Annotated in this window: 95 protein-coding genes and 1 pseudogene (1 of these 96 only partly in view); 62 read left to right on the top strand and 34 right to left on the bottom strand. The window is 64.5% G+C overall.

Translation table 11 applies throughout. The annotated features are described in order from the left end of the window. On the top strand, positions 1 to 112 hold a 112-nt coding region (locus tag IVA75_RS40245; RefSeq protein WP_247358623.1), incomplete at its 5' end, for a hypothetical protein. 74 nt (positions 113 to 186) lie between these two features. After that, positions 187 to 1077 carry an aldose 1-epimerase family protein gene (locus tag IVA75_RS40000; RefSeq protein ID WP_247291420.1) on the top strand — a complete coding sequence of 297 codons (891 nt, stop codon included), beginning with the start codon at positions 187 to 189 and terminating at the stop codon, positions 1075 to 1077. A 30-nt stretch (positions 1078 to 1107) separates the two neighbouring features. Here IVA75_RS40000 and IVA75_RS39995 read toward each other — a convergent pair whose 3' ends face one another. Further along, positions 1108 to 1956 (bottom strand): MBL fold metallo-hydrolase, encoded by an 849-nt coding sequence (locus IVA75_RS39995; RefSeq protein ID WP_247291418.1) that lies wholly within the window; start codon positions 1954 to 1956, stop codon positions 1108 to 1110. 247 nt (positions 1957 to 2203) lie between these two features. On the opposite strand from IVA75_RS39995, the gene IVA75_RS39990 reads away from it, so the two are divergent. Next, positions 2204 to 3016: a response regulator transcription factor gene (locus IVA75_RS39990; protein ID WP_247291416.1), complete on the top strand. Its 813-nt coding sequence runs from the start codon at positions 2204 to 2206 to the stop codon at positions 3014 to 3016. A gap of 231 nt (positions 3017 to 3247) precedes the next feature. Here the strand turns inward: IVA75_RS39990 and IVA75_RS39985 are convergent, their stop codons facing one another. After that, on the bottom strand, positions 3248 to 4066 hold the full coding sequence (locus tag IVA75_RS39985; RefSeq protein WP_247291413.1) for a transglycosylase SLT domain-containing protein: 819 nt from the start codon (positions 4064 to 4066) through the stop codon (positions 3248 to 3250). Positions 4067 to 4165: 99 nt separating this feature from the next. Continuing rightward, a complete protein-coding gene (locus tag IVA75_RS39980; RefSeq protein ID WP_247291410.1) occupies positions 4166 to 5308 on the bottom strand; it encodes an alpha/beta hydrolase in 1143 nt (380 codons plus the stop codon). A gap of 141 nt (positions 5309 to 5449) precedes the next feature. On the opposite strand from IVA75_RS39980, the gene pgm reads away from it, so the two are divergent. The 5 genes from pgm (at position 5450) to IVA75_RS39955 (ending at position 10669) form a co-directional block, all read left to right on the top strand. Further along, on the top strand, positions 5450 to 7096 hold the full coding sequence (gene pgm / locus IVA75_RS39975) for a phosphoglucomutase (alpha-D-glucose-1,6-bisphosphate-dependent) (RefSeq protein ID WP_247291408.1): 1647 nt from the start codon (positions 5450 to 5452) through the stop codon (positions 7094 to 7096). A 292-nt stretch (positions 7097 to 7388) separates the two neighbouring features. After that, complete coding sequence (locus IVA75_RS39970; protein ID WP_247291406.1) at positions 7389 to 8438, top strand: aromatic ring-hydroxylating dioxygenase subunit alpha; 1050 nt, start codon at positions 7389 to 7391, stop codon at positions 8436 to 8438. Between the two features lie 6 nt (positions 8439 to 8444). Continuing rightward, entirely contained in the window at positions 8445 to 9197 is a 753-nt protein-coding gene (locus tag IVA75_RS39965; RefSeq protein WP_027568497.1) for a GntR family transcriptional regulator, read from the top strand. Positions 9198 to 9209: 12 nt separating this feature from the next. Further along, positions 9210 to 10190, top strand: coding sequence for a PDR/VanB family oxidoreductase (locus IVA75_RS39960; protein ID WP_247291404.1), 981 nt, complete (start codon positions 9210 to 9212; stop codon positions 10188 to 10190). 86 nt (positions 10191 to 10276) lie between these two features. Next, on the top strand, positions 10277 to 10669 hold the full coding sequence (locus IVA75_RS39955) for a response regulator (protein ID WP_247291402.1): 393 nt from the start codon (positions 10277 to 10279) through the stop codon (positions 10667 to 10669). A 17-nt stretch (positions 10670 to 10686) separates the two neighbouring features. Here IVA75_RS39955 and IVA75_RS39950 read toward each other — a convergent pair whose 3' ends face one another. The 4 genes and pseudogenes from IVA75_RS39950 to IVA75_RS39935 form a co-directional block, all read right to left on the bottom strand. Continuing rightward, positions 10687 to 11112, bottom strand: a complete 426-nt coding sequence (locus IVA75_RS39950) for a response regulator (protein WP_247291400.1) — start codon at positions 11110 to 11112, stop codon at positions 10687 to 10689. Further along, complete coding sequence (locus IVA75_RS39945) at positions 11063 to 11512, bottom strand: response regulator (protein ID WP_247291397.1); 450 nt, start codon at positions 11510 to 11512, stop codon at positions 11063 to 11065. Before IVA75_RS39945 ends, IVA75_RS39950 begins: the two co-directional genes overlap by 50 nt. A gap of 231 nt (positions 11513 to 11743) precedes the next feature. Further along, positions 11744 to 13706, bottom strand: a pseudogene (locus IVA75_RS39940) (EAL domain-containing protein). Positions 13707 to 14053: 347 nt separating this feature from the next. Beyond that, complete coding sequence (locus IVA75_RS39935; RefSeq protein ID WP_247291395.1) at positions 14054 to 14419, bottom strand: nuclear transport factor 2 family protein; 366 nt, start codon at positions 14417 to 14419, stop codon at positions 14054 to 14056. 100 nt (positions 14420 to 14519) lie between these two features. On the opposite strand from IVA75_RS39935, the gene IVA75_RS39930 reads away from it, so the two are divergent. From IVA75_RS39930 to hemC, 3 genes are read left to right on the top strand one after another with little or no spacing between them, the layout of a single operon-like run. Further along, positions 14520 to 15110, top strand: a complete 591-nt coding sequence (locus IVA75_RS39930) for a TetR/AcrR family transcriptional regulator (RefSeq protein WP_247291392.1) — start codon at positions 14520 to 14522, stop codon at positions 15108 to 15110. Between the two features lie 53 nt (positions 15111 to 15163). Continuing rightward, complete coding sequence (locus tag IVA75_RS39925) at positions 15164 to 16789, top strand: choline dehydrogenase (RefSeq protein ID WP_027568502.1); 1626 nt, start codon at positions 15164 to 15166, stop codon at positions 16787 to 16789. Positions 16790 to 16814: 25 nt separating this feature from the next. After that, positions 16815 to 17795, top strand: coding sequence for a hydroxymethylbilane synthase (gene hemC / locus IVA75_RS39920; protein WP_247291390.1), 981 nt, complete (start codon positions 16815 to 16817; stop codon positions 17793 to 17795). A gap of 219 nt (positions 17796 to 18014) precedes the next feature. Here hemC and hemE read toward each other — a convergent pair whose 3' ends face one another. After that, complete coding sequence (hemE, locus tag IVA75_RS39915) at positions 18015 to 19049, bottom strand: uroporphyrinogen decarboxylase (protein ID WP_247291388.1); 1035 nt, start codon at positions 19047 to 19049, stop codon at positions 18015 to 18017. Between the two features lie 110 nt (positions 19050 to 19159). On the opposite strand from hemE, the gene IVA75_RS39910 reads away from it, so the two are divergent. Both IVA75_RS39910 and IVA75_RS39905 read left to right on the top strand, forming a co-directional pair. Then, entirely contained in the window at positions 19160 to 19375 is a 216-nt protein-coding gene (locus IVA75_RS39910; RefSeq protein WP_007595236.1) for a hypothetical protein, read from the top strand. Between the two features lie 171 nt (positions 19376 to 19546). After that, positions 19547 to 21451 carry a diguanylate cyclase gene (locus IVA75_RS39905; RefSeq protein ID WP_247291385.1) on the top strand — a complete coding sequence of 635 codons (1905 nt, stop codon included), beginning with the start codon at positions 19547 to 19549 and terminating at the stop codon, positions 21449 to 21451. A 6-nt stretch (positions 21452 to 21457) separates the two neighbouring features. Here the strand turns inward: IVA75_RS39905 and IVA75_RS39900 are convergent, their stop codons facing one another. Next, on the bottom strand, positions 21458 to 21676 hold the full coding sequence (locus IVA75_RS39900) for a SlyX family protein (RefSeq protein ID WP_007606917.1): 219 nt from the start codon (positions 21674 to 21676) through the stop codon (positions 21458 to 21460). Then, on the bottom strand, positions 21666 to 22478 hold the full coding sequence (locus IVA75_RS39895) for a rhodanese-related sulfurtransferase (RefSeq protein WP_247291383.1): 813 nt from the start codon (positions 22476 to 22478) through the stop codon (positions 21666 to 21668). The genes IVA75_RS39900 and IVA75_RS39895 overlap by 11 nt, the downstream gene beginning before the upstream one ends. A 185-nt stretch (positions 22479 to 22663) precedes the next feature. On the opposite strand from IVA75_RS39895, the gene ggt reads away from it, so the two are divergent. The 5 genes from ggt to IVA75_RS39870 all read left to right on the top strand — a co-directional run bounded on the left by ggt (position 22664) and on the right by IVA75_RS39870 (position 28877). Further along, entirely contained in the window at positions 22664 to 24250 is a 1587-nt protein-coding gene (gene ggt / locus IVA75_RS39890; protein ID WP_247291381.1) for a gamma-glutamyltransferase, read from the top strand. Between the two features lie 223 nt (positions 24251 to 24473). Further along, positions 24474 to 25037 (top strand): (2Fe-2S)-binding protein, encoded by a 564-nt coding sequence (locus IVA75_RS39885; protein ID WP_247291379.1) that lies wholly within the window; start codon positions 24474 to 24476, stop codon positions 25035 to 25037. 4 nt (positions 25038 to 25041) lie between these two features. Beyond that, complete coding sequence (locus IVA75_RS39880) at positions 25042 to 26058, top strand: xanthine dehydrogenase family protein subunit M (protein ID WP_247291377.1); 1017 nt, start codon at positions 25042 to 25044, stop codon at positions 26056 to 26058. A 2-nt stretch (positions 26059 to 26060) separates the two neighbouring features. Further along, entirely contained in the window at positions 26061 to 28352 is a 2292-nt protein-coding gene (locus tag IVA75_RS39875) for a xanthine dehydrogenase family protein molybdopterin-binding subunit (RefSeq protein ID WP_247291375.1), read from the top strand. A gap of 60 nt (positions 28353 to 28412) precedes the next feature. Continuing rightward, positions 28413 to 28877: an FKBP-type peptidyl-prolyl cis-trans isomerase gene (locus IVA75_RS39870; protein ID WP_007606926.1), complete on the top strand. Its 465-nt coding sequence runs from the start codon at positions 28413 to 28415 to the stop codon at positions 28875 to 28877. A gap of 68 nt (positions 28878 to 28945) precedes the next feature. Here IVA75_RS39870 and IVA75_RS39865 read toward each other — a convergent pair whose 3' ends face one another. Continuing rightward, positions 28946 to 29164 carry a CsbD family protein gene (locus IVA75_RS39865; RefSeq protein ID WP_007606928.1) on the bottom strand — a complete coding sequence of 73 codons (219 nt, stop codon included), beginning with the start codon at positions 29162 to 29164 and terminating at the stop codon, positions 28946 to 28948. 128 nt (positions 29165 to 29292) lie between these two features. Between IVA75_RS39865 and IVA75_RS39860 the strand changes: the two genes are divergently transcribed. From IVA75_RS39860 to IVA75_RS39850, 3 genes are all read left to right on the top strand, one after another. Continuing rightward, entirely contained in the window at positions 29293 to 29805 is a 513-nt protein-coding gene (locus tag IVA75_RS39860) for a cupin domain-containing protein (RefSeq protein WP_027568511.1), read from the top strand. Between the two features lie 132 nt (positions 29806 to 29937). Continuing rightward, positions 29938 to 30366: a VOC family protein gene (locus tag IVA75_RS39855; protein ID WP_027568512.1), complete on the top strand. Its 429-nt coding sequence runs from the start codon at positions 29938 to 29940 to the stop codon at positions 30364 to 30366. Between the two features lie 42 nt (positions 30367 to 30408). Continuing rightward, positions 30409 to 30897 (top strand): VOC family protein, encoded by a 489-nt coding sequence (locus IVA75_RS39850; RefSeq protein ID WP_027568513.1) that lies wholly within the window; start codon positions 30409 to 30411, stop codon positions 30895 to 30897. Between the two features lie 156 nt (positions 30898 to 31053). On the opposite strand, the gene IVA75_RS39845 is transcribed toward IVA75_RS39850, so the two are convergent. Further along, positions 31054 to 32217: a hypothetical protein gene (locus tag IVA75_RS39845; protein WP_247291373.1), complete on the bottom strand. Its 1164-nt coding sequence runs from the start codon at positions 32215 to 32217 to the stop codon at positions 31054 to 31056. A gap of 2 nt (positions 32218 to 32219) precedes the next feature. Beyond that, complete coding sequence (locus IVA75_RS39840; RefSeq protein WP_027568515.1) at positions 32220 to 32921, bottom strand: FecR family protein; 702 nt, start codon at positions 32919 to 32921, stop codon at positions 32220 to 32222. 51 nt (positions 32922 to 32972) lie between these two features. On the opposite strand from IVA75_RS39840, the gene IVA75_RS39835 reads away from it, so the two are divergent. Then, complete coding sequence (locus IVA75_RS39835; protein ID WP_247291371.1) at positions 32973 to 34403, top strand: phospholipid carrier-dependent glycosyltransferase; 1431 nt, start codon at positions 32973 to 32975, stop codon at positions 34401 to 34403. A 57-nt stretch (positions 34404 to 34460) separates the two neighbouring features. On the opposite strand, the gene IVA75_RS39830 is transcribed toward IVA75_RS39835, so the two are convergent. Further along, the gene (locus IVA75_RS39830; RefSeq protein WP_247291360.1) at positions 34461 to 35102 is read right to left on the bottom strand and encodes an OmpA family protein; all 642 of its coding nucleotides are present in this window, start codon (positions 35100 to 35102) and stop codon (positions 34461 to 34463) included. 508 nt (positions 35103 to 35610) lie between these two features. Between IVA75_RS39830 and IVA75_RS39825 the strand changes: the two genes are divergently transcribed. The 3 genes from IVA75_RS39825 to IVA75_RS39815 all read left to right on the top strand — a co-directional run bounded on the left by IVA75_RS39825 (position 35611) and on the right by IVA75_RS39815 (position 37509). After that, positions 35611 to 35856: a hypothetical protein gene (locus tag IVA75_RS39825; protein WP_247291437.1), complete on the top strand. Its 246-nt coding sequence runs from the start codon at positions 35611 to 35613 to the stop codon at positions 35854 to 35856. A gap of 119 nt (positions 35857 to 35975) precedes the next feature. After that, positions 35976 to 36230, top strand: coding sequence for a hypothetical protein (locus IVA75_RS39820; RefSeq protein ID WP_027568519.1), 255 nt, complete (start codon positions 35976 to 35978; stop codon positions 36228 to 36230). 115 nt (positions 36231 to 36345) lie between these two features. After that, positions 36346 to 37509, top strand: a complete 1164-nt coding sequence (locus IVA75_RS39815; RefSeq protein WP_247291358.1) for a crosslink repair DNA glycosylase YcaQ family protein — start codon at positions 36346 to 36348, stop codon at positions 37507 to 37509. Positions 37510 to 37531: 22 nt separating this feature from the next. Here the strand turns inward: IVA75_RS39815 and IVA75_RS39810 are convergent, their stop codons facing one another. After that, positions 37532 to 37960 (bottom strand): DUF2809 domain-containing protein, encoded by a 429-nt coding sequence (locus tag IVA75_RS39810; protein ID WP_247291435.1) that lies wholly within the window; start codon positions 37958 to 37960, stop codon positions 37532 to 37534. 79 nt (positions 37961 to 38039) lie between these two features. On the opposite strand from IVA75_RS39810, the gene IVA75_RS39805 reads away from it, so the two are divergent. From IVA75_RS39805 to IVA75_RS39760, 10 genes are all read left to right on the top strand, one after another. Continuing rightward, positions 38040 to 39371: an MFS transporter gene (locus tag IVA75_RS39805; protein ID WP_247291356.1), complete on the top strand. Its 1332-nt coding sequence runs from the start codon at positions 38040 to 38042 to the stop codon at positions 39369 to 39371. Between the two features lie 221 nt (positions 39372 to 39592). Beyond that, the gene (locus tag IVA75_RS39800) at positions 39593 to 40699 is read left to right on the top strand and encodes an efflux RND transporter periplasmic adaptor subunit (RefSeq protein ID WP_247291354.1); all 1107 of its coding nucleotides are present in this window, start codon (positions 39593 to 39595) and stop codon (positions 40697 to 40699) included. A 180-nt stretch (positions 40700 to 40879) separates the two neighbouring features. Next, positions 40880 to 44017: an efflux RND transporter permease subunit gene (locus IVA75_RS39795; protein WP_247291344.1), complete on the top strand. Its 3138-nt coding sequence runs from the start codon at positions 40880 to 40882 to the stop codon at positions 44015 to 44017. Positions 44018 to 44052: 35 nt separating this feature from the next. Next, positions 44053 to 44652 (top strand): TetR family transcriptional regulator, encoded by a 600-nt coding sequence (locus IVA75_RS39790; protein WP_247291342.1) that lies wholly within the window; start codon positions 44053 to 44055, stop codon positions 44650 to 44652. Between the two features lie 201 nt (positions 44653 to 44853). Further along, positions 44854 to 45477, top strand: coding sequence for a flavin reductase family protein (locus IVA75_RS39785; RefSeq protein WP_247291340.1), 624 nt, complete (start codon positions 44854 to 44856; stop codon positions 45475 to 45477). Between the two features lie 217 nt (positions 45478 to 45694). Then, positions 45695 to 47962: an acyl-CoA dehydrogenase gene (locus IVA75_RS39780; protein ID WP_247291338.1), complete on the top strand. Its 2268-nt coding sequence runs from the start codon at positions 45695 to 45697 to the stop codon at positions 47960 to 47962. Then, positions 47962 to 49245 carry an acetyl-CoA C-acetyltransferase gene (locus IVA75_RS39775; RefSeq protein WP_247291336.1) on the top strand — a complete coding sequence of 428 codons (1284 nt, stop codon included), beginning with the start codon at positions 47962 to 47964 and terminating at the stop codon, positions 49243 to 49245. Before IVA75_RS39780 ends, IVA75_RS39775 begins: the two co-directional genes overlap by 1 nt. 1 nt (position 49246) lies before the next feature. Next, a complete protein-coding gene (locus tag IVA75_RS39770; RefSeq protein ID WP_247291334.1) occupies positions 49247 to 51343 on the top strand; it encodes a 3-hydroxyacyl-CoA dehydrogenase NAD-binding domain-containing protein in 2097 nt (698 codons plus the stop codon). 51 nt (positions 51344 to 51394) lie between these two features. After that, positions 51395 to 51805, top strand: coding sequence for an acyl-CoA thioesterase (locus IVA75_RS39765; protein ID WP_027568529.1), 411 nt, complete (start codon positions 51395 to 51397; stop codon positions 51803 to 51805). A gap of 214 nt (positions 51806 to 52019) precedes the next feature. Beyond that, positions 52020 to 52211: a hypothetical protein gene (locus IVA75_RS39760; protein ID WP_007595173.1), complete on the top strand. Its 192-nt coding sequence runs from the start codon at positions 52020 to 52022 to the stop codon at positions 52209 to 52211. A 225-nt stretch (positions 52212 to 52436) separates the two neighbouring features. On the opposite strand, the gene IVA75_RS39755 is transcribed toward IVA75_RS39760, so the two are convergent. Both IVA75_RS39755 and IVA75_RS39750 read right to left on the bottom strand, forming a co-directional pair. Beyond that, positions 52437 to 52832, bottom strand: a complete 396-nt coding sequence (locus IVA75_RS39755) for a nuclear transport factor 2 family protein (RefSeq protein WP_027568530.1) — start codon at positions 52830 to 52832, stop codon at positions 52437 to 52439. Between the two features lie 363 nt (positions 52833 to 53195). Beyond that, positions 53196 to 53672, bottom strand: a complete 477-nt coding sequence (locus tag IVA75_RS39750) for a nuclear transport factor 2 family protein (RefSeq protein WP_027568531.1) — start codon at positions 53670 to 53672, stop codon at positions 53196 to 53198. Positions 53673 to 53826: 154 nt separating this feature from the next. On the opposite strand from IVA75_RS39750, the gene IVA75_RS39745 reads away from it, so the two are divergent. Both IVA75_RS39745 and IVA75_RS39740 read left to right on the top strand, forming a co-directional pair. After that, entirely contained in the window at positions 53827 to 54501 is a 675-nt protein-coding gene (locus tag IVA75_RS39745) for an HAD-IA family hydrolase (RefSeq protein ID WP_027568532.1), read from the top strand. Between the two features lie 90 nt (positions 54502 to 54591). After that, positions 54592 to 55434 carry a DeoR/GlpR family DNA-binding transcription regulator gene (locus IVA75_RS39740; protein ID WP_247291332.1) on the top strand — a complete coding sequence of 281 codons (843 nt, stop codon included), beginning with the start codon at positions 54592 to 54594 and terminating at the stop codon, positions 55432 to 55434. 2 nt (positions 55435 to 55436) lie between these two features. Here IVA75_RS39740 and IVA75_RS39735 read toward each other — a convergent pair whose 3' ends face one another. Both IVA75_RS39735 and IVA75_RS39730 read right to left on the bottom strand, forming a co-directional pair. Next, a complete protein-coding gene (locus IVA75_RS39735) occupies positions 55437 to 55862 on the bottom strand; it encodes a type II toxin-antitoxin system VapC family toxin (RefSeq protein ID WP_247291331.1) in 426 nt (141 codons plus the stop codon). Further along, positions 55859 to 56140 carry a type II toxin-antitoxin system Phd/YefM family antitoxin gene (locus IVA75_RS39730; RefSeq protein WP_247291433.1) on the bottom strand — a complete coding sequence of 94 codons (282 nt, stop codon included), beginning with the start codon at positions 56138 to 56140 and terminating at the stop codon, positions 55859 to 55861. The genes IVA75_RS39735 and IVA75_RS39730 overlap by 4 nt, the downstream gene beginning before the upstream one ends. A gap of 231 nt (positions 56141 to 56371) precedes the next feature. On the opposite strand from IVA75_RS39730, the gene glpD reads away from it, so the two are divergent. From glpD to IVA75_RS39695, 7 genes are all read left to right on the top strand, one after another. After that, on the top strand, positions 56372 to 57922 hold the full coding sequence (glpD, locus tag IVA75_RS39725; RefSeq protein ID WP_247291329.1) for a glycerol-3-phosphate dehydrogenase: 1551 nt from the start codon (positions 56372 to 56374) through the stop codon (positions 57920 to 57922). Further along, on the top strand, positions 57919 to 59058 hold the full coding sequence (locus tag IVA75_RS39720; protein WP_247291327.1) for an ABC transporter ATP-binding protein: 1140 nt from the start codon (positions 57919 to 57921) through the stop codon (positions 59056 to 59058). The genes glpD and IVA75_RS39720 overlap by 4 nt, the downstream gene beginning before the upstream one ends. Positions 59059 to 59070: 12 nt before the next feature. After that, a complete protein-coding gene (locus IVA75_RS39715; protein WP_027568538.1) occupies positions 59071 to 60156 on the top strand; it encodes an ABC transporter ATP-binding protein in 1086 nt (361 codons plus the stop codon). After that, positions 60156 to 61058, top strand: coding sequence for a sugar ABC transporter permease (locus tag IVA75_RS39710; protein WP_007595151.1), 903 nt, complete (start codon positions 60156 to 60158; stop codon positions 61056 to 61058). The genes IVA75_RS39715 and IVA75_RS39710 overlap by 1 nt, the downstream gene beginning before the upstream one ends. Further along, the gene (locus IVA75_RS39705; RefSeq protein WP_018454979.1) at positions 61058 to 61864 is read left to right on the top strand and encodes a carbohydrate ABC transporter permease; all 807 of its coding nucleotides are present in this window, start codon (positions 61058 to 61060) and stop codon (positions 61862 to 61864) included. Before IVA75_RS39710 ends, IVA75_RS39705 begins: the two co-directional genes overlap by 1 nt. A 67-nt stretch (positions 61865 to 61931) precedes the next feature. Then, a complete protein-coding gene (locus IVA75_RS39700; protein ID WP_027568539.1) occupies positions 61932 to 62261 on the top strand; it encodes a DUF2160 domain-containing protein in 330 nt (109 codons plus the stop codon). 127 nt (positions 62262 to 62388) lie between these two features. Then, entirely contained in the window at positions 62389 to 64131 is a 1743-nt protein-coding gene (locus IVA75_RS39695) for an ABC transporter substrate-binding protein (RefSeq protein WP_035962951.1), read from the top strand. Positions 64132 to 64317: 186 nt separating this feature from the next. Here the strand turns inward: IVA75_RS39695 and IVA75_RS39690 are convergent, their stop codons facing one another. The 3 genes from IVA75_RS39690 to IVA75_RS39680 all read right to left on the bottom strand — a co-directional run bounded on the left by IVA75_RS39690 (position 64318) and on the right by IVA75_RS39680 (position 67672). Next, complete coding sequence (locus IVA75_RS39690) at positions 64318 to 65418, bottom strand: alkene reductase (RefSeq protein ID WP_247291325.1); 1101 nt, start codon at positions 65416 to 65418, stop codon at positions 64318 to 64320. 183 nt (positions 65419 to 65601) lie between these two features. Beyond that, positions 65602 to 66105, bottom strand: coding sequence for a DUF1993 domain-containing protein (locus IVA75_RS39685; RefSeq protein ID WP_247291322.1), 504 nt, complete (start codon positions 66103 to 66105; stop codon positions 65602 to 65604). Between the two features lie 265 nt (positions 66106 to 66370). Further along, a complete protein-coding gene (locus IVA75_RS39680) occupies positions 66371 to 67672 on the bottom strand; it encodes a lytic murein transglycosylase (protein ID WP_247291320.1) in 1302 nt (433 codons plus the stop codon). 186 nt (positions 67673 to 67858) lie between these two features. Between IVA75_RS39680 and htpX the strand changes: the two genes are divergently transcribed. Then, on the top strand, positions 67859 to 68791 hold the full coding sequence (htpX, locus tag IVA75_RS39675; protein WP_247291319.1) for a zinc metalloprotease HtpX: 933 nt from the start codon (positions 67859 to 67861) through the stop codon (positions 68789 to 68791). 134 nt (positions 68792 to 68925) lie between these two features. Next, positions 68926 to 69567: a tetratricopeptide repeat protein gene (locus tag IVA75_RS39670; protein ID WP_026232851.1), complete on the top strand. Its 642-nt coding sequence runs from the start codon at positions 68926 to 68928 to the stop codon at positions 69565 to 69567. Positions 69568 to 69761: 194 nt separating this feature from the next. On the opposite strand, the gene IVA75_RS39665 is transcribed toward IVA75_RS39670, so the two are convergent. Beyond that, positions 69762 to 70103: a hypothetical protein gene (locus IVA75_RS39665; RefSeq protein WP_247291317.1), complete on the bottom strand. Its 342-nt coding sequence runs from the start codon at positions 70101 to 70103 to the stop codon at positions 69762 to 69764. 163 nt (positions 70104 to 70266) lie between these two features. Further along, positions 70267 to 71073 (bottom strand): hypothetical protein, encoded by an 807-nt coding sequence (locus IVA75_RS39660; RefSeq protein WP_247291315.1) that lies wholly within the window; start codon positions 71071 to 71073, stop codon positions 70267 to 70269. A gap of 229 nt (positions 71074 to 71302) precedes the next feature. Here IVA75_RS39660 and IVA75_RS39655 point away from each other — a divergent pair, with 229 nt between their 5' ends. Further along, positions 71303 to 71596: an antibiotic biosynthesis monooxygenase gene (locus IVA75_RS39655; RefSeq protein ID WP_007607017.1), complete on the top strand. Its 294-nt coding sequence runs from the start codon at positions 71303 to 71305 to the stop codon at positions 71594 to 71596. 139 nt (positions 71597 to 71735) lie between these two features. Here the strand turns inward: IVA75_RS39655 and IVA75_RS39650 are convergent, their stop codons facing one another. Then, entirely contained in the window at positions 71736 to 73181 is a 1446-nt protein-coding gene (locus IVA75_RS39650) for a short-chain fatty acyl-CoA regulator family protein (protein WP_027568549.1), read from the bottom strand. Positions 73182 to 73410: 229 nt separating this feature from the next. Here IVA75_RS39650 and IVA75_RS39645 point away from each other — a divergent pair, with 229 nt between their 5' ends. From IVA75_RS39645 to IVA75_RS39635, 3 genes are all read left to right on the top strand, one after another. Further along, complete coding sequence (locus IVA75_RS39645) at positions 73411 to 75042, top strand: isocitrate lyase (RefSeq protein ID WP_247291313.1); 1632 nt, start codon at positions 73411 to 73413, stop codon at positions 75040 to 75042. A gap of 30 nt (positions 75043 to 75072) precedes the next feature. Then, a complete protein-coding gene (locus IVA75_RS39640) occupies positions 75073 to 75279 on the top strand; it encodes a hypothetical protein (RefSeq protein WP_007595122.1) in 207 nt (68 codons plus the stop codon). Between the two features lie 199 nt (positions 75280 to 75478). Beyond that, entirely contained in the window at positions 75479 to 76033 is a 555-nt protein-coding gene (locus tag IVA75_RS39635; protein WP_247291311.1) for a hypothetical protein, read from the top strand. 128 nt (positions 76034 to 76161) lie between these two features. On the opposite strand, the gene IVA75_RS39630 is transcribed toward IVA75_RS39635, so the two are convergent. Next, positions 76162 to 77043: a metallophosphoesterase gene (locus tag IVA75_RS39630; RefSeq protein WP_247291309.1), complete on the bottom strand. Its 882-nt coding sequence runs from the start codon at positions 77041 to 77043 to the stop codon at positions 76162 to 76164. A gap of 80 nt (positions 77044 to 77123) precedes the next feature. Between IVA75_RS39630 and IVA75_RS39625 the strand changes: the two genes are divergently transcribed. The 5 genes from IVA75_RS39625 to IVA75_RS39605 all read left to right on the top strand — a co-directional run bounded on the left by IVA75_RS39625 (position 77124) and on the right by IVA75_RS39605 (position 81123). Continuing rightward, positions 77124 to 77615 carry an NUDIX domain-containing protein gene (locus IVA75_RS39625; protein ID WP_247291307.1) on the top strand — a complete coding sequence of 164 codons (492 nt, stop codon included), beginning with the start codon at positions 77124 to 77126 and terminating at the stop codon, positions 77613 to 77615. 62 nt (positions 77616 to 77677) lie between these two features. After that, the gene (locus IVA75_RS39620) at positions 77678 to 78625 is read left to right on the top strand and encodes a glycosyltransferase family 2 protein (RefSeq protein WP_247291305.1); all 948 of its coding nucleotides are present in this window, start codon (positions 77678 to 77680) and stop codon (positions 78623 to 78625) included. Between the two features lie 67 nt (positions 78626 to 78692). Then, positions 78693 to 79208, top strand: coding sequence for an N-acetyltransferase (locus IVA75_RS39615; RefSeq protein ID WP_247291302.1), 516 nt, complete (start codon positions 78693 to 78695; stop codon positions 79206 to 79208). A gap of 37 nt (positions 79209 to 79245) precedes the next feature. Then, positions 79246 to 79932: a methyltransferase domain-containing protein gene (locus tag IVA75_RS39610; RefSeq protein WP_247291300.1), complete on the top strand. Its 687-nt coding sequence runs from the start codon at positions 79246 to 79248 to the stop codon at positions 79930 to 79932. 33 nt (positions 79933 to 79965) lie between these two features. Next, positions 79966 to 81123 carry a hypothetical protein gene (locus tag IVA75_RS39605; protein WP_247291298.1) on the top strand — a complete coding sequence of 386 codons (1158 nt, stop codon included), beginning with the start codon at positions 79966 to 79968 and terminating at the stop codon, positions 81121 to 81123. Positions 81124 to 81293: 170 nt separating this feature from the next. Here the strand turns inward: IVA75_RS39605 and IVA75_RS39600 are convergent, their stop codons facing one another. The 7 genes from IVA75_RS39600 to IVA75_RS39570 form a co-directional block, all read right to left on the bottom strand. Continuing rightward, complete coding sequence (locus IVA75_RS39600; RefSeq protein ID WP_247291296.1) at positions 81294 to 83654, bottom strand: TonB-dependent receptor; 2361 nt, start codon at positions 83652 to 83654, stop codon at positions 81294 to 81296. Between the two features lie 149 nt (positions 83655 to 83803). Beyond that, a complete protein-coding gene (locus tag IVA75_RS39595) occupies positions 83804 to 84208 on the bottom strand; it encodes a DUF2946 domain-containing protein (protein ID WP_247291284.1) in 405 nt (134 codons plus the stop codon). A gap of 227 nt (positions 84209 to 84435) precedes the next feature. Continuing rightward, the gene (locus tag IVA75_RS39590; protein ID WP_247291282.1) at positions 84436 to 85449 is read right to left on the bottom strand and encodes an alpha/beta hydrolase; all 1014 of its coding nucleotides are present in this window, start codon (positions 85447 to 85449) and stop codon (positions 84436 to 84438) included. Positions 85450 to 85726: 277 nt separating this feature from the next. Beyond that, complete coding sequence (locus IVA75_RS39585) at positions 85727 to 87790, bottom strand: hypothetical protein (protein ID WP_247291280.1); 2064 nt, start codon at positions 87788 to 87790, stop codon at positions 85727 to 85729. Between the two features lie 7 nt (positions 87791 to 87797). Beyond that, on the bottom strand, positions 87798 to 90611 hold the full coding sequence (locus tag IVA75_RS39580; RefSeq protein WP_247291278.1) for a DUF4159 domain-containing protein: 2814 nt from the start codon (positions 90609 to 90611) through the stop codon (positions 87798 to 87800). Further along, positions 90608 to 91552 (bottom strand): DUF58 domain-containing protein, encoded by a 945-nt coding sequence (locus IVA75_RS39575; RefSeq protein ID WP_247291276.1) that lies wholly within the window; start codon positions 91550 to 91552, stop codon positions 90608 to 90610. Before IVA75_RS39575 ends, IVA75_RS39580 begins: the two co-directional genes overlap by 4 nt. After that, positions 91552 to 92550 (bottom strand): MoxR family ATPase, encoded by a 999-nt coding sequence (locus IVA75_RS39570; RefSeq protein ID WP_027516392.1) that lies wholly within the window; start codon positions 92548 to 92550, stop codon positions 91552 to 91554. Before IVA75_RS39570 ends, IVA75_RS39575 begins: the two co-directional genes overlap by 1 nt. Positions 92551 to 92830: 280 nt before the next feature. Between IVA75_RS39570 and IVA75_RS39565 the strand changes: the two genes are divergently transcribed. The 5 genes from IVA75_RS39565 to IVA75_RS39545 are packed head-to-tail and all read left to right on the top strand — an operon-like array spanning position 92831 to position 96400. Continuing rightward, complete coding sequence (locus tag IVA75_RS39565) at positions 92831 to 93442, top strand: DUF1285 domain-containing protein (RefSeq protein WP_063993497.1); 612 nt, start codon at positions 92831 to 92833, stop codon at positions 93440 to 93442. After that, positions 93439 to 94110, top strand: coding sequence for a CoA pyrophosphatase (locus IVA75_RS39560; RefSeq protein ID WP_247291274.1), 672 nt, complete (start codon positions 93439 to 93441; stop codon positions 94108 to 94110). Before IVA75_RS39565 ends, IVA75_RS39560 begins: the two co-directional genes overlap by 4 nt. Continuing rightward, the gene (locus IVA75_RS39555; protein ID WP_018454951.1) at positions 94107 to 94370 is read left to right on the top strand and encodes a DUF6111 family protein; all 264 of its coding nucleotides are present in this window, start codon (positions 94107 to 94109) and stop codon (positions 94368 to 94370) included. Before IVA75_RS39560 ends, IVA75_RS39555 begins: the two co-directional genes overlap by 4 nt. A 9-nt stretch (positions 94371 to 94379) precedes the next feature. Next, complete coding sequence (locus IVA75_RS39550; protein ID WP_247291271.1) at positions 94380 to 95636, top strand: CCA tRNA nucleotidyltransferase; 1257 nt, start codon at positions 94380 to 94382, stop codon at positions 95634 to 95636. Next, positions 95633 to 96400 carry a sulfite exporter TauE/SafE family protein gene (locus IVA75_RS39545; protein WP_027568567.1) on the top strand — a complete coding sequence of 256 codons (768 nt, stop codon included), beginning with the start codon at positions 95633 to 95635 and terminating at the stop codon, positions 96398 to 96400. The genes IVA75_RS39550 and IVA75_RS39545 overlap by 4 nt, the downstream gene beginning before the upstream one ends. A gap of 44 nt (positions 96401 to 96444) precedes the next feature. On the opposite strand, the gene IVA75_RS39540 is transcribed toward IVA75_RS39545, so the two are convergent. Beyond that, complete coding sequence (locus tag IVA75_RS39540) at positions 96445 to 96774, bottom strand: nuclear transport factor 2 family protein (protein WP_247291269.1); 330 nt, start codon at positions 96772 to 96774, stop codon at positions 96445 to 96447. Positions 96775 to 96903: 129 nt separating this feature from the next. On the opposite strand from IVA75_RS39540, the gene IVA75_RS39535 reads away from it, so the two are divergent. After that, positions 96904 to 100746, top strand: a complete 3843-nt coding sequence (locus tag IVA75_RS39535; RefSeq protein WP_247291267.1) for a LuxR C-terminal-related transcriptional regulator — start codon at positions 96904 to 96906, stop codon at positions 100744 to 100746. Positions 100747 to 100918: 172 nt separating this feature from the next. Next, a protein-coding gene (locus IVA75_RS39530; RefSeq protein WP_247357033.1) for a hypothetical protein crosses the window boundary here: on the top strand, positions 100919 to 101004 show its beginning. It continues 217 nt past the right edge of the window; the window shows 86 of its 303 coding nt (coding positions 1–86); it begins with the start codon at positions 100919 to 100921; its stop codon lies beyond the right edge, outside the window.

Raw genomic sequence — 101004 nt, 5'->3', positions numbered from 1 at the left:
CCGGATGGAGAACCCCGGTAAAATCATGCTGGAGCTGATCGAGGTCCAGACTGGAAGCTATCTCGGGGAAGACGACATCATCCGGATTGAAGACGACTACCAGCGGTCTTGAGCAGAGTGTCGCTCCAACATGCCGCGAACGTTTAGAAGTTGTCCTGCGAACTGCGACGATCGGAACAGGCTGTTATGACCGACGCCACGCACACGATCCGCAGCGGCGGACTCACCGCGACCATCAAGGCGCAAGGCGCGGAGATGTGTTCGCTGGCGACCGATGCCGGCATCGAGTTCGTCTGGCAGGCGGAGCCGGCCTGGCCGCGACATGCGCCGCTGCTGTTTCCGATCGTCGGGCGCCTCGCCAATGACGAATTGCGGCACCGGGGCAGGACCTACCGGATGACCCAGCACGGCTTCGCGCGTGACAGCCGCTTTGCGTGGGTGGAACGAGGCGAAAGTCGCTGTGTCCTGGTGCTCGAAGACAGCGAGGCGACGCGCGCGCTCTACCCCTTCGCGTTCCGCCTGACGGCAACCTATGCGCTCGACGAATCCGGTCTCGATCTTTCACTCGTGATCGCGAACACCGGCAAGGAGATATTGCCGGCCTCGCTCGGCGGCCATCCCGCTTTCAACTGGCCGCTCCAACCGGGGCTGGCGAAGGAGAGCTACGCGCTGAGCTTCGCGAACGCAGAGCCATCTCCGGTCCGCCGTCTCGATGGCGGCTTGCTGCGCCCGGCAACGGAGCCGAGCCCGGTCAAAGGCTCCGTGTTGCCTCTGTCCGAATCCTTATTCGTCGACGACGCAATCATCTTCGATCGGATCGCGAGCAATTCGGTCCGCTATGCCGTGGAGCAGGGCGCCTCCACCGGGCCGTGGTTGAAAATGTCATGGCGCGGCTTTCGCGAGCTTGGCGTCTGGTCGAAACCATCGGGCGCGCCGTTCCTCTGCATCGAGCCCTGGCGCGGCTATGCCAGCCCCGCCGGCTTCGACGGCGAATTCAGCGACAAGCCGGGCCTGATGCACATCGCGCCCGGGACGGAAGAGCAATTGTCATTTCGGGTTGAGGTTGGATCGTCCTGAGGTGGGGCGGTCTGCGCGCATCTGAAGTTCTCAGACCTCGATCCGCGTGAGGTCCTCGCCGAGCACGACAGGACCCGAATAGTCCCGCCTGACATCCGCAAGCAGCGCATTGAGCATGGAATCGTCGGTGCGAGGCCGGTGATGGGTCAGCGCGAGCTTCTTGACGCCGGCGTTGGCCGCGACCTTGCCGACTGTATCGCCGCAGGCGATCGTGAATTTCGCAAGCCGGCGCAGGTGCTCGTTGTCGATCTCCGGAGTGGCGAGGAAGCAGCACTGGACCAGCAGGTCGGCCCCCTCAGCCAGTCGCTCGAGACCGGGGCAGGGTACCGTGTCGCCGGAGATTGCGATGACCTTGCCCTCGGCCTCGAAGCGGTAGCCGAGACACATCCAGCGTGCGAGGAAGGCCGGCGACATGTCGAGGCCGTCGCCATGCGAGACGAGTTCGGCGCTGATCTTCCAGCGCCCGGTGTCGAGAACGGGGCCGGGTATAATGTCGGTCGCGACGACTGGTTTCCAGCCGCCGAAGCTCGGCTCGCCCTGATCGCGCCAGGCGATGTCCTTGTCGTAGACCTGCGTGACCAGCGTATTGACGAGCCGTTCGGTATCCGGCGGTCCATAGATGCGCAGATCGTCCTTGCGCCCGTGCAACCATGAATTGAGCATCACGTCGTAGAGGTCGCCGATGTGGTCGAAATGGTGATGGGTGAGAAAGACCGTGTTGATGGAGCCGAGCGGCACGCCAGCCTTGCTGAGCTGCACCATGACGCCGCGGCCTGCGTCGATCAGGATGTTTTCCTCGCCGAGCCTGATCAGCGTGGTCGTTGCCATGCGGCGCGGGTCCGGTCGCGGGCCGCCGGTGCCGAGCAGGATGACTTCCATGGCGCCACCTCCTGGGGCAGACTTTTCGGGGCGCACAGTAGATTTGAAGCTCCTGGCGTGGCAAGCGGCCGCGGGATGGGCTTCAGCCCGCACAACAGCCGCTCGTACAGGCCTCCCGAACATGCTGCGCGAGATGAGAAGTGTGGGCCAATTCATACTTAATCCAGCTCGATCGTGACCAATGTTGTTTGGGCGCGCTAACGCGCCTAGTATTGCAGCAGGCAATTCGAGGGGGCTCGAACAAGTCGTGAATGTACGTTCACAGGGCGGCGCGCTCGGCGACCTGAGCTTCCAGGTCGGCCCACAAGCACACAGGACATCCAACATCGTGGCTGATTCCTCAGGTCAGGAATTGCGTGTCGCTGGCCGGGAGCGACTGATCGTCGTCGAGGACGATCCGGTGACGCGGACGATGCTGGTCGGTTATTTCAGCGAGAACAATTTCGACGTGGTCGGTGCCGGCTCCTGCGCCGAATGCCGCCAGGCGCTGCGGACGCGGACCGATCTCGTTTTCCTCGACCTGCAGCTGCCCGACGGCGATGGCTTCGATCTCGCCAAGGAGATCCAGGCGACCAGCAATGCGGGTATCATCTTCGTGACCCGCCGCGACACCGACGTCGATCGCATCCTCGGCCTCGAGATCGCGGGCGACCACTACGTCACCAAGCCGATCAATTTGCGCGATCTGCTCGCGCGCGCGCGAAGCGTGCTGCGGCGGCGCTCGATCGACCGCAAGGCGGCGCGTACCCACAATTCGATCGCTTTTGGCGACTGGATCATCGACCTGACGCGGCGCGAGCTGCTCGGCAGCGACGGCAAGCCGGTGGCGCTGACGCGCGCCGAATTCGACCTGCTTGCGGCGCTCGTCGGAGCTGACGGCAGGCCGCTCAGCCGCGACTATCTGATCGAGGTCGTCAGCAACCGCCAGGCCGAGGTCGATATCCGCACTGTCGATGCCCTGGTGGCGAGGCTGCGGCGCAAGCTGGTCGGCAGCGGTACGCCCGTCATCACCACCGTCACCGGCGTCGGCTACAAGCTCGCGTTGAGCGAGCGGCTCTAGACCCGGGCGCAGCACGACATGGTGCCGGCGGCGCCATCGGGTTCAGCCACTGAAACCGACGAGGAACCGAATCGCGAGAAAGGCCGACAAGGCCACGGCGCCGGTCGCGACGATTGCAAACAAAACTCTCAAACTATTGTGCATGATCTCTATTCAGGTTCGGTTTCAAAGTTCGGTTTCAAAAATGTCGTTCGTCCAACCGCTGCTCGTCTCAAGGCAGCAACTCTAATTCTATTGGCGTGATGCCACCCGTTTCCACTTGGCTTCGACGCGAGCCTTGATGAGGCGGACCCGGGCTTCCTGTGCTGCCCAATATGCCCTGCTCGCGACCGCCGTGCCTTGACGGTAACGCGCGTAAACGTCCTTCGGCTGTGCCGGTGTCTTTTGACTGTGTGCCGATTTCTGATTGTGCGCTGACTTCGAGACGGTGGGTGCCGGAGTTGGCGCCGGTGCTACATCTGGGACGGCCGCGGCTTGGCTTCCCACATTCGTCGAGTTCATGGAGACAAGACGATTGCGGGCGCGATGACAATAGACCTGGGAGCGCGGAGTCATGGACTCCTCGTCATGACCTGCTCGATATTTCATCAGGGCGCGGCAAAGGTCCCCGCCTGCCAGGCGCCATGCGCGACTGAGGTAGAGAACGCCGTAGTGGATGTTGATATCAGGCTCTGCGAGCTCTGCGTTATTTCCCCGAAATCCGAGCATCGCTGCCGTTTCGGGCCGAACCTGCATGAGGCCGATCTCGCCGACGGTGCCAATGGTGCCCGGATTGTAACCGCTTTCAACGAAGACGACGGCCTCCGCAATGTCCGCGGGCAGATTGGTCTTGGCCGTTTCTCTTTCGATAATTTTTCGAATCGCTGCCCGCGATGCCGGCGTCTCTCCGGCGCCGAGATCTGCATTGTGACCGCCGGCCGCCAACGCCGGTCCCACGTCGTTTAGAGCGCCGTCCTGAGCGCGCACGGAGGTGGATGCCAACCAAAGCACGGCTATCGCAACGTGTGTCCACGTCGCGCGGGCATTGATGTGTGTTCGATCCCGCAGCATCGACCACGTATTATATCTTTCGAGTTAACAACCGATTTTCTGGCGGCCCCGGGGCGCTGTCCGGCTCGGACGGCGCGAGCGGCCAGCGGCGCATCGAGGCTATCGCGACCGCGAGCTCTGGTCCGTTGATGCGCTTGGCGCAGCCCCGGCCAATTTGTCGTCGACCGCATAGAGCGTGCAGGTGGGTGACCATTTTGTGCAGGCGCCAAGTGAATCGCGCTGGGCGTCGTCGGCGGTCGCGCGCCCCGAACGCCAGCCGTAACCGCCGTTCGGCGACACCGCAAAAGCCTTGTGCGGCATCGTGCTGGCGAGATAGCGCGCGAACTCGGCCTGCGCGGCCTCGCTGAGCTGGCCCGGTGGCGGGAGCGGATCGGGCAGACTCAGGACGTCGTGGCCGAGACCTCGCTCGCGCAGGAAGGCGTCGAGATATGGCGTCCATTGCGGACGGCTCACCACCGAATAGAGATAGTGGCCATCGTCGCCGTAAGGCGGCGCTGCGACGAATTTCGCGTTGCCGCCGCTGGCGCGAAATCCGTCGTGGAGGCGGCGCGCGAGCTCGGGACCGAAGTAGGAATCGTTGCTGGCATAGACCCACAGCATCGGCGCGCGCGAGGTTTTGCCGAACGTCGCGAAGGCCTGCACCAGCCCGTTGGGATTGCAGACGTCGTCATCGTCGCGCGAGCCGCGCCCACCGGCAAAGCTGATCGCGGCGACGAGACCCGCTGGCGCCTGCGCGGTCAACGCGACAGTGGCGAACCCGCCGGCGGAATGGCCGGCCGCGATCATGCCCGAGGTGGTGACGTCGGCCCTGCGCACCATCGCCTCGATCGCCGCGCGCAAATCCGCCACCGCGACCGCCGCGGCCGGCAGATAAGCGGCAGTCGCGCAGCCGCCGACGCTGTCGACGCGCCCGCCGGGGGAGGTGCCGTAGCCGCGCCGCATTACGATCAGCGCGGCGAAGCCGCGCCGGGCATATTCGAGAGCGATGCCGTAATATTTGTGCGCGGACATCGTCGCGCGATCGTCGAAACTGCGCGGTGAGCCGTGGCTGAGCAGCGCCAGCGGATAGCGCCTGGTCCCGGCCGGCCGGACCAGGAACGCCTCCAGCCCCTGCGGTCCGGCCTCGGCCATCGGGATACGCAAATCCTCGGTGTAGAACTCCGCGGCCGTCGCATCGGGCACGATGCCGGCCATCGCAAGCCAGGCCATCAGAACAACCAGAAGCCTCTGAAACAGCGTCATGCCCCGACTCGAAAAGCCCCGATCGAAAGACCATAGCATGATCTCAGGAACGGCCGCCCCATTGCGGGTGTTGTGCTCTTGGCGGGGGCTTGGCCGATGCTATGGTATCGCGCAATTCTACGACAGGACGAGGTATATTCAGTGGCTGATGTTCATCCCGCGGCGGGCAAGCAGGCCTCGCCGGACGCGCTCACCAACGTTCCGCGGCTGGTGACGGCCTATTTCGCCGGCAAGCCCGATGTCGCCGATCCCGCGCAGCGGGTGGCGTTCGGCACCTCCGGCCATCGCGGCACCTCGTTCAAGACCAGCTTCAACGAGGGCCACATCCTCGCGACGACGCAGGCAATCTGTGATTACCGACGTGAAAAGGGGCTGACCGGTCCGCTCTTTATCGGCATCGACACCCATGCGCTGGCCGAGCCCGCGCTGGTCAGCGCCGTCGAGGTGTTCGCGGCCAACGGCGTCGACATCATGATCGACAAGGACGGCGGCTACACGCCGACGCCGGTGATCTCGCACGCGATCCTGACCTACAACAAGGGCCGCACCTCGGGCCTTGCCGACGGCGTCGTCGTCACGCCCTCGCACAATCCGCCCGAGGACGGCGGCTACAAATACAATCCGCCGCATGGCGGACCGGCCGACACTGATGCGACCTCCGTGATCGAGAGGCGCGCCAACGCCTATCTCGCCGACGGCCTCAAGGGCGTGAAGCGCATCGACTACGCCAGGGCACGCAAAGCCGCGAACGTCCACGCCTATGACTACGTCACACCCTATGTCGCCGATCTCGGCAACGTGGTCGATCTCGACCTGGTCAAATCCGTCGGCGTCAATATCGGCATCGATCCGCTCGGCGGCGCCGCCGTGCATTACTGGCATCCGATCATCGAGCGCTACGGCCTGAAGGCCACGGTCGTGAACGAGGCGATCGACCCGACGTTCCGCTTCATGACGGTGGACTGGGACGGCAAGATCCGCATGGACTGTTCCTCGCCTTATGCGATGGCGAGCCTGATCGCGATGCGCGACCGCTTCGACGTCGCTTTTGCCAACGACACCGACGCGGACCGCCACGGCATCGTGACGCGCACCGGCGGCCTCATGAATCCGAACCATTATCTCGCGACCGCGATCTTCTATCTGTTCGCGCACCGCCCGAACTGGGGCAAGGACGCCGCGATCGGCAAGACCGTGGTGTCGAGCTCGATCATCGACCGCGTCGCGAAAAAACTCGGCCGCAAGCTGGTCGAGACCCCGGTCGGCTTCAAATGGTTTGTCGACGGTCTCCTCACGGGCGGCTTCGGCTTCGGCGGCGAGGAGAGTGCAGGCGCCTCGTTCCTGCGCCGCGACGGCACGGTGTGGACGACCGACAAGGACGGCATCATCCTCGGCCTGCTCGCGGCCGAGATCATGGCGAAGACCGGCCGCGATCCGAGCCAGCTCTTCAACGACCTCACTGCCGAGTTCGGCGTGCCCCATTACGCGCGCATCGACGTCGCCGCCACCACGCCGCAGAAGAACATCCTGAAGTCCGTCACGCCGGAGCAGCTCGGCCTGAAGGATCTCGCCGGCGATCCCGTCCGCGCCACGCTGAGCAAGGCGCCCGGCAACGGCCAGCCGTTCGGCGGCATCAAGGTCGAAACCGATTTCGGCTGGTTCGCCGCCAGGCCGTCGGGCACCGAGGACGTCTACAAGATCTATGCGGAAAGCTTCCGCAGCCCCGAGCACCTGAAGGCGATTCAGCAGGAGGCTCAGGCAGGGTTGGCGAAGGTGTTCGGGGCGTAGTCGTCGAGCCAAAGCGCCGCTGCCACTGCTCCTCCAGGGGGAGACTCGCCGCATCAACAGGTGTCATTACCCGCGAAAGCGGGTGATCCCGTACGCCGTGGCGCCGGTTGAGTGAACCAACGACTGCCGCGGAGTACTGGATTCCCCACTTTTCGCGGGGAATGACAGCGGGACGGGTTTGTATACAAGATTCAAGATAAAGGTATTATAATACGCCAAATCTGTCCTTGAACGATTCTGCCTCTCCGCTATTGTATACATAACGTATCCACAAGCCTTGGGAGTGAGACCGGTGACAAAACCCTTCCCGATGAACGCCTGGTATGCCGCCGCCTGGGACGCCGATGTGAAGCCGGCACTGCTGCCGCGGACGATCTGCGGCAAGCACGTGGTGATGTACCGCAAGGCCGATGGCTCGGTGGCCGCGCTCGAGGATGCCTGCTGGCACCGCCTGGTGCCGCTGTCCAAGGGCCGGCTCGAGGGCGACACCGTCGTCTGCGGCTATCACGGCTTGAAATACAACGCGCAGGGGCGCTGCACCTTCATGCCGTCGCAGGAGACCATCAACCCGTCGGCCTGCGTGCGCGCCTATCCCGTGGTCGAGCGTCACCGCTACATCTGGCTCTGGATGGGCGATCCCGCGCTGGCCGATCCCGCGCTGGTGCCCGACCTGCACTGGAATCACGACCCGGCCTGGGCCGGCGACGGCAAGACCATCCACGTCAATTGCGACTATCGCCTCGTGCTCGACAATCTCATGGACCTCACACACGAGACGTTCGTGCACGGCTCGTCCATCGGCAACGAGGCGGTCGCAGAGGCGCCGTTCGACGTCACCCATGGCGAGAAGACTGTCACGGTGACGCGCTGGATGCGCGGCATCGAGGCGCCGCCGTTCTGGGCCAAGCAGCTCGGCAAATCCGGCCTCATCGACCGCTGGCAGATCATCCGTTTCGAAGCGCCGTGCACCATTGCCATCGACGTCGGCGTGGCGCCGACCGGCACCGGCGCGCCCGAAGGCGACCGCTCGCAAGGCGTCAACGGCTTCGTGCTCAACACCATCACGCCGGAGACCGAGAAGACCTGCCACTATTTCTGGGCCTTCGTGCGCAATTATCAGCTCGGCGAGCAGCGCATCACCTCCGAGATCCGCGAGGGCGTCTCCGGCATCTTCCACGAGGACGAGCTGATCCTTGAGGCGCAGCAGCGCGCGATGGACGAGAACCCCGATCGCATCTTCTACAATCTCAACATCGACGCCGGCGCGATGTGGACGCGCAAGCTGATCGACAAGATGATGGCGAAGGAAAACCCGCCGCAGCATCTTCAGGCCGCGGAGTAAGCCGACATGGCCGAGCGTGAGGTCGACCGCTCCGTCTCGCAGACCGTGAAGGCGCAGCTCGCGCTACGCGACCAGCTCCTCTCGGGCTCGTTGCGCCCCGGCGAGCGCATCTCCGAGCTCCAGGCGGTCGAGACCACCGGCGCCTCGCGCACCCCGGTGCGCATGGCGCTGGTGCGGCTGGAGGAGGAGGGCCTCTTGGAGGCCATCCCGTCCGGCGGCTTCATGGTGAAGGCGTTCTCCGAGCGCGACATCTCCGATTCCATCGAGCTGCGCGGCACGCTGGAAGGGCTCGCCGCGCGCTTTGCCGCCGAGCGCGGCGTCTCCGCGCGCGAGCTCGAGCCGCTGAAGGAGTGCCTCGCCGCGATCGACGACTTGTTGCGCCAGGTCCCGATCTCGGTCGACGCGTTCTCATCCTATGTCACGCTGAACGCGCGCTTCCACGCCCTGCTCACGGAATTGTCGCGCAGCCCGCCGCTCATCCGGCAGATCGACCGCGCCTCGTCGCTGCCGTTTGCATCCCCGAGCGGTTTCGTGATGGCCCAATCGGCGCTGCCCGAGGCGCAGCAGATCCTGATCATCGGGCAGGAGCACCACCGCGTTGTGATCGACGCGATCGAGAACCGCGAAGGCGCTCGCGCCGAAGCGGTCATGCGCGAGCATGCGCGGCTCGCGGTGCGCAATCTGCGGCTTGCACTGCGCAACCGGACCCATCTCGACCTGCTGCCGGCGCTCGCGCTGATCAAGTCCGCAACCGATTGAGAGGGGAGTGCCATGCGCTTCATCGAAACCTGGAGTCCGGCGACGCTTGTGTCGACGCGCGATCTCGCGTCGGGCATCCGCGAATTCCTGATCCGGCCGGACCAGTTCGATGGCGCCGCCTATCCGGTCGGCAGCCACATCAATATCAGCGTCACCATCGACGGGCAGCCGGAGACGCGGTCCTATTCGCTGGTCGGGGAAGCTTCGTCGCGGGGTTTAAGGATCGCGGTGCGCCGTGCCGAGGATTCGCGTGGCGGCTCACGTTATATGTGGTCGTTGCAGCCGGGCGCGCGGCTCGACATCACGACGCCGGCGTCGCTGCTCGCCGTTGACTGGGCACGCCAGAACTACTGCCTGATCGCCGGCGGCATCGGCATCACCCCGATCCTCGGTGCCGCACAGGCGCTGTCGCGGCGCGGCGCCGATGTCACGCTGCATTACGCGGTGCGCTCGCGCACCGAGGCCGCCTATCTCGACGATCTCGCCGCAACGCTCGGTGATCGCCTGGTCGTTCACGCCAGCGATGAGGGCAAGCGGCTCGATCTCGACGCCCTGTTCGCCTCGGTGCCCAAGGATGCGCTGGCGCTGTTCTGCGGCCCGATGCGGATGCTGGATGCTGCGCGCCACGCCTGGATCGGCGCCGGCCATCCGCTCTCCGATCTCCGCTACGAGACGTTCGGCTCCAGCGGCACGTTGCCGACCGAGACTTTTCGCGTGCGCCTGAAAGGCTCAGATGTCGAGCTGGAGATCCCGCGCGAGCGCTCGATGCTGGATGTGCTCAACGCCAGCGGCCACGACGTCATGTACGATTGCAAACGCGGCGAATGCGGCCTGTGCGCCATCGACGTGGTCGCCGTCGACGGCGAGATCGACCATCGCGATGTCTTCTTCAGCGACCATCAGAAGCAAAGCAACCAGAAGATCTGCGCCTGCGTTTCGCGCGCCCGCGGCACCATCACCGTAGACACGCTGCTCCGGGCGGATGCGATCTGACCAGTTCACGATCCGACAGGGACTGCAGGAACCCGTCTGCCTCATGAGTGTTGATCCGCCGCGGCTCTGTGCCGCGAGTGAAGCCAATGACCAGCCACGGGCAGCCAACTGTTTGCCGCGTTCTCATCGTCGAGGATGAGTACTTCCTCGGGGATGATCTGGCGCGGTCGCTACGGTCGCTCGGGTTCCAGGTAATCGGTCCCGTTTCCGAGCTGCCGGACGCGATGGCTATTCAGCATCCTGCTTTCGACGTCGCGGTGATTGACATCAATCTGCGAGCAGATTCGGCTTATCCGATGGCTGACAAGCTCACGCGCGCCGGCAAGCCTTTTGTCTTCGCGACGGGCTATGGGGCCGCCGCCATTCCGCACCGCTTCGAGCACGTGCCCCGATGGGAGAAACCCTACGACGTCGCAAAACTTTCGGATCACGTCCGCGAGCTCTGCGCCGAACAATCGCCAAACGCTGCTGCCGAATAGAGTCGATGCGCGCTCATTCACACCGCTCGCTGTGCGCCTCGGCCCGGCACGGGTCGATTTCGGTTGGCGAGCAGCCAGCGAATTCTTCTCAGCAGCAGCTGCGGGTCAACGGCTCCACGTCCTGAGCTCTCTCTGCAAAGTCCGGCGGCTACATCGACGGATCGCTCGGGTGTACCAGTAAGTAACACCGTCAGCTCCGGCCTGTGCTCTCGGACCCACTTCGCGATACCGAAGCCGTCGCCCGCCAATGCTAAATTGGTGATCACGGCATTGATCGTGAAATCCGCGTGATCGAGAACGTCGATCGCCTCATGGGCCGTCACGGCTTCAATCACCCGATACCCACATTCGCGCAAATGCTTCGCGATCGGCATTCGGATGAAAACTTCATCCTCAGCCAGCAGGATCGTACGGGTCGCCGGAGCGCTGCTTAAATCGGTCATGGAGCGGTAACGGGCCGGCACCCGACCCGTTCCTGGCGACGACAGATCGGATCGCCTCGACTATGGTGCGAGGATCGTAGGGCTTCGCAAAGAAGCCATCATGCAGCGTGCTGTCGTCCCGCGGCAGATCGCTGGATGCCAACAGGATCGGCAGGTCGGGAAATTCTTGCCTCACCGTTTTTGCCAAACCAAGGCCGTTGATTGAGCCGGGAAGCCTGATATCGCTGAAAACAGTCGAAACCCGTGTTCCACCGCGCAACAGGTCAATGGCTTCGTCGGCACTGCCGCATTCGATCACCTCGAAACCTGCACCGCGCAGCTCGTCGGAGATCATCAGGCGTATCCAGATGTCGTCTTCGACAACCATCACGACGTGACGGGGGGTGTCGTTCGGGGCCACTCTCCCGTCCGGCGCTCTGTTCACTTTGGAACTCAATGGGTTAGGGGTGTCCCATCAACTTCAAGGATGCCGCATCGTTCCTGATTCCGCATTGCGCGGATTATGTCGAGTGCTTCGTGCGGCGCTCTTTCACATAGGTTAAGGGCAGATCGCGCGCATTCGGTGTGCCGCACGGTGCAGCTCACGCGCTGCGAGAGCACCTGAGGTATCAAGCACACATGATGGTCTAGGCTACGCCGCGTAAGTCGCCCGAAGCTTCTTCGGATCCAGCAGCGGCAGAACCTGATCCGCCGACACCGGCCGGCTGATGAGATAACCCTGCACCTCGTCGCAACCGATCTGGCGCAGATATTCGAGCTGGTCGGCGGTCTCGACGCCTTCCGCGACCACGCCGATGCGCAGGTCGCGCGCGAGCCCGATCACCGATTTCACGATCGCGGCGCAGTCCGGCTGCACCAGCATGTCGCGGATGAAGGACTGGTCGATCTTGATGCGGCTGAACGGGAGCTTGCGCAGATAGGTCAGCGAGGAGAAGCCGGTGCCGAAATCGTCGAGCGCCACGGTGACGCCGAGCTCCAGCAGCGCGTTGAGGACCGACGCGGCGGAGGCGTATTTCGACAGCAGCATCGATTCCGTGATCTCGATCTCGAGCCGGTGCGGGGCGATCTTCGCGTCCGCAAGTGCCTGCACGATGATCTGGAGGAGGCCGTTGTTGTGAAACTGCGCGGCCGAGAAATTCACGGCGACCCTGATCTCTTCGGGCCACTCGGCAACCGTCGCGCAGGCGCGGCGGACGACCCATTCGCCGATCTCGTGGATCAGCCCGGTTTCCTCGGCGATCGGAATGAACTCGCTCGGCGGCACCAGTCCGCGCTGGGGATGCTGCCAACGCAGCAGCGCCTCGAACCCGGTGATGCGGTTGCCGTTGAGGTCGAGAAAGGGCTGGAACACCAGGAACAGCTCGTCCCTGGCGATGGCGCCTTCCAGATCCGATTGCAGCGCCTTGCGGTCGCGTGACGAGCGGTCGTCGGCTTCCTCGAAGAAACACACCGTGCCGGGTCCGGCGTTCTTGGCGCGGTAGAGTGCGGTGTCGGCGTTCTTCATGATGTCGAGTTGCGTGCTACCGTCACGCGGCGCCAGCACGATGCCGACGCTGGTCGCGCCGACGATCTGGCGGCCCTCGATCTGGAACGGTTCGTTGAAGGCCGCGACGAAGCGGTCGGCGATCTCGAGCGCATCCTCCGGCCGCGCCAGATTGGCCATCACCAGCGCGAACTCGTCTCCGCCGATGCGTGCGACATGCTCTGCCGCGCGGGTGCAGCGTTGCAGGCGGCTCGCGATCTGGACCAGAAACTCGTCACCGGCGGGATGGCCGAACTTGTCGTTGACCTCCTTGAAACGATCGAGATCGAGCAAAAGGACCGCGAATTCCTCGCCGGACAGAGCGAGCCGCTTCAAGGCTGCATCCAGCGTTTCGTTGAAGGCGACGCGATTGGGCAGATGGGTCAGCGGGTCCTGCCGCACCGTACGCTCAGCCTCGATCTGCCGCATCACGCGCCGTGCGAACGAGATCGAATTGACGAACACGCTGCGCAGCAGCACCGATCCGTAGACCACCACCAGGAAGGCGATCAGCAGAAACGCCGGATCGCCATTCCTGCCGAGGCAGATCGCGATGCCAGCGAAGATCGGGGCCGTGAATGCGATCGCGGCGATCGGGGATCGTGGCGAAGGCCAGCGCGCCCCCCGCCAGCATCCCCGAACAAAGGCAGGTGATGACGAGCTGCCCGCCGGTTGAGGCATTGGCGAAGAATGCGACCGGAACGGTGCCCCAGGCGGCGCCGAGGATGAAAGCGTTGCGCACCAGCCGATGCATGGCCCGGCGCGAGACGAATTGCGGTTTGGTGATGCGGCGCGCGGCATGGGATTGCAGGCCGAACGCGATCGCGGCGCCCGCCACGATGGCGGCCCAGATCAAGGCCAGCTTCAAGTCCGGCGAATGCCACAGCGCGACGACGAGCACCCCGGCGTTGCAGGCATTGGCCAGCATGATGCCGACCGAATAGCCGAGCACCAGCGACATCTGTTCGGCGCGGATATGGCCGGCGACGGCTTCGTCGGTTACGGGACCGCCAAAGGCCGACAGATCGCCGGCGAACAGCCGCGCGAAATAGCTGGTCGTTTGAGTCCGCATTCCAGAGCCTAGCAGCATGGGCCGCTTGTCCGGCCCGGTCCGGAGACTTCGCTGCAAACCTTTGACGAACTATGAATTATCCGAGCTTGCGATGATTGCTCTGACCACTTCTGCGTGTTCGCGATATTGTATCGATAACAAATCGATACAAATGCGGCACCCCGCGTTACGGCTGTAACGGAGGGCGCGCTCGGCCTGCATGGTTCGAGACGCGCCGCCAGCGGCGCTCCTCACCATGAGGGTCTAGGAGGTCGCCTCGCAACGAGACCTCATCCTGAGGAGCCCGCCAAAGGCGGGCGTCTCGAAGGATGGCTGCAAGGAAGGCTGCAGCAGCGATGGCTTCCAGATCACCGCCCCATCTGCTTCGGATCGTAATAGAACCGTTCTTCGATCAACTGATCGCCCCGCCACGTCTGCCATGCGATCTCATCCAACGTTCGGATGATGCCTTCGGCATTGGTGAAGCTGAATCTCCAGCGCGTAGCGACATGGTCGCCTTCGATCAGGCTTGGCCCGATGCGCACGGCCCTGACCTCCTTGAAGGCTGCCAGCACGCCGCGCTCCTTGGCCGCGAGCTTGTCGCGTCCGACCAGGGGTTCGGCCTGGTTTTCATAGGTGGCGCCGTCCGGCGTGTAATAGTCGAGGATCGCGCCGACGAAATCCCCGTCCACCAATCGTTTGGCGAAAGCTTCGACGACATCACGGCTCGGCATGGCACACCTCACGAGTAAAACCGACTATTAGTCGGTAAATACCGACCGACGGTCGAAAAGTCAACTGGCTGTCCTGGTCCATTTCGACTACAGCACACCCATGGCAAAACAGGCGGAGCGGCGGGCTGCGACATCGGAGGCAATCCTGACGGCGGCGCGCCGCCTGTTCGGGACGCAAGGCTTTGCCGCGACGACGATGGACGAGATCGCCGAAGCCGCCCACGTCGCCAAGGGCGCGGTCTATCATCACTTCAAGACCAAGGAGGCGGTGTTCGAAGCGGTGTTCGACCAGGTCTCGCGCGACCTCGTCGCCGAGATCGACAGCACGGCCCGTGCCGAGAAGGACGTGCTCGCCGCGATGGTCGCAGGCACCCAGCATTATTTCGCCGCGACCGCCAAAGGCCCGACCGGTCAGATCATCCTGCGCGATGGCCCGGCCGTGCTCGGCTGGGAGCGCTGGCGCGAGATCGACGCCAAACATTTCGGGGGCAAGCTGCCGCGCGCGATCGCGGCGGCGATGGAGGCCGGCCTGATCGCGCGGCAGCCGGTCGAGCCGCTGGCCCGGCTGCTGCTCGGCGCGGTGACGGAGGCCGCCGTCGCCTGCGCCGGACGCGCCGATATCGCAAGGGCGGGTGCGGAATATGCCCGTGCGTTCAGGTCGCTGGTCGAGGCGCTGCGCATCGCTGCATGATCGTGCTAAGTGATGATTGGAAACGCCCACACCAACAAAAAGAACAGTAGCGCATGATCGCAACTTCCTCCCTGACGCCCTCCGATCCGGAATTCGACTACATCATCGTCGGTGCCGGCTCTGCGGGCTGCGTGCTCGCCAACCGGCTGTCGGCGAACGGCAAGCACAGCGTGCTGCTGCTCGAGGCAGGCCCGAAGGATTCCAACATCTGGATCCACGTGCCGCTCGGCTACGGCAAGCTGTTCAAGGAAAAGACCGTGAACTGGATGTACCAGACCGAGCCGGAGCCCGAGTTGAAGGGCCGCCAGGTGTTCCAGCCGCGCGGCAAGACGCTGGGCGGATCGAGCTCGATCAACGGTCTGCTCTATGTCCGCGGTCAGCACGAGGATTACGACAGATGGCGTCAGCGCGGCAACGCCGGCTGGGGCTATGACGACGTGCTGCCCTATTTCAAGAAGGCCGAGAACCAGTCGCGCGGCGCCGATCAATATCACGGCAGCGGCGGCCCGCTGCCGGTGTCCAACATGGTCGTGACCGATCCGCTGTCGAAGGCCTTCATCGACGCCGCGGTCGAGACCGGCCTGCCCTACAATCCTGATTTCAACGGCGCCACGCAGGAAGGTGTCGGCCTGTTCCAGACCACGACCCGCAATGGCCGCCGCGCCTCGACGGCGGTGGCCTATCTCGGCCCCGCCAAGGCCCGCGGCAATCTCAAGATCGAAACTGGCGCGCTCGGCCAGCGCGTGCTGTTCGAGGGCCGCCGCGCGGCCGGCGTTGAATACCGTCAGGGCGCCACTTTGCGCCGCGCCCGCGCGCGCAAGGAGGTCGTGCTGTCGAGCGGCGCCTACAACTCGCCGCAGCTGCTCCAGCTCTCCGGGGTCGGACCCGGCGACCTCCTGCGCAAGCACGGCATCGATGTCGTGCTGGACGCGCCGGGCGTCGGGCACGATCTCCAGGACCACATGCAGGTCCGCATTGTGATGCGCTGCTCGCAGAAGATCACGCTCAACGACACCGTCAATCACCCGCTCCGCCGCACGATGGCCGGCGCGCGCTATGCGCTGTTCCGCAAAGGTTGGCTGACGATCGCGGCCGGCACGGCGGGCGCGTTCTTCAAGACCAGTCCGCGGCTGGCCTCGCCGGACATCCAGGTCCATTTCCTGCCGTTCTCGACCGACAAGATGGGCGAGAAGCTTCATGGTTTCTCCGGCTTCACGGCGTCGGTGTGCCAGCTCCGTCCCGAAAGCCGCGGGTCCTTGCGCATCAAGAGCGCTGACCCGACAGTGCCGCCGGAGATCCGCATCAACTACATGTCGACCGAGACCGACCGCACGACTAACGTGGAAGGCCTGAAGATCCTGCGCAACATATTGCATGCACCGGCGCTGAAGCCGTTCGTGGTTGACGAATACGATCCCGGAGCGAAGGTGTCCACGGATGCCGAGCTGCTGGATTATTGCCGTGAGCGGGGCAGCACCATCTACCATCCGACCTCGACCTGTCGTATGGGCAATGATGCGCTCGCGGTGGTCGATCAGCGGCTGAAGGTGAGGGGCCTCGAAGGCCTCCGAATCGTCGACGGCTCGATCATGCCCGATCTCGTGTCGGGGAACACCAACGCGCCGATCATCATGATCGCCGAAAAGGCCTCCGACATGATATTGGAGGATGCGCGGTAAACTCGCGTCTTGAGAGGATTTGGGCTTGGCTACGCGATTCAAGATCGGCACACGCAAGAGCGCGATGGCGCTGGCACAGACGGAAGAGATCGCGCGCCGCCTGACCGCTGCCATGCCCGATCTCGACGTCGAGATCGTCAAGTTCGACACCACGGGCGATCTCGACCAGACCAGCAAGCTGCTGTCCCATGGCGGCAAGGGCGGTGCCTTCGTGGCGCAGATCCGCGCCGCCGTGCTGTCGGGCGAGCTCCAGGCGGCGATGCATTCGCTGAAGGACATGCCCGGCAACGAAGACACGCCCGGCCTCGTGATCGGCGCCACGCTCTCGCGCGATCCTCCCAATGACGCACTAGTCCTGCGCAACGGCGTGACGCTGGAGGCATTGCGCCAGTCGCGTGGCAAGGGTTTCAAGATCGGCACCAACGCGGTCCGCCGCGCCGCCTACGCGCGGCGATTGTTTCCCGACGTCGAGATCATCCACTTCCGCGGCGCCGCCGACACGCGCGTGCGAAAACTGGACAATGGCGAGAAGCAGCGCCTGCCGGATGGCGACGCGGTGGGGCCCGCGGACGCGCTGATCATGGCGCGGTCCGGCCTCGACCGCGTCGGCCTTTCCCATCGCATCGGCTACGAATTCTCCGCGGCGGAAATGCTGCCGGCAGCGGGGCAGGGCATCGTCGCGGTGGAATGCGCGGCACAGGACTGGCAGACGCGTCGCATTCTTGCATCGATCGACGATCCCGCTGCTCACGCCTGCGCCGATGCCGAGCGCGAAGTGCTGTGGGTGCTGAACGGCCATTGCAATTCGCCGGTGGCGGGCTTTTCGACCATTGCGGGCGATCAGATGTCGCTCACCGCGTCCGTGCTCGATCTCTCCGGCAATACCATCATCGAAGCCTTGCGTTCGGGTCCCGCCAATCGTCCCCGCGAACTCGGCCGTGCGGTGGGACTGGATCTGCTGGCCAAGGGCGCCGCCGAGATCATCGAGCGCAGCCGGCCGCGGTAAGCTTTCCCGCAGGTTCGCAATGACGAGGGGGGACAGCGCTGCGATGATGGCATCATGCGCCTGTTTTGCCCGACGGGTCAAATGTTGGCGCGACCTGATGCGATGACGAAGCATCTGATTTCGGTCCGCCCTAAGTCATTGATCGGGCGTGATCTCTCTACTGTGCATGGGGTTGTTTTCGCACTTTTTTGTTTTCCCGCTCCCCAGGCGCAAAATAAATCAGCCCCGCACGCGCTTGAGCATCTGCTCGACATGGGCGATCGGTGTTTCCGGCTGGATGCCGTGGCCGAGATTGAAGATGAACCGCCCTTGCGCGAAATTCGCCAGCGTGTTGTCGACCGCGCGGTCGAGCGCGGCGCCGCCTGTGATCAGCACCAGCGGATCGAGATTGCCCTGAACCGCGACCTTGCTCTGCACGCGCTCGCGGATGAAGGCCGGCTCCGCGGTCCAGTCGATGCTGACCGCGTTGACGCCGGTCGCCTCGACGAACCCGGGCAGTTGCGCACCGGCACCGCGCGGAAAGCCGATGATCTTCGCATCCGGCACCTTGGCGCGCACGCCTTCGACGATGCGCCGGGTCGGCTCGATCGACCAGCGCGCGAACTCGGCGGGTGGCAGCACGCCGGCCCAGGTGTCGAAGATCTGCAAGGCGTTGGCGCCGGCCGCAAGCTGCGCCAGCAGATATTCGATCGAGTTCTCGACCAGCACGTCGATGATAGCTGCGAACGCCTCCGGATGCCGGTAGGCCATCATTCGCGCCGGCGCCTGGTCGGGCGTGCCCTGGCCGGCGACCATGTAGGTCGCCACCGTCCACGGGGCGCCGCAGAAGCCGATCAGCGCGATCCTGGGATCGAGCGCGCCGCGCACGATCTTGAGGGCCTCGAACACCGGGGCGAGCTTGCCGAAATCGGCTTGCTTCGCCAGTGTCGCGACCTTGGCGGGATCATCCAGCGGTTCGAGCCGCGGACCCTCGCCGACCTCGAAGCGCACGGAACGACCGAGCGCATAGGGGATCACCAGGATGTCGGAGAAGATGATCGCCGCATCGAAGCCGAACCTCCGGATCGGTTGCAGCGTCACCTCCGCGGCAAGCTCCGGGTTGAAGCAGAGGTCGAGGAAGCCGCCGGCCCTGGCGCGCACCTCGCGATATTCCGGCAAGTAACGGCCGGCCTGCCGCATCATCCAGACCGGCGGAACGACCTGCTGCTGGCCGGAGAGGACGTCGATGAAGGGTTTTGTCGCAGACTGGGGCACGAACGGTCCTGAAGATGGTTACGGCTCCTGATACACCGCCACGGCCCGAAGCGGAACAGTGGAACCAAGCGCAATTGGGCCGCGTTGACCAGCCAACGGAGGACGAGACCATGGCTGAGACATTCAACCCCGCGCCGCATGACAAGCACGCCGACGATCTGCACGAAGCCCTCGCCGCCGACCGCCACGCCAAGCTCGACGCCGGGCTGAAGGATACCTTCCCGGCATCCGATCCCGTGAGCGCCGCCCAGCCGACGCCCTCGAAGGCCGATGCGGAGGCCGACAATCCCTCGCTCTGGGACAAGGTTAAGGCCATCTTCAGCTAGCGGCGGGTGCGCCGGATTCCGATAGGTTTGCTAATGCCTTGTTAGCGATGCGCTGAGTCCGGCGTCCGTACGACTACGGAAAACCGGGGACATCACTGCATATTTATCCCGACGTTTCAGAGTTCAATAACAGAAGCGGCAGAAGTTCCGGCGATCGGAGATTTCTGCTGCATGAGCGCTGTGACCCAAAGAGCCGGATGGAGCCGCCTGCCGCTGCGGGCGGCCGCGTTCGTGGCGCTGACCTGCGTGGCCATTCTCGGCGTCAGCGGCTGGCGGGAATGGGCGGCGCGCGACGCGGTGCTCAAGGGTGCCGAGACCGAGATGGCGAATGTTGCTCGCTCGCTGACGCAGCATGCCGAGGACAGCCTCGATCTGCTGGATTCAGGCGTCGTCGGCGTCGTCAGCCGGCTGGAGATGGACGGCGCCGAGCCGGCCACGATCGCCAAGCTCAGAACCCTGCTGGAGGCGCGCAAGAAGGCGATGGAGCGTGTCCACAGCCTCGCCATCATCGACGACCGCGGCAACTGGTTGACCTCGCCCGGTACGATCGGCTCGACTCTCAACGACGACGCGTTCTTCCGTTATCACCAGCTCTCGCCGAAACGGGAGCCCCATGTCGGCCGTCCCGTGAAGAGCCTGCTCGACGGCGAATGGGTCGTCACCTTGTCGCGGCGGTTCAACAAGCCCGACGGCAGCTTCGGCGGCGTGGTGCTCGCGACCATCAGCTCCAACTATCTCTCGCATTTCTACGAACAGTTTGAGATCGGCCGCAACAGCTCGGTGGCGTTGACGCACGGCGACGGCCTGATCATCGCGCGCAACCCCAGCAACGACAGGTTTGTCGGCCGCAGCGTTGCCGATACGCCGCTGTTTCGCGACGCCAGCCTGCAGCGGCCGGGCGGCGCCTATCATTTCAAGTCGCCGCTCGACGGCGCCGACCGCGTCAGCTTCTTCAAGCGCTCTGGCCGCTATCCGCTGGTCCTGCTCGCCACCGTCGACAAGGCCGAACTGCTGGCGCCCTGGCGCTCTGCGGCGATCTCCCGCATGCTCTACGTGCTCGCGCTGGTCATGCTGATCGCGATCATCGGTGCGGTGCTGGTGCGGCAGTTGCAACGGGGCCAGAGCATGGCGGCCGCACTGGTCGAGAAGGAAGCGCATTTCCGACTTCTTGCCGAAGGCTCCAGCGACATGGTCACGCGGATCGGCCTCGACGAGCGGTTGCGCTATGTCTCGCCATCGTCGATTGGCGTCGTCGGCTGGCGCGCCAATCAGCTGATCGGGACCCTCGCGCTCGCCGGCATTCACGCGGACGACCGGCCGCAGGTGCAGGCTCTCGTCGACGCCATGAAACGCGGCGAGAAGGAGGAGGTGCGCGTCACCTACCGCAACGCGCACCGGCAGAATGCCGAAGTCTGGCTCGAATCGACCATGCGGGTGACCCGCAAGGAGAATGGCCGCGTCGATGGCGTGGTCGCGATCTCGCGCGACATCACCGAGCAGAAGAAGCTCGAGACCCGGCTGGAAACGCTCGCGATCGAGGACAGCCTCACCGGGCTTGCCAATCGCCGCCGCTTCGATGAACGATTGAAGGAGGAGTGGGCGCGTGCCTATCGCGAGCGCTCCAGCCTCTCTTTGCTGATGATCGACGTCGACCACTTCAAGTCTTACAACGACGAATACGGCCATCCAGCCGGCGATGCCTGCCTCCGGCAGGTGGCGCAGATCATCGCCGCCGAGATGCATCGTTCCGGCGATCTGGCGGCGCGCTATGGCGGCGAGGAGTTCGCCATGCTGCTGCCGAACACCGACGCTGCGGGCTGCGCCCTGATCGGCGACCGGATTCGACGGGCGATCCGTGATGCGGGCCTGGTCCACACCAGCAACCATGTGGCTGGCTGCGTCACCGCTTCGCTCGGCGGTGCTGCTTGCCGGCCGGCGCTGGAGCGCACGGCCGGCGTGGTCTCGCTGATCGAGGCCGCCGATCAGGCGCTCTATGCCTCCAAGGAGGCCGGGCGCAACCGGCTGATGATGTCGGGCGAGGTGAGCAACCTCCTGCTCAAGGCGTCCGGTCAGTAACCCCGCTCAATAATGCGGCGGACGCTCATTGGCGGCTCCCGGCGCATTCGCCTCGGCCTCCTGCAGTCGCTCGCCGAGCTCTGCGATTCTCCGCGTCAGCGCGTCGATCTGCTTCCACTGCGCGGTGATGGTCTGGTTCAGCGTCTCGATCGCGTCGTCCTGATAGGCGAGGCGCGTCTCCAGCGTGTCGATGCGCTCGCCGAGCGTCTTGATCTCATTCGTCACGTGCCGCGTCCTTGTCCCGTTCGCGTAATCCACATTCCTGCAAACCAAGTTCTTGCAAACCAAGTTCTTGCAAACCAAGTTGCTGCAAACCATGGCCGAGCGCGACGCGCTCGTCGAACACGAAGCATTCGCCGCGCCAGCGGCTCTCGGCCTCCGGCACCTCTTCCAGATATTTGAGAATGCCGCCCTTGAGGTGATAGACCTCGGCAAAGCCGCGCGCGAGCAGATGCGCGCTCGCCTTCTCGCAGCGGATGCCGCCGGTGCAGAACATAGCGATCTTGCGGTGTTTGGCGGGATCGAGCTGCTCGGCCGCAAAATCCTTGAATTGGCCAAAGCTCCTGATGCCGGGGTCGAGCGCGCCGTCGAACGTACCCATCGCCACCTCGAAGGCGTTCCTGGTGTCGAGCACCAGCGTATCGGGCGCCGCGATGAGCGCGTTCCATTCGGCCGCATCGACATAGGTGCCGACCTGCCGCGTCGGATCGGCGGTTTCGTCACCCAGCGTGACGATCTCCTTCTTCAGCCGCACCTTGAGCCGGCCGAACGGCATCGTCTCGGCGGTCGAGAACTTCAGTTCGAGATTGTTCAACCTGCCGCCGAACATGTCGCCGTGCGCGAGCTCATGGGTGAGCGCTTCGATCGCCTCGCCCGGGCCCGCGACGGTGCCGTTGATACCCTCCTGCGCGAGCAGCACGCTGCCCTTCAGCGCCAGGCCTGCGCAGAACGCGCGCAGCGGCTCGCGCAGCTCGCGGTAATCGGGCAGGGCGGCGAATTGGTAGAAGGCGGCGACCTTGCAAATCATGGCGCCCGTTTAGCAGGCGGAGCCAGCCCGGAAAACCCGCAACGAGCAGCTCTATTCCCAGCGGATGGCAGCCATTTCCCTGGCATGCCAGCATTGCCCCGGCCGGCCGGAATGTGTCATGTAGGCCTGGTTTTCCGAGCCGGCGCGCCATCCGCGCCATCCGCCCAATGAGAGCAAAGAATTCGATGAGAAACTTCCATTTCCCCGGCAGGTCCACGGTCCACGCCACCAACGCGATGGTGGCGACCTCGCATCCGCAGGCGTCGCTCGCCGCGATCGAGGTGCTGCGCGAGGGCGGCACGGCGGTGGACGCGGCCGTCGCGGGTTCGGCCATTCTCGGCGTGATCGAGCCGCAATCGACCGGCATCGGCGGCGACTGCTTTGCGCTGATCCAGCCGCGCGGCGAGGGCAAGATCATCGCCTATAACGGCTCGGGGCGCGCGCCGAAGGCGGCGAACGCCGACTGGTATCTCGAGCGCAAGATTAACTCCGTGCCGCTGACCTCGGCGCATGCGGTCTCGATCCCCGGCGTGATAGACGCCTTTGCGACCGTTTTGCGCGATCACGGCAAGTTCGGATTCGACCGGCTGCTGCAGCCGGCGATCAAGGCGGCCGAGGAAGGCTACGTCGTCGCCCCTCGCATCGCCTTCGACTGGAAGAACCAGTTCGAGAAGCTGAAGGGTGGCACCAACACCGAGCGCTATCTGCTGCCGCACGGCAAGCCGCCGGTGGCCGGCGACGTCATCCGCCAGGCCGAGCTCGGCAAGACGCTGCGGGCGATCGCCAAGGACGGCCGCGACGCCTTCTACAAGGGCCCGATCGCGGAAGACATGGTGGAGACCCTGCGCGGAATCGGCGGCCTGCACACGCTCGACGATTTCGCCGCGCACACCACCGAGACGACGACGCCGATCGGCACCATGTACAAGGGCTACGACGTCTGGCAGTGCCCGCCGAACGGACCCGGCCTCACCATGCTGCTGATGTTGAACATCCTGTCGCGGTTCGACCTGACGAAATACGCGCCGCTCAGCATCGAGCGCTTCCACCTCGAAGCCGAGGCCGCACGCATCGCCTACATGCACCGCGAGCTGCATGTCGCCGATGCCGAGCATATGCAGGTCGAGGTCGCCAAGATACTCGCCAAGGAATACTGCAACGAGCACATCGACAAGATCCGTATGGACGGCATGCTCGACCTGCCGAACGTCGCGCCGCCGATGAATCCCTCGACCATCTACATCACCGTCGTGGACAAGGACCGCAACGTCTGCTCGTTCATCAACTCGGTCGCGCATTCCTTCGGCTCGGCGATCGTCTCGAACAAGACCGGGGTTCTGCTCCAGAACCGCGCGGGCGGCTTCCGCATCCAGCCCGGCCATCCGAATTGCATCGCCGGCGGCAAGCGCCCGCTGCACACTATCATGCCGAGCCTGCTCACCAAGGGCGGCCGTTCCGTGATGCCGTTCGCGGTGATGGGCGGACAGTATCAGCCGGTTGGCCAGACCCATGTGGTGACCAACATCCTCGATTATGGCTGCGACGTGCAGGAGGCGATCGATATGCCGCGCGGCCTGCACTACGAAGGCCAATACCAGCTCGAGGACAGCGTGCCGGCCAATATCGTCGAAGGCCTGAAGAAGCTCGGCCACAAGACCACCAGCGTCGTCAGTCCGCTCGGCGGCGCGCAGGCGATCTGGATCGACTGGGACAAGGGCACGCTCACCGGCGGTTCCGATCCGCGCAAGGATGGTTGCGCGCTCGGATATTGACCCCCGCGGGACAGAGTTCCCCGCGCAAGATCAGGAAAAGTTGACGCAGGGGCGACGCGGCATTTGCTGCGTCGCCCTTTCTCGTTCGGAACGGAGTTCATTGCTTCAGGTTAAGGGCCGATGAGCGGTGCAGGCGTGCGCTGCTTTTGCTCCAAGCGGCGGAGGCCCTCCCATGTCGGAAAAACCAGGTTCCGGACCGTCCGGATTCGATCGGCGCGCGTTCATGGCCGGCGCGGCCGGCACTGCGCTGGTCCCCATGACGGCGCGCGCGGCCGCGCAGGATGCGAGCGCGTCGACCGCCCAGGATCCGGTGCTTCCTGTCGATGTCACGCTGCGGGTCAATGGCAAGGACAAGCGCCTGCACATCGACGCGCGCACGACGGTGCTCGACGCGCTGCGGGAGCATCTCAAGCTCACCGGCAGCAAAAAGGGCTGCGACCACGGCCAGTGTGGTGCCTGCACGGTCCTGATCGACGATCGACGCGTGGTGTCGTGCCTGACGCTCGCCCTCGCCGCCGAGGGGCAGGAGATCACCACGATCGAAGGCCTTGCCACCGACGATCATCTGCATCCGATGCAGCAGGCCTTCGTCGACAACGACGCGTTTCAGTGCGGCTATTGTACGCCGGGCCAGATCATGTCCGCCGTGGCCTGCGTCAAGGAGGGGCATGCGGGCAGCGAGGCCGACATCCGCGAAAACATGAGCGGCAACATCTGCCGCTGCGCCGCCTACCCCAATATCGTCGCCGCCGTGAAGCAGGCCGCGCCCGAGATCATGAAAGGCTAGGCGCATGCGACCGTTTTCGTATCAAAGGGCAACAGACCCCGACATGGCCGTGCAGGTGCTCAGCGCTGCCGCGGCCGCGAACAATCCGCTGACCAAGGCTACGGCGCAGCCGCTCGCGGGCGGCACCACGCTGATCGACCTGATGAAGCTGGACGTGATGCGGCCCGCGGCGATTGTCGATATCAGTCCGCTGGCGCGGGGCTGGTCGGCGATCGAGCCCGGCAGTGATGGCTTACGGCTGGGCGCGCTCGCCAAGATGTCCGACGTGGCCGCGCATGCCGAGATCCAGCGCAACTACCCGGTGATCGCGAATTCCCTGAAGCTCGCCGCCAGCGCCCAGCTGCGCAACATGGCGACGCTCGGCGGCAATGTGATGCAGCGAACGCGTTGCAGCTATTTCCGTGATGTCTCCTATGAGAATTGCAACAAGCGCAATCCTGGCTCGGGCTGTGCCGCCATGGATGGCGTCAATCGCATGCATGCGGTGCTGGGTACGTCCGATCAGTGCATCGCGACCTATCCCGGCGATTTCGCCCAGGCGTTGATCGCGCTCGATGCGATGGTCGAGATCACCAGCAAGTCCGGCACGCGCAACCTGCCGTTCGCAGATTTGCACAAGGCGCCCGGCAACACGCCCGAGATCGAGACCACACTTCGGCCCGGTGAGCTGATCTCTGCGTTCTCCATTTCCGGCCGCTGGCCGCGCTCGGTATATCTCAAGGCGCGCGACCGTCAGTCCTACGAGTTCGCGCTGTCGTCGGCTGCGGTCGCGCTCGACGTGCAGGATGGCACGATCAGGGACGCGCGTATCGCGCTCGGCGGCGTCGCCACCGTGCCGTGGCGGGCCCGCGAGGCGGAGGCGCTGCTGAAGGGACAGAAATTCGACGACGGTCTGACGAAGCGTGTGGCCGATGCCGCGTTTGCGGACGCCAAGGGCCGCCGGCACAACAGCTTCAAGATCGCGCTCGGCAAGCGCGTGGTGGCGCGCGCGCTCCAGCAGGCCGTAACGATGGAGATCTGATCATGACCGCTGCAGCTCCCGAGCCGAAGGCAAACATGGGCCGGCCCGTGCCGCGCTATGATGCGGCCGCAAAGGTCACGGGCCGGGCGACATATGCGTCCGACATGCCGCTCGACAATCCTGCCTACGCATTCCTGGTCACCAGCGCCATCGCCAAGGGCCGCATCGACAGTTTCGATCTCGACGATGCCAGGCGGGTCCGCGGCGTGATCGACATCGTCACGCACGAGAACGCTCCGAAGCTGAAGGAATCGAAACTGTTCAGCAATGGCGGCTATGCCGGCACCACGATCCAGCCGCTGAAATCGGCCGACATCGCCCATGACGGCCAGATCATCGCCGTCGTCATCGCCGAGAGTTACGAGGCGGCGCGCGAGGCCGCCAATCGCGTCAAGGTCAGCTACACGGCCGTAATGCCGAGTGCGAGCTTCGACTCGCCGGGGACCACCACGGCAGCGGCAAAAGGACAGAACGCACAGTTCAAGGAAGACCCGGAGGTCGGCGATTTCGCCAAGGCGTTCGACGCGGCCGAGGTCAAGCTCACCGCCTCCTATGAAACGCCGACCCAGCACCACAATCCGATGGAGCTGTTTACGACGAGCTGCGCCTGGATGGGCGACGAGCTCGTCATCTACGAGGGCAGCCAGTATGTCTACGGCCTGAAGAACGGTGTCGCCGAGCAGCTCGGCATCGACGCCGACAAGGTCCGTGTCGTCAATCCCTATGTCGGCGGCGGCTTTGGTTCGCGCGGCTCGATGACGCCGCGGACCGCCATCATCGCCAGCATTGCCAAACGCCTGAACCGGCCGATCAAGCTGGTGCCGACCCGCGACCAGGGTTTCACCATCGCTACCCATCGCGCCGAGACGCGCCATGCGATCAAGCTTGGTGCGGGACGGGACGGCAAGCTGGTGGCCTTGAGGCACGACGGCGCGGAGGTTTCGTCGCGTCCGGATGCCTATTGCGTCGGCGGCACCAAGACCACGACGCGGCTCTATGCCTGCCCGAACGTCGCCAGTCTGGTCTCGATCGTGCGCGCCGACCGCAACACGCCGGGCTTCATGCGTTCACCGCCGGAGGTGCCGTATCTCTTCGCGCTGGAGAGCGCGATGGACGAGCTCGCGGTGAAGCTGAACATGGACCCCGTCGAGCTCCGCCGCATCAACGACACCACCGTCGAGCCGATCGGCGGCAAGCCCTATACATCGCGGTCATTGATGGCGTGCTTCGACGAGGCCGCGAAGGCGTTCGGCTGGTCGCAGCGTTCGCCGCAGCCGAAATCGATGTCGGACGGCGACTGGCTGGTCGGCTATGGCTGTGCCGCCACCTGCTATCCGACGCAGATGGCGCCCTCTGCCGCGCGCGTTCGCCTCCAGCGTGACGGCCGTACCCGGGTCGAGATCGCCGGTCACGAGATCGGCACCGGTGCGTATACCGTCATCGCCCAGACCGCGGCCGAGCGGCTCGGCGTACCCCTGGAGAAGGTCGCGGTCTTTCTGGGTGACAGCGATCTGCCGCCGGCGCCTGTTGCCGGCGGTTCGAACTCGACTGCCAGCACCTGCTCGGCGGTGATGATGGTGTGCGACCGGATTCGCCAAAGGCTGTTCAAGGCCGTGATGCCGAGCGACAGCCTCGCCGACAAGGCCAAGGAGACTGTCGGCATCAGCCAGGCGCCGAGCACGCAGGCGGCGCAGAGCGATCGTCCACTCGATCTCGAGAAGGCCTTCGACGCGCTCGGCGTCGGTATCGTCGAGGAATATGGCGAGTGGAAGCCCGAAGGCGCGCCGCTGGATTCCTTCACGGCGATGCACAGCGGGCACGCGCGGCTCGTCGGTGGCCATCAGATGAAGGACAAGATCGCCTATGCCTTCGGTGCCGAGTTCGTCGAAGTCCGCATCAACCGCTTTACCCATGAAATTCGTGCGCCGCGGCTGGTGGGAGCGTTCGCGGCGGGCCGCATCATGAATCCGCGCACGGCGCGCAGCCAGCTCATGGGCGGCCTGATCTGGGGCATGTCCTCGGCGCTGCTGGAGGCCACCGAAATCGACGAGCGCAATGCGCGCTACGTCAACGACAATCTTGCGGACTATCTGGTGCCCGTGAATGCCGACGTGCCCGGCGTCGAGGTGATTCTGCTTTCCGAGCAGGACGATCACATCAACCCGGCAGGCGTGAAGGGTCTCGGCGAGCTCGCCAATGTCGGCACCAATGCGGCGATCTGCAATGCGATCTATCACGCCACCGGCCAGCGCATCCGCAAGCTGCCCGTGCGGCTCGAAAATATCGAGGTGTGAGGGGTGGAAACGGCGTCGGCGTTGCGCTAGACACCTTGCGCCTCAAACGGAAGGTCTCTTATGCAGCGTTTACAGCGCGTGCTCCTCGCCATCATGTCGGCACTCGCGATCACCGTGATCGCCGGCGTGTCCGATTTCGTTTCCACCACGGCCTCGGCCCAGACCGCAGGGAAGACCATGACCACAGCTTCAGGTTTGCAGATCACCGACAGCGTCGCCGGCACCGGCGCTTCACCCAAGCCCGGCCAGATCTGCGTGATGCACTACACCGGCTGGCTCTACGAGAACGGCCAGAAGGGCAAGAAATTCGACTCGTCGGTCGACCGCAACGAGCCGTTCGAATTCCCGATCGGCAAGGGCCGCGTCATCGCCGGCTGGGACGAGGGCGTTGCCTCCATGAAGGTCGGCGGCAAGCGCACGCTGATCATTCCACCGCAACTCGGCTATGGCGCCCGCGGCGCAGGCGGCGTGATCCCGCCGAACGCGACGCTGATGTTCGACGTGGAATTGCTCGGGGTGAAGTAAGCCCGCAAACAAAAAGACCGGCCTCTCGGCCGGTCTTTTCGCTTTCAATGCGACGGTGTCATCTCGTCTTATTCCGTCGCGCGCTTGGCTGCGGCCGCGGCGCGATCGACCGCGTCCTTCGCGGCATCCTTGGCGTCGCCCATGGCCTGCTGGCCCTTGCCCTTCACTTCCTGGACCGCACCTTCACCTTTCAGGCGCTCGGACCCGGTGGCTTCACCGACGCCCTGCTTGGCCTTGCCCATTGCCTCGTTTGCGGTGCCCTTGATCTTGTCGGTCGTGCTACCCATGAAACTCTCCTCGCGTTTTGCTCGCTAGGACAACGTCCGACGGCTATGAGGGTTCCGATTTTGTTATGGCTCGATGTCGCGGCTTTGGGTTAGTTTGCCGCACACGGAACCAACAGAAAGCAAGTCTCATGACCGGCCATGACCATTCGCATTCCCACCATGACCACGATCACGACGATCGCTGGAAACATGACGGCGTGCGCGTCATTCCCGGCAACCAGCTCGATACCAATGTGCCGTCGACGGCGGGCATGGACCGCGCGGCCGCGATCAATTTCGCGCGCGTCGGTGCGCAGAAATTGTGGGCGGGCACGGTCAGCATCAAGCCCGACGCCAAGACCGGCGCGCATCACCATGGCCATCTCGAAAGCGTCATCTACGTGGTGAAGGGCAAGGCGCGGATGCGCTGGGGCGAGAGCCTGCAATTCACCGCGGAAGCCGGCCCCGGCGACTTCATTTTCGTCCCGCCCTATGTGCCGCATCAGGAGATCAACGCCAGCCCGGACGAGGTGCTGGAATGCGTCCTGGTGCGCAGCGATGGCGAGGCGGTCGCGGTCAACCTCGACATCGAGCCGGTCGAGAAGCCCGAGACCGTGCTGTGGGTCGATCCCATTCACCGCGACCCGAACGAGAAGAAGTGAGGAGCGCCTGAAAGCCAGCGGGTTCTGTGCGACAGAACCTCGCAGGTAAGGGTCCAAAAAAAGATCCGGAAGCCGTGTCGGATCGCCGCTTGGCCGTCCGTCCTTGGGCAGAACCCCGCCCAAGGAGCTCCGATGCCCAGGATGATTTTCCTCAATCTGCCCGTGACCGACCTCAAGCGCGCCACTGCCTTTTACGAGGCGGTCGGTGCGACCAGGAACCCGCAATTCAGCGACGACACGGCGAGCTGCATGGTCTTTTCCGAGACCATCTACGCGATGCTGACGACCCACGAAAAATTCCGTCAGTTCACGCCGAAGCCGATCTCGGATGCAAAGACCTCAAACCAGGCGCTGTTCTGCCTGTCCGCGGACAGCCGGACCGAGGTCGACGATATCGTCAGCAGGGCCGGGGCTGCAGGCGGGGTCGCCGATCCCAGCCCGAAGGACGAATACAGTTTCATGTACGGCCGCAGCTTCGAGGATCCGGACGGCCACATGTGGGGCGTGAACTGGATGGACATGGCAGCCTTCGCGGCGCAGTCCGACATGGCGAACGCCTGATCTGAGCCCACGACAGCAAGAATCTGAAGAGGAGCATTCACGATGTCCAAGCTCGTGCCCTGCATGTGGTTCAACGGCGATGCCGAGGAAGCCGCGAAGTTCTACGTCTCGCTCGTGCCGAATTCGGCGATCACGCATGTTCAGCGCAACGTTTCAGATGGCCCGTCCGGCAAGGAAGGCTCCGTGCTCGTCGTCGAGTTCTCGGTGGCGGGACAGTCCCTGGTCGCGCTCAACGGCGGCATGAAAATGGAATACACCCACGCGATCTCGCTGATGATCCATTGCGACGATCAGGCCCAGGTCGACAGCGTCTGGAATGCTTTCCTGGCCCATGGCGGCAAGGAAGAGCAGTGCGGCTGGCTCAGGGATCGCTGGGGCGTGGCTTGGCAGGTCGTGCCGAAGGTGATGTTCGAATTCCTCTCCAGCCCCGACAAGGCGGCTGCCGCACGCGCGATGCAGGCCATGATGAAGATGGTCAAGCTGGACGTGGAAACCTTGCGCCGCGCGTTCGAGGGCAAGTCGGCGGCGTGAAGGGCGTGCCCTTGCCACATACTCACTGTCGTCGCCCGGCTTGACCGGGCGATCCAGTACGCCGAGACGGCCGTTGGTCAATCGATAGGCCGCGGCGTACTGGATGCCCCGGTCGAGCCGGAGCATGACAGCGGAATTTGAGGCGAAAGCCCGCCGCTAATAATTGATCCGCAGCCCCACGCCGCCATGGATGGTGTTGCCGACCGGCTGCGGGCCGAGCGTGCCGTTGGCGAACAGGTCGACGATCCAGCCCTTCTGCACGCGGAAGCCGAGCCGGCCGCCATATTCGAACCAGCCCTGGTTGCCCATGGTCGGCACCACCACACCGTCGCCGGTCACGGTGGCGACGATGCCGCTATGGGCAGCGAATGACTGCACCCAGCCGCCGTTGATGTTGGCCTCGATATTGCTGCCGTAGAGATGCGTCCACTGGCCCCCGATCTTGACCAGGCTGGTGCGGTCGGTGCCGGTCGCGATGCTGGCGTCGAACGGATTGAACGCCACTGCGCTGTCGGTGTAGCCCGAGACGCGCTGCCAGAGCTGCCAGACCTCGATCGAGGCGGCGACCTCGTCGCGGGGCGACACGCGGCTTATCCAGCCGGCGCGGCCGTAGACGGCGTAGTTCGCGGCGTTGGTCGAACTCGTGACGCTCACCGGGCCGAGGCTGGTGTTGTAGCTGCGGGTGTAGCGCGCCTTCTCCCACGGCGTCAGGATCGTGCCGACATCGAAGAACGGGCGCGACGAGCCCCAGTCGGTGAAGTCATAGCGCAGCGCAAATGCGCCGATCGGCGCGCTGGTGATGTTGTAGCCGCCTTCGCTGTATTGCGTGTAGGCGATGCCGGCGAGCAGCGACAGATTGTTGGTCAGCTCCTTGCGGCCGTGGATGCCGGCCGAGAACGAGCCGGCGGAGCCGAACGCGCTGACGCAGTTGCTGCAATTGACCTGCTCGTTGACGCCGAGCAGCACCGTGCCGAGCACCCGGTTGGTGATCATCTGGTTGAAGCGCTGATTGGCAAGGCCGCCGATCGAGCCGCCGCTGGAATCCGCGCCGGTCGGTGTCGGCGTCGGGCTCGGCGAGGAGGACGGGTAAGGGCTCGGCGACGATGACGGGTAGGGGCTGGGCGAGGGCGAGGGGCTGTAGGTCGGCGTCGGCGAGGGGGAATAGCTCGGCGCCGGGGTTGGCGTCGGCCCTCCGCACTCGGATTCGCAAATCGTAGCGGCTGCCGCCGGACGGGTATCGACCGCGACAAACGCAAACGCAGCCACGGCGGTCAGCACGCTCGCGAGCGTGAAGCGCATGACGTTGGTGGATATCGCCATCTTCAGCGTCCGCACAGCATGCCGTCGTCATGGACGGCGGGCGTGATGGTCGGCGATGCGTCCGCATATTGGTTGACCGCGCACAGTCCCGCGCTCGCGGCGCAGGTCGCGGCAAAGGTCCAGGGCGGCGTGTTGGTTTTGCTGATAGAGACCTTGCCGCCGGTCGAGGTGATGATTGCGGTGTCGCCGGGCTGGGTGAGCTGCACGCATTGTTGGCTCGTCGTGCAGACACTGGCGGCGCCGTCCTGCAGCACGACGACCGAGCGGCCGCGCTGGGACAGGATATCGAGTGTGGTTCCGCGCACGCCGATGGTCGCGAGCGGGGTCGTGATCTTGTAGGCGGTCTTCTCGGAATGCCCGGTGACGAAACGGAATGCGCCAGTCGTCATGCGGATTGCGACGTCGCGATAGCTGTGCTCGTCGTTGAAGACGGTGCGGTCGAGCTTGAGCGTCGCGCTCGGACCGAGCGACAGATTGGTGCTGTCGGCCATCACGAAGCGCGCCGCGCTGCCGGCGCCGGTGCGCACGGTCTCGTCCCGCAGCATGCTGTCGCCGACGCTGATCGGCGTCGTTGTCGCGGCGACGCGAACGACTTCATTCTGGATCACGACGGCTTCACCGACGCGCGTCTGCGCCTGCGCGCAAGGGGCCACGCACAAGGCGGTCGAGAAGAGCGTGGAGAAAAGCCAGAAACGCAAATTCATTTCGCAACCGATCGATGTGTCCCTGATCGTACCGGATCAGGCGCGCTTGCGATGTGGCGGAATTATCACAAGCAGCGCGAGACCTGCGTTATGCTTAGTGACAGTTGCGGCAGAATGCGTTCAATGAAAACCGCGATCTCTATTATTCTCCGCGGTGACGCAAATTTGCCACGCAAAATATCCCCACAAATGCGCCTCGACTTGCCGGCGGTTCCGAAGGTGTCGCGGAGCGCAGTGATTGCTGTCGCGATTTTCCTGGTCGCGCATCTCGCACTGCTGATAGGCCTCACGACGCCGGAGAAGTTCGTCTTCGACGAAGTGCACTACGTGCCGGCGGCGCGGCAGATGCTGGCGCCAGCGATGTCGCAACCGATGCTCAATCCGATGCATCCACCATTGGCGAAAGAGCTTATCGCGCTATCGATCGCGACCTTCGGCGACAGCGCGCTGGGCTGGCGCTATCCCGCGGCGTTGTTCGGCGCCCTCGCGATCGTCGCGGTCTACCTGTGCGGCCTCGCGCTGTTCGCCGCGCAAGGGCCTGCGATCGCCGCTGCGCTGATCGCCGGCTGCAACCAGATGCTGTACGTGCAGGCGCGCATCGCGATGCTCGACATTTTTGCACTCGGCTTCGGCCTGCTCGCGATTGCCGCCTTCATGCACGGGTTTCGAAAGGACCGGCCTCACGCATTGTTCGCGGCTGCCGGCAGCTTGTTCGGCTGCGCTGCGGCCTGCAAATGGAGCGGCCTGTTTCCGCTCGGAATCTGCATCGTCATCGTCGCGGTGATCCGCCTGATGCAGGGCTGGCACACTATGTTTGCCGACGCGAAGCCGGGGGATTGGTACCGGCCCGATCTCTGGCCCGACTTCAGATTACATCACGTCGTGCTCTGCTTCATCGTCCTGCCCGCGGCGACATATCTTGCGGCTTTCGTCCCGCTCTATGGCGCGTCGCTGCCGGATCTGGTCGAGGCGCAGCGCCGGATCTTCGCCGACAACACCACCACTGCCATCGCCGGCCACACTTATATGAGCGCGTGGCCGTCATGGCCGCTGCTCGCGCGCCCGGTGTGGTTCCTGTTCGACAAGGGCGCGGACGACAATGTCTCCGCGGTCGTTTTCCTCGGCAACCCCCTGGTGCTGTGGCCGGCGCTGCTCGCGCTCGCCGTCGTGCTGCGCGACTTCGTCGTCGCGCGTCGCCGGGATACGTTCCTGATCGCGGTCTTCTATTTCGGATCCTGGCTCGCCTGGGCGTTGCTGCCGCGCACGCTCGCCTTCATCTATTACTATCTGCCGGCCGCGACGGTGGCGTCGCTCGCGCTGGTCTACGTGCTGCGCCGGGACGGTCTGCCACGCTGGCTGTTGTGGGCCTACGTCGCGGTCGCGGCAGCAGGCTTTGCCGCCATGCTGCCGATCTCGGCGGCCTTCGTCGGCACGTCGATGCAGACCTTCAACCGGCTGATGCTCTTCCAAGTCTGGATATGAAATCGCCGCCCGCCGGGAGAACGGCAGGCGGCGTTTTTATGGGCGATGACCTGTGAATTACTTCGACGCGGTCTTGGTGTCCATGTTCACGACCTGGACGCGGCGGTTGATCGGGTCGGCGCCGTTGGCGGCGTCTTTCAGCTTGGTCTTGCCGTAGCCGACGGTGACGAGATCGGTGCCGGTGAGGCCGTAGTTCTGCACCAAATACTTCTTGATGGTGTCGGCTCGCCGCTCGGAGAGCCCCTGATTGTATCCCTCCGTGCCGACCGCATCGGTGTGGCCGGCGACCACGAAGGTCGAGCCCTTCAGCGAGGGATCGGACAGCGCCTTGCCGAGCGCCTGCACCGACGGCACTGACGTCTTGGCGATGTCGGCCGAGTTGTAGTCGAACTGGATCTCCAGATCGATCTTCGGCTTGGTCGCGGCGAGCTCGGCAATCTGCTCGCGCTCGCCCGTCGACAACGACCGCGTCGAGCGGTTGCGCACGGTGTTCAGGAACGTCGATTCCTTGGCCTGCACCGCCGGATCGACCTGCGGACCTGCGGACAGGCCGCGGGTCGTCGACTTCGGCTTCAATGCATCCAGGATCTGGTTGGTCGAGACATTGCCGTCGCCGGCCATGGCCAAGCCGGCCGTCATCGACAGAAGTGCCGAGAGGGTAATCGCCTTCAGTGCAAAAGACTTATTGAAACGGGTCATTGTCGTATCCTCGTTGTGACGCCTGATGGCTATTTGATGCTGCAAGCATAGGGCAGGTTCAAAACCCCTGGTGTGATCTTGGTCACGGTAGAAACGGGGCCCTCCGGGGCCATGGCAGCGAATTTCGAGCGGTTTCGGGTTCGTGGAGGGCCGACCCGCGGTCCACTCCGAGGACGGACGCTAACGCGTGAAGAGAGTGGTCGCACGCTGTCCGGCGAGCGTTCGAGCCGTCGCAGTCCTGTCGTGATCCGCATCACTGAGGACCGCCGCGCCCAGGTGCCGCTCGGGGTCCGGGGCCCGGTTCACTCGGGGAAACCTGTGCTGACCGATTGTCGCAAAGCCGTCGCGCGATGGCCTGTCCGCGGACAATTTTTCGGCCAGATGGACGCCTAGGGTGGAGCCTCCCACAAGTGCAACGAAGGGAGCCGAGTTCCATCCAGTGCCGAGGCCGAGTGATTACCAGTTCTATCGCAGTGGCCCGCCGGATCGGACCGTGTCCCTGAGCTCCATGCCCATCTACGTCGGCGCGGCGATGATCGCGGTGGCGATCCTGCTGTCGACCCTGATCACGGGGCTGACCTCCCGCTATGTCGGGCTTCAAGCGCCGACCGACGAGAACATGTGGCTGGTCGATCGTCTCACCGGCAGTGTCTATCGCTGCCAGGCGGAGGAGCGCGGCAAGGCCTCGTGCGAACCCGATGTCGCAACAGGCAGCGTTGGCGACCGGTCTAAAGCCCCGAAAGTTGGCCGTTGAGCCCTCCGTCTTCGCACCGCAGCAAGAAAATTGTCTTCTCTACGAAACGTCTTCGCCGGAGAATACGTATTGCGAAGGCCGGCATGACGCCGGTTTCGTTTTACGGAGGAGACTTTTCGATGAAGATCTTGCTCACAGCCGCCGCTTTTGTCGCGCTCACCCTTTCCCTTTCGCCGGCATCCGCCGCCATGATGGCGTGCACCGGCGATAACATGATGAAATCGACAGCCATGATGATGGGCACGGCCGATACCCCGGCCAAGGTCGCGGCCAACAAGGAAATGGCTATGGCCAACACCGATATGAGCAATGGCAAGATGAAGGGCGGCTGCATGCATTACATGAAGGCGCAGAAGGCCATGATGATGAAATAGGGCCTCGGCCACGCCAAGCGGCCGCGCTGTCAGCACATGACAGCGCGGCTTTTCTTTTGCTGCGTCCAGTCCGCTTCTTTCTCCCGGCGCGAATCCCGCTACATTCCCTCCTGCAATGTCCCGCGCGCCCAAACCGATTCCACTCACCACGACACAGGCCCGGCAAATCTGGCTTCATGCCCAGCGGCTGGACGAGCGCGCGCCGTTCGGTGACGGCGCGCAAGCCGTCGCCGGCGCGGTCGCCCATCTCGGCTATGTGCAGATCGACACCATCAACGTGATCGAGCGCTGCCATCACCACATCCTGTTCAGCCGGATCCCGTCCTACCGCCGCGCCGACCTGCGCCACGCCCAGAGCGTCGACAAGAGCGTCTTTGAGTATTGGACGCATGCGCTGTCCTACGTGCCGGCCGGCGATTTCCGCTTCTTCCTGCCGGCGATGCGCGAGCACCGCCGTGAGGGGCACAAATGGTTCGCCTCGGTGAAACCTGCCGACACGCGCAAGGTGATGCGGCTGGTGCGCGCCGGTCCGCTGACGATCCGCGACATCGAGGACGACGTGCTCACCGAGAAGGAGCATCTCTGGCAAAGCCGAAAACCCTCGAAGCGGGCATTGCAGCTCGCCTTCTATACGGGTGTCGTGACCGTCAGCGAGCGCCAGGGCATGCTCAAGACCTATGAGCTGATGACGCGCCATTTCGGCTGGGACAAGCTGCCGAAGCCGGCGTCGGCAAAGGACATTACGGCCTATCTGCTCGATCGCGCGCTGCGATCGCAAGGTGTCGTGAGCCTCGATTCGGTCTGCCATCTCGACGCGCCGCGCAAGCCGGCGGTGGCTGCCCTGATCGCCTCGCGCGTCCGCCGTGGCGAGCTCGTGCCTGTCGCCATCGACGGTGCCGGCAAGCAGGAGCACTGGGCACTGCCGGCCGCGCTCGAGCCGGGCGAGCGCGCGCCGCCGGATCTCGTCCATATCCTCTCGCCGTTCGATCCGCTGATCATCCAGCGCAAGCGCACCAATCTCATCTTCGGCTACAATCATTTGTTCGAGGCCTATGTGCCGAAGGCCAAACGCAAGCTCGGCTATTTCGCGCTCCCCGTGCTGGTCGGCGACGAGATCGTCGCCGCGCTCGATCTGAAGACCGACCGTCAGGCAAAGAAGCTGCTGATGCAGAAATGGACCTGGGTCGGCGAGGGGAAGAAGACCGCGGGACGCAAGGAGCGGAAACGGAAGATCGAGGAGGAGCTTGATCGTTTTGAGCGGTTTCAACTGGCCGACTGATCGTAGGATGGATTACGCTTCGCTAATCCACCCTACGCATCCCCGCCAATCGATCGATCCAAACGCCGAACGCAATCCCGATCGCATAAGCCGCCAGATTCCACAGCGAGAAGATGCGCCCGAGCAGCAGCGCCCCGGCCGTGGTCAGCCGGAACGCGTCGAGCCAAGGCATATGTACCAGCCGGGAGAACTCGACCACGACCGCGATCGCCATCGCAATGGCCGCGATCCGCGCCCGTGACAGCCTTGGCAGCAAAACGCCGACCAGCAGAAACACCATCGTTGCCCATAGCAGCGAGCCGCCGTACTTCACCACGAAGGCGGGCAGGCCGAGCGGAAAGCCGTACCAGCGCAGCGAGAGTCCGCAGGCAATAACCGCCAGCACCAGACCGGCGCGGATCAGCGATGTCCGTAACGGCGCAATGGGTTTGACCGGTTGCGCCTGATGCATTGCTTGCTCCATTGACTCTTTTGCGGCGATGCTCAAAACCCCGGATCAGCCCATAAAAGCAACAACCTCGGGGGAAGCCATGAGCCAGACCACGACCTATGCCGGTTCGACCGGCGCAGCCAAGTCGGAAATCGAGACCTCGACGATCCGCGCCATCTCATGGCGGTTGATCCCGTTCCTGGTGCTGGCCTACTTCTTCTCTTATCTCGACCGCGTCAATCTCGGTTTCGCTGCGCTGACCATGAATGCCGAGCTGAAATTCACCCCGCTGATCTTCTCCTGGGGCGCCGGCATCTTCTTCATCGGCTATTTCATCTTCGAGGTGCCGAGCAATCTGGCGCTGGAGAAGTTCGGCGCCAGCCGCTGGATCGCCCGCATCATGGTGACCTGGGGCATTATCTCGGCGCTGATGGCGCTCACGAGCGGCGTCACGAGCTTCTACGTGCTGCGGTTCCTGCTCGGCGTCGCCGAAGCCGGCTTCTTCCCCGGCATCATCCTCTATCTCACTTATTGGTATCCGGCCGAATATCGCGCCCGCTTCCTTGCGGCCTTCGCCATCGCCGTGCCGGTCTCCACCGTGATCGGCGCCCCGGTCTCGGGCCTGCTGCTCGGGCTCGACGGCGCGATGGGCCTGAAGGGTTGGCAGTGGCTGTTCATCATCGAGGGCATCCCCTCGGTGCTGCTCGGCATCGTCACCTGGTTCTATCTCACCGACAGGCCGGAGAAGGCGGATTGGCTCTCGGCCGAGCAGAAGGCCTGGCTCAAGGCCAAGCTCGATGCCGAGATCGCGGCCAAGCAGGCGGTGAAGCATTTGTCGCTCGGCGAGGCGCTGACCTCACCGAAGGTGATCATGCTGAGCCTGGTCTATTTCGGCTTCGTCGGCGCGCTGTATGGCATGCAGTTCTGGCTGCCGCAGATCGTCAAGGCGTTCGGCCTCACCAACGCCCAGACCGGCTTCGTCACCGCGATCCCCTATTTGTTCGGCACCATCGCGATGATCCTGTGGGCACGGCATTCCGATGCCACGCGCGAGCGCGTGATGCATGTCGGCGCGCCGTTGCTGCTCACCGCCATCGCGCTCGGCGTCTCCAGCTATCTCACCGACCCCACCCTGACGATAATCGTGCTGACGGTCGCCGCGATCGGCGTGTTCTGCTGCTTCGGCGTGTTCTGGACCCTGCCGACCGCCTGGCTCTCCGGCACGGCGGCGGCCGGCGCCATCGCCCTGATCAACTCGATCGGCAATCTCGCCGGCTTCGGTGGTCCGTATCTGATCGGCTGGGTCAAGGAAGCCACCGGCCAGACCTCGAGCGGACTGCTCGTGCTCGCGGTGCTGCCGCTGATCGCCGGCATCCTGGTCTTCATCGGCGGCCACGACAGCAAGCACGAGTTCGTCGAACAGGCGCGGTAGCCTCTAAATATCGCCCTGGCGAAAGCCAGGGCCCATTTCCGTCTGACCCTCCGGAGGGGCCGGGGCGCGACGCTTTCTTCTAACAGCCCATACTTCCGCCAAGGGCAACCGCGGAGGTTACCACCTCTTAACGATCACGCTTTCCTGATGACTGACGAATATTGACTTTCATCAGTGATTAGTCGACATTCCTCTCATTGCAGCCGAGGGAGTGTCCTCCGATGTTCGTCCGATCCGTTTTGTCCAGCTATTCGAGGCTCTTGGCTGGTGTTTCGCTGGCGCTGATGGCTGCCGCCCTCGCTGGGTGCAATGACACCGTCGCTGAAAAGGCCGAACCGCCGCGGCCGGTTCTCGTCGCCACCGCGCACTACGATGCCGAAAAGCCCGAGCGCAGCTTCGTCGGCACGATCAGGCCGCGGATCGAGAGCGATCTGGGCTTTCGGGTCGCCGGCAAGGTCGCCAAGCGTCTGGTCGAAGTCGGCCAGACCGTCGAAATCGGCCAGCCGCTCGCGGTCCTCGATGAGGTCGATCTGAAGCTCCAGGCCGAGCAAGCCGTCGCCGAACAGACCGCTGCGACCGGCGTCCTGGCCCAGGCCGCCGCGGCCGAGCAGCGCGCCAAGGATTTGAAGGCCAAGGGCTGGACCACCGATGCGCAGCTGGATTCGAGCCGCGCCGCCGCCGACGAGGCGCGTGCCCGCCTGAACCGGGCCGAGCGCTCGGTCGAGCTGACCAACAATTCCCTTTCCTACGCGACGCTCAACGCCGACGCCCGTGGCGTCGTCACCGCAACGCTGATCGAGCCTGGCCAGGTGGTTGCCGCAGGCCAGACCTCGATCCGTGTCGCCCGCTTTGCCGAAAAGGAAGCGGTCGTCGCGATCCCTGAGACGCTGGTCGGACGTGCCAAATCGGGCGCCGCCAGCGTCACTCTTTGGTCGGAGCCGGGCAAAAAATATACGGCCAGGCTGCGCGAGATCGCGCCCACCGCGGATCCCGCTACTCGCACCTATCTCGCCAAATTTTCGCTGCCCGAGGCCGACGACAAGGTTTCGCTCGGCATGACCGCGACGCTGACGCTGTCGGACGCCGCCACCGAGCGCGTCGCGCGGCTGCCGCTGTCGGCGCTGTTCAACGAAGGCGGCAAGCCGTCCTTCTACGTCGTCGACGACAACGGCGCGGTCACGCTGAAGCCGGTCGCGGTGAAGTCCTACGAGAGCAACGACGTCGTCATCACCGGCGGTGTCGAAGAGGGCGCCAAGATCGTCGCGCTCGGCGTTCAGAAGCTCGATCCGGGCCAGAGGGTGCGGATCGTCTCGTCACTGTCCTTTTAAGTCTCGCTTACGAGTTACGTCGTGTGAGGTGAGTTTCGGCCCGAGCGCAAATGCTTTGGCTGAAGCGGCGAAGCGATCCAGAACCTGCCCAGCCCCCTGGATTGCTTCGCTGCCTCGCGACGACGCGTTGAACAGGGTGGCTGTCATTTTTTTGCAACCGGATCATCTTTGGAGAGTGCGATGAAGCGCTTCAATCTTTCGGCCTGGGCCGTCAGCCATCCGACGCTGATCCTGTTCCTGATGCTCATTCTCGGCGTCGCTGGGTTCTTCTCCTATCAGAAGCTCGGCCGTGCCGAGGATCCGTTCTTCACGGTCAAGGTGGTCAACGTCTCCGTGCTCTGGCCGGGCGCGACCGCGCAGGAAATGCAGGCGCAGGTCGCCGATCCCATCGAGAAGAAGATCCAGGAGCTGCCTTACTTCGAGAAGGTGCAGACCTATTCCAAGCCCGGCTTTACCGCGCTCCAGGTCACCTTCCGGGATTCCACGCCGCCGAAGGACGTGCCGTATCTCTTTTATCTGCTGCGCAAGAAGCTGGCCGACGTACAGGGCCAGCTGCCCGCGGGCATTTTGGGACCCGTCGTCAACGACGAATTCTCCGACGTCGATTCCATCCTCTACATGATGACCGGCGACGGCGCCGACTACGCCCAGCTCAAGAAGGTCTCGGAGGGTTTCCGTCAGCGCCTCCTGAAGGTGCCGGGCGTAACCAAGGTCGACGTCTACGGCAACCAGGATGAGCGCATCTTCGTCGAGTTCAGCCATGCCAAGCTCGCAACTCTTGGCATCACGCCGCAGGCGCTGTTCGATTCGCTCGCCAAGCAGAACAACGTGACGCCGGCCGGCACGGTCGAGACCTCGTCGCAGCGCGTGCCGCTGCGCGTGACCGGTGCGCTCGACGGCGCCAAGGCCGTCGCCGAAACCCCGGTCGAGAGCAACGGCCGCGTGTTCCGCCTCGGCGACATCGCCACCGTCACCCATGGTTACGTCGATCCGCCGAGCTTCATCGTGCGCCAGGAAGGCAAGGCCGCGATCGGCATCGGCGTCGTCACCGCCAAGGGCGCCAACATCCTCGATCTCGGCAAGGAGGTCGAGAAGGCGACGGCTGAATTCATGAAGGCGGTGCCGCAGGGCGTCGACATCAAGCTGATCGCCGACCAGCCCAAGGTGGTCGAGCACGCCGTCAGCGAATTCGTGCACTCCTTCATGGAAGCCCTCGTCATCGTGCTGTTCGTGTCGTTCCTGGCGCTCGGCTGGCGCACCGGCATCGTGGTCGCGCTGTCGGTGCCGCTGGTGCTCGGCATCGTCTTCGTCGTCATGAACACGATGTCGCTCGATCTGCACCGCATCACGCTGGGTGCGCTGATCATCGCGCTCGGCCTGCTGGTGGATGACGCCATCATCGCGGTCGAGATGATGGTGGTGAAGATGGAGCAGGGCTGGGACCGCATGCGTGCGGCCTCCTTTGCCTGGGAGTCCACTGCGTTTCCGATGCTCACGGGAACGCTGGTCACGGCCGCTGGCTTCCTCCCCATCGGCTTTGCCAATTCCGCGGTCGGCGAATATGCCGGCAGCATCTTCTGGATCGTGGCGATCGCGCTGGTCGCGTCCTGGTTCGTGGCGGTGATCTTCACGCCCTATATCGGCGTCATGCTTCTGCCCAACATCAAGGTGCACCACAATCACGATCCGCACGCGGTCTACGAGACCCGCATGTATCGGGGCCTGCGCGCCATCGTGCAGTGGTGCGTCAATCACCGCATCACCGTGGTGGCCGCGACCGTCGGCGTCTTCATCGCCTCGATCGTCGGATTCGGCCACGTCCAGCAGCAGTTCTTCCCGCTGTCCGAGCGGCCCGAGCTGTTCCTCCAGCTTCGCCTGCCCGAGGGCACCGCCTTCAACGTCACGGAAAAGGCGGTGAAGAAGGCCGAGACCATGCTCAAGGACGACAAGGACATCGAGACCTACACGGCCTATGTCGGGCAGGGCTCGCCGCGCTTCTGGCTCGGGCTCAATCCGCAGCTTCCGAACGAGGCTTTTGCCGAAATCGTCATCGTCGCAAAGGGCGTCGAGGCACGCGAGCGCATCAAGGCCAAGCTTGAAAACGCCGTTGCCGACGGCGCGCTCAACGAGGCCCGCGTGCGCGTCGATCGTTTCAATTTCGGTCCCCCCGTTGGTTTTCCCGTGCAGTTTCGCGTCATCGGCCCCGACGCCAACAAGGTGCGCGAGATCGCCTACCAGGTCCGCGACGTCATGCGGCAGAACAAGAGCGTCAAGGACGTCCAGCTCGACTGGAACGAGCAGTCGCCTTATCTCAAGCTCGTCGTCGACCAGGATCGCGCCCGCGCCATGGGCCTGACCCCGCAGGACGTGTCGCAGGCGCTGTCGATGCTGATCTCGGGTTCACAGGTGACGACCGTGCGCGACGGCATCGAAAAGGTCGGTGTGGTCGCGCGCGCCGTCTCGTCCGAACGGCTCGACCTCGGCGCTGTCGGCGATCTCACCATCACCTCGCGTAACGGCGTGGCCGTGCCGCTGCAGCAGATCGCGAAGATCGAGTATGCCCACGAGGAGCCGATCATGTGGCGGCGTAACCGCGACATGGCGATCACCGTGCGCTCCGACGTCGTCGATGGCGTGCAGGCGCCCGACGTCACCGGCCAGATCGCGCCGAAGCTGAAGGTGATCAAGGACAACCTCGAGCCGGCCTACCGCATCGAGGCGGGCGGCGCGTTCGAGGAATCCGCCAAGGGCAACGCCTCGATCTTCATTCTCTTCCCGCTGATGGTCATGGTGATGCTGACGCTGCTGATGTTCCAGCTGCAGAGCTTCTCGCGACTGATCCTGGTGTTCCTGACCGCGCCGCTCGGCATCGTCGGCGCCTCGTTCGGGCTCAACATCGCCAACGCCCCGTTCGGCTTCGTGGCCCTGCTCGGCCTGATCGCGCTCGCCGGCATGATCATGCGCAACGCGGTCATTCTGGTGGATCAGATCGAGACCGACGTCTCGCACGGCCTGACCCGCCGGGAGGCGATTGTGGAGGCCACCGTCCGGCGCGCCCGTCCGGTGGTGCTGACGGCGCTCGCCGCCATCCTTGCTATGATCCCGCTGTCGCGCTCGGCGTTCTGGGGGCCGATGGCGATCACCATCATGGGCGGATTGTTCGTCGCGACCTTCCTGACGCTGCTGTACCTGCCGGGCCTCTACGCCCTCTGGTTCCGCAAGAGCCTGGATGAGGCGGGTACGCCCGAGCAGTCTGCCGCGCCGCAGCATAGGAGCGATGACCAGAACGCAATTCCGCTTGCTGAGGCGGCTGAATAAGTGAAGATGAACTGCTGATTGACGAGTCCTGACAGATGACACTGGTTTCGGAACATATCGAAGGGGACACCCGGGATCGTATTCTTGAGGTGGCCGAGCGGCTGTTCCGCCAGATCGGTTATCTCAAGACCACGGTCGGGGACATCGCCAAGGAGCTCAAGATGAGCCCCGCCAACGTCTATCGCTTCTTCGAATCGAAGAAGGCGATTCATCAGGCGGTGGCCCGTTCGCTGATGGGCGAGGTCGAGCTGGAAGCGCAGCGGATCGTGGCGAGGCCCGGTCCGGTACTGCCGCGCTTCCGCGAACTGCTCACCACCATCAATCGCATGAACACCGAGCGCTATGTCGGCGACAATAAGCTGCACGAGATGGTCGAGATCGCGATGCAGGAGGACTGGGACGTCTGCGTCAACCACATGGAGTGCATTGCCGGGGTCATCGGCCAGATGATCGCGCAAGGCGTGGCCTCCGGCGAGTTCGAGGCGCCGGACCTGCAACTGGCCGCGCTCTGCGCCTGCACCGCGATGATGCGCTTTTTCCACCCCCAGATGATCGCCCAGTGTGCCACCAAGCCGGGCCCGACCATCGACCAGATGATCGATTTCGTCATCGCGGGATTGTCCCCACGGCACTGACGCGGCCGCGGATTTCCTCTTATAAGCTGATCTGCCTTCGTTCCAGGTCGTCCTGCGGACCGCTTCGGAATGACGTACACCGACGGATCAACAGACTCCGTCATTGCGAGCGCAGCGAAGCAATCCAGACTGTCTCTGCGGAGGGATTCTGGATTGCTTCGCTGCGCCGCTGCGCTCGCAATGACGAGAAGGAAAAAGCGCGTGACCGACAAAGACCTGCACTTCTACGAGCCCGCCAAGGGCCACGGCCTCAAGCACGATCCCTTCAACGCCATCGTCGCGCCGCGGCCGATCGGCTGGATCTCGTCGCGCGACACCAAAGGCCATATCAACCTCGCACCCTACAGCTTCTTCAATGCGTTCTGCTATGTCCCCCCGATCATCGGTTTCTCCTCCACCAATTGGAAGGACACGGTCGAAAACATCCAGCAGACCGGTGAGTTCGTCTGGAATCTCGCCACCATGGACCTGGCCAGGCACATGAACGCGACTGCGGCCCACGTCGGCCCTGAAGTCGACGAGTTCGAGGTCGCCGGCCTCACCGCCGTGCCCGGCAGGCTCGTCAACGTGCCGCGCGTCGGCGAGAGTCCCGTCGCCTTCGAATGCAAGGTGTCCGACATCGTCCGGCTCAAGGGCGCCGATGGCAAGGAAGCCAATGCCTGGCTGACGCTCGGCGAGGTCGTCGCTGTCCACATCGACAAGGCCATGATCAAGGATGGCGTCTACCAGACCGCCGCCGCCCGCCCGATCGTCCGGGCCGGCCGCAGCGGGGATTATTTCGAGATCAAGCCGGAAAACATGTTCGAGATGGTCCGGCCGGACTGATCTGGTCGCTCTCATAGCCCGGATTGCGCTTCGCTCCATCCGGGTGACCCTTTTCACAGCGCTCGCCTCCCGGAACTGCCACCACGCCTCGGCCGTTATGGCTCTGGGCGGCTGCCCGGCCGCGTCAATTCGCGTCTTTTCGCAGGCGAAGTGTTCACCGCCGCCGGCCACTTTCCGCTAAAATGCCCGATCACCGCGCCGATGCATGAGGTCCGCCATGAGCTTCCGCCGCGACACTTTGACAAAGCCGATTTTCTCCTGGGCGCGTGGCGTGCTGCCGGCGATGTCGGACACCGAGCGCGAGGCGCTGGAGGCCGGCGACGTCTGGTGGGACGCCGATCTCTTCACCGGCAACCCCGATTGGTCGAAGCTGCTGAAGGTCCCGCAGGCAACGCTGACCGACGAGGAGCGGGCCTTCCTCAACGGCCCCGTCGACGAGCTCTGCGCCATGCTCGACGAGTGGAAGATCTTTTGGGAATGGCGCGACCTGCCGCCCGATGTCTGGCACTTCATCAAACGCGAAAAATTCTTCGGCATGATCATTCCGAAGGAGTTCGGCGGCCTCGGCTTCTCGCCCTATGCGCATTCGGAAGTGGTGCGCAAGATCTCGACCCGCTCGATCGCCGCCGCGGTGACGGTGATGGTGCCGAACTCGTTGGGCCCCGGCGAGCTCCTGATGCACTTCGGCACGAAGGAGCAGCAGGAGCGCTGGTTGCCGCGTCTTGCCGATGGTCGCGACATTCCCTGCTTCGGCCTCACCAGCCCCGAGGCCGGCTCCGATGCCGCCTCGATGGTCGACACCGGCATCATCTGCAAGGGCAGCTTCGAGGGCCAGGAGGTGCTGGGTCTGAAGCTCAACTGGCACAAGCGCTACATCACGCTCGGTCCCGTCGCGACGCTGCTTGGCCTCGCCTTCAAGGCCTATGACCCCGATCATCTCGTGGGGAGCCAGGAAGAGCTCGGCATCAGCGTGGCGCTGATCCCGACCAACCTTCCCGGCGTCGAAATCGGCAAACGCCATCTGCCGTCGATGCAGGTGTTCCAGAACGGCCCGAATTGGGGCCGCGACGTTTTCATTCCGCTCGACTACGTCATCGGCGGCCAGGCGCGGCTGGGGCAGGGCTGGAAGATGCTGATGACGGCGCTCGCCGCCGGCCGCGGCATCTCGTTGCCCTCGCTCTCCGCCGCCGGCGCCGCCTATGCCGCCCGCACCACCGGCGCCTATGCCCGCATCCGCGAGCAGTTCGGTATCTCCATCTCCAAATTCGAGGGTGTCGAGGAGCCGCTCGCGCGCATCGTCGCGACCGCTTATCAGCTCGATGCGGCGCGACGGCTGACCTGCGCGGCACTGAATGCCGGGATCCATCCCGCCGTCATCTCGGGCATCATGAAGCTGCACGCGACCGAGCGGATGCGCACCGCGGTCGACGACGCCATGGACATCCATGGCGGCAAGGCCGTGATCGACGGCCCGCAAAACTATCTCGGCAATCTCCACCGCGCCGTCCCTGTCGGCATCACCGTCGAGGGCGCCAATATCCTCACCCGCAATCTCATCGTGTTCGGACAGGGCGCCATCCGCGCCCATCCTTATCTGCTCGACGAGATGAATGCGCTCGCGGATACCGATCGCGAGCGTGGGCTCGCCGCCTTCGACAAGGCGTTCTGGAAGCATGTCGGCCACAGCTTCGAGACACTGTTGCGCGCGTTCGGCCGGAGCTGGAGCTTTGGCGTCTTCGCGCTTGCACCCGACGCGGGTGACGCCAGGCCATTCTATCGTCAGCTCTCGCGCTACTCCGCGGCGTTCGCCCTCTGCGCCGATATGGCGCTGCTGACGCTCGGCGGCGCGCTCAAGCGCAAGGAGATGCTGTCGGCGCGTTTCGGCGACATCCTGTCCGAGTTGTATCTGCTGTCTGCCGCGCTGAAACGCTGGCAGGACGAGGGGCGGCAGAAGGATGATTTTGCAGCGCTCGAATGGTGCATGGCGACGGGCTTTCGGACCATCGAGAACCGGCTTGCCGAGATTCTCGCCAATCTGCCGAACCGTTTCGTCGCAAGCATTCTCAAATTCGTGGTCCAGCCGTTCGGCGCCCGCGTGCTGGGTCCCTCCGACCGAGTGGTGCATCAATGCGCAAGCCTCGTGCTGGAGCCGTCGGCCGCGCGCGACCGCCTCACGCCCGACCTCGCTTATGTCGATGACGATGGCGGCTTCGCCCGGCTGGAGCGCGCTTTCAACCTGGTCGCAGGCACGGACGCCATCGCCAGGCGCATGCGCGCGGCTCATATGAGCGACTGGAAGGATGCGGTGGCCAAGGGCGTGATCACGCAAGCCGAGGGCGAGCAGCTGGCTGCGGCCCGCGAAGCGGTCGCAAAGGTGATAGAGGTCGACGATTTTGCGCCGGAGGCGCTGTCGCCGATTTACAAGAAAACCGGCGACGTGCATCAGTTCTTCCAGGAACTCGGTGAACAGAGGGCGGCGAGCTGATGGCACGACCGGTTTTCATCGTCGACGGCAGCCGGACGCCGTTTCTCAAAGCGCGTTCGGGGCCCGGTCCGTTCACGCCGGTCGATCTCGCCGTGCAATGCGGCCGGCCGCTGCTGGCGCGCCAGCCGTTTTCGCCCGATACATTCGACCAGGTCATCCTCGGCTGCGTCAACGTGATCGCGGACGAAATGAACCCGGCGCGCGTCGCCGCGCTCCGGCTCGGCATGGGCGAGGACATGGTCGCCTTCACCGTGCAGATCAATTGCGGATCCGGCATGCAGTCGATCGACACCGCTTACCGCTACATCCGCGAGGGCCATGCCAACATGATCCTCGCCGGCGGCACCGAGGCTTTGAGCCACGCGCCGCTGGTCTGGCCCAATTCCGGCGTGCGCTGGTTCGCCGGCCTCGCCACCGCCAAGGGCGTTGCCGCGAAGCTTGCCGCAGCCTTCAAGCTGCGGCCGCGCTATCTCAAGCCGATCATCGGCCTGGAACGCGGGCTGACCGATCCCATTACCGATTTGAACATGGGCCAGACGGCCGAAGTCGTCGGCCATCTCTTCGGCATCACCCGCGCGCAGTCCGATGCCTATGCCGCCGAGAGCCATCGCCGGCTCGCGCATGCGCAGGCCGAAGGTTTTCTCAAGGGCGAAGTCGAAACCGCGTTCTCCCGCGACGGAAAATTCTTCGACCATGATGATGGCGTGCGTCCGGACTCGACGGCCGAGAAGCTCGCCAAGCTGAGGCCGGTGTTCGAGCGTCCCTGGGGCCAGGTCACTGCCGGCAATTCCTCGCAGATCACCGACGGCGCGTCCTGGGTGATCCTGGCGTCCGACGAAGCAGTCGCCAAGCACAGGCTGACGCCGAAGGCGGTCATCGTCGACAGCAACTGGGCCGCACTTGATCCAAGCATCATGGGTCTCGGTCCCGTGATGTCGGCGACGCCGCTGCTGAAGCGCAACGATCTCACCATTCAGGACGTCCAGACCTGGGAGCTCAACGAGGCGTTTGCCACCCAAGTGCTCGGCTGCCTCGCCGCCTGGAATGACGACAAATTCTGCCGCGAGATTTTGGGACTCGATGGCGCTGCCGGCGAGATCGACCGCGAAAAACTCAATGTCGATGGCGGCGCTATCTCGCTCGGGCATCCCGTCGGCACCTCCGGCAATCGCATCGTGCTGCATCTCGTCAACACCATGAAGCGGCTCGGCACGCGGCGCGGCGTTGCCACCGAATGCATCGGCGGCGGGCTCGGCGGCGCCATGCTGATCGAGGCGGTGTGACATGGATTCCAAGATCATGACCGCGCTCGGCGACCGCGTGATGGAGCTCGGGCCCAAGCCCGCTGCCGATAGCCCCTACAAGCACTTCAAGCTGACGCGCGACGCCGACGGCGTCGCCTGGCTGCTGTTCGATCGCACTGACTCCAGCGCCAATACGCTGTCCCCGGACGTGATGGAGGAGTTCGACGCCGTATTGGCGGCGATTGAGACCGAGCGTCCGGCCGGCCTCGTGATCCGCTCCGCAAAACCGTCCGGCTTCATCGCAGGCGCCGACGTCAACGAATTTCGCGGTGCCGATGATGCCGGGATGGTGGAGACGCGGATCCGCGCCGCCCACGCGGTGGTCGACCACCTGGAAGCGCTGAAGCTGCCGACGGTCGCGGTGATCCACGGCTTCTGCCTCGGCGGCGGGCTCGAAGTCGCGCTCGCCTGCCAATCGCGCATCGCCATCGACGGCGCGCGCTTCGGCTTCCCGGAGGTGATGCTGGGCCTGCATCCCGGGCTCGGCGGCACCGCGCGTTTCACCGCGCTGGTCAATCCGACCCAGTCGATGGCCCTGATGCTGACCGGCCGCACCATCGATGCCCGCCGCGCCAAATCGCTCGGCCTCGTCGACACCGTGACGCAGGAGCGCCACGTTCGCAATGCCGTCAAGGATGCGCTGTTCGGCCGCCTCAAGCGGGCGCGGCCGGGCTTTCTGACGCGTGCGGCCAATTTCGGCCCGGTGCGCGGGCTGATGGCCAGGCGGATGCGATCGGAGGCGGCGAAGGCCGCGTCCCGCGAGCATTATCCGGCACCCTATGCCTTGATCGATCTCTGGGAGACCCATGGCGGCAGCAAGGCCGCGATGCTCAGGGCAGAGCAGGCCTCGTTCGCCAAGCTGATGGTGACGCCGACCGCGCAGAATTTGATCCGCGTGTTCTTCCTGCGCGAGCAGATGAAGAAGGCGGCAGGCTCCGGCAACACGATCAAGCACGTCCACGTCATTGGCGCCGGCGCCATGGGTGGCGACATCGCGGCCTGGTGCGCGGGGCAGGGGCTGCGCGTCTCGCTCGCCGATATGAAGGCGGAGCCGATTGCGGGCGCGGTCAAGCGCGCCGCCGAGCTCTACGGCAAGATCATTCGCAAGCCGACCGAGGTGCGCGACGCGCTCGATCGCCTGATCCCCGACATGGATGGGGAGAGCGTCCGCAACGCGGATCTTATCATCGAGGCGGTCCCGGAGAAGCTCGAGCTGAAGCAGAAGGTCTATGCCGGGCTCGAGCCGCGGATGAAGCCGGGCGCGATTCTCGCGACCAACACGTCGAGCATTCCGCTCCAGGATTTGCGCACCACGCTGGCGCGGCCGGAGCGGCTGGTCGGCCTCCACTTCTTCAATCCGGTGTCGCGGTTGCAGCTGGTGGAAGTCGTCAGCCATGACGGTAACGATACGCAGGTGCTGAAGGAGGCACTTGCTTTCGTCGGCGTGATCGATCGGCTGCCGTTGTCGGTGAAGAGCTCGCCGGGCTTCCTCGTCAACCGCGCGCTGACGCCCTACATGCTGGAAGCGATGGTGATGCTGGACGAGAAGATCGACCAGCGCCTGATCGACGCCGCCGCGGAGCAGTTCGGCATGCCGATGGGGCCGATCGAACTGGCAGACCAGGTCGGGCTCGACATTTGTCTCGACGTCGGCGACATGCTGCGCAGCAAGTTCGGCGATCTGCTGCCGCCGACGCCGGCGTGGCTGCGCGAGAAGGTCGCCAAGGGCGAGCTCGGCCGCAAGACCGGCAAGGGCTTTTACGTCTGGCGCGACGGCAAGGCCGAGAAGGCGCCGTTGCCCGAGACTGGTCCGCGCGTCACCGACCAGATGATCGACCGTCTGGTGCTGCCGATGTCCAACGTCTGCGTTGCGGCGCTTCGCGAGGGGATCGTCGATGATGCCGACATGGTGGATGGCGCCATGATCTTCGGCACCGGTTATGCACCGTTCCGTGGCGGTCCGTTGAACTATGCGCGCACGCGTGGCGTGGATCATGTCGTATCCACCTTGCGCGCACTGGCCGGGAGATTCGGCGAGCGCTTTGCGCCGGATCCGGGCTGGGACAATTTCACGTGAGCAGTTTCAAGTGAGCAATCCTCAAGTGAGGAATCTTCAAGTGAGAGCGGCATGAACGAGCAAGCCAATGCCGGGCCGGGCGGCGATCTCTGCATCCGCACGCTGGCAATGCCTGCCGACACCAACGCAAACGGCGACATCTTCGGCGGCTGGCTGCTCAGCCAGATGGACGTCGGCGGCGGCGTGTTTGCGTCAAAGGTCGCAAAGTCGCGCACGGTGACCGTCGCCATCGAGGCGATGAATTTTCGCAAGGCCGTCTATGTCGGCGATCTCGTTTCGGTCCACGCCCACCTCGTTCGCGTCGGGCGCACGTCCATCACCGTGCATCTGGAAGCGTGGGCGCTGCGCCGCGGCGAGCAGCAACCGTTCCTCGTCACCGACGGCAACTTCACCTACGTGTCGATCGACGAGCACGGCCGCCCGCAGCCGGTTCGCCCGGCCGACACCACCATCGCGACGTAATCGCACGCGGCGTTGCGCCTCATCTCAGTGCGGCGCCGCCAAACGCGGCGCGACTGAGTCCCGCCGCCGTGGCTTTGCCAAGAACCAGTCATAAAACGGATGAGGTCCCGGCTTACTCAATCGCGTGTCGATCCGGGGCGGAAACGGCGTCAAATGCCCAGGAACCTTTGGGCGGAACTGCCGTTATTTGCCCGCACTGAGGAATCCACGGACCATGCCGGACAGCTACATCATCGAAGTCGATTCGCAGACCGCAGGTATCGTCGTTCGTTCCCAGGGAGGCTACTGCTTTTTCGCCTCATCCAACCGTTTCAACCGTCTCGAAGGCCAGCTCTTCCGCAACGCCCGCGAAGCCGAGCGCGCCGCGCGCAAGCTGGTTAACGGTGATGTGAAGGAAGCGGCATAATTTTCCGCCTGTCATTTCGGGGCGCGCTAAGCGTGGTCGGAATCTTTTGCCGACAACTGTCCTTCCTTCTCCCCTTGTGGGAGGAGGTGGCGCGAAGCGCCGGATGAGGGGTTGTTTCGCCGAATTCAATTGTGAGAGGTGCGCTCGCGGAAGCATACCCCTCACCCGTCTCGCCGCTCTGCGGCGAGCCACCCTCTCCTACAAGGGAAGAGGGATAAGCCGCAATCACAACTTCGTTGCTGCCCGCGACAACAGCTTCCAGTCGTCGCCCTGCTTCTGCCAGTTCATCAGGATGTAAAGGCTGTTTGTTACTTTCTGTCCGCCGGTCATCATCTCGGCCAGCCAGTGGAAGCGAACGATCGCGGCGGGGCCGACGATCTTGATGGTCGGATCCTTGTACGTAATCGACAGGAATTCCGTTTTGCCGTCGGTGGCGTTGGCGACGAAGGCCGCCTTGTCCTCAAGGAAGCCGCTGGAATGGCTGTAGCTCAGATCGTCCGAGCACAGCGCGCTGAGCGCCTTCGGATCGGCCGCGATCTGGGCGAGGCGAAATGCCTCGACGTTCTTTGCCACCGCCTCGTGGTCTGTCGTGGCAGCATGATCGCGATTCAATGTCGTCATATCCTTCGTCCTTGATCTTGCGTCCACTGTTGCAGCCGCACTTGATTTTGTCGAGCATCAGGTCGCAATACGCTGCATTGCGCCAGGCGGAGCGATTTCTGACGCGCAAAGCGTGGTCGGAATTTTTTGCAGTCCCTGGTGCTCCTGCACTTTCCTTCCCTTGTTGGAGAAGGTGGCGTAGGCCGCCTCCAGCGGTCGTTCTTAAGAAGACGCCGAAGCGAGGCTTCGGCTCTGGCGCCGGATGAGGGGTTGTTTCGCCGAATTCAATTGTGAGAGATGCGCTCGCGGAAGCATACCCCTCACCCGTCTCGCCGCTCTGCGGCGAGCCACCCTCTCCCACAAGGGGAGAGGGATAAGCCGCAATCACAACTTCGTCGCCGCCCGCGAGAGCAGCTTCCAGTCGTCGCCCTGCTTCTGCCAGTTCATCAGGATGTGAAGGTTGGTCGGCACTTTTTTCCCATCGGCCGCCATCTCCTGTTCCGCCATCCAGTGGAAACGCACGATCGCAGCGGGGCCGACGACCTTGATGGTCGGGTCCTTGTATTCGATCGACAGGAATTTGGATTTGCCGTCGGTGGCGTTGGCGACGAAGGTCGCCTTGTCCTCGACCTTGCCGCTGGAATGGCTGTAGCTCACCTCGTCGGCGCAGAGTGCGCCGAGCGCCTTGGGATCGGCCGCGATCTGGGCGAGACGGAACGCCTCGACCTTCTTCGCTACGGCTTCCTCGTCCGCCGAGGCCGCCAGCACCGGTGTCGTGAGCGCTGAAACTGCAAGCGTGGAGACGGCAAGAGCTGGGACGGCAAGAGTCGAGAGAGCCAGATCGCGTCGGTTGATTGTCATTGTTTCCTCCTTTTTGATCTTGCACGGAGTGTTGCAGCCGCGCGCGACTTTGTCGAGTGTCGCGTAGTGGTCATGCACGTGCGTCATTGCGCGATTGGCGCTGTATTGATACGGCTTTCGTATTGATGCGTCATCTATTCGGGAAAGTACGGACATGATCGAGGCTATCGGCAGGGCGTTGCTGTTCGACATCGACGGTACGCTCGCCAACACCGATCCGCTGCACCTGAAGGCCTTCAACCAGGTGCTCGGCCCTCGCGGCCATGTCTTCGATCACGCGCGCTTCTCCAGGGAGCTGCAAGGCTTCGCGAATATAGCGATCGGCGAGCGCTTTCTGCCCGACGAGGCGCCGGAACGGCGTGCCTTGATCCTCGATGAGAAGGAGGAAGTCTTCCGCGAACTCGTCGCCGGGCAGATCGAGCCGCTGCCGGGCCTGATGGCGCTGCTCGACAGGGCGGATGCGGCCGGTATTCCCATGGTTGCGGTAACCAACGCCCCGCGGCTGAATGCGGAGCTGCTGCTGTCCGGCCTCGGCATCACGGACCGCTTCAAGGCGCTCGTGATCGGCGCCGAGCTGTTGCACGGCAAGCCGCATCCGCTGCCTTATCAGGAAGGGTTGCGCTTTGCCGGCGCCAGCGCGATGGCCTCGATCGCGTTCGAGGACTCCCGCACCGGCGTGCAGTCGGCTGCGGCGGCCGGCATTCCGACCATCGGCATCCGGACCAGCCTCAGCCATGCTGATCTCGTCGCCGCCGGGGCTATCGCCTCCGCCAGCGCCTTCGACGATCCGGACCTGCTGACGCGTCTCGCCGCTGCGATGGCGTGGTGAAGACCTCGTCCGTTAACCGTGATCGGCGCGCGCATTGACCGAACGCGCGAACCGCCGCACCATGCAGCTTCCTGACTTGAGGCCATCGCCGTGACCGGACTGACCCATCGCCAAGCCGAAATCCTCAACATCGCGCGGGCCTCGGGCCGCGTCATGGTCGATGAGCTGGCGCGCCGGTTCGAGGTTTCGGCGCAGACCATCCGCAAGGATCTCAACGATCTGTGCGAGCGCCGCTCACTGACCCGTATCCATGGCGGCGCCATCATCGCCTCCGGCGTCGAAAACCTCGCCTATGAGGCGCGGCGCTTCGTCGCCGCGGACGAGAAGAAGGCGATCGGAGCTGCGGCCGCCTCCCTGATCCCGAACGGCTGCTCGCTCTTCATCAACATCGGCACCACGACCGAGGAGGTCGCGAGCGCGCTGACCTCGCACGAGGACCTCCTCGTCATCACCAACAATCTGAACGTCGCCATGCTGCTCTACCGCCATCCCCGCATCGAGGTGGTGGTCGCCGGCGGCACGGTACGACGCGCCGACGGTGCGGTGGTCGGCTCGACCGCAACGCAGCTGATCGGCCAGTTCAAGGTCGACTACGCCATCATCGGGGCGTCCGCGATCGACGAGGAGGGCGCGCTGCTCGACTTCGACTATCGCGAGGTGCAGGTTGCGCAGGCCATCATCGCCAACGCCCGCAGCGTCATGCTGGTCGCGGACTCGACCAAGCTCCGCCGCAGCGCGCCGGTGCGCATCGCACATATCAGCCAGATCCAGACCTTCGTCACCGACCAGGAATTGCCCGAGCGCCTCGCCACCATCTGCCACGGCAAGGGCATCGAGGTGATGGCGGCGATGCCGAAGGGGGCCGATGTCGATGAGGCCCAAGGCGAGATACAAGAAGCGCCCGAGGCCGCGCCGGTGGTGCGGCTGAGGTAGGACTATGGGTCGTCCCACGGGTTCAGCAGCGGCACGCCGAACACCGCGAAATCCTTCACATTGTGCGTGACGAGCATGAGGTTGTTCGCGAGAGCGGTCGCGGCAAAGAAGCCGTCCATGACAGACAATGCGACGCCGCTTCTGCGGCTCTGAGCCATCAGGTCGCCCCAGCGTTCCGCCACCGCGTGGTCGATCGGCAGGGTGCGCCCGGCAAAACGCTCCGGCAGATCGTGGGCAAGCCAGGCGGCCAGTGCTGCGCGCCGACGGCCGTCCTCCAGCAATGCGATGCCGCGGCGAAGCTCGGCGATCGATGCCACGCTGATGAACGCACGATCCTCGTCGATCGTATCAAGCCATGACAGGACTTTCGGCGAAGGGACCGGCCTCTGGACCTCCGACAACACGTTGGTGTCGAGCAGCAGATTCACGGCAGCTCGTCGTGCGGCGCGTCGTGCACGCGTTCAAGCTCGAGGTCGGCGCTGCGGAGCGGCGAAGCCAGCAGGAATTCGGCCAAGGTACCTTTACGTGCCGTCTTGCGCGCCCATTCCTCGGCAGAAACGATCACCGCATTGGGCTTGCCGTGTCGGGTGATGATTTGCGGGCCGGCTTGAGCACGGTCGATCACCTCGGATAGCCGGGCCTTGGCGTTGGCAAGCGTCCACGAGTCAGTCGCGGGTGAGTCTGGTGCAGTGCTGTTATCTGTCATGCCGATAATGACCAATATGACTATCGTAACTAATAATGGCCATCGACGACTATTCAAGAGCAATAATGCTGTTCCAATGCTCTCTTGAACTGACCATTTCCACGCCCCTGTGCCCGCTTAGAAGTTCCGCTTTCATTTCCTTCCTCCTCTCTTTCATCTTGCTTTCGTTTTCCGGTGTGATCTAATCAAAAGCGAAAGTAACCGCTCGATTGAACGGGCGGTCGCCGGGGGATGCGTCTGTTGGAGCGTATTTTCGACCTCGCCATTATCGGAGGCGGTGTTAACGGCTGCGGCATCGCGCGCGACGCGGTGGGCCGTGGCAACACGGTTTTCCTGTGCGAAATGAACGATCTGGCGAGCGGGACGTCGTCCTGGTCGACCAAGCTGGTGCATGGCGGCCTGCGCTATCTCGAATATTACGAGTTCCGGCTGGTCCGCGAGGCGCTGATCGAGCGCGAGATTCTCTGGGGCATCGCGCCCCATATCATTCGCCCCCTGCGTTTCGTTTTGCCGCACCATGCGGGCCTGCGGCCGGCCTGGCTGCTGCGCCTCGGCCTCTTCCTCTATGACCACATCGGCGGCCGTCATTTGTTGCCGGCGACGCGCTCGGTCGACCTTGGGCGTGACGAGGTCGGCCGCCCGCTGATCCCGAACCGCTACGGTCGTGCGTTCGAATATTCCGACTGCTTCGTCGACGACGCCCGCCTCGTCGTGCTCAACGCGCGCGATGCCGCCGATAAGGGCGCCGAGATCCGCACCCGTACGCGCGCAACGGATATCAAACAGTCCGACGGCATCTGGACCGTCAGCATGATCGACACGCTGACCGGCGCGCGTTCGTCGATCCAGGCCCGTGCGCTGGTCAATGCCGGCGGTCCCTGGGTCGAGGATGTGCTCGGCCGCGGCGCCGGCGTCAACGCCAAGGCCAAGGTGCGCCTGGTGCAAGGCTCGCACATCGTGGTCAAGAAGCTCTACGACCACGACCGCGCCTACATGTTCCAGAATGCCGACGGCCGCATCATCTTCGTCATTCCCTATCAGGACGATTTTACGCTGATCGGCACCACCGACCGCGACTATGACGGCGATCCCGCCAAGGTGAAGGCGACGGCCGAGGAGATCCAGTATCTCTGCACGGCGGCAAGCGAGTATCTGGCCAAGCCTGTCACGCCTGACGACGTGGTCTGGACCTATTCCGGCGTGCGTCCGCTCTACGACGACGGCGCCAGCGAAGCCAAGGCCGCGACGCGCGATTATGTGTTCGAGCTCGACACGCCCGGGGGCGTGCCGCTGCTGTCGATCTATGGCGGCAAGATCACGACCTACCGCCGTCTCGCCGAGGAGGCGCTGGAACGGCTCGCGCCCTATCTTCGCAGTGCGAAAGCGCGCGAAGGTTGGACCGGCAAATGGCCGCTGCCCGGCGGCGACATGGGCGTCTCCGATGTCGACGGCCTGATCGCCGAGCTTCAGCGCGGCTATCCCTTCCTCAGCCACGAGCATGCGCGGCGCCTTGCGCGCGCCTATGGCACGAGGGCGGTCAAGCTGCTTGGGGATGCGAAATCGGCGGCCGATCTCGGCCAGGCCTTCGGCGCGACGCTGACCGAGCGCGAAGTCCGCTATCTCATGGCCAACGAATGGGCCGTTACCGCCGACGACGTCGTCTGGCGCCGTTCCAAGCTCGGCCTGCGACTAAGTGCCGACGAGATCGCGGCGCTGGACGACTGGATCAGGACCCACGCCGTACAGCAAAGTCCCCTGCTGGAAGCCGGAGGACGCTCATGACCGTCACACTCGATCACGTGACCCGGACTGTCGACGGTATCCCACATATCCGCGACGTCTCGCTGACGCTCGAGAGCGGCACGCTCAACGTGCTGCTCGGGCCGACGCTGTCGGGCAAGACCTCGATCATGCGGCTGCTCGCAGGCCTGGACAAGCCGACATCGGGCAAGCTGCTGGTCAATGGCAAGGACGTCACCGGTGTCGACGTGCGCCAGCGCTCGGTCGCGATGGTCTATCAGCAGTTCATCAATTATCCTTCACTCACGGTCTATGAGAACATCGCCTCGCCTTTGCGCGTGCAGGGCAAGCCGCGCGCCGAGATCGAGGCGCGTGTCGCGGAAGCCGCCCGGCTGCTCAGGCTCGAGCCGTTCCTGAAGCGCACGCCGCTCCAGCTTTCCGGCGGCCAGCAGCAGCGAACTGCGATGGCGCGCGCGCTGGTGAAGGGCGCCGACCTCGTGCTGCTCGACGAGCCGCTCGCCAATCTCGACTACAAGCTGCGCGAGGAGCTGCGCACCGAGCTGCCGCGCATCTTCGAGGCATCCGGCGCGATCTTCGTCTATGCCACCACCGAGCCGACCGAGGCGCTGCTGCTTGGCGGCAACACGGTGTGCATGTGGCAGGGAGAGGCGCTCCAGATCGGCGAGACGCCGAAGGTCTACCGCCGCCCGCAGACCTTGCGCGTCGCTCAGGTGTTCTCCGATCCGCCGCTCAACCTCGTCGGCATCGAGAAGAAGAACGGTTCCGTGCAATATGCGGGCGGCATTGCCGCGCCGGCGTCCGGTCTCTATTCCTCGCTCGCGGACGGCGCCTATCGCGTCGGATTTCGCGCCCATCAGCTCGCGCTTGCCAATGGCGAGACTGACCGCCACGCCTTCCATGCCACGGTAACGGTGACCGAGATCACCGGTTCGGAGAGTTTCGTGCATCTGACCCGCGACGGATCGAATTGGGTGGCGGTGCTGCACGGCGTGCACGAGTTCGAGCCCGGCCAGACCATTGATGCCGTGCTCGATCCCAACGACGTTTTCGTGTTCGACGCTGGCGACCGCCTGGTCGCAGCGCCCGGTCCCATAGCGTTTTCAAGCGAAGTGCCGAGCGGTTCGCGTGAAGAAAACGCGTCAAAGAAAAAAGCCTGAGGGGGATGCGACATGGCCCGCATTGACCTCGTCGATCTCGCGCACTCCTACGGCGGCAATGATGCGCCGCAGGACAGTTTTGCGCTGAAGCCCGTCACCATGACTTGGCGGCAGGGCGGCGCCTATGCGCTGCTCGGGCCGTCCGGCTGCGGCAAGACCACGCTGCTCAACGTCATCTCCGGCATCATCACCCCGTCGCGGGGGAAAATCCTGTTCGACGGCGAGGACATCACACCGCTGTCAACCCAGAAGCGCAACATCGCCCAGGTGTTCCAGTTTCCGGTGATCTACGACACCATGACGGTGGGGCAAAATTTGGCGTTCCCTCTGAAGAACCGCGGCGTGCCGAAGGCCGAGATCGACAAGCGCGTCGCCGAGATCGGCCGCCTGCTCGACCTCGAACCCTATCTGAACCGCAAGGCGACGCGGCTCACGGCCGATGCCAAGCAGAAGATATCGCTCGGCCGCGGCCTCGTCCGCTCCGACGTTGCCGCCGTGCTGTTCGACGAGCCGCTCACCGTGATCGACCCCGAGCTGAAATGGCAGCTCCGCTCCAAGCTGAAGGCGCTGCATCGCGAGCTCGACCTGACGATGATCTACGTCACCCACGACCAGACCGAGGCGCTGACCTTCGCCGACACCGTGGTGGTCATGCATGACGGCCGCGTGGTGCAGAGCGGCACGCCGGCCGAGCTGTTCGACAAGCCGGCGCACACCTTCGTCGGCTATTTCATCGGCTCGCCCGGCATGAACATCCTGCCGGCCGAGGTGAGGGGCCGTGAGGCCAGGATCGGCGGTCATGTGATCGCGCTCAACCGCAGCTACGACAAGCTGCCCGATGGCGCGAAGATCGAGATCGGCGTCCGTCCGGAATTCGTTGAGGCCGTCGCGCCGGCGCCCGGCCTGCTCAGTGCGAAGATCGAGCGCGTCGACGACCTCGGCCGCATCCGCTTCGCGCGTGCGCGGCTCGGTGACGCAAAACTCGCGGCCCGCGCACCGGCCGGCTTCACCAGCCCGGACGGCACGGCCGGCCTGAAATTCGATCCGTCGCACGTCCACGTCTATGCCGACAGCCTTCTGGTGGAGGGAGCCGCCTGATGGACAAGACCGTCAACCAAAAAGCCTGGTTCCTGGTGCTGCCGGTGTTCCTGGTCGTCGCCTTCTCGGCAGTGCTGCCGCTGATGACGGTGGTGAACTATTCGATGCAGGACACCTTCGGCAACAACCAGTTCTTCTGGAACGGTGTCGGCTGGTTCAAGGAGTTGCTCGATCCTTCGACCGACCTCGGCGGCCGCTTCCTGGCTTCGCTCGGCCGCAATCTGTTCTTCTCCCTGGTGATCCTCGCGATCGAGGTGCCGCTCGGCATCGTCGTCGCGCTGTCGATGCCGCGCCAGGGCTGGACGGTTGCAGCCTGCCTCGTCATCCTCGCGCTGCCATTGCTGATCCCGTGGAACGTGGTCGGCACGATCTGGCAGATCTTCGGCCGGCCCGACATCGGCCTGCTCGGTTATGTCCTCAATGCCATCGGCATCGATTACAATTACGTCTCCAACGACATCGACGCCTGGGTCACCGTCATCGTGATGGACGTCTGGCACTGGACCAGCCTGGTCGCGCTGCTCTGCTATGCCGGCCTGAAGTCGATTCCGGAAGCGTATTACCAGGCGGCGCAGATCGACGGCGCCTCGCGCTGGGCGGTGTTCAAGGCGATCCAGCTGCCGAAGATGAACCGCGTGCTGCTGATCGCGGTGCTGCTGCGCTTCATGGACAGTTTCATGATCTACACCGAGCCGTTCGTCGTGACGGGCGGCGGGCCCGGCAACTCGACGACCTTCGTGTCGATCGAGCTGGTCAAGATCGCGCTCGGCCAGTTCGACCTCGGCAAGGCCGCCGCGCTGTCGCTGGTCTACAACCTCATCATCCTGATCGTCTGCTGGATCTTCTACACCGTCATGACCAATGCCGGCGCCGACCGGAAATCGCATGAAGGAGCCGTGTGATGCATTCGATCCCCGGCCGTCGTCTCATCATGGCGCTGTTTTTGATCTTCCTGCTGCTGCCGATCTACTGGCTCGTCAACATGAGCTTCAAGACCAACGCCGAGATCGTCTCGACGATGACGCTGTGGCCGCACGCCCCGACGCTCCAGCATTACAAGCGCATCTTCACCGACGAGAGCTGGTATTCCGGCTATATCAACTCGCTGGAATATGTCGTCCTCAACACCATCATCTCGATCTCGGTGGCGCTGCCGGCGGCCTACGCGTTCTCGCGCTACCGCTTCCTCGGCGACAAGCATCTGTTCTTCTGGCTGCTGTCGAACCGCATGGCGCCGGCCGCGGTTTATGCACTGCCGTTCTTCAACCTCTATTCGGCGATCGGGCTGTTCGATACGCCCTGGGCGGTCGCGCTCGCGCACTGCATCTTCAATGTCCCGCTGGCGGTGTGGATCCTGGAAGGCTTCGTCTCCGGCGTGCCGCGCGAGATCGACGAGACCGCTTTCCTCGACGGCTATTCCTTCCCGCGCTTCTTCATCAAGATCCTGGTGCCGTTGATTGCGAGCGGCATCGGCGTCGCCGCCTTCTTCTGCTTCATGTTCTCCTGGGTCGAGCTGCTGCTCGCGCGCACGCTGACCTCGGTCTCGGCCAAGCCGATCGCGGCGATCATGACGCGCACGGTGTCGGCCGCGGGCATGGACTGGGGCCTGCTGGCTGCGGCCGGCGTGCTGACGATCATCCCGGGCGCACTCGTGATCTGGTTCGTCCGCAATTACATCGCGAGCGGTTTCGCGCTCGGTCGGGTCTAGGAGATGCGCATGATCCCGAAAAGTGGAAACCGGTTTTCGGACCAGATCATGCGCAAGGAGTAAGAGCATGGAAGCTATTGCATGGATGGCCTGGACGCCGCCGACGGCAATCTTCTTTGTTGCGCTCGCCTGCACGCTCGCCGTGATGACTTGGCTTGGGGTGGCCTATCCCGAAGCCGAGCGCGTCGGCGTGCTGCGCATCCCCACCACGCGCGGCGACCGCCTGTTCATCTCCCTCATCACGGCAGCGGTCATCCACTTGCTGTGGATCGCCTTCGCCGGCACCGACGCCCTCGCCACGCTGCCGATCGGCGAGGACGGACTTGAAATTTCGCGCCTTTGGATCGCATCAGGAATTTCGCTGGCCACGGCCGTACTCATTTTCCGCACGGTCTAGCCCGCGAAGGAACGGCCAGATCCGGGACCAACCCGGGCCTGTAAAAAGTTTGTCGCTGCAACGGAGGAATAACATGCGGCAGTTTAGGAGAAGGGAACGTCCATTGACCAAGAATAGCTTTCTGACGATGTCCAGCGTCGCCGCCATCGTCGCGGTGTCGCTGGCCGTCTCGGCGCCGGTGCGCGCCGCCGACGACGCCGCGATCCAGAAGTGGATCGCGGAATTCCAACCCTCGACGCTGTCGAAGGAAGACCAGAAGAAGGAGCTGGAGTGGTTCGCCAAGGCCGCCGAGCCCTTCAAGGGCATGGAGATCAACGTGGTCTCCGAAACCATCACGACCCACGAATACGAGTCGCAGACGCTGGCCAAGGCGTTCTCCGAGCTCACCGGCATCAAGCTCAAGCACGACATCATCCAGGAAGGTGACGTCGTCGAGAAGCTGCAGACCCAGATGCAGTCCGGCAAGAACGTGTACGACGGCTGGATCAACGATTCCGACCTGATCGGCACGCATTTCCGCTACGGCCAGACCATCGCGCTGTCGGACTACATGACCGGCGAGGGCAAGGACGTCACCGACCCCATGCTCGACGTCAACGACTTCATCGGCAAGTCATTCGGCACGGCGCCGGACGGCAAGCTCTATCAGCTGCCCGACCAGCAGTTCGCGAACCTGTACTGGTTCCGCTACGACTGGTTCACCAACGCCGACTACAAGGCCAAGTTCAAGGCCAAGTATGGCTACGAGCTCGGCGTGCCCGTGAACTGGTCGGCCTATGAAGACATCGCCGAGTTCTTCACCAACGACATCAAGGAGATCAACGGCGTCAAGGTCTACGGCCACATGGACTATGGCAAGAAGGACCCGTCGCTCGGCTGGCGTTTCACCGACGCCTGGCTGTCGATGGCCGGTAACGGCGACAAGGGCATCCCGAACGGTCTGCCGGTCGACGAATGGGGCATCCGCATGGAAGGCTGCCGTCCGGTCGGCTCCTCGGTCGAGCGTGGTGGCGACACCAACGGTCCGGCCGCGGTCTACTCGATCACCAAGTACCTCGAGTGGATGAAGAAGTATGCTCCGCCGCAGGCGCAGGGCATGACCTTCTCCGAGTCGGGTCCGGTGCCGGCGCAGGGCAACATCGCCCAGCAGATGTTCTGGTACACCGCTTTCACCGCCGACATGGTGAAGCCGGGCATTGCCGTGATGAACGCGGACGGTACGCCGAAGTGGCGTATGGCTCCGTCGCCGCACGGTTCGTACTGGAAGGAAGGCATGAAGCTCGGCTACCAGGACGCCGGCTCCGTGACGCTTCTGAAGTCGACCCCGGCGGATCGCCGCAAGGCGGCCTGGCTCTACCTCCAGTTCATCGTCTCCAAGACGGTTTCGCTGAAGAAGAGCCATGTCGGTCTCACGTTCATCCGTGAATCCGACATCTGGGACAAGTCGTTCACGGAGCGTGCGCCGAAGCTCGGCGGCCTGATCGAGTTCTACCGCTCGCCCGCGCGCGTGCAGTGGACCCCGACCGGCAACAACGTGCCCGACTATCCGAAGCTGGCGCAGCTGTGGTGGCAGAACATCGGCGATGCGTCGTCCGGTGCGAAGACGCCGCAAGCCGCGATGGACTCGCTCGCCGCTGCTCAGGACTCCGTGATGGAGCGTCTGGAGAAGTCCGGCGTGCAGGGCGCCTGCGGTCCGAAGCTGCACAAGAAGGAGACGGCCGAGTACTGGTTCGCCAAGGCCCAGAAGGACGGCACGATTGCTCCCCAGCGCAAGCTCGCCAACGAGAAGCCGAAGGGCGAGACGGTCGACTACGACACCCTGATCAAGTCGTGGCCGGCCCAGCCCCCGAAGCGCGCTTCGCTGCAGTAAGGCACATCAACATAACGACGAAAGGCCGGGAGCAATCCCGGCCTTTTTTCTTTTTATTGTCGTGGATTTTGCTTCCACCGTCATTGCGAGCGAAGCGAAGCAATCCAGAGTCTTTCCACGGACGTAGTCTGGATTGCTCGTCGCTTCGCTCCTCGCAATGACGGAGGATGGAGCGACGACGACGCCTTACTCCGCCGGTTCGGCCGCCAGCGCGGGGTAGTCCGTGTATCCCTTCGCGCCGCCGCCGTAGAAGGTATTCTTGTCCCAATCGTTCAGCGTCGCGCCCGTCTTCAGCCGCTCGACGAGATCGGGGTTGGAGATGAAAGGCTTGCCGAAGGCGATGAGATCGGCCGCGTTGGCGTCCAGCACCTTGGTGGCGAGATCGAAATCATAGCCGTTGTTGGCGATATAGGCGCCGGGGAAGCGCTTGCGCAGGCCCGCATAGTCGAACGGGGCGATGTCGCGCGGACCGCCGGTGGCGCCTTCGACGACGTGGAGATAGACGAGCTTCAGCGCGGCGAGACCGTCGACGATATGGTCGTAGAGGGCTTGCGGGTTCGATTCCGAGATATCGTTGGCCGGTGTCACCGGGGAGATGCGGATGCCGGTGCGCTCGGCGCCGGCCTCGGCGACGACGGCCCTGGAGACTTCCAGCATCAGCCGCGCGCGGTTCTCGATCGAGCCGCCATAGGCGTCGGTACGCTTGTTGGTGCCGTCCTTGGCGAACTGCTCGAGCAGATAGCCGTTGGCGCCGTGGATCTCGACGCCGTCGAAGCCGGCCTCGAACGCGTTCTTCGTGGCGCGCTTGAAATCGTCGATGATGCCTGGAATTTCGGAGAGTTCGAGCGCACGGGGCTCGGAGACGTCGGCGAAGCCGCCGTTGACGAAAGTCTTGCCCTTGGCGCGGATTGCGCTCGGCGCCACCGGGGCTGCGCCATTGGCCTGAAGGTCGACATGCGAGATGCGGCCGACATGCCAGAGCTGGATGAAGATCTTGCCGCCGCGCTGGTGCACCTGATCGGTGACCTTGCGCCAGCCGGCAACCTGCTCCTTGGAGTAGATGCCGGGCGTGTCCTGGTAGCCCTGGCCCTGCTGCGAGACCTGGCTCGCTTCGGTGATCAGAAGGCCCGCGGAAGCGCGCTGGCCGTAATAGTCCGCCGCAAGCGGGCTCGGTACGAACGTGCCGGGCGCGGCGCGGTTGCGCGTCAGCGGCGCCATCACCAAGCGGTTGGCCAGTGTGATCGGGCCGAGCTTGTAGGTCTCAAACAATTTGGTCGAACGGCTCATGAGAATGCTTCCAGGCGGTGAGAGATCCGGAACACTTGTGCATCGCGGCAATCAGCGCAAGGGAGGAGCCATACGGAAACTGCAGGCGAGATGCGCAGCGGAGCCGCGCAGCATAAAGCATGTGCAATTTCAGCCGCGGCAGCAGATTCGATCTCCCGCCGCGGCCGCCTGAATAATCGGGTACTAGTTCGCGCCGAGGAAATCGCGCTTGCCGACCTCGACGCCGGCGTGGCGCAGAAGGCCGTGGGCGGTCGCGGCGTGGAAATAGAAGTTCGGCAGCGAGAACGCGCTCAGGAATTGCTGGCCCTTCATGGTGATGGACTTGTCGGGGCCGGCCGGGAAGGTGACGTCCTTGGTGTCGGCGCCCTCGAACTGCTCGGGCTTGAACGATTTCACGTAGTCGATGGTCTTGGCGAGCCGCTGCTTCAGTTCCGCAAAGTTGGTCTCGGTGTCTGCTGTGGAGGGCACTTCGCTATGGGTCAGCCGGGCGCAACCTTTGGCTGCGAAATCGCTGACCAGCTGGATCTGCTTCGACAGCGGCAGCATGTCCGGAAACAAGCGGGAGCCGAGCAGGACGGCGGGATCGACCTTCTTGGCCGCACAATGCGCCTCGGCTTTCGTGAGCAGGCCGGTCAGGCTGTTCAGCATTTGCAAATAGGCGGGAACGACGGCGTCGTGGAAGGACATGTGATGCTCGCTCTTGTGGTGGGAAATCTCAGGAGAAACCTGAGCCACTCACATGGGAACCTCATGGAAAAATACAATTGCAAAAGGGGCTTGTGCAGTGCGAAAATTCTACCGAGCGGGCTTGTGGTGCTGTCAGCGCCATACCTCGCTGTCATCGTCCGGCTTGACCGGACGATCCAGTACTCCGGGGCAGCTGTGATTGAATGGAGAGGCCGCGGCGTACTGGATGCCCCGCTTTCGCGGGGCATGACTGCGATTCTAGTGCTTAGCTGATCGTCGCCGCAGGCTGCGCCTGCGCCGTGCCACCGCGCATCCGGGCCAAAAGCTCCGCGGTCGGCCAGGAATCGGCCGGCAGACCGTATTTGATCTGCATCGCCTTCACTGCGGCGCGGCTCTGCTGGCCCAGCACACCGTCCACCTTGCCGACATTGAAGCCGGCCTGGACCAGAAGCTGCTGCAATTGCTTGAGCTCGTTGAACGGCAGCTGCGCGACCGGTGTGGACGGCTTTCGCATCGGAGCCGCGCCCGCGATGCGGGTGGCGAGATAACCTGCGGTGGTCGAATAGATCAGCGAGTTATTCCACTCGGTGTATGCCGCGAAATTCGGGTACGCCATGAAGGCCGGCCCGTTCCGACCCATCGGCAGCAGCACCGACGCGGCAAGATTGTCGGTCGGCAGCGGCCTCCCGTCGGGATAGGTCACCCCGAGCTGCGCCCATTTCGAGCGCGGCAGCTGCACCGTGAGGTCGGTCTGATCCCAGGGCAGGTTTTGCGGCACCTTGATCTCTTCCAGCCACGGCTCACCGCGCCGCCACTTCAATCCGTTGGCGATGTAGTTCGCGGTCGAGCCGATCACGTCGTCCTCGCTGCGGAGGAGATCGCGACGTCCGTCGCCGTCGTAGTCGACGGCATAGTTGACGTAATGCACGGGCAGGAACTGGGTCTGTCCGAGCTCGCCAGCCCAGGAGCCGACCATCTCGTCGGGATGCAAATCGCCGCGGTCGATGATCTTCAGCGCGGCAATGGTCTCGTTCACGAACATCTCCGAGCGGCGGCAATCATAGGCCAGCGACACCAGCGACTTCAGCGTCGGCAAATTGCCCATGTTGACGCCGAAATCGCTCTCCAGTCCCCAGAACGCTGCGATCACCGCCGGCGGCACGCCGTATTCTTTCTCCGCGCGCGCGAACGCGGCCGCATGTTGCTTGATGTGCTGCTGGCCGTTCTGCATGCGATAGGGCGCCGCCATGCGGCCGGCAAATTCGGTGAAGAGCTGGCCGAACACGCGCTGGCCGCGGTCGCGATTGACGATGCCCTGGTCGTAGACGAGGTAAGGCGAGGCCGCCGCGATCGTCCGCTGCGACACGCCGGCGGCGACGGCCTGCTGTTTCACGTCGGCCAGGAAGCGATCGAAGTTCGCCCCATTGTGGCACGACGCCGCGCGCGGCGAGGGCGCGGTGGCCCTGGGAGCCGCGGGCTTTGCGGGTGGCGGAGCGAGCTGGGCAGAGGCGGGAAGGGCGAGCGTGAGCAGGGCGGCGGCCGCGATCGCAAATCGGGTCTGGAGCATGAGGTTTCCGCAAGGGGAGGAGACGCTTGGATTCTTAGCCAAGCTTAATGGAACGATTGACTTCAAACCAGTGCCGCGGCTCCGCGACGCACCCGGAAACCTTGCGGGCGGGCCGGGATCATCCCTACCTCATGCTTGCCGGCCCGCAATCCCTCCAGCGGCCACGGCCGGCCTCGGGAGACGGCCATGAACTATCTTCGTACCGCATTGCTGCTCGCATGCCTCACCGCTCTGTTCATGGGTGTTGGCTATCTGATCGGCGGTGCTAGCGGCGCCATGATTGCGCTCGTCGTTGCCGCGGCGACCAATCTCTTCACCTACTGGAACTCCGACCGGATGGTGCTGTCCATGTATGGCGCCCATGAGGTCGACCGCGGCAGCGCGCCGGAGCTGGTCGGGCTCGTGGCCGAGCTTGCGGGCCGCGCCCGCTTGCCGATGCCGCGCGTGTTCCTGATGGACGAGCCGCAGCCCAACGCCTTTGCCACCGGGCGCAATCCGGAGAATGCCGCGGTCGCGGTCACCACCGGGTTGATGCGCCAGCTCAGCCGCGAGGAGCTCGCCGGCGTGATCGCGCACGAGCTTGCCCATATCAAGCACCACGACACGCTGCTGATGACCGTGACCGCGACCATTGCGGGTGCGATCTCGATGCTGGCGCAGTTCGGCATGTTCTTCGGAGGCAACCGCGACAACAATGGTCCGGGCATCGTCGGTTCGATCCTGATGATGATCCTCGCCCCGATCGGCGCCATGCTGGTGCAGATGGCGATCAGTCGCACGCGCGAATACGCCGCGGACAATCTCGGCGCACGCATCGCCGGTCAGCCGATGTGGCTGGCATCGGCGCTGGTGAAGATCGAAGGCGCTGCGCATCAGGTCCCGAACGTCGAGGCGGAGCGAAATCCCGCCACCGCGCACATGTTCATCATCAACCCGCTGTCGGGCCACGGCGTCGACAATTTGTTCGCCACCCATCCCTCGACGCAGAATCGCGTCGCGGCGCTTCAGCAGCTCGCAGCCGAGCTTGGCGCGCAGGCGTCGCCGTCGGTCGGCGCCAATGAGAACTATCCGCCGCGGAGCCCGTGGGGTCGCTCGTCCTCGCGCGGGCCTTGGGGCTGACGCAGCAGCGGCTCTAATTTGCGCGCTTTGTGACCTGTCGCACACAGGACGGTCCCGGCCGGTGTTAACACCCTGCCGTGACAGTTCCTGCGAAAGGGGATGCGTGGCCGGCTCTCCGCCTGCCACCGTCGAAGATGACCAAAGCTGCAGTACCATTATTGATCGTCGTGGGCGTGCTGATTGGCCTCTCCACGCACACCGTCGTCAATTGCGGAGACGAGGACGAGCCCGACATCTGTTCGGCGGTGATCGGCTTCTCGCCGCTGCGCGGCTCGCTGATCGCTTTCGCCTATGAGGGGCGCGGACGGATCGCGCTGCGCCACGGCGACTGGCGGCGGGCGATCGCGGATTTCGACGAGGCCATCCACCTCAATCCCAACCGCGCCTCGCTCTATCGCGATCGGGCACTGGCGCGCCGGCAGAATGGCGATCTCGAACTTGCCATCGAGGATTACGACGAGGCGATCGCGCATGATCCCAGGCACGCCGCGCCCTATCACCAGCGCGGTCTCGCGCTCGCGGCCGCCGGCGATCTCGATCGCGCGATTCTGAGCTACAACACCGCGGTCCGCCTCGACCCCTCGGATGCGCAGCCTCGGCTCGACCGCGGCCTCGCCTTCCTCGCCCGCGGCCAGGCAAATGAGGCGCGCGCCGATTTCGAGGCCGCGCTGGCGCTGCCGGCCGGCAAGGATGCCCGTACCCGCGATGCAGCGCGCGCAAAACTCGCCGAACTGGCGAGCGCCGAGCCGACCCGGCTCGCCGCGCCAGGGCGGTAGAGATATCTAGAGCTGCGTGCGCCGCTGCAACCCTCTCCCCTTGTGGGAGAGGGTGGCTCGCCGCGAAGCGGCGAGACGGGTGAGGGGTATCTCTCCGCGCGTGAGCCTGCTGCAGTTGAATTCGCGGAAACAACCCCTCATCCGGCGCTTCGCGCCACCTTCTCCCACAAGGGGAGAAGGAAGAAAGTGCGCGCCTACTTCTTGGCTTTGGCCTTCTTCGTCTTCTTCACCGGCTTCTCCTTGGCGGGCTTCTTCTCCACCTTCACCGCGACCGGTGTGCTGGCGGCAATCCGCATCGACCGCGCGTAGCTGTCGGCGACGTTGTCGGCGGACATCTGCAGGCGCTTGGCGGCGGCGATGGCCTGCTCCATGGTGGCCTTGGCCATCATCTTGAAGCGGTCGCCGGTCTCCTTGCTCTTGGCCTTGGCCGCAAGGCCGTTGAATCGATCCCGCCGCTCCTTGGCGCGGGACATCAGGCCCGTATGCAGCTGTCTGGCCAGTTGCCGGATCACGACATCCAGGTCGGCGTCCGCCATGTTGTTCTATCCTCTTCGAAAACAATATCGATGCGGGCGGACTATGCAGATCGGGCCCGGCCTTGGCAATTCCCGGCCGCGCGTCATCCGCAGCTTCCGGTGACCAAAACAAAAAAGCCGCGCTACGCGCGCGGCTCTCTGGCTTGGTTTGGCGTTTTTTGCCTTACTTCAGCGAGGCGACCGGGCCGCTTGTCGCTGCCGGATCGGGGTCGAAGCCGAACACGCCCACCAGATATTTGTAATAGTCCGGCAGCTTCTCCTTGAGCGCCTCGCGCGACTTCGGGTCGTGGAATTCGCTCTTCCCGGCCAGGAAAATGCTGGCGGTCACGGCAAAGAATTCCATGTGATTCTTCAGCGCGTAGGATTCCTTGGGCAGGAGATCCTTGGACTTGGCGTAGGCGTAATAGCCGATCACGCCCTTGTTGGCGTAGCCGTCCGGCAACAGCCGCGCGTGGTAGGCGTGCAGGAGCTCGTGCAGCAGCACGGCTTCCTTTTCGTACCGCATCATGTCCGGCCGCAGCATGATCACGCCGAGGCCGGAATCGACCGCGAGGTCGACGGCGTTCGGATTGCTCCAGCGCTGCTTGTTGGGGTCCCAGACCGTCAGCGTGCGGGGAGCGGTGCGCTGGATGTCAGGCGTGACCCGGCCGTAGCATGCGGTCGCGGCGCCCTCGTCGAGGCAGGCGAGCTCGCTGGCGATGATCGGGACGGTGCGGAAGAAGCGCAGCACGCGCGGTGAGAGGCCGGCAGCCTCGACCACGTCGATCTGGCTCTTCACATTGTCGGTGAGCTTGTCGACATCCTTGCGGTCGGAATTCTCCGACAGGTCAAACATGTAGCCGCGGTAGCTCTGGAAGCCCGGCGGTAACGCCTGCGCTGCGCCGGCGGACGCATCCAGCGGTCCGGCATGGGACGGATTGGCAAAGAGCGCGCCGACAATGGTCGCGGTCAGCAGCAACGCAATGCGCATGATGAACCCCCTGATGTCACTTCACGCGGCAGGATAAGCCGCCGTTGTTTGCGAAAAGTGAGTGGGGCGAGACTAAGGCAGCGATGTTGAGGCGTGCTTAATCGATCGTTGCGGATCGCGGAACTGAATTAGCGCCGGGTTAACCAAGCGTGGATTGCCCGCGCGCTTCGGCGTAGCATGCGGTCCGGGCACCAAGCCCTCAAACCAGATAGCCGGAAGGGAGGATGCCATGTATGCCGCCATCCGTCAGGCCAAGGCGAAAAGCGGGAGCGCCGAAGAGCTGGCGCGCCGTATCAAGGAAGGCGCCGTTCCGATCATCAGCGACGTCGACGGCTTCCGCGCCTATTACGTCGTCTATGCCGGCGACGACACGGTCACGGCGATTTCGATCTTCGACAAGTTCGAGCAGGCGGAGGAGGCGAACCGGCGTGCGATCGCCTGGATCGAGAAGGATCTCGGCGCGCTGCTTGCAGGTGACGCGCGCGCCGCCGCGGGACCGGTGATCGTGCATACGCTGGCGTAGGGATTGGGTGCAGCCGCGCATTCAACTGTCATCGCCCGGCTTGACCGGGCGATCCAGTACTCCGAGACGGCAGGGATTGAACCGATAAGCCGCCGCGTACTGGATGCCCCGCCTTCGCGGGGCATGACAGCGGTGTGCTTTACAACTCCCTTGCATTCGAAAACGCAAACGAGCTCACCCGCCGCGTCGTCTCGTCCAGGATCAGCGTGCGCGTGATCGGCGGCTCGGCGCGCTGGGCGCAGTTTTCGCGCTCGCAGAGACGGCAGTTGACGCCGATCGGCGTGCCCTCCGTTTTCTCCAGATCGATGCCGGCAGCGTAGACGAGGCGCGCGGCGTGACGGATCTCGCAGCCGAGGCCGATGGCGAAGCGCGGCTGCGGCAGCGGGTGCGGCGCGACGGGGCGGCGCACCATCTGCGCGATCGAGAAATAGCGCGTGCCGTCGGAGAGCTCGATCACCTGCTTCAGCAGGCGGTCAGGCGTGTCGAAGGTCGAGTGCACGTTCCACAACGGACAAGTGCCGCCGAATTTCGAGAACGGGAACGTGCCCGATGAAAATCGCTTCGAGACGTTGCCGGCATTGTCGACACGAAGCAGGAAGAACGGGATGCCGCGCGCGTTCGGCCGCTGCAGGGTGGTGAGCCGATGGCAGACCTGCTCGAAACCGGAATTGAAGCGCTGCGCGAGCAGATGGATGTCGTAATTCAACGCTTCCGCCGCAGCCAGGAAAGCCGGGTAGGGCATCATCACGGCGGCCGCGAAATAGTTGCCGAGCGTGATGCGGAACAGGCGGCGCGGTGTGTCGTCGAGCGGGCCGGCGCGGCCGATGATGGTCTCCAGATGCTGCGCGCATTCAATGAGGCCGAGCTGGAAGGCGAGCTGGAACGCGCGACCGGGCGGATCGACCAGCTCGGAAATCAAGAGCTGGCGCCGGTGGCGGTCGAAGCGCCTCAGCGTCTCGCGCATCACATCCACCGGCATGATGCGGGTCTGGATCGAATGCTTTTCGCGCAGCCGTGTCGCCAGCGCCGCATAAAGCTCTTCGGCCGGCACGTTCAGCTCGTCGCGCAGAGTCTCCGCGGCCTGCTCGAGTTCCGGAAAGTAGTTGCGGTTGGCCTCGATCAGCTCGCGGACGCGCTCGACCGGATTGGCTTCATAGCGGGTGCCGACGTCGCGGTCGGCCATTTGTGCCGCGGCGAGCGTCTCGCCCTGGCGGGCCTCGGTATAGGCGGCATAGAGCCGTTGCAGCGCATGGGTGACGCCGGGGCAAAGCTCTGCGAGATCGCGCAATTCCTGCTTGGGAACGTCGATCTGGCGGAACAGCGGGTCGGAGAAGATCTCGTTGAGTTCGGCGAAGAAGCGATCCTCGTCGGCGCTCGCGAGGTCGCGCAGGTCGAGGTCGTAGGTTTCGGCCAGCCGCAGCAGGATCTGGGCGGTCACCGGACGCTGGTTACGCTCGATCAGATTGACATAGCTCGGCGAGATCCCGAGCCCCTCGGCGATCTGGGTCTGCGACAGCCCCAGTTGCTGCCGGATCCGCCGGAAGCGCGGGCCGACGAAGAGCTTCTTGCTGGAACCGGCGGGCATTCTCAGGTCTCCGGAGGGGCATCAAAGGGCAGGTTTACTGACCTAATTATTTACAAGATTTACAAAGTGACATCTAATACAAGTACCGATGTTACATGACATCACCATTCAAATACAAGCCTACTGTACGAGCTGAGCGTTCTCGCGTTTAGCTTCTGACACGCATCTCGCAATGCATTGTCAAGAATGTCGATGGCTGGTGGCCATCGTCAGCGAAAGGATCAGGCACATGAATTACCAGCCCCGCGGTATCAGCACCCTCCAGGCCCCCGCCTCGTACCAGAGTGAGGTCGAGGCGGCCCGGTCGCTTCTGGAGACCCAGCCGACCTGGAACGGGGTGTCGGCCGAGGCCGTCGCCCGCATGCGCCTGCAGAATCGCTTCAAGACCGGCCTGGATATCGCCCGCTACACCGCGGCGCTGATGCGAGCCGACATGGCCGCCTATGACGGCGATCCCACCAAGTACACGCAGTCGCTGGGCTGCTGGCACGGCTTCATCGCCCAGCAGAAGCTGATCTCGGTCAAGAAGCACTTTGGCAAGACCGATCGCACCTATTTGTACCTGTCCGGCTGGATGATCGCGGCGCTGCGCTCCGAGTTCGGCCCGCTGCCGGACCAGTCGATGCACGAGAAGACCTCGGTGCCGGCGCTGATCGAAGAGCTCTACACCTTCCTGCGTCAGGCCGACTCGCGCGAGCTGAACGATATCTTCCGCAACCTCGATAAGGCCCGCAAGGAAGGCGACAAGACCCGAGAGAAGGAGTTGATCGAGAAGATCGACAACTTCCAGACCCATGTCGTGCCTGTCATCGCCGACATCGACGCCGGCTTCGGCAATGCGGAGGCGACCTATCTACTCGCCAAGAAGATGATCGAGGCGGGTGCCTGCGCGCTCCAGATCGAGAACCAGGTTTCGGACGAGAAGCAGTGCGGCCACCAGGACGGCAAGGTCACTGTGCCGCACGAGGTGTTCCTGGCCAAGATCCGGGCCTGCCGCCACGCCTTCCTCGAACTCGGCGTCGAAGACGGCGTCGTCGTGACCCGCACCGACTCGCTCGGTGCCGGCCTGACCCAGCAGATCGCGGTCAGCCACAAGCCCGGCGACCTCGGCGACCAGTACAACAGCTTCCTGGATTGCGAGGAAGTGACGGCGGAGAACGCCCGCAACGGCGACGTCATCATCAACCGCAACGGCAAGATGATGCGTCCGAAGCGGCTGCCCTCCAATCTCTATCAGTTCCGCCCGGGCACCGGCGAAGACCGCTGCGTCCTCGACAGCATCACCTCGCTGCAGAACGGCGCCGACCTGCTCTGGATCGAAACCGAGAAGCCGCATATCGAGCAGATCGCCAAGATGGTCGACCGGATCCGCAAGGTGGTTCCGAACGCGAAGCTGGCCTATAACAACTCGCCCTCGTTCAACTGGACCCTCAACTTCCGTTGGCAGGTCTACGACGCGATGAAGGAAGCGGGCCAGGACGTCAGCAAGTACAATCGCGCCGAGCTGATGAAGGTGGAATACGACGATACGCCGCTGGCGAAGGAAGCCGACGAGCGCATCCGTACCTTCCAGGCGGATTCGGCCAAGCGTGCCGGCATCTTCCACCACCTGATCACGTTGCCGACCTATCACACGGCGGCGCTCTCGACCGACAATCTGGCGAAGGAATATTTCGGCGACCAGGGCATGCTCGGCTATGTCAAGAACGTCCAGCGCGCCGAGATCCGTCAGGGTATCGCCTGCGCCAAGCACCAGAACATGGCCGGCTCCGACATCGGCGACGACCACAAGGAATACTTCGCCGGCGAGGCTGCCCTGAAGGCGGGCGGTGCCCACAACACGATGAACCAGTTCGGCTAACGCATCACGCTAATCGACAGGAGACTGACAATGACCAACAGCAATTTCTGGGTGATCGGCGGCGAGTTCGGCTCGATGAACTTCCACAAGCTCGTGGAAGGCTCGGCCCAGGTGCAGGGTCCGTTCAAGACCCGCAAGGAGGCCGAGGACGCCTGGCGTTCGGTCTCGGAAGAGAACCGCCACAAGGCCGGCGTCCGCTTCTCGATCGTGGAAGAGCCGTCGCGGGTCTCGGCGTGACAATCTGAACTTACATGCCAATCTGAATAAGAAGACGTCCAAGGACGGAGGGTCCCATCCGGCGCAAGCCGGGTGGGATCGTCTGTTTTTGGCACAGGTGAATGGCCTGTGGGTACCGTAAGTAACTGGAATTGTAGGGCCTTTGCGGACACTTTGGTTGCTGATAGGTTAATCCGGCCCAGTGAGGACGAGGCCGCCAATGTCAGAGCCCGAGACCAGCGGGATCCATCCCAGCCAGCCGCGCCCGGTGCGGCTGCGCGATGCGCTGTTGCGGGCGCGGATCGAGGCCGCCGACCGGACTGGCGTCGTCGTCGATTTGCGCGATGCCGAGGTGGCGCGGCTCGAGATCCTCAACGATTCGCTCGATCCCCTGTTCGCGCAGGTGCCTGACAAGATCGACCTGTTCGACCGCGGCATTAGCCAGGGCGATACGCCCAGGCTCTGGATCGACGTCGTCGCGCACATCTCGATGGGACGCGACAAGCGGATGTACCGCTTCGTGCAGGACACTCGCTTCGGCCGCATCGTGCTCGCCGAATCGCACGACACCGCTGTGATCGTCGAGGCCGTCACGGACTATGTCGCCCGCCGCATGATCGAGCGCGAGCATGCGATGGTGGTCCCGCCCGAGCCGAAGCCCGAGGCCGCGCAGCCGCGGCGCCGCTCGCCCCTCTGGCCATTCGTGCTGGGGTTCGTGCTCGGCGCCGCCGCGCTGTTCGGGGTTGCCGTGCTCGCGGCCCTGCGGAGCTGGTGAGGCGTCGTCATTGCGAGGAGCCCGCGACAAAATTGCGAAGCAATTTTGCGCTGGCGACGAAGCAATCCAGGCTGCCTCTGCGGAGGGACTCTGGATTGCTTCGCTTCGCTCGCAATGACGGCGTGGGACTAGATCAATCTGACATGCTTGATCTGCCCGATCTGAAATCCAGCCCCCAGGCTCCGCACCGTCTGCTCGCAACGCCAGCCGGTGTTGTCCTTCTCGATCGCGAACAGATTGTAGGCCGCAGCCGGGGTGCGCCCGTGCGCGAGCGCGGAGGCCGAGGGCACGCCGATTGCGGGAATGTTGCCGTTGGGTCCCTCGAACCACATCGTCGAATGAATGTGGTCGTGCCCGTGCAGGATCAGCTCGACGCCGCGGCGTTTCAAAAGCGTCAGCAGCCCGGCGGAGTCGGTCATCCGCTTGTGGCGCGCGCCGGACTTCAGTGGATGATGCACCAGCAGCACGCGAAAGACGTCTTCAGTCGCGAGCCGTTCGAGCACCTCTTCGAGGGACGCGAGCTGATCGCGTCCGAGCGTGCCTGTCGCCATCAACGGCAAGGTGGGCACCGCCGTGGACAGGCTGATCAGCGCGAGCGGCCCGCGCCGGCGCAGGCTCGGAAAGCCGATACGGCCATCGTCACCCGCAAGATAGGGCGCGAAGGTTTCGCCGAAGCGATGAAAGGTGGCGCGGACATAGGCGTCGTGATTGCCGGGAATCGTGGTGACGCGGTCGGGCAGACCGACGCCGTCGAGCCAGGCGCGCGCAGGCGCGAACTCCGCCTCCAGCGCCAGATTGACGAGATCGCCTGTGACCGCGATGTGATCGGGACCTTGCGCCTTCAAATCGGCGACAAGTGCGTCGAGCACCTCGCGGCGCTGGTACTTGTGACGGTTGCGCGTCCAGTTGACATAGCCGAGCGCGCGCTTGCCGGCGAGCTCGATCAATCGCGGCTTCGGCAGCGGCGGCAGATGCGGGTCGGACAGATGGGCGAGCGTGAAGGGGGCCATGGGGGGCGATTGCCTCGCTATTCGCCCGTTGTAATGGCAAGGTCGCAGGCTACGTGCAAGCGGGGCATCAAGGGAGCCCGATGGGAGAACGTCTGAACGGCGTCCGACGGAGATTCGAGCCGCTGCTGCGGCGAATCTTCCACGCCTATTTTCTGCTGATCCGCGGCATGACGCTCGGTGTCCGCGCCGTGGTGCTGGATGCCGACACCAGGGTGTTCCTGGTCAGGCACAGCTACGTCACCGGCTGGTATCTGCCCGGCGGCGGCGTCGATCTCGGCGAGACCATGGAGCAAGCAATGCGCCGCGAGCTCAAGGAGGAGGGGGATATCGATCTCACCGGCGATGCCGTGCTGCACGGGATCTTCCTCAACAGCCACGTCTCCCGCCGCGACCACGTCGCGGTCTACGTCGTCAGGCAGTTCAAGCAGGATCGCCTGCCCGCGCCCAATCGCGAGATCGCCGAGTGCGGATTCTTCGCGGTCACCGCGCTGCCCGAGGGGACCACGCCCGGCACGCGGCTGCGGATCGCGGAAGTCCTGCACGACAGGCCGCGGATTGCGACGTGGCGATGATGGCTCCCTGTGCTAGTAAATCGCCGCACCTGCGGTGTCGGCGCATGGACGAGGGATGAAGATTGTCTGAATCGACGAGGTCATGGCCGTTTCGGGTCGCCGTGCTGGTGCCCTGCTACAATGAGGAAGCCGCCGTCGCGACGGTCGTCGCCGATTTCCGCAAGGCACTGCCTGCGGCCGAGGTCTTCGTGTACGACAACAACTCGACCGACCGCACCGCGGCGATCGCGCGCGAGGCCGGAGCGATCGTGCGCAGCGAACGGCGCCAGGGCAAGGGCCACGTCGTGCGCCGCATGTTCGCGGACATCGAGGCCGACATCTACGTGCTCGTCGATGGCGACGCGACCTACGACGCGCCGAGCGCGTCGCGCATGATCGACCAGCTCCTCGATGAGCATCTGGATATGGTTGTCGGTCTGCGCGTCGATCAATCGCAAGCGGCCTACCGGCGCGGTCATCGCATCGGCAACCGGCTCTTCACCGGTTTCCTGGCATCGACCTTCGGTCACGCCTTCAAGGACATCTTGTCCGGTTACCGCGTGTTCTCGCGCCGCTTCGTCAAATCCTTCCCGGTCCTGTCCGGCGGTTTCGAGATCGAGACCGAGTTCGCGGTCTATGCGCTGGAATTGTCGCTGCCGGTCGCGGAGGTCGAGACGCCCTATTACGCGCGCCCGGAAGGCTCCTTCTCCAAGCTCAATACCTGGCAGGACGGGTTGCGCATCTTCAACACGATGTTGAAGCTCAATCGGTCGGAGCGGCCGCTGCGCTTCTTTTCGGCGATCGGCATCGTCTTCGCGCTGCTGTCGATCGCTTTCGGATTGCCCGTGGTGATCACCTTCCTCGAGACCGGCCTGGTCCCGCGCCTGCCGACCGCCGTGCTCTCCATGGGGCTGATGATCATGGCGCTGCTTTCGGCTTCGTCGGGGCTCGTGCTCGACACCGTGACGCGCGGCCGGCGGGAAGTGAAGATGCTCGCCTACCTGTCCCAACCGCCGCTCGGGCGGACCTGAAATTGCCTCCGGAGCCGGGCGCAATCGTATGGACCGCTGCCCTCCAAGGTGATATCCCGCCGACGCGATGAACGATCTCTCCCTCACCATCCGGTCGGAAGCCGCCGGCGATGCTCAGGCCATCGAGCGGCTGCACGAACGCACCTTCGGACCCGGCCGCTTCGTGCTCAGCGCGTACCGCATCCGCGAGCATGTGGATCATGTGCTCGATCTCTCCTTCACCGCCCGCGTCGGTACGTTGCTGATCGGATCCGTCCGGCAATTGCCGATCTGCGTCGGCGACACGCCGGCACTGCTGCTCGGGCCCCTGACGGTCGAGCCTCCGTTCCGCAGCCGCGGCGTCGGCCGGCTGCTGCTCGAGCGCGCGCTGAAGGATGCGAAGGCGCAGGGCCATCGCCTGGTGCTGCTAGTCGGCGACGAGCCCTATTACAGCCGCGTCGGCTTCAAGCAGGTCGCCAAGGGACGCGTCACCATGCCGGGCCCAGTCGATTACAGCCGGCTCCTCGTCATCGAGCTGGTCGAAGGCGCGTTCGAAGGCGTATCGGGTCCGGTCGGTCCCGACTGGAGCAAGACGCGAACCTGACGCGCCATCGCTTCGAAGCTCACATGAAGGTAGGGCAGTGCCGGTCGATCAGCAATATTACCGGGAAGTGGCGTCCGGGAGCACGGCGGAAAAGCTGCTGATCGCGGCGCGCGACCGCATCTTTCAGGATTTCCTAGCCCGGATGCAGCCGTCTGCTTCGGACGAGATCCTGGATGTCGGCGTCTCCGACGTGATCAACGACGGCGCCAACGTGCTGGAACGAAGCTACCCGCATCAGCACAAGATCACGGCCTGCGGGCTTGGCGAAGGATTAGGGTTCAAGGCGGCTTTTCCACTTTGCCGTTACGTGCAGATCGAACCGAATACACGGCTGCCCTTTGACGACAATGCGTTCGATGTCGCGACGTCCAATGCCGTGCTCGAGCATGCCGGCAGCCATGGAAATCAGGTGCTCCTTGTCGAGGAGCTTTGCCGCGTCGCGCGGCGGGTGTTCATCACCGTGCCCAACAGGTTCTTTCCGGTCGAGCACCACACCGCCATCCCGCTGGCGCATTATCTCGACGGCACCTTCAGGATCGCCTGCAGGATCGCCGGCAAGTCGGAATGGACCGACGAGCAGAACCTGATCCTGATGACGCGAAAACGGCTGCTGGGGCTCGCCGCTCTGGTTGCCAAGTCGTCCAACTCTAAGTCCGCGGCCGTAGGCTACACCGGTTTGTCGCTCGGCCCGCTCTCGTCCAATCTCTATCTCGCATTCCGCTAAAGCAGCGCCGCCTCCCCTCGCATCATGATCCCGATGAACAAAATCCGCACCAGCAAAGCCGTTTTCGCCGTGTTGTTTCTCGCGGTGCTGGTCGGCCATTTCTGGACCATGATGCGATGGAGCGAGGCGCGCGGCGTCTATGACGACATCTGCTACCTCAGGCAGGCGCATCTGTTCCAGAGGTTCGGGCTGGTGGAGGGCTTCGACACCAACCTTGCCCGCGACGACGACGGCTATCAGAAAGCAAAGCTGAAGGAGATCGGCTACCCGGACTGGAACGATACGACCGCGGCGCCCTGTCACAATCTGATGCCGGCCACGGGGAAGGTCGTCGTTCAATACCCGCCGGGTGTCGGCCTCGTGTTGGCGTTGTTTCCGCCGGGTCACCAGGTCGTGCCCATGTACATGCTGGCGACCATTGTCGTCCTCGGCCTTGCGCTGTTTGCGCTGTCTCTCGCGCGCAGCATGAGGTCGGTCTTGATGGCCGGGGCGTTCGGCTGTCTTGCGATCTACCTGATGGTCAATCCGGTCAAGGCGAGCTATTCGATGGCCCCGACCGTCGTCGTGTGCGCGCTCGCAGGATGTCTCACGGCGCGATGGCTGGCGGGCCCGCGATCCCAACCGGGGATCTGGCTGCTGGCGCCAATCGGTTTCCTGCTCGGATTGACCGTCGATTTTCGGTTGGCCAATCTCTTCCTGGCGTCCGGCTATGGCGTGTTTCTCCTCGTCGCGTTCCTTGCGGAGCGGACGTTGTCCCGGTTCTTGCAGGGAGCCGTGTTCGGCGTCGCGTTGCTGGCCGGCGTGATCCCGACCATCGTCTCGTACGCCGTCAACGCCGGCAGTCCGTTCGCGTCGACCTACGGCAACAACCCCGATGTCAGGCCGCTCGATTTCTCGTTCGCGGTGGTCCGGGACTATCTCGCCGATCCGCTCCAGACCTTGCTGATCGTCATCGGAATTGCAGGCTCGATCTGGCTGTTGCGGCAGGCGAACGGCATTCGCCGCGTCGCGCAGCTCACGATAGCCAATCTGGCGCTCAACCTCGCCTTCTTCTTCACCTATCCGATCGCGACGCCATATTACACGATCCCGATTTCTCTCCTGACATTGTGGACCCTGCTGTTTGCCGTGCTGTTTCAGGAGGCGGCAGAGGACGCCCCTGAAGCAGCCGCCTTGGCCAACGCGCGATGAAGCCCGGCTAGCTATCGCGCTTTCGGCGTCGTTAAAGCGCCGCGGCTACTCCGTCATTGCGAGCGCAGCGAAGCAATCCAGAATCTTTCCGCAGAGGCAGCCTGGATTGCTTCGCTGCGCTCGCAATAACGGTATGTGTCGGGGCCCTGAGGTCCCCGACACGAGCAAGCCTAGAACTTGAAGTTCGCGAACGCCCGCACCCCGATGCCGGGCATCAACACCTCGTCCTTGGTGTAGGACACCGAGTTGCGGATGTTTTCGTTCAACAGATTGTTGCCGACGAGGCCGAGCAGCATCTCGCGCGCGCCGAATGCATTTGGGTGGAGCTTGGTCTTGTAGCTGACCTCGGCCTTCAAGAGGTTGTAACCCGATGTCGGCGTTTCCGCGATCACGGCGACGTTGTTCTGAGCGAAGGCGTGCAACAGATTGACGCGCATCAGCCAATTGTCGTCGCGCCAGAACACGCCGCCGCCCAGTCTCAGCGGCGGAATGCGCGGCACGTTGGTGCCGTCGGTGAAGGTGGCGCGGACCACATCGAACTGGTTCTCGAGGCCCCAGATGCCGCCCTGGAACGCACCGACGTCGAGCTGCGACTGGAATTCGCCGCCGCGGAAGTTCGCGTCGCGCTGCGAATAGACCGCCTGGTTCACCTCGGCGCCGGGCGTGCCGCACGAGGCAAAATCTTCGTCGCACATCACGCCGGTGAGACGGCGATAGATGAAGTTGTTGAAGTGCGTGTAGTAGACGGTCGCCTCGAACCGGAACGGCCCCGTCGCCCTGCGCAGGCCGACCTCGACGGACTTCGCGGTCTCGATGCCGAGGTTGGGGTTGCCGATGTCGAAGGTCGCGGTCGCATCATGCGCACCGCGCGAGAACAGCTCCGCCGCCTTCGGCGCGCGCTCGACATATTGCGCGGTGATGCTGCCGACCAGGCCGCCCGGCAGGTCCTGCAACACGCCGACGCTGCCGCTCTTCGGCGTGAAGGACGGATTGCGGCCTATACCCGCCTGCGGCGTGCCGTCGGGCAGGAAGTCCGCGGGAAAATCCGGCGTCGTGCCGTGCAGCTTGACATGCTCGATGCGCCCGGCGATCTGCGCCCGCGTCGCGTCCGTGAACTTGAACTCGTTGAAGGCGTAACCGGCGACGCGCGTGCTGTTGTTCGGGTCCCACAGGCCGTTGAACAGCGTGCCCGGATTGTCCGGGCTCGGTGCGCTCAATTCCTGATGGCCGACCTGGAAGCCCAACGCCGTCGTCACCTCGGCGAAGCGCGCGTTGAACGGCATCAGCTGCACCTCGGTGCGGATCTCCTGCTCCTTGTTGGTGAAGGTCTGCCGCACGCCGTCGCTATTGGGATTGGCAGGATCGGCAAGCCCGATCTCGTTGTGCCGGTAGTCGGTCGCGCCGGCCCAGAAGCGAACGACATCGATCGCCGCAGCGTCGGGATGGTACTCGCCCTTGACGTTGATCTTGGTCTGATGGCCGTCGATCCGCGTGTTGTGGTCGGCGCCGTCGATCCCGGGGATGTGGTAGAGCGCGTCGTTCTGCGTGATCGCCGCGCCGATATAGCCGCCTTGGAAAAAGTAGGAGCCGCCGATCGAGGCGCCGTCCGAGCGCGTCGCCGAGTTGGGCTGGCGTCCGTTGGCGACGGGCCGGGTCTGGTCGGTGAGGTACGGGTAGCTCGGGATGCTGTAGTCGGTGGTGTTGCGGCCGTAGACGTCGGCATGGAAGGCAAAATTGCCGCCGCCGGTGTCGAGCAGCACGCCGCTCTCGACGCCGCGGTCGACCGAGCTGAACGCGCTGCGCGTCTCGGCGGTGACGCAAGGCGACGTCGCGGCGCTCGCGAGCGGCGCCTTGGCCGGCAGGCCGAAACTCTGGAACGGCTGGGCACCGCAGTTCGGCAGCGCATCGGGAATCCGGTTGTTGGTGGCGCTGACGACGCCGCCGATCGAGGTCGAGCCGTAGCGCAGCGCAGCCGGTCCGCGCACCACCTCGACCTGGTTGGTCGCGAGCGGATCGATCGGGACGAAGTGGTCCTCGCCGAGATCGGAGGCGCCGCCGGCATTGGTGCCGTTCTCGACGATGCCGACGCGGTTGACGTCGAGCCCCCGGATGATCGGCCGGCTGGAGGCACCGGGCGCGAAGCTCGAGCCGGTGATGCCGGGCTTGGAGAACAGGAGATCGCCGAGCTGGCCGCCGCCCTCGCGGCGGATCTCTTCGTTCGGCACCACCGTGACGGTCGCGAACTGGTTGGTCACGATGGGCAGCACGCCCTGCCGAGGTGCGGCCGGCGCCGCGGCTGCCGGCGTGGCGTCCGCCGCGCGTTCGTGGCTGCGTGCCCGCGCGGTTCGCGTGGGTCGGCCCGGGTTGCGGGTCGGCACCACCGCCCTGCGCACGATGGGACTCGGGGCCGTCACGGTGACGGCGGGGATCTCGGTCGATGATTTATCCTCGGCCAGCGCCGAGGTGGCGGCGCCGAGCAGGAGCAGGCTTGCTCCACCAAGACGCTGCGCGCGCCGCGATTTGAATGACATGGTCCTGATTCCAGTCAGGCGCCGTCCGCAATGTTCGTCTGCTGATCGGAGGCGGCCTGCCGTCGCTGGGCGACGGAATTCGACTTCAACTGCTCCCGGGCACGCGCCGATTTGCGGCGAGTCCAGGCGTGATCAAGCGTTGTTGGAAGTCAGGACGCGGGAGGGGCGCGGGGCTGGAATGCCGTGCCGGCCGATTTCAAATGGACGAATTCGGCGTCGGTGGTGCGGTAGAGCAGGTCGATCGCCTGCGGCAACAACAACACAGGCGGCGCCGCGAACATGACGGTGCCGGCCATCGCGACCAATGCGCAGATCGCGCAATTGTCCTCGCCCGGCTGCTCCCGGTCGGGAGCCAACGGCGATTGCCTCTCGACCGCCGCGCGGTCGATCGAGGCAAGACCCTGGGCGCTGTCGGTCTGCTGAAGCGAGGACTGAGTGAGGGGAGCCGCCTGGGCGAACCAATGGCTGTGGCCGAACGTCAGCGCGAACTGCACCAGCATCGCGAAGATCGCGAGCCGGGCGCCCTGCCTGATATTCGACCGGAACCACTTCATCTGGAAAAGTCACCCCACATCGCCAGGTGCCAATCCCCTCGGCGTTCCGCGATGTTATAATGTAACATCGCCCGATCAGTCAGCGGATGTCAACCGCTGTCGAGCCGACCCGAGCGGGCCGGCTCCTCGCCGTGTCGTGCGGGCAACTGAAAGATCTAGGCTGAGGACCTAACGAACGGCTACGGGGACGCGATTGATTGACTCAGTGCCAGCGCGAGGAGGCGGCATCAGAGGTTTTTGCTCTGGAGCCAGGTGCGGATGGCCTCGATGTGTTCTGCCTTGCGCTCCAGCGGCAGCCAATGCCCTGCTGGCATGCTCGTCACGGTCAGATCCGAGCAGGCCGCGCGCATCGGGTCACCTTGGTGATTTCCGATGATGCTGCAGATCTGATCAAAGTCGCCGTTGACGAACAGCACCGGCTGCGACAAGCGGCCGCCACTGGGTGCTTTGCGCGCATAGGCGATGTTGGCGTCGTCGTTCAGGTACCACGCGCAGGATGGGCGGAAGCCATGAGTCTTGACCGTCTGCACCAGCACGTCGAAATCCGCCGGCGGCCAGAGAGCGGGATCGGGCTCAGTCGGCGGAGCGCGGTGCGCGGCGCCAAAGCGCCCTCCATTGCGCGTGACCATCGCATTCGGCGAAACCTTGCCGATGCCGGCGGGGTCGCCTGGCCGAAAGATCGACGCCAGCGATGCGGCCAAGTCTGCATCGAGGTCGGCGACTGCCGCCTCGAAGTGCGTGGTGTAGTAACGGTAGTAATCCCATTGGCCGTCTGGATATTGGTCAGCCGGATAGATTGTTCGGTCGACCAGCGGGACGACTGTGCGCAGGGCGTGCCCGTCGGGTTGATATGCCAGCGAGGTCAGCACGACTCCGCGGCTGCGCTTTGGCTGATGCGCGACCAACTCACCGACCACAACACAGCCCCAGTCGTGGCCAACCCAGATAGCAGGCTTGCCGCCCAGGTGATCATGGAGTTCGGCCATGTCCGTCACGATTTCCTCGATGGTATAGGCGTCGTTGGCTGCGGGCGTGGAAGAGCCGCCGTAGCCGCGCAGATCGGGAGCGACGCAGTGCCAACCGTCGGCGGCAAACGCGTCCATCTGCGCGCGCCACATCAAACTGATGCTCGGCCAGCCATGGACGAAGATCATCAACTGTCCGTCGGCCGGCCCGCGCTCGATGTAGCGCGTTGTCTGACGAGGCGAGCTGAACGTGCGCTGGTGAAGTGGGTCTGTCATGGTCGAGTAACTCCGCTTCTCATCGCTCGCACTGTTTGAGTGCTGCGAAGGCTGCGTTCAGAACTGCTCTTGTCCGCGGGGCGCGATGCCTGGACAGGGACACGCCTGCCCACGGTCGAGGAAGAACCGCCTCCAGATTTCACAACGCGCTACATTCGACCGGGTTCGGGGGCGAAGGCGCTCTGGAGCTTCCGGCGAAGAAGGGACGATGGGGTTTATCCAACTAACGGAAGCGAAGGGAGGCGGGTAAGCTCGGCCATGCTGGCCCGTAAGCCGCCTACCGCCCTTCACGGACCCACGTCGCAGCAAACGCGCCGAGCAGCAGCAGCAACCCGATCAGGCCGGCAAAGATCGGCAGCACGCCGACGCCCTTCACGACGCTGGCGTCGCGCATCCGCACGCCCATCCAGCCGTCACCGTGGAAGACGCTCGCCGAGCGGACCGGCAGGATGCGCGGCAGCTCGACGCTGGCGCCGTCGACCACGCGCACGGCGTCACCGCCGGTCGCCTGGGTCAGCGGCTTCAACGTCTCGGTGGTGGAGGTGACTTCCGAAAACTCCTTCGGATTGGTCGGGCCGACATTGATCAGCGCCTTCAGCGTGCCGTCGGTGGCTTGCCACAGGCCGAGCTCGCTCGCCGGCAGGCTGGCGCGCCATTCGCCGGGATCGCCGGCTGCAAGCGTCAGGTCACGCGACACGCCGGACGGCGAGGTCACGCTCACCGGCTGAACGCTGTCCGCCATGGTCTGGCGCACCACCACGAGATTCTTGCCCTGCACCTGCAGGCGCAACGCTTCCTCGTCCAGATCCGGCTGCTTCATCAGCCAGTGCGACATCCGCCGCAACAGATCGAGATGCGGGCCGCCGCCTTCATAGCCGCGCGCCCACAGCCAGATGTGGTCGGAGAGCAGCAGCGCGACGCGGCCCTCGCCGAAACGCGACAGGAACAGCAGCGGCTTGCCGTCGACGCCCGTCATGACGGGCGGGTTGACCGCATTGCGGGTATCGACGGTGCGGAAGAACCGGCTCCAGCGCGGCGGCTCGGAGGCCGAGCCCTCGAGGCCACGCGTGACGGGATGGCGTTTGCCGACGTCGGACAGATGCGCGTAGAACGGCTTTTCCGTCACCCCGACCGGTTCGGCCGGCAGCACCGAATCCAGCGGCGTGCGCCAGATGCTGGTGTTGGACGCGTAGTCAGGGCCGGCCGAGACCAGCACCGCGCCGCCGGAACGAACGTAGCGTGCGATGTTGTCGAAATAAGCGATCGGCAGCACGCCCTGGCGGGCATAGCGGTCGAAGATGATCAGCTGGAATTCGTTGATCTTCTGCTGGAACAGCTCGCGGGTTGGAAACGCGATCAGCGACAATTCGTTGATCGGCGTGCCGTCCTGCTTCTCCGGCGGCCGCAGAATGGTGAAGTGGACGAGATCGACGCTGGCATCTGACTTGAGCAGATTGCGCCAGGTGCGCTCGCCGGAATGCGGCTCGCCCGAGACCAGCAGCACGCGCAGCTTGTCGCGCACACCGTCGATGGCGACGACGGCGCGGTTGTTCACCGGCGTCAATTCCCGCTCGAGCGGCGAGGCCTCGATCTCGACGATGTTCGGCCCGGAATGCTTGATGTCGACGTCGACGCTTGCGGCCTGGCCGCTCCAAAGCGTGCGCTCGTTGATGACCTCGCCGTCTCTGCGGACCGTGACCTTGGCGCGCTCGCCGCTGACGCCCTGGTCGTCGAGGCGGTAGGTGATGGTCTGGGGCTGCCCGACGATGCCGAAACGCGGCGCAGCGATGACCGCGATACGGCGGTCGCGCTCGTCCTTCTGCCCGGTGATCAGCGCGTGCACCGGCGCCTGGAAGCCGAGCCCGGCGGCGTTGGCCGGAATGTCATGGACGCGGCCGTCGGTGATCAGGAACGCACCGGCGACGCGGTCGACCGGCACGTCCGACAAGGCCGAGGCCAGCGCCCCGAACAGCTTGGTGCCGTCGGTCTCGCCGTCGGCCTGTCCGGCATCGACGACGCGGACCTCGAGCCCCTTGATCTTCTTCAGGCTGTCGACCAGCGCTTCCTGCGCCTGAGCGGCCTCGCGATTGCGATTGCCGAAATTCTGGCTCGGGCTCTTGTCGACGACGATGGCGGCGACAGAGGTGAGGGGATCGCGGTCCTCGCGGGTGAAGGAGGGATTGGCGAGCGCCAGCAGGAACAGCGCCAGCGCGGCCACGCGCACGGCGGCGCCGCGCGCACGCGCCAGCAGCAGCACCAGCGCGATGACGACGATCGCGGCCAGCGCGAGCCACAGCACGATCGTGGGAACCAGCGGCGTGAATGCGATGCCGTAATTCATATCGATCCTATTGCCCCAGCCGTTCGATCAGGGCCGGTGCGTGCACCTGGTCGGCCTTGTAGTTGCCGGTCAGCGTGTACATCACGATGTTGGCGCCGGCGCGGTAGGCGAATTCGCGCTGGCGGGGGTCGCCGCCGGTCACCGGCAGCATGGCCTGGCCGTCGGGCCGCACGGCCCAGGCGCCGGCAAGGTCGTTCGAGGTGATGATGATCGGCGAGACGCCGTCGCCGCCGCGCGCCGGCCGCTGCGCGCTGTCCTCGTCGTCTTCGCGCGGCAAGGTCTCGACCCAGGTCTGGCCGGTTGTGAAGCGGCCGGGGAAGTCGCGCAGGAGAAAGAAGGTCTTGGTCAGCACGTGCTCGCGCGGCACCGGCTCCAGCTCGGGCACGTCGAGCGAGGACAGGATCTCGCGGAGCGTCTGCATGGCGGGGGTCTGCGCGGCGCCGTTCGCGCCGGGCGGCGCTTCGACCGCGTCGCGGGTGTCGAACAGCACGGTGCCGCCCTGCTTCATGTAGGCGTCGATCTTGTTGATGGCGTCCCGGGACGGCTTGGGCGCGCCCGGCACGATCGGCCAGTAGATCAGCGGGAAGAAGGCGAGTTCGTCGCGCGCCGGATCGATGCCGACGGGATCGCCGGCCTCGAGCGCGGTGCGCTGCGCCAGGAACAGCGTCAGTCCTGACAGCCCTGCCCTGACGATGGAATCCACGTCGGTATTGCCGGTCACGACATAGGCAAGGCGGGTCTGCGACACCGCCTTCATCGCGAACTCGTCGGACGCGCTGTCCGCGTGCGACGGCGTCGGCACGAACGAGGCGAAGCCTGCGAGCCACAGTCCGACGACGATCATCGCGGGCGCGGCGCGGCGGCGCAGCAGCGCGGCAAGACCGCCGCCGAGCACCGCGACGATAATGGCGTCGATCAGGAACAGCGCGAGCGCGGTCGACAGCAGCCAGCCGCGCAAGTCCTGCGGTTCGGCATTGGTGTAGGTGGCGTGCCGGGCGCGCAGGCTCGCGGTGTTCAGGGCTGCGATACGGTCGGCGCTGGCAAGCGTGTTCACGGCGAGCGGTCCTTCTGCCGGACCATAGAAGCCCGGCGGATGATCGGGGGTGGCGCGGTCGCGATAATCCGCGGGCAGCGGCTTTGCGGCGGCCGGCGGCGGACCGAAAGCGCCGAAGCCGTCGAGGATGTGCAACGGCGCCACCGTCTCGGCGGTCCCTTCAGTGGCAACGCCTGCGCCCGGCTTGGCGGTATAGCCGGACATGTCGACGACGCGGCGCAGGATTTCGACGAAGGTGCCCGACATGGGCAGATCCGACCAGCGCATGTCGGCGCTGACGTGGAACAGGCTGACGACGCCCTTGCCGCGATGCTCGCCTGTTACCAGCGGCGTGCCGTCTTCCAGCGACGCCCAGCTCTTGGTGGCGAGCACGGCGTCGGGCTCGGCAAGCACCTGGCGGCTGATGGTGACGTCCTTGGGGACCACGACGCCGGCAAACGGACCGTCGGCGGCAAAGGAGGCCAGATGTTGCGGCTTTTCCCAGGTCAGGCTGCCGCCGAGCGTCCGGCCGCCCTTGCGCAGCTTGACGGGAACGAGATCGTCCTCGGCCTGCGCCAACCGCGGACCGGCGAACCGCACCAGCACGCCGCCCTGGTCGATCCAGGCATTGAGGCGTTCGCGGATTTCCGGGGCGATGGTGCCGACATCGGCGAGGATGATCATCGGCAGCTTCTGGTCGAGGAACTGCGTGATGCCCTGCTGCGGCGAGCCCTTGTCGGCGAGCCGCACGTCGGCGAACGGCGCCAGCGCGCGGGTGAGATAGAAGGTCGGCGCCAGCAGCGGCTGAGCAGTCTCGCTGGTGGAGCCCGAGACGATGCCGATGGCGCGGCGGCGCCAGCGCTTGTCGAGCAGCTGCACCGCGCCTGCGGAGCGCTCACCGGCAATTTCCAGCCGCGTGATGTCGTTGCGCAGCTCGACCGGCAGATCGAACGACGCTTCGGTTTCCTTGTCCTGCGGGCCGAACGAATAACGCGCTTCGCCGATCGGCGAGGCCTTCTGGTCCAGCGCGCGCACGGTGCCAATGGCGATGCCGCTGTCGGTGCGCAGCACCTTCACCGTCATCCTCGCTGCGGCGTTCTCGGCCGCGACCAGGGCCAGCGGTGACGAGGTGCCGCCTTCGAACACGGTCAGGCTGCGGTCGCCGACGGTCTTGCCGAGGCCAGCCACGAATTCCTCGCCGCGACCGGTATCGACGCTGTCGGAGAGCCAGGCGATCTCGCAGTCGCCGGTCGCCTTCAGGAAGCGATCGATTGCGGTCAGGGTCTCGACGCGCTCGATCGAATACGGCTTCGGCGTGAGCTGCCGCAGCGCGACGCGCGCGGCGCCCGCCGGCATCAATGTGATATCGCGGTTCGGCTCGGACAGCGGCACCAGCGCAATCGAACGGCGGTCGTTCTCGGCACTCGCGATCAACTCGTCGGCGGCCCTGATCCGGATGTCCCAGTTCGAGGCCGCGCTCCAGCCGTCGTCGAACATGATCATCAGCGGCGCCTTGCTGGCGGCCGCGCCTGTTTGCGGATTCCAGATCGGGCCGGCGGCGGCGAAAATGACCAGCGCCGCAGCCAGCAGCCGCAATGCTGTCAGCCACCACGGCGTCCGCGACGGGGTCTCTTCGCGCGGTGCGATGTCGAACAACAGGCGCGTCGGCGGAAACTCGATGCGGCGCGGCCGCGGCGGCATCACGCGCAACAGCCACCACAGCACTGGCAGGCTGACGAGGCCGATCAGGAGCAGCGGTTCGGTGAAGGCGAGCGGCAGTCCCATCATGCTGACGGCCCCGCCTTGATCGTGGTGGTGCGGGCGCCCGACTTGCTCACCTGCATGCCGGCATGCAGGAACAGCAAGAGCTCAGCGGCCGAGCGGTCGGTGGCGTGCGTCGTGAACAGCCAGTCGAGCTTGTTGGTCTCGGCGCGGATCTGGTCGCGGTGCAGCGCGAGCCGCGCGGTGTAATCCTGCGCCCAGCTCTCGGCGCGGCCGGCGGTGATCACGCCGAACCCTTCCGGCTCGACGAACTCGACGCGGCCGGAATACGGGAATGATTCCTCGGCGGGATCGACGACCTGGACCAGCGTGCCATGCGCACCGGAGCCGGACAGGCCGGCGAGCGTGGTCCTGATCTCGGAGATCGGGGACCAGAAGTCCGACAGCATGATCGTCTCGGCCAGCGCCGCGGGCACGAAGGACGGCGGCAGGCTCAAGCGGTCGGCATCGTCATGCAGCATCGCCTGCGCTATCTTGTCGATGACGCTGCGGCTCGCGGTCGGTGCCATCAGCCCGGGAATGCCGACGCGTTCGCCGCCGGAGACAAGCAGCTCGGCCAGCGCGAAGGCGACGATCAGCGTCCGCTCGAGCTTGGATTCACGCGCCTGCTTTGAAGCGAACGCCATCGAGGGCGAGCGGTCGGGCCAGATCCAGACCGTGTGCGAGGCTTCCCATTCGAGCTCGCGGACATAGAGCAGATCGTCGCGCGCCGAGCGCCGCCAGTCGACATTCTGCGACGGCTCGCCGGAGACGAAGCGGCGGTATTGCCAGAAATTTTCGCCGGAGCCGGCGCGGCGGCGGCCGTGCAGGCCGTGGATGACGTTGGCGGCGATGCGGCGGGCCTCGAGCACCAGGCGCGGCAAGGAAGCTGCGAGCGTGCGGCTTTCGCCATCGGCACGTCGGATCGCGATGATCTCCTTCGCTGCGTGCCCGTTCTCCGCCGCCATCAACCGATCCGTGTTTTCAATTGCCGGATCACGTCCGGAATCGTGCGGCCTTCGGCGCGCGCCTGGAATGTCAGCGCCATGCGGTGCTTCAGCACGGGCTCGGCGAGGTCGAGCACGTCGTCGATCGAGGGCGCAAGGCGTCCGTCGATCAGCGCGCGTGCGCGCACCGCGAGCATCAGCGATTGGCTGGCGCGCGGGCCCGGTCCCCAGGCGATGAACTTGCTGGTGTCGCCGCCGTCCGGACCCGGACGGGCCGAGCGCACCAGCGACAGGATCGCCTCGACCACGGAATCGCCGACCGGCAGGCGCCGGATCAGCCGCTGCGCGGTGATGAGTGCGTCGGGTGTCATCGCGCCCTTCGCCAGGGTCTCGTCGGCGCCGGTGGTTTCGAACAGGATGCGGCGCTCGGCGTCACGATCGGGATAGTCGACGTCGATCTCCATCAGGAAACGGTCGAGCTGGGCTTCAGGGAGCGGATAGGTGCCTTCCTGCTCCAGCGGGTTTTGCGTGGCGAGCACGTGGAACGGCTTCGGCAGATCGTGACGCGCGCCGGCAACGGTGATGTGCTGCTCCTGCATCGCCTGGAGCAGCGCAGATTGCGTGCGCGGGCTGGCGCGGTTGATCTCGTCGGCCATCAGCAGTTGCGCGAACACGGGGCCGGAGATGAAGCGGAAGGCACGCTTGCCGGAGGTGCTCTCGTCGAGAACTTCGGCGCCGAGAATGTCCGACGGCATCAGGTCGGGCGTGAACTGGATGCGCTTGGCATCGAGGCCGAGCGTGATGCCGAGCGTCTCGACCAGCTTGGTCTTGGCGAGACCGGGGACGCCGATCAACAACGCATGGCCGCCGGAGAGGATGGTGACCAGCGTGTTCTCGATCACACGATCCTGACCGAAGATGACGGACGCGATCGCATCCTTTGCCGCACGAATCTGGCTCGACACCTGCTCGGCTGAACGGACTACTCCGTCTTCGAGCTTCTCGACACTCTCAGCCATCCGTTAGCTCCTTCAGCCTGCCATGCGGCTCGCTTGCGTCGTCATGTCATCACGTCCTCAACTCAAGACGTGGGCCCTATGCTAGACTTGCAGGAAGGCCATGTATTCGTTGAATTAACCTATCCCCACCTTATCGGCTTAGGGATATGTAGGGCATCACGAAGTGGCGACCTCCACACCGGACGAATGCGGGGTGGAACCGAGCACCCGGATACAACGTAAACCTGCACCAATCGTGCCAAATGACCGATCGTGCCAAATGACAAAGTCAGGGCAAACCATGGCGAACCAAGGGCAGAGCGCCGATCGCGGTCTTGAGGGGCTGACTGCCGCTGCCAAAACTGCTGCCGATGCCGAAGGCGCCAAAAAGGGCCTGCCTCCGGTGCATTTGTGGAATCCGCCGTTCTGCGGCGATCTCGACATGCGAATCGCATCCGATGGTACTTGGTTCTATTTGGGGACGCCAATCGGCCGTCATGCTTTGGTTCGCCTGTTCTCGACCATCCTCAAGCGTGAAGGCGACAAGCATTTCCTCGTCACGCCGGTGGAGAAGGTCGGCATTCGCGTCGACGACGCGCCGTTCATGGCGGTCGAGATGCAGAAGGACGGCGAGGACAACCACCGCGTGCTCCGCTTCCGCACCAACGTCGACGACTGGGTCACCTGCGATGCGGCGCACCGGCTGCGCTTCGAACAGGCCAAGGACGGCGGGCTGACGCCCTATCTGCACGTCCGCGCCGAGCTCTGGGCCAAGGTCACCCGCGCGCTCTATTACGATCTGGTTGACATGGGTGAGGAGCGGATGGTCGATGGCCAGCCGATGTTCGGTGTCGAATCGGCCGGAGAATTCTTCGCCATGGCCGATGCGGAGCAGGTGAGGGCCGCGCTTTGAACAAGCCTATCTCCAGGAACGATCCCGCCGTGATCGGTGCGGCCGATTTCTTCGCCCGCTCTGCCGCGCGGCTCGGCTTCGACGTTCCGCCCGGCCTCTACGATCCCAACATCATTCTGGCCTCGGGCGATCCCGGTACCGACAAGATGCTCGAGATCATCGCGCGCGAGCAGCCGGTGCGGCCGGCGGCGGTCTTGATCGCGGTGGTCGATCATCCCGAGCCGACCATCCTCCTGACGCAGCGCTCGGCGCATCTGAACGACCATGCCGGCCAGATCGCCTTTCCCGGCGGCAAGATCGACGCGACCGACCGCTCGCCGCTCGATGCGGCGCTGCGCGAGGCCGAGGAGGAGGTCGGGCTGTCCAGAGACTTCGTCGAGCCGATCGGCTATCTCGATCTCTACGGCACCGGCTTCGGCTTCCGCATCCTGCCCACGGTTGCCAGGGTGCGCCCGGGTTTTGAGCTGACGATCAACCATTCCGAGGTTGATGACGCATTCGAAGTGCCGCTATCCTTCCTGATGAACCCGGCCAACCACCAGGTGCACATCAAGGAATTCCGCGGCATGGAGCGGTCCTACTACGCGATGCCGTTTGCCGAACGCTACATCTGGGGCGCGACGGCCGGCATGCTGCGCGTACTCTACGAGCGGATCTATTCCTCATGATCCGCCCGATCCTGACCGAGATCGGAATCTTCCTCGTTCCCTTTGCCGTCTATGCGCTGTTCCTGGCCGCCACGCGTTCCGGCCTGTTCGTGCAATCGTCCTGGCCGATCACCATCGTCGCGCGCCTCATGCTGGCGGCGCTCGTGCTGGTGATCGCGGGGCTGATCGGCTTTGCGCATTTCTCCGGCGCCGCGCCGGATTCGACCTATGTCCCCGCCCATGTCGAGAACGGCAAGCTCGTGCCGGGCGTGGAAAGATAGGGCCGGCCGATGAGCGCGGTGCCCATGCTCGCCGATGCGCCCTGGCTGATGTCGGGCGGGACCGCGCGCGTCCTGCAATTGCTCAACGCGGATGGCGAGGAGGCGCGGGTCGTCGGCGGCGCCGTGCGCAACGCGCTGCTCGGCCTCCTGCCCGGTGACATCGACATCGCGACCACGGCGCTCCCGCACGAGGTGATGCGGCGCGCCAAGAGCGCCGGCATCAAGGCCGTGCCGACCGGCATCGACCACGGCACCGTCACCCTCGTCATCGACAGCCAGCCTTACGAAGTCACGACGCTGCGCGAGGACACCGAGACCTTCGGCCGCAAGGCCAAGGTCGCGTTCGGCCGCGACTGGGTGAAGGACGCCGAGCGCCGCGACTTCACGATGAACGGGCTCTCGGTCGATGCCGACGGTGTCGTCCACGATTACGTCGGAGGCATCGCAGATGCGGCGGCGCGGCGCGTGCGCTTCATCGGTGATCCCGACCAGCGCATCGCCGAGGATTTCCTGCGCATCCTGCGCTTCTTCCGCATCCACGCCGCCTTTGGTGCCGGCGATCCCGATCGCGACGGCTATCTCGCCTGCATCCGGGGACGCGCCGGCCTTGCGAGCCTGTCGGCCGAGCGGCTGCGCATGGAGATGCTGAAGCTGCTGGTCGCTCCCGGCGCGTCCGCCGCCGCGCTCGCCATGGCCGATGGCGGATTGCTGCAGGCGCTGACCGGCGGCGTCGTTTATACCGGGCCGCTCTCGGCGATGATCGCGATCGAGCGCGAGCTTGGCCTCGCCGCGAGCAGCACGCGGCGGCTCGCCGCGCTGACGGTCGCTGTGACCGAAGACGCCAAGCGCGTCGCCACGCGGTTGAGGCTCTCCAATGCGGAAACCAAGGCGCTGGATTCGATGGGGCACCGCGGGTGGCGCTTGGCCACCAAGGGCGAAGCCGATGCGCAGCGATTGCTCTACCGGCTCGGCGCGGAGCGCTATCACGATCGCGTGTTGCTGGGCTGGGCGCGAGCCGGCGGTGACGTCGGCTCATCGCGATGGCGTGCGCTCGCCGAGCTGCCGCAGCGCTGGATTGCGCCGAAATTTCCGCTCCGCGCTGCCGACTTCATCGCGCGCGGCATGGCGGAAGGACCCGCGCTCGGACATGTCTTGACGCTCGCCGAGGACGCTTGGCTTGCTGCGGATTTTCCCCTAGAGGAAGCCGCACTCGTTTCCATCGCCGATCAAGCTGCGGCACGAATCAGCCGCGACGAGAGAACGTGACCATCGTCTCAGGCTTCGCCGACATCTCGATCTTTCAGCTGCTGCTGGTCGCGTTGATGGCGTTGTTTGCTTCGATCATCGGTGGTCTCGCCGGCTACGGCACCGGCGCCCTGATGCCGCTGGTGCTGGTGCCTCTCGTTGGCGCCGAGCCCGTGGTGCCGATCATCGCGATCTCCGCGATCTTCACCAATTCCAGCCGCGCGGTCGCCTATCTCCGCTATGCCGATCGCCGCCGCGCGCTGATCGTGCTGGCCTGTGCGGCACTGACGACCGCGCTCGGCGCCTACGGCTATACGCGCCTCACCAATGCGGGGGCGGCGCTCGTGATCGGCTCCATGCTGATCCTGAGCGTGCCGCTGCGCCGTGTGCTCCGCCGCCGCCAGGTCAAGATCGGCGACACCGGTCTCGCGGCAGGCTCGGTCGGCTATGGCGTGCTGGTCGGCGGCACCTCTGGCTCCGGCGTGATCCTGCTATCGCTGCTGATGGCCGCGGGCCTTGAGGGCGCCGCCGTCATCGCGACCGATGCAATGATCTCGCTCGGCACCGGCCTCATCAAGATCTCGGTGTTCGGCCTCGCCGGCGCTGTCACTGCGCAGGTGCTCGCCTTTGCACTTCTGATCGGTGCCATCGCGATTCCCGGCGCGTTCCTGGCCAAAGCCTTCGTCGAGCGGATGCCGGTACACATCCACACCGCGATCCTCGACGTCGCGGTGATCACGGGCGGGTTGGTGATGATCTCTGCTGCGGCGAGGCAGCTGATCTAACGCCGACAGGTGTCCCGCTGCGGGGGTTGGATCAGGCCGCAGGTCTAGTGTGAGGGACTACAATCCAGTTCCTTGATCCTGCCGGCGGCGTCAAACGCCAAGAGTGCACTCATCACGCCGGCACTGGTGATGTACGAGATGATGGTGCCGTCGTTGCGCCAGGGATTGAGGTCGTCCAACGTGCCCGCCGGATATTTTCGGAGGCGATCGACCCAATAGGCACGAAGTGCCTCGCGGCCGGTGATGGTTTGGCCGCCAGCGCAACCGCAATGGACCACGGCGTCCTCGGCATAGAGTTCCAAAATCGCGTCGATGTCGCCCGCGCGATACGCATCAAGCCAGTCGACTGCAACGGCCATGGGATCAAAGGACATATTTTTCACTCACATGCGTCCAAATCTGGTTCAGGCCGGGGAACCACCGAGCCTCCTATGATTTTAATATCCCACCCGGCCACGGCCATATGCCGAAGGACATAGAGGACCGGGCCGAGGGCAAGATCGATGTTGGACGCGTCCGCCAGGCAGGGGATACTCAAGCCCATCCGGCTTTTGCTCGTTGATCCACAGCCGATCGTTTTGCAGGGACTGAGGTCGGTCCTCGGGACGCAGCCGGATTTCGACGTTGTCGCAGCGTCCAGCGATCGGACAAGCTGCCTCCAAGCAATTCGGAAGCTGACGCCTGACGTCGCGCTTCTTGCCGACAAGGTGCCGGATCTCACGGTCTCCGAGATCCTCGCGATCGTGAAGGCTGAGAAGCTCTCGACGCGCCTGGTGTTCTTTGCCGAGTCCGACACCGACCACGATCTGACCTCAGCCATCGCAGCCGGCGTCTGCAGCTCAATTTCGAAATATGCCTCTCCCGCCACGATGCTGCGATCACTGCGGCTGATGACGAAAAGCGGTGTGGCACTGGAGAAGTCCGATCTCTCGGCAGCCGGCAAGGAAGCGGACGGCGACGGCAAAGTCGAAAAGATGCTGGAACTGTTGACGCAACGGGAACGTCAAATTGCACGACTCGTGGCGGAAGGACTATCGAACAAGGAGATCGCGCGCCAGCTCAACGTTTCCGACGGGACGGTCAAAGTCCACCTGTACAATATTTTCCAGAAGCTTGAGATCACCAACAGAACTGTGCTCGCGACCATCGCATTGCTGCAACGCCCCTCAGGCCTGGCCGCGCTCTCGCTGGCATTTCTGGCGTTCGCAATTGCGGACGAACTCAAGGCGTCGGAAGCGAACGATATCTTGCCGGATGAGAACGGCGTCGGCCACGCGGACGAGCACGCGGGGTACGAGCACGCGGCCTACGAGCCATGGAAAAAAGGGATTCTCCGGCACCTCGTCGTTTGGGAATCCGGCGAGACGCCCACGCAAGCCCAGAGAGATCTGTTCGCCAAGGCCGTCCAAATCACGAACCCGGCGGCCGCAATGGAAGCGCTGCGCACGGCCGAGCAATCTGGAGGCTCGAAAGCGTGGACACACCACGGTCCAGCAGGATCGGGCGCGCCCGATCTTCCGCGCTTATTGCGAGAAGCGATCGACATACAGACCGGTGACGACCCGGCCCCGGAACATCAATTCCCGCGGCTTCTTTCCAATGCGACCTCGATGCACGGAGGGTATGGCAACTTTGCTATTCTCACCGGTGCGTTGATCTACGCACTGCAGGACCCTCATCTCGCCGCGCACGCGCATGACCTCCGGGACGCCTCGATCGACAGCATCCTGGCCGCCACCGAAGAGAGTGCGACCACAAAGCTGGCCGCGATCACCCATGCTGCCGCCAATCCTGACGACCATTCAGCCCCAAGTTTTCTTTCGCAGGATGTCCGCCTGTCTTCCGCCGTTGTGACCGCTGGACACGACAATGCCGCTCAAGAAGGCGCTCTGGTTCAAAAAGGCGCAGGCGATGCGGGTAACAATATCCATACACCTGTTGGCGCGGACCCTGGTCACGGTGCCGGTAGCGGCGTAGGCGGCAACGTTGAAAAAGTTGTTTATCGCTCCCCGATCGACTCCGAGTCTGACCATTTCAACTCGACCTCACCCGACACTGTGTTCGATTTCGCGTCGGGGCCGGGCAGGATCAATCTTGCGGCTTTCGGAGCGCTTGCCTGGCTGCATATGACGGCGGCAACCAAGTCTATACCGCCACATACACTCGCCTGGGTCTACGACTCCGCAAGCAATGAAACGATCGTCTATGTGAATGCGACCGATCGTGTCCTTGATGTCGGCGATCGCGGCCTGCTGGAAATCCATCTCGAGGGGATTGTGGCCGTTGCGGAGGCGGATGTCGGCTCCGAGCCAGATGGTGCGGCTGTTGCGACCACCTTGGAGCAGCTCGAAGCAGTGCTGATATCGGCGACCGAAACCGATGCGACTGTTTCGAAGGATCATGTCCAAACCACTATCGAGGGGAGCGAGAGCTCGCTCGGGACGTCTGGAGCCTGGGCGATTCTGGCCAACGGCGGCTCGGACTTCCAGTTCGGGCAGGCTCGCTTGGGAACGTCGACGAGGCTCGGAAGCTCCACCGGCGCATCGGCGGATGCAACGGAAGAGAGCGATGGTGCGTCTGCCGCGTCGGCTCACGGATCATCCATCGAGCTTGCGCATAGCGCGACGGCCCCGGTAGCCGCAAATGTCGCATCGAACAGTGGTCCGGCCAATACGGGCAACGGCGTTTCGTCGACTGCACCGAACGAGATCGGCCAACCCAATATCGTAACCGTCGACAACGCGGGGCACGGCAACTCGCAGCACGCTTCAGACCCATCGACTGAAGCTGGCTCCAAACCGGGCAACGGCGTCGGCAATGGCGCCGAGCATCACGATAAGGGCCCCGAGGCTCCGGGAGGGTCAGCGAAGAAGGCAGAACCAGACGGCGCGGAACACGGCAAAGCCGGGCACTCAAACGCTGCAAAAGCACCGGACGCAGCTAAGACCGATCCGGACGTCGCAACGGACGCCAACGCGGGTCACGGCAACTCAAAGCACGCTTCGGAGCCGGGGTCTGCAAAAGCGGCAGCCGACGAATCGACTGAAGCTGGCTCCAAACCGGGCCCTGGCGTCGGCAATGGCGCCGAGCATCACGATAAGGCCTCTGAGGCTCCGGGAGGGTTAACGAAGAAGGCAGAACCAGCGGGCGAGGATCATGGCAAATCCGGGCACTCAACCGCACCGGACGCAGCCGAGATCGATCCAGGCGCCGCAACGGCTGCCGGCGCAGTCCACGGCAACTCGCAGCACGCTTCGAAACCAGAGTCTGCAAAGGCGGCAGCCGGCGAACCGACTGAAGCCGGCTCCAAACCGGGCAACGGCGGCGAGCACCACGCTTCGGCTTCTGATGCGGCGCACGGACCAGCGAAGACGGCAGAACCAGGGGCTGCGGAACACGGCAAATCCGGGCACTCATCCGCTGCAAACGCATCGGACGCGGCCGATATCGATCCGGGCGCCGCAGCGGTCGCCAACGCTGGCCACGGCAACTCGCAACACGCTTCGAAGCCAGACTCTACGAAGGCGGCAGCCAGCGAAGCAAGTGAAGCTGGCTCCAAACCGGGCAATGATGGCGGCCATGGCGCCGATGATCATCACGCTTCGGCTTCTGAAGCCGCGCAAGCATCAGCAACGACGGCAGAAACAGGCGGCGCGGAACACGGCAAATCCGGGCACTCATCCGCTGCAAACGCATCGGACGCAGCTGAGACCGATCCGGGCGTCGCAACGGCCGCCAGCGCAGGCCACGGCAACTCGCAGCACGTTTCGGAGCCGGGATCTGCAAAGGGAGCAGCCGCGGAATCGACTGAAGCTGGCTCCAAGCCGGGCAACAGCGTCGGCCATGGCGCCGAGCATCAGGCTTCGGCTTTTGATGCGGGGCAGGGACCAGCGAAGACGGCAGAACCAGCCACCGTGGACCACGGCAACCCGGACAACGAGTTACACTCGGCCTCTGCGAACGCGTCGCAAGCAGCCGACATCACAGAGCCGAGCGTCGCAGCAGGCGGTAACGCCGGACGCGGTAACTCGCAGCACGCTCTGCAATCTGCTGCAATCGCATCAGAAGAGGCACACCCGACCAAAGCTGCGTTCGAAACCGGCGGCCTGGACCAAGGACCGGTGTTCCGCTTCGATAAAGGCGCAACCCCTGCTACTCCTGTCGCGGTGGGTGAGCTTAAAAAACTCGATGATCCGCTGGGTTCGCACGTTCCGTCCAGTCAGGAAGAAGGCCTCGGGTTTAACGTCAACATCGTCCCTCATGCACTGAACGGACACGCGGACGATCACGGCAATAGCGGTGCGCATCAAGCCATTGTGCCTGTGCATCATGATTTGCTGATTTGAACTGTGATCGCGACGGGGCAATGACTGGCGGGCTCCGACTTTGGTGAGAGACTTCCCGCGACCGAACGTATCGGCGAGCGCATCTGCCTGGTCTCGCGTCTCAGAAACGTAACGCTTCGGCGGATCAGCCTCTTTGCTGAATTGTTCAGGGTTGCAGCCGTGAGAGCAGACGTTGCCGATCCTGATCGCGACGTCGCTGCTCCATGCGCATCCGTTCGAGTTCGCCTTCGGCTTTGGCTGTGTCCTCGTTCTGGCGCT

This window comes from Bradyrhizobium sp. 134 (assembly GCF_023074155.1).
Classification (GTDB): domain Bacteria; phylum Pseudomonadota; class Alphaproteobacteria; order Rhizobiales; family Xanthobacteraceae; genus Bradyrhizobium.
Note: the sequence above shows the minus strand (reverse complement) of the source record. Positions and strands in the feature narration are given on the sequence as shown.

What these genes read in the sequence shown, in the direction of transcription:
- IVA75_RS40000 (WP_247291420.1), top strand. Translation starts at nt 187, where the DNA reads ATGACCGACGCCACGCACACGATCCGCAGCGGCGGACTCACCGCGACC.
- IVA75_RS39995 (WP_247291418.1), bottom strand. Translation starts at nt 1,956, where the DNA reads ATGGAAGTCATCCTGCTCGGCACCGGCGGCCCGCGACCGGACCCGCGC.
- IVA75_RS39985 (WP_247291413.1), bottom strand. Translation starts at nt 4,066, where the DNA reads ATGCTGCGGGATCGAACACACATCAATGCCCGCGCGACGTGGACACAC.
- IVA75_RS39980 (WP_247291410.1), bottom strand. Translation starts at nt 5,308, where the DNA reads ATGACGCTGTTTCAGAGGCTTCTGGTTGTTCTGATGGCCTGGCTTGCG.
- IVA75_RS39965 (WP_027568497.1), top strand. Translation starts at nt 8,445, where the DNA reads ATGGCCGAGCGTGAGGTCGACCGCTCCGTCTCGCAGACCGTGAAGGCG.
- IVA75_RS39960 (WP_247291404.1), top strand. Translation starts at nt 9,210, where the DNA reads ATGCGCTTCATCGAAACCTGGAGTCCGGCGACGCTTGTGTCGACGCGC.
- IVA75_RS39955 (WP_247291402.1), top strand. Translation starts at nt 10,277, where the DNA reads ATGACCAGCCACGGGCAGCCAACTGTTTGCCGCGTTCTCATCGTCGAG.
- IVA75_RS39950 (WP_247291400.1), bottom strand. Translation starts at nt 11,112, where the DNA reads ATGACCGATTTAAGCAGCGCTCCGGCGACCCGTACGATCCTGCTGGCT.
- IVA75_RS39935 (WP_247291395.1), bottom strand. Translation starts at nt 14,419, where the DNA reads ATGCCGAGCCGTGATGTCGTCGAAGCTTTCGCCAAACGATTGGTGGAC.
- IVA75_RS39930 (WP_247291392.1), top strand. Translation starts at nt 14,520, where the DNA reads ATGGCAAAACAGGCGGAGCGGCGGGCTGCGACATCGGAGGCAATCCTG.
- IVA75_RS39925 (WP_027568502.1), top strand. Translation starts at nt 15,164, where the DNA reads ATGATCGCAACTTCCTCCCTGACGCCCTCCGATCCGGAATTCGACTAC.
- IVA75_RS39910 (WP_007595236.1), top strand. Translation starts at nt 19,160, where the DNA reads ATGGCTGAGACATTCAACCCCGCGCCGCATGACAAGCACGCCGACGAT.
- IVA75_RS39905 (WP_247291385.1), top strand. Translation starts at nt 19,547, where the DNA reads ATGAGCGCTGTGACCCAAAGAGCCGGATGGAGCCGCCTGCCGCTGCGG.
- IVA75_RS39895 (WP_247291383.1), bottom strand. Translation starts at nt 22,478, where the DNA reads ATGATTTGCAAGGTCGCCGCCTTCTACCAATTCGCCGCCCTGCCCGAT.
- ggt (WP_247291381.1), top strand. Translation starts at nt 22,664, where the DNA reads ATGAGAAACTTCCATTTCCCCGGCAGGTCCACGGTCCACGCCACCAAC.
- IVA75_RS39885 (WP_247291379.1), top strand. Translation starts at nt 24,474, where the DNA reads ATGGCCGGCGCGGCCGGCACTGCGCTGGTCCCCATGACGGCGCGCGCG.
- IVA75_RS39880 (WP_247291377.1), top strand. Translation starts at nt 25,042, where the DNA reads ATGCGACCGTTTTCGTATCAAAGGGCAACAGACCCCGACATGGCCGTG.
- IVA75_RS39875 (WP_247291375.1), top strand. Translation starts at nt 26,061, where the DNA reads ATGACCGCTGCAGCTCCCGAGCCGAAGGCAAACATGGGCCGGCCCGTG.
- IVA75_RS39870 (WP_007606926.1), top strand. Translation starts at nt 28,413, where the DNA reads ATGCAGCGTTTACAGCGCGTGCTCCTCGCCATCATGTCGGCACTCGCG.
- IVA75_RS39865 (WP_007606928.1), bottom strand. Translation starts at nt 29,164, where the DNA reads ATGGGTAGCACGACCGACAAGATCAAGGGCACCGCAAACGAGGCAATG.
- IVA75_RS39860 (WP_027568511.1), top strand. Translation starts at nt 29,293, where the DNA reads ATGACCGGCCATGACCATTCGCATTCCCACCATGACCACGATCACGAC.
- IVA75_RS39855 (WP_027568512.1), top strand. Translation starts at nt 29,938, where the DNA reads ATGCCCAGGATGATTTTCCTCAATCTGCCCGTGACCGACCTCAAGCGC.
- IVA75_RS39850 (WP_027568513.1), top strand. Translation starts at nt 30,409, where the DNA reads ATGTCCAAGCTCGTGCCCTGCATGTGGTTCAACGGCGATGCCGAGGAA.
- IVA75_RS39845 (WP_247291373.1), bottom strand. Translation starts at nt 32,217, where the DNA reads ATGGCGATATCCACCAACGTCATGCGCTTCACGCTCGCGAGCGTGCTG.
- IVA75_RS39840 (WP_027568515.1), bottom strand. Translation starts at nt 32,921, where the DNA reads ATGAATTTGCGTTTCTGGCTTTTCTCCACGCTCTTCTCGACCGCCTTG.
- IVA75_RS39835 (WP_247291371.1), top strand. Translation starts at nt 32,973, where the DNA reads ATGTGGCGGAATTATCACAAGCAGCGCGAGACCTGCGTTATGCTTAGT.
- IVA75_RS39830 (WP_247291360.1), bottom strand. Translation starts at nt 35,102, where the DNA reads ATGACCCGTTTCAATAAGTCTTTTGCACTGAAGGCGATTACCCTCTCG.
- IVA75_RS39825 (WP_247291437.1), top strand. Translation starts at nt 35,611, where the DNA reads ATGCCCATCTACGTCGGCGCGGCGATGATCGCGGTGGCGATCCTGCTG.
- IVA75_RS39820 (WP_027568519.1), top strand. Translation starts at nt 35,976, where the DNA reads ATGAAGATCTTGCTCACAGCCGCCGCTTTTGTCGCGCTCACCCTTTCC.
- IVA75_RS39815 (WP_247291358.1), top strand. Translation starts at nt 36,346, where the DNA reads ATGTCCCGCGCGCCCAAACCGATTCCACTCACCACGACACAGGCCCGG.
- IVA75_RS39810 (WP_247291435.1), bottom strand. Translation starts at nt 37,960, where the DNA reads ATGCATCAGGCGCAACCGGTCAAACCCATTGCGCCGTTACGGACATCG.
- IVA75_RS39805 (WP_247291356.1), top strand. Translation starts at nt 38,040, where the DNA reads ATGAGCCAGACCACGACCTATGCCGGTTCGACCGGCGCAGCCAAGTCG.
- IVA75_RS39800 (WP_247291354.1), top strand. Translation starts at nt 39,593, where the DNA reads ATGTTCGTCCGATCCGTTTTGTCCAGCTATTCGAGGCTCTTGGCTGGT.
- IVA75_RS39795 (WP_247291344.1), top strand. Translation starts at nt 40,880, where the DNA reads ATGAAGCGCTTCAATCTTTCGGCCTGGGCCGTCAGCCATCCGACGCTG.
- IVA75_RS39790 (WP_247291342.1), top strand. Translation starts at nt 44,053, where the DNA reads ATGACACTGGTTTCGGAACATATCGAAGGGGACACCCGGGATCGTATT.
- IVA75_RS39780 (WP_247291338.1), top strand. Translation starts at nt 45,695, where the DNA reads ATGAGCTTCCGCCGCGACACTTTGACAAAGCCGATTTTCTCCTGGGCG.
- IVA75_RS39775 (WP_247291336.1), top strand. Translation starts at nt 47,962, where the DNA reads ATGGCACGACCGGTTTTCATCGTCGACGGCAGCCGGACGCCGTTTCTC.
- IVA75_RS39770 (WP_247291334.1), top strand. Translation starts at nt 49,247, where the DNA reads ATGGATTCCAAGATCATGACCGCGCTCGGCGACCGCGTGATGGAGCTC.
- IVA75_RS39765 (WP_027568529.1), top strand. Translation starts at nt 51,395, where the DNA reads ATGAACGAGCAAGCCAATGCCGGGCCGGGCGGCGATCTCTGCATCCGC.
- IVA75_RS39760 (WP_007595173.1), top strand. Translation starts at nt 52,020, where the DNA reads ATGCCGGACAGCTACATCATCGAAGTCGATTCGCAGACCGCAGGTATC.
- IVA75_RS39755 (WP_027568530.1), bottom strand. Translation starts at nt 52,832, where the DNA reads ATGACGACATTGAATCGCGATCATGCTGCCACGACAGACCACGAGGCG.
- IVA75_RS39750 (WP_027568531.1), bottom strand. Translation starts at nt 53,672, where the DNA reads ATGACAATCAACCGACGCGATCTGGCTCTCTCGACTCTTGCCGTCCCA.
- IVA75_RS39745 (WP_027568532.1), top strand. Translation starts at nt 53,827, where the DNA reads ATGATCGAGGCTATCGGCAGGGCGTTGCTGTTCGACATCGACGGTACG.
- IVA75_RS39730 (WP_247291433.1), bottom strand. Translation starts at nt 56,140, where the DNA reads ATGACAGATAACAGCACTGCACCAGACTCACCCGCGACTGACTCGTGG.
- glpD (WP_247291329.1), top strand. Translation starts at nt 56,372, where the DNA reads ATGCGTCTGTTGGAGCGTATTTTCGACCTCGCCATTATCGGAGGCGGT.
- IVA75_RS39720 (WP_247291327.1), top strand. Translation starts at nt 57,919, where the DNA reads ATGACCGTCACACTCGATCACGTGACCCGGACTGTCGACGGTATCCCA.
- IVA75_RS39715 (WP_027568538.1), top strand. Translation starts at nt 59,071, where the DNA reads ATGGCCCGCATTGACCTCGTCGATCTCGCGCACTCCTACGGCGGCAAT.
- IVA75_RS39710 (WP_007595151.1), top strand. Translation starts at nt 60,156, where the DNA reads ATGGACAAGACCGTCAACCAAAAAGCCTGGTTCCTGGTGCTGCCGGTG.
- IVA75_RS39705 (WP_018454979.1), top strand. Translation starts at nt 61,058, where the DNA reads ATGCATTCGATCCCCGGCCGTCGTCTCATCATGGCGCTGTTTTTGATC.
- IVA75_RS39700 (WP_027568539.1), top strand. Translation starts at nt 61,932, where the DNA reads ATGGAAGCTATTGCATGGATGGCCTGGACGCCGCCGACGGCAATCTTC.
- IVA75_RS39695 (WP_035962951.1), top strand. Translation starts at nt 62,389, where the DNA reads ATGTCCAGCGTCGCCGCCATCGTCGCGGTGTCGCTGGCCGTCTCGGCG.
- IVA75_RS39690 (WP_247291325.1), bottom strand. Translation starts at nt 65,418, where the DNA reads ATGAGCCGTTCGACCAAATTGTTTGAGACCTACAAGCTCGGCCCGATC.
- IVA75_RS39685 (WP_247291322.1), bottom strand. Translation starts at nt 66,105, where the DNA reads ATGTCCTTCCACGACGCCGTCGTTCCCGCCTATTTGCAAATGCTGAAC.
- IVA75_RS39680 (WP_247291320.1), bottom strand. Translation starts at nt 67,672, where the DNA reads ATGCTCCAGACCCGATTTGCGATCGCGGCCGCCGCCCTGCTCACGCTC.
- htpX (WP_247291319.1), top strand. Translation starts at nt 67,859, where the DNA reads ATGAACTATCTTCGTACCGCATTGCTGCTCGCATGCCTCACCGCTCTG.
- IVA75_RS39670 (WP_026232851.1), top strand. Translation starts at nt 68,926, where the DNA reads ATGACCAAAGCTGCAGTACCATTATTGATCGTCGTGGGCGTGCTGATT.
- IVA75_RS39665 (WP_247291317.1), bottom strand. Translation starts at nt 70,103, where the DNA reads ATGGCGGACGCCGACCTGGATGTCGTGATCCGGCAACTGGCCAGACAG.
- IVA75_RS39660 (WP_247291315.1), bottom strand. Translation starts at nt 71,073, where the DNA reads ATGCGCATTGCGTTGCTGCTGACCGCGACCATTGTCGGCGCGCTCTTT.
- IVA75_RS39655 (WP_007607017.1), top strand. Translation starts at nt 71,303, where the DNA reads ATGTATGCCGCCATCCGTCAGGCCAAGGCGAAAAGCGGGAGCGCCGAA.
- IVA75_RS39650 (WP_027568549.1), bottom strand. Translation starts at nt 73,181, where the DNA reads ATGCCCGCCGGTTCCAGCAAGAAGCTCTTCGTCGGCCCGCGCTTCCGG.
- IVA75_RS39645 (WP_247291313.1), top strand. Translation starts at nt 73,411, where the DNA reads ATGAATTACCAGCCCCGCGGTATCAGCACCCTCCAGGCCCCCGCCTCG.
- IVA75_RS39640 (WP_007595122.1), top strand. Translation starts at nt 75,073, where the DNA reads ATGACCAACAGCAATTTCTGGGTGATCGGCGGCGAGTTCGGCTCGATG.
- IVA75_RS39635 (WP_247291311.1), top strand. Translation starts at nt 75,479, where the DNA reads ATGTCAGAGCCCGAGACCAGCGGGATCCATCCCAGCCAGCCGCGCCCG.
- IVA75_RS39630 (WP_247291309.1), bottom strand. Translation starts at nt 77,043, where the DNA reads ATGGCCCCCTTCACGCTCGCCCATCTGTCCGACCCGCATCTGCCGCCG.
- IVA75_RS39625 (WP_247291307.1), top strand. Translation starts at nt 77,124, where the DNA reads ATGGGAGAACGTCTGAACGGCGTCCGACGGAGATTCGAGCCGCTGCTG.
- IVA75_RS39615 (WP_247291302.1), top strand. Translation starts at nt 78,693, where the DNA reads ATGAACGATCTCTCCCTCACCATCCGGTCGGAAGCCGCCGGCGATGCT.
- IVA75_RS39605 (WP_247291298.1), top strand. Translation starts at nt 79,966, where the DNA reads ATGAACAAAATCCGCACCAGCAAAGCCGTTTTCGCCGTGTTGTTTCTC.
- IVA75_RS39600 (WP_247291296.1), bottom strand. Translation starts at nt 83,654, where the DNA reads ATGTCATTCAAATCGCGGCGCGCGCAGCGTCTTGGTGGAGCAAGCCTG.
- IVA75_RS39595 (WP_247291284.1), bottom strand. Translation starts at nt 84,208, where the DNA reads ATGAAGTGGTTCCGGTCGAATATCAGGCAGGGCGCCCGGCTCGCGATC.
- IVA75_RS39590 (WP_247291282.1), bottom strand. Translation starts at nt 85,449, where the DNA reads ATGACAGACCCACTTCACCAGCGCACGTTCAGCTCGCCTCGTCAGACA.
- IVA75_RS39585 (WP_247291280.1), bottom strand. Translation starts at nt 87,790, where the DNA reads ATGAATTACGGCATCGCATTCACGCCGCTGGTTCCCACGATCGTGCTG.
- IVA75_RS39580 (WP_247291278.1), bottom strand. Translation starts at nt 90,611, where the DNA reads ATGATGGGACTGCCGCTCGCCTTCACCGAACCGCTGCTCCTGATCGGC.
- IVA75_RS39575 (WP_247291276.1), bottom strand. Translation starts at nt 91,552, where the DNA reads ATGGCGGCGGAGAACGGGCACGCAGCGAAGGAGATCATCGCGATCCGA.
- IVA75_RS39570 (WP_027516392.1), bottom strand. Translation starts at nt 92,550, where the DNA reads ATGGCTGAGAGTGTCGAGAAGCTCGAAGACGGAGTAGTCCGTTCAGCC.
- IVA75_RS39565 (WP_063993497.1), top strand. Translation starts at nt 92,831, where the DNA reads ATGGCGAACCAAGGGCAGAGCGCCGATCGCGGTCTTGAGGGGCTGACT.
- IVA75_RS39555 (WP_018454951.1), top strand. Translation starts at nt 94,107, where the DNA reads ATGATCCGCCCGATCCTGACCGAGATCGGAATCTTCCTCGTTCCCTTT.
- IVA75_RS39550 (WP_247291271.1), top strand. Translation starts at nt 94,380, where the DNA reads ATGAGCGCGGTGCCCATGCTCGCCGATGCGCCCTGGCTGATGTCGGGC.
- IVA75_RS39540 (WP_247291269.1), bottom strand. Translation starts at nt 96,774, where the DNA reads ATGTCCTTTGATCCCATGGCCGTTGCAGTCGACTGGCTTGATGCGTAT.
- IVA75_RS39535 (WP_247291267.1), top strand. Translation starts at nt 96,904, where the DNA reads ATGTTGGACGCGTCCGCCAGGCAGGGGATACTCAAGCCCATCCGGCTT.